A 115343-nucleotide genomic window follows, 5' to 3' on the forward strand; every position below is an offset into this window, starting at 1 on the left:
TTTTGTCGTGTTTTTGTATGTTTTTTTGGAGAGAAAGAAAGATGAGAAAACCGTCTGAAAAGTTACAAAAAACATATGGACGAATTGAGAATTTCGTGAGATAATAGGGACAGGATTGATGTGATAAAATTAACAAAGTACAAAATCCAATCATTTCGAAAGGAGTCTTATAATGATTTATTCACAAGAAGTAGAAAATATGTGTCCAGTAGCCCAGGGCGTAAATCACGGCGCTGCTCCGATCCCGGAGGAGGCAAAGTGGGTTAAGTCCAAAGAAGTAAAGGATATTTCCGGTTTAACACACGGTGTTGGCTGGTGTGCGCCGCAGCAGGGTGCTTGTAAGCTGACCCTGAATGTTAAGGAAGGTATCATTCAGGAGGCTCTGGTAGAGACGATCGGATGTTCTGGTATGACCCATTCTGCAGCGATGGCAGCAGAGATTCTTCCGGGAAGAACCGTACTGGAAGCATTAAATACAGACCTTGTCTGTGATGCAATCAACACCGCCATGCGTGAGCTGTTCCTCCAGATCGCATATGGCAGAACGCAGAGTGCGTTTTCTGAAGAGGGGCTTCCGATTGGTGCCGGCCTTGAAGACCTTGGAAAAGGACTCCGCTCTCAGGTAGGTACGATGTACGGAACTCTGAAAAAAGGTCCGCGTTACCTTGAGATGGCAGAAGGCTATGTAACAGGAATTGCACTGGATGAAGAAGATCAGATCATTGGTTACCAGTTTGTAAACTTAGGTAAGATGACCGACTTCATCAAGAAGGGCGACGATCCGACCACTGCATATGAGAAGGCAAAAGGTCAGTACGGCCGTGTAGACGATGCAGTTAAGATTATCGATCCGAGACAGGAATAATCACAGGGTACATAGTTAAGGAGGAACATCACAATGGCATTATTTGAATCATACGAGAGACGAATTGACAAGATCAATTCCGTATTAAATAGCTATGGCATTGCTTCGATCGAAGAAGCTGAGAAGATCACGAAGGATGCCGGACTGGATGTATACGATCAGGTAAAGAAGATCCAGCCAATCTGTTTTGAAAATGCGTGCTGGGCTTACACGGTAGGCGCGGCAATCGCAATCAAGAAAGGCTGCCGCAGAGCTGCCGATGCGGCGGCAGCGATCGGCGAGGGACTGCAGGCATTCTGTATTCCGGGTTCCGTAGCAGATCAGCGTAAAGTAGGTCTGGGACATGGAAACTTAGGTAAGATGCTTCTGGAAGAAGAGACCGACTGCTTCTGCTTCCTGGCAGGTCATGAGTCCTTTGCAGCCGCAGAGGGCGCGATCGGTATCGCAGAGAAAGCAAACAAAGTCCGTAAAAAACCGCTTCGCGTTATCTTAAACGGTCTTGGCAAAGATGCGGCTCAGATCATTTCCCGTATCAACGGCTTTACATATGTAGAGACAGAGATGGATTACTACACAGGCGAAGTAAAAGAACTGTGGAGAAAATCTTACTCCAAGGGACTTCGTGCGAAAGTAAACTGCTATGGTGCGAATGACGTTACCGAGGGCGTGGCGATTATGTGGAAAGAGGGCGTAGACGTTTCCATTACCGGTAACTCCACCAACCCGACCCGTTTCCAGCATCCGGTAGCAGGTACATATAAGAAGGAATGCATCGAGAAAGGCAAGAAATATTTCTCTGTAGCATCTGGCGGCGGTACAGGACGTACCCTTCACCCGGATAACATGGCAGCAGGTCCGGCTTCTTACGGTATGACTGATACCATGGGACGTATGCACTCCGATGCACAGTTCGCAGGATCTTCCTCCGTACCGGCTCACGTAGAGATGATGGGTCTGATCGGTATGGGTAATAACCCAATGGTCGGCGCTACTGTGGCGGTTGCGGTAGGCATCGAGGAAGCTGCGAAGGCTGGGAAATTCTAAATATACTTTGTAAATTGAAAATGTGTCAAGCCCAGAAAGTACCGTAATTACAGCGATTGCGGTACTTTTTTGGTGCCTGGAAATGAAATTAGGTGTGAGTGGTAAAAAATGGGGGTCCAGAGCGTTCCGTTGGGGGATGTGTTCCAGTTAGAACCGCCGCAGTTCACACAGCCGCCGGTGTCGTGTCGCCGATTCCAGCTGCTGCCGTATCTGTCTCCGGAGTCATCTCAGCGTCCCCCTCGGGCACTGCCGCTGCTGCGTCGTAGTTGTATGTTTCCAGAAAAAGATACCTCTCTTCATATTGGATATATTGCAGTATATGAAGAGAGGAAATTGAGAGGTGCCTGTATCAGGATTCTTTTTGTTCTTGTATCAGTAAAATAGAGATGATAAAATAGAGATTAGATAAAAGAAAAGTTGTAATTATAATTCGATATGGTTATAACATGGGAACGGAAAATAGAAAAATCAATGGAAACGGGGGGATGTCATAGTGAAAGAACGGCTGAAACTTCCGATTGGGGTAGAAAGTTTTGAAGAGATTCGAACAGATGGCTTCTATTACGTGGATAAGACAAAGTTAATTGAAGAACTTTTAAACCAGTGGGGAAAAGTAAATTTATTTACACGCCCGCGGCGTTTTGGAAAATCATTAAATATGAGTATGCTTCGCAGCTTCTTTGAAATCGGGGCGAAGCCGGAATGGTTTAAGGGCTTATATATTTCTGAAAATACAGCTTTATGTGAAGCTTACATGGGAAAATTTCCGGTTGTTTCCATCAGCTTAAAAGGAGTCAATGGGGCAACGTATGAGGAAGCAAAGGGATATTTAATTAAAGTAATTAACCGCGAAGCCAGACGGTTGCAATTTTTGATGGACAGTCCAAAACTGACCCGGTTTGATCGGGAACTGTTTGACGAGCTTCTGCGGAAAAATATGGACGACGAGACGCTGACCAGCAGCTTACAGGAGCTGTCTGAACTTTTAGAAAAACATTTTGGAGAAAAAGTAATCGTTCTGATCGATGAATACGATGTTCCGCTTGCCAAGGCAAATGAGAATGGATTTTACGATGAGATGGCACTTTTGATACGGAATTTATTTGAAAATGTCCTGAAAACGAATGACAGCCTTAAATTTGCGGTGCTGACAGGATGCCTGAGAGTGGCAAAAGAAAGTATTTTTACGGGGTTGAACAATTTTAAAGTATATCCGATTACCAGTGCCGCGTTTGATGAATACTTTGGTTTTACAGATGCAGAAGTAAGGGCATTGCTTCATGCTTATGATCTGGATGAAACATATGAGGCGGTAAAAGCGTGGTATGATGGATATCGGTTTGGAAAAGCGGATGTCTATTGCCCGTGGGATGTAATCAATTATTGCAGCGATCATATTAGTGATTCAGAGCTGCCGCCACAGAATTATTGGATCAATACCAGCGGAAATGAGACGATTTACCATTTTATTGATGAAATGGGAGAAAAGCAGAAACTGACGAAAGCAGAACTGGAAGCGCTGGTAAATGGGGAATCCGTTCAGAAGGAAATCAATGAGGAACTGACATACAAGGAGTTGTATGCATCCACAGAAAATATCTGGAGTGCGCTGCTGATGACAGGATATCTGACCAAGCGTGGGGAAGCAGATGGAAAACGATATCATCTCGTTGTCCCGAATCAGGAAATACGGAATATTATAACGGAGTATATCCTGATACGTTTCCGGGAAAATGTAGTCAAGGATGGAGTGATGGCAGAGAAATTCTGTCGGGCGCTGATAGATGGAAAGCTGGAAGAGGTGCAGGGTGATGATTAAAAGAAGTAAATAAGGAAAAGCACAGGGGCTGCTGTGATATGAAATTATGGTTTGAATGAATTGAAACAAACAGTAATTTCATATCACAGCAGCCTTTTTTATTGTGCCTGTATTACGATTCCTTTTGCATCTCTTTCGATTCATCGAAGTAACGCATTAAACGATATAAAATCTCCCGCTCAGCATCCGAATACTGTTTCAGTGACAGAAGTTCCGTGTCATCCATTCCCAGAAGATAGTCTGAGGTAGTATGAAGCACCTTGCAGAGTTCTGGAAGAATTTTGCTGGATGGGATGGAAAGGGACATCTCCCATGCGTTTACACTGGAACGGGTAATCGAGAGTCGTTTTGCCAGTTCACTTTGAGTCATGTCATTTTTTTCGCGTAGTTCGCGAATACGTTCAGCCGTTTGTACGATCATGGAAATCCTCCTTTTTATAATAATGATAGCGTTCCGAAAGATAAATTAAATTATCATGAAAAGATAATAGAAAGTGACAGAAGAAAAGAATGTAATTTACAAACATCTAAAAGTGATAATAAAAATTGACAACAAAAAGAAAAATGATATAATAATTTTATTCAAAAGATCAAGCTACGCGTAAATCAAGAAAAAGTACGGAAAAACAGAGGATATTGCTATGAAATTGCGGTGTGTAGTGTGCAGCACTCAAGTAGAAGTATTGAAAAGTATGGAAATGCTCTTGGAAAATACAAATTTAGTAAACAGTGTTACGTGCTATAGTACGCTTGAAGAAATAAAAGATGAATTGAGGGATGGAAAAGAAGCGGATATTTTGTTTATGGATATATGTGCTGAAGAGGAAAAATGCTTTGAGAATGATAAAGAAAAGAATGAAATTGATTTTGTCTGTGAATTGAGAAATGTTTGTCCGTCACTTCAGATTATTTATCTGGCAGATGCTCATAGTGAATGGTATGCCCAGACTATTTTTTTGACACCGGTTCAACCGGCTGGTTTTTTGATTAAGCCAGTCAGGGAGGATTATATAAACAAATTACTTTTATTAGCGATGGAGCGGCAGAAAAAAGAGACACAAGGGAGAATTATTGTTTCGGGAAAAACAAGGCGTACTTTTTATAGCTGGGAAATTCTATATTTAGAAAGTAAAGCGCATATAACATTGATTCATACAGTGAATGGAACAGTATATGAGTGCCGGGACAAAATATCAGAGATGGAAAAGCAGGTTGGAGAAAAATTTGTCAGATGTCACCAGAGTTTTCTTGTGAATTTACAATATGTAGAATGCCTGAATAAGGAGAAACAAGAACATAGTGGAAAAAAGAGTAAAACAGATGTTTTAGTGCTGAATACACAAGATAAGGTTGTAATCAGTAAAAAAAGGTATCTACATACAAAAAACAGTTTTGAAAGATATCTTGGGAATAAAAAAAGTGGATGAACAGACAGAGGCAAAATATTTGAGTGCCTTGATATAAAGGGGAAGCAGATGAAAAAGTCTAAATTTAATTTTTGCTATAAAAGAGATAATAATGAAAATATTATTTATAACACATTCAGCAAAGCGATTATCCTGTTAGATGATGAGGAATATTCGCAATATGAAGGCCAGGAGATCCAGAATGAAAATATAAAAAAAGAACTTTTAGAAAATGGTATCTATGTAGAAGATGATTTTAATGAAATGGATTTCTTGAAATATTTTCATTATAAAACAAAATTTTCAAATGAAACACTGTACTTGACGATTGCTCCAACACTGGATTGTAATTTTGCCTGTCCGTATTGTTATGAAAATAGACGGAAAGGGAAGATGACACAGGAGATACAGGATGCAATTGTTGACTTTGTAGAGGATGCGATTTCAAAAGGAACCAAAAAGCTGGATATTTCCTGGTACGGGGGAGAACCGCTTTTATATCCGGATATTGTGGAATCACTTTCCAGAAGAATCAATGATTTAGCACAGCGCTCAGGATGTACAGTTTCCATGCATATGGTTACAAATGGATATTTGCTGACAGAACCCATTGTGGAGATGTTAGATGAAGTAGGCGTAAGCAGAATTCAGATCACACTGGACGGATTGAAGAATTATCATGATGTACGGAGACCATTGAGAAATGGGGCTGGCACGTTTGATAAAATTATAGAAAACCTGAAATTATTTGCCGATTTTCCAATCGAAGTGTTAATACGAATGAATGTAGATAACCAGAATCAGAAAGACTTTATGGCATTAAAATCAATGATTGATTCCCTGGATAATCCAAATATGAAAGTATATACTTCACCGGTAGAAGATATTAATAAAGATACGATCAATGATGTGAGTGATTTTATGACGACCGAAGAGTTTGATGCATTTACTGTAAAGACCTGTGAAGACGGTGGACAGTCGAAAGAAGATTTTTCGGTGATGGATGATCGTTTTTGTTTTTGTACAGCGGAGACGGAAAATTGCTATGTCATAGATGATGTGGGCGATGTTTATAAATGCTGGGATGAGGTTGGAAGAATCGAACACCGGTGTTTTAATATACTGACTCCAGACACTACAAACTATACGGTCATTGCAAAATATTTGACGTATGATCCATTTGACAATGAAAAATGCAGGGATTGCGTATATCTTCCGTTGTGTTTTGGAGGATGCAAGTTCCAGAGGACGAATTTAAATAAATCGGTATGCGGATTTAACAAAGAGATGCTGAAAGCTTATTTAGAATCGGCTTATTTTTCAGACTGAGGAAAAAGATGATTCAATACGCTTGGGAACAAGGTATTGTTGAAATCTATAAAATTAATTTTAGGAGGATATGAATATGAAGGTAATTCAGAAAGCCAAAACAACTCCAAAGACTTTTAGCCAGAACAAACGTAACGCGGCACCAACCTGCAACGCAGTATGCAAAAAGTGTCCGCCGATGACCTGCTAAAAGTAAAAGCCACAGTGTGGGGAGATCTGCACTGTGGCTTTTTTATGGAGGAATCAGGATGCTGTACTGCTTTATAAGAGAAGAACTGGAACATTTAAGAGACAATGATCCGATGTTGATTCAGTTCCGATATGCAAAACGGCTGGGGAGTGCGTGCTTATATAATCAAAAGAAGGAAGAGATAACCGATGCTGCGGGAATGTTCATAGATGTATCCAAGCAGGAAATTTTGCTGCGGACGTCCTATCCATATATGTATGAAGGAATCCGGGGAATCCAACAGGCAGGGGGCTCTCCAGTTGAGAATGAATCAGATATTAGACAGATTGAAAACTGGGTTGATTTACAGATAAGCAAAAGAAGAATCGTTTCATTTTGTTATGACGAATTGTATCAGGAGGAGATACCGGAAAAAATAGAAAAAATTTTACGGGAATCCAACTGGGTGTTTGTAAAAACAAGGAAAAAGGGATTTACTGCTAAAATATCAACAAACCGGTTGCTGCAAAAAGATAAAGAAATAAAGCTTTTTTTTGAAATGCATTGCCCAAAAGAGGATGTCCTTTTTATGTCGGAATGGCTGGATATGAAACGGGATTCATTAGGGAAAAAAGAATCACGCCATGTTATTTGGAATGGAAAAGTGATGAATTCTTCCAGAGCGGTACATTCGATCCGGCACACCGTTCCCCAGTCGGAACGGTATGCTGCGGAGAAAATGGCAGAAGAGATATCTAAAATCAAAGGGTTTCCGAAAAATTATATATTAGATATAGGGGAATTTTTAAAAGATGAAAAGTTAGTGCCAGATGTAGTGGAGCTGAATCCAATTACTCCTGCAATGTGCTATGTGAATAACAGTATATTTACAGAACGGTTACCGGAGGTAATGCATATATATAGAGAACTGGGAATGGGGGCGGAGTATTGTCTGGATGCGATGGAACATAGAGAGCGCTATGCAAAGATAAAAAAAGTTGGGGAAACTTATACATATATAAGTGACAATACATTTTGCTTTCTGTAAGAAAATCAACTGCTTTGAAAAAAGGCGGTTGATTTTTTTGCATATAAATGGGTCATTTTTGCAGGTTGGATTAGTTGTATCAAACTATTTGTTATAATTAATTTAATCTGATTGTTTGAATTGAATGCATGATTTGCCTGAGATAGACAAAATTATCAGTGAAAATGGAGGGATGGCTATGAAGATAACAAATAAGGTTAAGACCTGCGGCTGCTGCGGAAAGTGCTTTGAAGGTTTGATAGTAAATTCCTGTTATAGGGGAGATTATGGGCTGGATAATAAACCAATGCAGAAAGATGGCTATCCATTGGTGGAACAGTGTCCAGATTGCGGATATTGCGGTTTTTCGATTGAAAAACAGGTTTCTGAGGAAATAAGAGAAACGGTTAAATCGGAGGAATATAAGAAGATTCTGGAAGCAGGAGGAGAAAATCAGGACATTTACCGTTTACAGGCGATGCTTCTGCTGACGGATGATTTAGAGCAGGAAAGTTATATCCATCTGCTTTTATGCTGGATTTATGAAGAGGAGCAGAAAAAGATAGAAGCGTTGAAAGAACGGAAAACGGCTGCCAGTCAGATGGAAAAAGAATTTGAAGAAAAGCCATCCGTTTTGGTCGAACAAATGATGATCTATATCGATTGCCTGAGGCAGCTTGGCGAATGGGAACAGGCAAAGATGGTCGTAGAAGATATAGGGGAGGATATTCAGGAACATTTCAATTTGAAACATCTGATCCGGCGTATTTTTGAATTTGAAAAGAAAGCGATAGAAATTCAGGATACAGCACCTCACAGCATACGGGAGGTGTAAAAGTGCATGGGAAAATACATTTTAGATTATAGCAATGTAAATCCTGAGCTTTCACAAGATACAAAATATGCTGATTTATCAGAGGAAGAGTTAATAGATTGCTTTCAGCCAGAAGCGTGGAAGGAGATATGCCGGGATGAGCGGGAGATGCTCCGCGTTTTACAGGAAGTAGGAAATCGTTATGCAGAAGGGCATGGCATAGAGGAGAGGCCTGTCATAGAAAGAGTGAGTGACCCGAAAGTATATGGTTCTTATTCATATGGAAGAAATGTAATTACGATCAACCTGGACGAAGCAAGAAAGAATCCGATGGAAGCACTAGATACCGTTGTCCATGAAGAAAATCATGCGCTGCAATATCAGTGTATGGACTATGGAAGCGATACTACAACGTCTTTTACAAAAGAAGAAATTGCACTGCTAAAAGCAGAAACGGAAGCCTATGTAAACGATGAACCCAGATATCATCGTCAAAGTCTTGAGGTGGACAGCAATAATGCGGGATTACGTTTTGTCTTATATTGCAAAGACAGATTTATCAATACCCCGGAGTTTGAAGAATATATCAATAAGCGGGATGAGTTTTATCAGTTGCTGGGGGATGAATATGAAGATGAGCCGGATAAAGTTAGAATGTCGGAATATTTGCAGGTTCTAAAGGCATATTCGTCTGGAAAATTGACGGTAGATGAAGCGGAAGATGCGAAAAGGTGCCTGCAGACGAAAAATTCGATCCGGATGGAAACAGAATATTTAAGGGGGCAGCTACAGGAAATAAAGCAGGACATGGAAGTTCAAAATGAAGTGCAAAAGCTGGAGGACGGACTTGATTTTTTGGAGGAGGAAACAGGTTCAGCGGAAGACATTCAGGAAACGGTTGAAGTTTTAGAAGTGCAGGAAAATGAGGCTGTGAATGAATATTCAATGGAATAAATGGAGTGGATAAAGTGAAGAGAAAAAAGACAAGCGGACCATATTCAGATCCATATACATATGGAAGAGAACAAAATTTTGACAGCTATACATCGAACCTGGATCATTTGAACGGTTTTCGGACAGCACAGGATTATGCCTCTGAGAACGCACCAGGACTCGGAAGAACAGCCAGAAAGCAGGTGGATGGAGACAAAGGAGTGGTTTTGTCTCCGGGAATCAAAAAGTGTATTGCGGTGGCGGTTGTTATCGTTCTTCTTGCAGGAATAGGCTTTAACGGAGGTTTTGATCGGCTGATGGAGGGAGTCAATGAGCTGGTAACCTGGGTAATAACTGCGTCTCTTATGACGCTCGTTTGCTGGGGATTCCTTTGCCTGCTTGGAAAAGGGCGGATTTATGGACAAATGAGACGATATCTATTTATTGGATTATTTCTTGTGAATATACTGTCCGTATTTATTCCGGGGTTTTCAAAACTTGGGATATCCGTTGTGGTAGTAATAGCGGCAATCCTTTTACTTCTTCGGATATTTTAAAACGTAAGAAGGGGAGGCAGCCTAAATGGAAATTTCAAGAAAAAAAATAACCGTCTGGGGAGGCGAGTTAAAGCGGGAAGCCAAGCTGGAGGTACCGGAATGGGAGGTACTTTATAGGAACCGGGACAGACAGGATTCTTTTTTTACGCTGAACGAAGAGCTCTTTTCCAGACATATTCTGATGCTTGGAGGCAGCGGAAGCGGAAAGACGAATGTATTTAATCTGACGATGAACCAGCTGCGGGCAAGGAATACGGAGAATGATATTTTTATCGTATTTGACACGAAGGGAGATTTTTACAGACGGTTCGGGAAAAAAGAGGATATAGTTCTTGGAAACAGCCGGGAATATCGTGCGAGCAGCGCCAGATGGAACCTGTTTGATGAAGTTTTGTCGGATGGAACGGCTCCAGAAGATTATGAGCTAAATGCAAAAGAGATGGCGGCATCCCTCTTTGCGGGACGTGGTTCGGAAACACAGCCGTTTTTTGCGAATGCGGCAAGGGATATTTTCGCAAATGTAATCATTTATTTTATTCGCTGTGCAGAAGAAAACAGCGAGCGGAAAAAATTATTAAATAATAAAAAGCTGATCCGGTTTTTCAGGGGAGCGGACAGTAAGAAGTATGTGGAGATTTTTCAGCGGTATGCAGATATGAAAAGCCTTTTATCATATATTGGCGATGGCACGGGCGGTCAGGCACTGGGCGTGTTGGGAGAGCTGAAAAGTATGGTAAACGACTGCTTTATCGGTGTGTTTCAGGAAGACGACCAGAATGGGCGTTTTTCAATCCGGAATGCAGTTGGGGAAAAAGGCGGAAAAGCTATTTTTATAGAATATGATTTGACGGTGGGAGAGGTATTGACGCCGATATACAGACTGCTCATTGATTTAGCCTTAAAAGAAGCACTTGGAAGAAGTGAGAAAGAAAAGGGAAACGTGTATCTGGTACTGGATGAATTAAAATTGCTTCCTAAACTGCAGCATCTGGATGATGCGCTGAATTTTGGAAGAAGCATGGGAGTGAAAGTCATTGCGGGGCTTCAGTCCGTCAATCAGTTGTATGACAGTTATGGACAGGAGAAGGGAACGGTGATAGCGGGCGGTTTTGGAACCGTGTTTGCTTTCCGGACATCGGATAATGCGTCGAGAGAGTACATATCGGGTTTGTTTGGAAGAAATGTGGTTAGTTTTCAATATACAGGAATTGACCGGCAGCCGGTAAAACGGGAACGGGAAGGGTATGTGGTAGAGAGCTGGGATCAGCTTGCCTTAAAAAAGGGACAGGCTGTGGTAGGAATTGCAGATGAACCAGATCCATTTGTGTTTCAGTTTGAATATATGCCATAGGAGATAATTGAAATATGGTTGAGCCTTATAACGAAAGAGGAATTATAGAGCGGAGAAGTGTATCTTTGGAAGAATGGCTGCCAGATAGTCATCTGGAAGAAAGCTATGCGGTGTTTGGCGGTGATATGGTTCAGAGGGATATTGCGGTGGAACAGGGAATTGCAAGGGCGTTTGCCCACCGGGCAATTTTGGTTCTTCATAATAATCCGAGTCTGGAAGCGGAGTTAAAAAACTTAATCTATTCTTATCCAGAACTGGCGAAATATCAGAATAAACCGATGGCATTTGTGAATTACAGGAATCAAAATTATATGCCATTCTGGGGATTAAATGAGAATAAGATTCTGGAAGCACTTTATCCGGAAAGAGAACGGAACCAATCCAGTCAGTACAGAAGCGGAGTCCGCAGTTATTTGAAAATTTTAAAATATGGACAGAAGCCATATACCTTGTCGAATTTATTGCGTTTGTGCAATAAAAATATAGAGCAGCTGGAACAGGAAGAATTATGTGATATGCCAGCGGAGATGGCAGATGAGCTGCTTGCAAACTTGATGGCAGAAGGAGTCATGCTCAAGGTCAGAAATGATATAGAATCCTTTGCCGGAGAATTTCGCAGCCGAATATGGGATGGAGAAGAAGAAAATGTGGTAAACCTGCTTTCTGCCGTAAAAAAACAGGCGTTGGTATCGATCCACTTACCTGTCAACAGCAGAACCATTCTGGATTATTTAGCAGTAGAACTGGAATTGATTTTAGAAAGCGGCATTCCCTGCCTGTTGGTAATCGATTCGGTAGATATAGAAGACGGGCGGATGAAACGGATATTACAGAATCCATCCGTTACGATGGCAAAGATTATAGCGGGAGGCACGATGCAGAGTGTGTGCAGCCGGGTGGAACATGGAGGAGAAGAAATTCTTCCGCATTTTCGTAAGATTTTATTATTCAAGTGCGCTAACCCTGTGGTTGCAAAGCAATATTCGGAAATGATAGGTTCATATCTTAGGACCGTAGTAAGTGAAACACACAATGACACAAAACGACCATTTTCGTGGCTGCCGGTCCGTACAAAGGGCAGCACAGTCAGTCAGCAGCTGACGGCGAGGATGGAGCCGGATGAGCTGGCAAATCTGGGAGATGGCGCGGTACTGATTAATCAGGAAAGTGGGCGGATAGAAAAAGCACTGCGGATCGAGGAACTGGAGTAAAACAGCAGTAGAAACTTGACAAGAGGAGGATGGGAATGAATAACAAACGCAGAGGAATCTTTTTTTTAGGAATTTTAGTCCTGCTTCTGCTGGCTGCGTGCGGCGGAAAACGTGTAAGCGGACTGAGGGAAAATACGGGACAGGATGTGATCGCGGATGACACAACCCGGACAACCGATGTAATGATGGTGATGGACGAGAGTGGTTCAATGCTTCATTCAGATCCAGATAGAATTGCGATTGAGGGAGCAAAGATGTTCGTAGATATGGAAAAAGCAGCCGGCATGAATCTGGGGCTGGTGGAATTTTCCAATCGGGTGAATACAACAGGACTTCTGGATATGGGAGACGGACAGAACCGTGCAAGTATGAAAGCAGTTTTAGAGGGGATTGTATACGATCCGCCAGCTCATACAGATACGGGATGGGGACTTTTGAAGGCGGAGGAAGTATTGTCTGGAATGCCGGAGAAAGATAGAAAAATCATCTTGTTATTTACGGATGGTCAGACGGATATAGATGCGGGGACACCGGGAAGAACAACAGAAGATTCAAAAAGAGATGTCGATACGGCGATTCAGCAGGCACAGGAACATGGATACGAGATTTATTGTATAGGGTTAAATGCGGATGGAAACGTAGACGAGGGGGAATTGTCCAAGATAGCGTTATCTACGTCGGCTAACTATCATATTGCAAACAGTGTGCAGGAGCTTCCAGATTTTTATAATTCGATCATTGCGGAAATAGGAGGATCGGAAGCGCTTACATTGAACGAGTACACGGCGGACGGGGAATATCATACGGAACATTTTACGGTAGAAAGCAGCCGCGTGATGGAGGCAAATATCATCCTGTTATCGGGTGTGCAGGTAGAAGACATTCAGGTGACAGCGCCGTCTGGAGAAGCTGTAAATCTGGGGGATGAATCAAAAGCACGCTATACAGCTTCCAGAACCTATTCACTTGTGAAATTATTTTATCCGGAAATCGGAGAATGGACAGTAAATGTAAAAGGCGTCCAGGGAGATCAGATCAAGATAGGGATGATCTATAGTTACAATATGGATTTAAAGGTTCATGTCGATTGTACCAGAATGGAGCTGGGGGGAAGTGTATATATTGAAGCCAGTCTGTACTCAGGCGAAGAAAAGGTAACAGATGAAGCTCTGTATCAGGGACTTAGTGGCTATGCATCAATCGTCAGCCGGGAGGATGGCTCGGAAAGCAGAATTGATTTAAACCTTTCAGGGAATATGTTAGGAAGCGTTTATCGACCGGAAAAAGAAGGAACGTATGATTGTACGGTCCATGTAGAAGGAAATGGATTTTTCCGCGACAGCCCGGCGATTGAACTGAATGTGACGGGAGAACCGGCGGAAATCACGAAGAAAATAGGAAAAGTATATGTCCGAAAAGGAAAACAGATTGAGAAAGATCTGGATTTGTATTTTTCCGATCCGCAGGGAAATGGATTGTCTTACGAAGTGGAAGGAACGGATTCCAAAGCTGCCGCAGAGATAAAAGACGGTCATATCCTGGTTATCACGGGAAAGGAAAAGGGACAGACGTGGCTTACGGTCGGCGCGAAAAATGCATCCGGAATAGCAATTGGGCAGCAGATCCGAATCAGGGTTGAAACGGCTGCAGGAATGATCCGGCGTGTGGCGATTCCGGTACTGGTTGCATTGTTGATTCTGTGGCTTATCTGGCGGAAGACAAAGGGGGGAGAGAGAGTAACGGGGGTGTTGGATGATATTTTTGTAGAGTATACAGGACCAGATCCGGAAACAGGAACATCCAAGAGTGAACGTTACCAGATTCCATGCAATATGGAGTTAAGGTCTCTGGGAAAAAGAGGCGCAACCGCAGATAAATTGTTGCAGATTTTGAAAGGCTATTATAGCGCCTACGGAACAGAAGTCCAGAAAGAAGCGTTTATCAGAGCGGTAGATACGTTTAAAGAAGAAGCCAGTCATGTACGGATTAGCGGCAGCAAACAGCCATACACAATAAAGCTGACAAAAACAGGAAATCATGTACGCCTGCTTCCGTTTGACGGGGAAAAACAGACGATATCCTTAAATGAAGGAAGCGGTTACAATCCGGTTATGAAGCATGAGCAGCGTATCGGATTCCAGTTTGATAAATATGGGAAGGAGGATACGACAGTACCGGAGGAGACGTTGGTAGTTTCTATGAATTATAAAAGAATATAAAACAGGAGGAAAAAGCAATGGCACTTACAGCAGAAGAGAAAAAGAGATTGGACAAATTAGGGTTTGCGAATGGAGGAGGCTATTCGGATTTCTTAACAGGTGTGCAGAAGCAGAATCCGTCAACGGATAAATTCCTTTTTATTGGACTTGGTGGAAAAGGCTGTAGTACAGTAGCTCATTTGAAAACCGAAGTTTATAAAAAAATTAAGTGTCCGACGAATAAGATAAAACCGGATAATTTTGAATATCTGGCAATTGATACGGATGATAATTCGTTGAGACAGCTATGCCAGGGGGGATTGGGAGAAGTAGGATTGAGCGATGCACCACAGGATCAGGAAGTATTTCACTTATATGATGCTAATGTAGCTGCTGTATTGGCGGATTCAGCTAGATGGCCGGACAATATTAAATCATGGATGAATACCTCACTCAGTGCTAATCTGGTAGGTGCAGGAGCTGGTGGTATTCGTCAGGCTGGAAGAGGTCTGCTGTTTGGGGGAATCACAATAGGTGAGTTATGGACGAGTATTTCTAATAAGTTTACCAGATTAAATGCAGTTGGTGGGAATGAGCTGATTGTTTACGTATTCGCCGGAGTAGGCGGAGGAACCGGTAGTGGAACTATCGTTGATATTCCATATATTGTCAGAGAGATTGCCCGTAGGGCTGGCTGGGCGATAAAGGTATATGGCTATATTTTTCTTCCGGATACTTATGTGGTAGGACGCAATGCGGCCCCTCATATTGAAAAAAACAGTTATGCAGCCTTGCAGGAAATTGACAGTTTGATGAATCTGGCTGAGATGGGAAATGCAGGACACTTTAAAGCTATTTATGCACCAGGTTATGAGGTAGACAGTACAGAAAACGTGTTTGAGTCTTGCGTTTTAGTTTCTGGAAAACGCGGAACGGGTTTAGTGCCGAGTCCAGATCGTTTTAGCCAGCGGGTAGCAATTGACAATGTTCTGACTCAGATTACCGATACAACTGATAATAATGGTCAGATGATTTCCAGATCGTTCCTTGATAATCAGAAGGTTGCAGTAAGAATGAGGGTGAATGCACAGGGACCTAACATTCCGCGGAATGCGTACTATCAGTATCTTGGAATTGGAATTGGTGCAGTTGAATTACCGCTAGATCAGATGCTGGCCTATGTAGCATATGGTGTTGTGAATAAAATGCAGGCGGGCTGGAATATTCATGCCACACAGCAGGATGCAGATACTGCATTGAGAAATTATGGATTGGATCCTGCTTCTGTGGGAAACCAGATTATTCAGGATTCTGCTGTAGCATTATTAAAATATACAAAGGACATGAAGAATGGAATTACCAGAGAAATGGTAAAAGATCAGCGATGGTATAATCAGATAAAATCTTTGTGGATGGGATATCACACCAGTATGTATACACAATGGGATGTTGCAAGGCAGAAGAATACATCAGTGATTGCTAGTAACATAGCAAAAGATTTTCAAGCAAAATTTACAGGATCCACTTTTGGAATCTATTTTTTAAGAGAATTGTTAGCCAACAGACGTGTAGCGGGGGATGCAATCAATGGAACACTGGAACAGATAAAAAAAGATTATTATGAAACGCAGTTGGAGAATCAGATCAACGGTGCAAGAGCAGGGCGTCAGCAGGCAATAGAACATATGAATCGTATCGAAAATGGACATTATGTGTTCTTCCCATTTGATGAATATGGAGAAGCTTGTGTAGAACGGCTGGTTTGGGAAGATAAGGAGTATTTATATGACCATTATGTCAGAAAGTGCCTGGAGGAAGCGATTGCTGATTTGGAAGGGAAAATAGCAGAGGTACAGAAGTATATTGATATTTTTGCTTACATAAAAAATCTTGTGGATGGCAACTATCAGTTGGCTATGAGTGGAAATATGCCATCTCATGCGGCGTATGCAAGTCAGCTTCTTGATTTTTCACAGAGTACGACTGCGGTGCAGGCGGTTATGACATATCTCGATGCAATGTTGCAGCAGAAAACAAAGACTGGACTGGTAACAGCTTTTGAAAGTGAAATTTGGAGAAATAAAAAGGAGTGGATTAACAGTAGCGAAGAATTTAATCCAATTCAGACATTTGTAGATTTCCTGGAAAGCCAGTTTGCGCCAATCGTTGCTCTTTCTCTGGATCAATTTTTAATGATGCAGTATAGTCAGCAGAGTGTAGCAGGTGCGATAACTGCAATGTGTAGCCAGTTACAACAGAATGCAGGTGTTTTATTTCCGTCTATTCCACAGATGCCAATGAGTAGTCTTCCATCAAATAACTGGATTATTGTTCCGGCTAATGCTGGAACACTGACGGCGAATGTAACTGCATATGTTGGCGGTGTTCAAAATGCCAGCGTGGCATATAGTTCAGATCGCAATCGGATATACTGGTATAATTTGACGGCTGGAATCCCAATGTTTGCTTTGCCAGATATTCATTCTTATGAAAATGAATATAAGACAAACTTACAAAATAATGATTTTGGAGTTCACCTACAAGAAACGGAAGAAGACAACTGGAATGATTTACCATTATTAGATAATCAAGCTTTTTGGCCACAGGGATATGTAGATCCGGATGAAGTTCAGTATACACAGTTGGTACAGAGAGAGACGGATGCATTTTGTGAAGCAGGGTTGATTCAGCAGACAAATCAGGGGCTTTACAAAGCCTATGTACTGAATGACGATGCTTTAACAAAAACAGGAAAAGATGAAATTTTAACTTGGTGCAAGGATACATACATGAAGAAAGATGGTCTTATGGATGCGGGAACAGGATTTGTGAGTGAATTGTATAACTTTTGCACAACTAATAGAGATAGTATACGGGAAATTCCGATTCAGAATGGCAGCATGATGATGAACATCACAAACTCTGGCAATCTTTACAAAGCAATGCGTATGCAGAGATTCCTCTACAAGCGTTTATGTAAAACATTTGAGATTTACAAAGAATGCCGAGATATGATCGATCAGCAGAACCAGACATTATCAAAAGCACAGAAACTAAATTCAGATACAGTTCGGTTCGCAAAATTGATCAAGGCTGGAATTATTCGGATTCAGGATGAGGAAGAATTGGCATATTATGAGGATTCAACGGGAAAACAGAGGATTTTTGTTAACTACTTTTCTCTTAATCCAGTTGAAAAAACGTATGCGGTTTACCATGTTTTTGAAAAATTCTGTGAGATTGACGAGCAGATCGTAGCTGAATTAGAGAAAGATCATGATGAGTACATTAAACAGGCAAATCAGGACAAGGAAATGATTAATGCCTATAAGTCCAGAGGAGCACAGTTAAAGGCAAAAGTAAATGAGGCAATCAATCAGTTGAACAAGTATACAACACAGAAGGATTTTGCGATGATTGGAAAACCGGGAATGCCGAATATGCTGGATGATTTCTATAAGCGGCTGGACTTATACTGCTAGTCAGTAAAACACATAAGTGAGAGAGGCAGGAATACGCTATGAAAACTGGAAATTTAAATCATGAACTGGAAATGATCAGAAATGAACAGACAGACACAGAACGCTATAAAAAAAGTATAGCGTATTACCTGCTTAGTATCACGTTGGGGGCAGATGACCATGACGTGACAGAAAGGATTCAGGAAAAGCTGCTGGAGAAGATGCACTGGGAGGAAGCGGTGCAGTTTCTTCAGTTGAAAAGTGGGGGGGAAAACAGAAAACGGATTGATGAAGCAATTGATCTGTTTGCTACCAGGGCGGCGATGGGAGTTCTGTCGCCGCTAATCCCGTATTATATTCCGGTTATCGTAATGATGAAAGCAGTGTCTGTAGATGCAATAAAAAATCTGACAGAAAATGTAAGGGAGAGTCTGGGGCAGAAGGGACGTTCTTCCTATGAAATTAGCTATTACCTGATTTATGATCAGGGAGTGGAAAAAAATGATCTGAAGCAGATAACAGCAGAGATTCGGAAAGAAGATACTTCATGCAATATTGGAATCTTTAGTAGAAATATGGAAGAAGCCTATGCCCATGTGATACGGGCGATTGCCATGGCTCTGTTTCTGAAATTATATGGAGAAAGAACACCATACAAAGCATATACTTTGGGATACTGGAAGTATGATGTAGTGAAACAGAGATTGGCTGCGTGTTTGGAAGAACTGCTGCAAAAACAGAAAGAGCAGCAGGAATGTGATCTGAAAGAAGAACTAAAAAAGCACATAGAGAATCTGATATTTTCTAATATCAGTGTTCAGATAAGGGAATGGATCCGGCAGTTTCTGACGATGCCGTTTCAGATCAATGAATTGGAAAAGGAAAAAGATATTACATACAGGAAACTGCAGACGGTCATGTATGGCACGGTGACGGCCTTTCGTGATTTTCTGGGTGATAATTTCGCAATAGAGAATAAAAAGAAGGCCGCTTTTAATATTTTAAATCAGCAGAAGTGCAGTTTACGTGATATGGAGCGCCGCATGAAAGAGGTTTGTGATGCATTAATTACGGAATATCAAGGAAATATGGAGGATTTTCGTTCCAGCTCACTGGAAACCAGAGTAATGCTGGAGCGGGATTTATTGGGATTTGGAAAAAATATCCGCTTTGAATTGCCGGTTCAGCGTTTAAGGCAGGATATCTGGGAGAGAGAGGCGAATTGTTTTGTGGCGGAACAGAGAAAAGCAGTTGTGGAAGAAATGAAAGCTTATCTTGGTTCAGATGAGTTTCAGCGCTATAAGGGAGAAATTGAGAGAAAACGTGCTAGCGAAGAAAGTCAGATTAAGCTGATTTACAGGGAAGTAAGCCTGGATGAAAATAACCTGGAACGGGGATATAGTGAAGAGAATATGAAGAGTTTTTCGGAAATATTGAACTGGAATGAAACTGTACTGGAATCTTCGTGTCTGGAAAAGATAGAGAAAATGATACTCCCGAAAATCAGAAGCAGGGTGGAAAATGAGATGGGGGAGAAACGAGAGCAGTTGATTGGTGAATTTCAGCAACAATCAGAGGGATTGCACCGTATAGCAGGTTCGCAGATTTATTATGCGGCGCATATTCCATATGAGTGTGGAGGGAGAAAACAAAGAATTATTTATGAAACCAGACAGGAACAGAAAATGAGCAAAGAAGAACCAGGGGTAAAGGAGGTCTGGTGGGAATCCCAAGGCTGCTTTGAACTGGTGGATTACAGGGAAATCAGAGGAGATGGCTGTTGATGATAGAGCACATTGAGATAACAGGTGAAGGCGGAATCATTCGCCTGAAATGGGAATGGGATGATCTGGAAATCGAAACCCTGGACATTTATTACCGGAAAAAAGAATATGAGAAAACAGCAGTGTTTCAGACAGGAATCCTGCATGAGCCTCAGAAAAAATTTGGTTATGTGGAAAAGAAAATGAGTAGTGAGCGGGGCTTGTATTCTTTTCTGGTCATTGCCCATTTTCAGTCTGGTGATGTGGCAGAAAAGTGGATTCATGATGTTCCGTTAGGCGGAAAAATCCGGGTTTTATGGAGTTTGAAACGTGAAAAGCATGGTTATAGAATTACATTTCCGCAGTGTGATGCACAGATTCCGGCTAATATCGTGATTGCAAAATGTAACCGGGTAAAAATGAAGCTTGGTTATCCCATAAGCAGAGAAACAGAGCTTATGGTTTTAGAAAATTTGAATGAGCAGAGTTTTGAACTTATGGTGGAGAATCCTTATTGTAAAATAATCGAGCTGAAACAGTGCTAAAGTGGAAAGGACAAGGGAAAAATGGAATTTCATAAGATACATTGTACAAACTGCGGTGAAACCATTTCAGCAGATCAGTTGGCAGTCAATTTGGATCAAATCATCTGCAATTATTTAAAAAATCAGGTAGAGCGGATGGGAGAAAATTCGCTTAGGGAACTGGCAGAATTATTTCAGGTAATCAAGGTTGGGCTGTATCTTTCGAAGTATGATATGGCAAATACGGAAGAAATTTTATCTGACAATGATAGATTGACCATACAAAGTGGATATGTGTTGAAGTTCATCGAGCGGAAGTATGAAGTGTGTTTATATGACTCAGAGAACAAAATCCAGATGGATGCATTAAAGAAATTGTATAACCGCATACATTTTTACCGTGGTTCTGACGTTAAGGGCGGATTTGAAAAAGTAAAGCGGCTGGTGGAACTTCTGAATCGTGACAGGAAGACGGTTTTGGCGGATTGTACCTGCCAGTTTTCGGTACAGAAAGATGATCAGAAAAATGAATTTATTTCTCAGCTGATTACCAGTTCACTGGATGGACCGAAGTGTGTTTATCAGCATATGGTTTGTCCGAAATGTGGAAATGAGTTTTATATTACGGCGGGAACTTATGAGGAGAAGATAATTGTTCTTCTTGGAAGCTCGCGAGTGGGAAAAACTGCATATCTGGCGGCGCTAGTAAGCCGGATCAATGGATATTTGGATCAAAAACTAGGGGATAAAGAAAGAGTTATTACAGTAAAAAATGTCCGGGACAGCCGTTATGAGATATTCAATGAAAAGGTATTGAAGGACTATCAGGCAGGGAGAAAACCAGAGAAAACGAATGTGGAGGAAAAGCAGGAAAATCCAATCCCTTTAATTTCGCTGAAAGTAAAAACTGGAGACAAAATAACGATTTATACGGTTGTGGATATGCCGGGCGAGGCATTTGTTCCGAAAGATACGTCCGAAAATAAGGAAGCGGACGGAAGCTTTATTATCAATCGGAGGCAAATCTGCTCCTGTGCGGACGCGTTCTGGTTCTGCATTGATCCGGTTCAGATCGATCGAAGACTACAGAAGATTAATGAACAATCACCGGCAGAAGATAAAGTTCAGTGTGATATCAACAGAGTATTAAGTAATGTTGAAAATATGATAGCCCTTATGGGAAATGATAAAAGCGAGATCCCCACGGCGATTATCCTCACAAAAAGTGATTTGCTGGAGGGAGTGGCAGAGGGAATGTATCAGGCGGACGATGCAAAGGTATGTCTGACGGAACGCGGATATCTGGACGGAGATGCAGTGAAGGCGGCCAGTCAAAAAGTATTGGATTATTTAAAAAAGAATCCGAATGCGGTGGAGAATATTTCTGAGCAGATAAAAGACATATTTGAACATAAAAATTATTTTTCAGTGGCAGCTTATGGAGTAAAGGTGGATCAGGAACAGCGCATGATAGCGCCTTATGGAATCGCCCTTCCGTTTTTATGGACGATAGCCAGTTTTGGGGAACTTCCGATTGAGCGGAAGCGGATTGAGATAAAAAAACAGGGATTGTTCGGAATGATATTTGGAAAAGCAGGAAGTCGGGGAGAGGTTGTTACAAGTTATGTGCCTTGTACGATGGAAGATCTGTACGAATAGAGGTTTATAAACCGGGAAGGAGAGTTTATGCAGCTCGTATACGGAAATGATGGTCAGAATTATATAACGATTACAAAATCTGCGGGAATTACGGACGTTCAGGAAGCACGTTTACTGGAAGATTACAGGGGATATGGCTATGTAAAAAACAGGGAAGCATATTCCGATCCATCTAAGGAACCGGTTTCGCTGACGTATGTTACAACGGATTTATTAGAGAGTAACAGGAAGAATGTTTTGCTGGTAAAGAATGCCAGAATGACGAATTATACTACATTATGCAGCTATACGCATATGCGTTTGTTTGAATCAGATAAGGAGCTATATGGGAAGTATTTCCTGAATCTGTTGAGAGCTGGTTTTCTGGCGGATGTGAAGCTGAATGCTTATAAAAATCAAAATATAGATACAATCGAGCTGCCTCAGGAGCAATATGTTCCAAATGAATATGCACTGTCAGAGGAGCATTTATATTCCTTAGTAACAGCACTTTTATATGCAGCGGATAGTTATATTGAACAAATAAAAGTGATTGTAGATGAAGAGGGGGATAATTACAATCACCGGGCATTGGATATTATTGCTTCAGTTTATCGATATATTCCGTACAATATCCGAATGACTGCCGGTTTTTCTACCTATGCGGATCCAGCATTCCGGATTCCAGATCGGGTAAAAATGCAACTTTATACAAGGGAAGCGGTTGGAAAATTAAAGGGGATCGTGATAGATCTTTCACAGAAACAAAAAAATGAAGATTTGGAATATGCACCGGAAGAGTTAAAGAAATTTTCCAGAATGCTGATTGATGTACCTGACGAGAGCAGAGAAAAATTATTCATGGAATTCCAGAGGGCATTTGAACTGGAAGACGCGACGGTCAGGGATCATATTGTATTGTATAGGAATAAAACGTATTGGCTTGAACCTGTATGCGAAGAATCATGGAGGCAATGGATTTCATTTGCAGATACAGAGCGGAGGAATGGGGGCGAAAGCCAGGTGCTTCGGGTCTTTCAGGCTGTCATCAGTAAAAGAGTTTTGACGGAGAATTTACAGGAAAGCTATCGTGTGTATTTGAAAGACATCTTGAAGCGTCAGGGCATGGAACGGTTTGATGAGGAGATGCACACAGCATTAGATTTTACGGAGGAGATAGCGGGTTTAGATTTCTGCCTGGAAGATTTTGTAAATTGGGAAAATGAAGCGGTGATTGCAGGAGTCTGCCAACGTCATCAGGATGAGAGAGAACAGAAAATATTTTTTACAAAGATAAAAGCAGAATGGTTGAAAACCATGCCTGATTCAAAGAAATTTGAGAAAGTAAAAAGTGAGTTATTAGATTCACTGGATGATGTTATCCAGGTATTGCAGGTACGCATTCGGCAAAAAACAGAAGAAGAAAAAGTAAAAATAAAAAGATTCATACAGAGTAAGGAGTGGAATCTTGATAATTGGAAAATATTGGAACGGCAATATCAGGCTATTATATATGAAGAAAATTATACTTTTTTTTCAACGGAATTGGCGGATTGTCTGGATGACACCCTGGCGAATCGGACTGCTTTTCAGGACATGGGACAGTATGAGGAATATCGCCGCTTTTTAGAATGCTGTGAAGCACTTTTAAAGCCGGATAGATATAAAAATTTGATGGAGCTTTTGGAACGGAAAGGTGCATTTATAGAAGAGTTAGAAAAAGCGAGAAGAGTCACCTGGAGCTGCTGGGAGGATGTTTCAAAAACATATTGGAATCTTTTAACCGTACAAAAGTATATCTTAAAGGGCTACCGCCAGATTACATATATACTGGACGTTTTTGAAGAAGAGTTTCAATTAGAACCGTATGAAATGGAGGGCTTGCTGAAATATATTGAGACAGCTTCGGAGGAAAGTGAACAGGTAATGGTGGCATTATTACAGAGAGAAAAGAGGCTGCTGGATGCTTTGTTAGAATTGAAGGCGTTTGAGGTGAAACATTTTGAGTCTCTGTTTTATATGGCAGATCAGATCGACCAAAAGTTAAAAAAGCCGCTTCTTTCTTATTATTTGTATAGTGATGTGCTTTTAACAAAAAAAGAGGCAAAAGCCGTTTTGCTCAAAGTAAATTCGGGTATATTGCGTATGCTTCAGAATGAATGGTCAGATACAATTTTAGATCAATTTGTGAATAAAGAAAAAGATAGAAGATGGATGAAATATTTAATGCTTTTTATGGCAGTTTTATTTGGTGCCATTCTTGGTGCTGCAGGTGCATATCTTTTTAGATTAAGGTAAGAAAGGGTGCAGAAGATGGCAGAGTTTGGAACATGGATAGAGCAGGAGTGCCGGGAAGCACAGGTGATTACCTGGGTTGTGGAACATATGGAGTATTATTCTTCTCTTGATGGCAATACAAAATTATTGGATGATTTGAAGCGGTATGGTCAAAACATATATACTTATACAACAGAGGCATACAGAACATATAAAGAAATTTATAAAAAATGCTGCTGTAATCCGATTATACAAAATTCGCCGTTCTTGTTGAAAAAATATTCATTTATATGTAAAGAGGATAAAGGGCGTCTGATTGGTGTGTCTATCAATCAAAGAAATTATGTAATCCCGGTTGGATTGTTAGAAACAGCGCCAAAAGAATGTTATGGAACGGTTATTAAAATAAAACATGCGGCAGAAGAGGAATGGAAACATGAGTATCGAAGAGCGTGTGAAAAAACAATGGAGACATTAGAAGAAACAGAAAATAAATGCAGGGCTAGACGGATTGAAGTGAATGGGGCGTATCAAGTAAGCGATTTGACGTTAGCAAATACCCGCAAGATCCTTCTGAGCAGGGGGATAGTTGGAATTTTTTGTTTAATCGTAATGTTTCGATGGAAATTTGAATGTATCAATGTTCAAATGAATTCTTCGGCGTTTGCCTATGTATGTTTAATGACGGTTCTGCTATGTGGATTCAGCATGAATTTGGAGAAGAAAATCCGAAATAATGAGTATAACAATAGGTTGTCGAAGAAATTGGAAGATATGGAGAAGCGTTTGAACCTGTACAGAAAGGAAGTGGCTGTCTCTTCTGATACGGATAAGGAATTAAATTATGTGATTTACAGGTGTAAAGAATTCATTGATTTTGCTGGTATTGAGAATGCACTGGTACAAGCAGATGTGGTAATGAAAGAGCAGGTAAAGTCAGCTTGTACAGAAGAAAAATTAATGAAAGCCAAAAGAAATCTTATCATAGTTTTAAGCTGCATAGTTTTTAGTATGCTGATAGCATTTTTGATGGAACTAAACGGGGTTATAGGAGATGCGCAGACGGAAGCTAATTATCAATCAGAAGATATAGAAACAGAATCAAATAATTCTATATTTGACAAAAATGGTTTCATTTTCCCTGATAGTGATGTAAGATATTTAATGGAAGAGGAAGTTTATGCGCTTCGTAATTCCGAAGAATATGATTTTCAGACATTGCTGGGGTATGCCAGAAATGAATTGTACGCCAGACATGGATTTGCTTTTAACGAAAATAAGCAATACTATCCATTTTATATGCAGTATGAGTGGTATCGAAATATGGAGCATAGTATAATCAGTGATTCTGTATTTAATGAATATGAGCTGGCTAACCGCGATTTAATTGTAGAAATCGAAAGAAGGGAAGGATACCGGCAATAGTTTGGAAAAATAAAAGATTACAGGCAGGGGAAGAGGATGAGTAGACGAAAAGCTAGTTTGCTTCGAAAAGCAGTTATGAATTTTATGATTGTGTTTGCCATTTTAAATATGGTTCCAGCAGTGATATCGTATGTATTCGCGATTGAGTTCTTATTTGATCCATATTTTCTGGTAGGGGTGCATGGAATGAAAAACTATCCGTTTTGGTCGTCCTTGAGAATCCCGGCGTATCTGGCTAGTATTTTGCTTGTGGGATTCCTGTTATTTAGGTTTAGCAGATACTTGAAAGGGAGACGGATGGGGGCAAAAATGAGAAAGGTGCTTCAATGGACCTTTTTAGTTGTGTTTTTATTTGCGTCAAGCTTTTTGTTGCGGGAATATCAAAGCTATGTAAATAAGCATTATGGAGAAGTGTATGCAGATGAGTATATAGATGATTCAAATGAAGGAGAAATGGTAATAAAAGGCATACCATATCCACATCGGACATGGTTTCAGAGGTTCCTTAAAACAGATGCAGCATTTGGCGAAATAATGAATGGAGAAGAGTATGGAATCTTAGGAGCGACTGTAAGGGTCTTGCGGACGGAGGAGGTACCGAGAGATTGGTGGAGATATCGATTCTGGGAGAAAATAGAGTTCTTGAATTTCTGGTTTAGATATTTTTATTTTTTGGAGGTGCTTATTTGTGTGGTTTGCTGGAAGATAAAAGATACAGAAATTGGAGCGGATATTTGAGGCATTAAAAAAATGAATTAAAATGGCAGCCTGTCAGTGGAAACACAGAGGAGGCTGCTGTTTACGTTATATCCAGCCATTTAAACAAACGGAATGCTGGGAGATTGGTAAAGCTTTTTTAGATCACAATGACAGAAGAACTGGAAGGGAGGCTGAATCAGATGTGTAATTTGGGTGAAGGATTGGCGGAAAGATGGATGGAAAAGGGCATACAGCAAACCAGAACCATTTTTCGTTTGTTCATGAGCGGTGAATCAGAATCAACGATTGCTGAAAAAACAGGCAAAAGTGAACAGGAAATTCATGACATTTTATACGGTTCCGAGGAAGCGTAGCTTGTACCTTTCCACGGATCATGGTATCATAAAACCAGTAATTGTGAAGGGACTGAACCGTTACGGCAGTTCCAAAGAAAAGGGGAAACGATATAATGTATAAGGATGATACCATTTTGGTTGTCGGCCAGGCGAAGCCGAGCAAGGAGGACGCGATTTACAGCCTGCATGGCGAGTTTTACGTGAGTTTTGTGGTGGAACGGGCGACGGGAAAGATCTTGGACCTGGAGTGCAATACGATTTTGTCGGTGACGCGCAATTTTGTTGTGTCGATGCTGCTTGGAAAGAGTTTGAAAACAGATTTGGACGAGATGCAGCAGAGTATCCGGGAAAGGTATTTTGCACTGACCCAGAAGCCGCTTATTGCCTGTCTGAAGGATGCACATAACCGTTATATGATGGTGACGGGACAGAAGTAGATAATAAAATGGCAGCTTATCAGCGAAAAACTGACAGGCTGCCATTTTGATAACTATTCTTTTCCGTTCCAGCAATATGTACACAGCTTGCACGGTTCCAGACCAATCGACTCGATTAAATCGTCGAGGCGGTGGAACTGCAGGGAGGTAAAGTTTAAGCGTTTACGGATTTCTTCGACCATTTCCTTATAATTCTGGCTGTCTGGGTTTGCGTAATCATCCAGAAGCTCTGGGGAAACATTGTCGCCCTCACGGTCGCGGATGATGCGGCGTGTGATGAGGTCCAGCTCGGAATTAGAGCGGGAGAAGTTCAGATATTTACATCCAAACAGCAGCGGCGGACAAGCCGGACGGATATGTACTGCTTTGGCACCGCTCTGATACAGGAATTCGGTTGTTTCGCCGAGCTGGGTGCCGCGGACGATGGAATCGTCGATTAAGAGCAGGCTCTTGTCTCGGATCAGGGCGTCTACCGGGATCAGCTTCATACGTGCGATCAGGTTTCTCTGACTCTGATTGGTCGGCATGAAGGAACGCGGCCAGGTCGGGGTATATTTGATGAATGGACGGGCAAATGGAATGCCGGATTCATTGGCGTAGCCGACTGCATGTGCGATACCGGAATCTGGGATTCCGGCTACCAGATCGGCGTCGGACTGATCGCGTTTGGCAAGCATACGACCGCAGTGGTACCGCATTTCCTCGACGTTGATTCCTTCGTAGCAGGAGGTCGGATAACCGTAGTAAACCCACAAGAAAGAACAGATTTTCATTTCCTTGCGAGCCGGGCTGAGTACCTCTACGCCGTCGGCGTTCATGCGGACGATCTCGCCCGGTCCCAGTTCTTTGTAGTCCGTGTATCCAAGGTTGATGTATGCAAAGCTTTCAAAGGAAACACAGAACGCACCATCTTTGCGTCCGATGATCGCCGGGGTACGTCCGAGGCGGTCACGGGAGATATAGATGCCCTCCGGGGTCAGCAGGAGAATGGTCATGGAACCCTTGATTTTTTCCTGTGCCAGTTTCAGACCTTCAACAAGGGAATCTGCCTGACTGATGATGGCGCCGACCAGCTCGGTTGCATTGATCTTGCCGCCGCTCATTTCCATGAAATGAATATGCCCTTTCTTAAATGCTTCCTGAATCAGCTCTTTTTCATTATTGATCTTGCCGACTGTGGTGATGGCATAGCTTCCTAAGTGCGACTGAATTAACAGAGGCTGCGGTTCCATATCTGAGATACAGCCGATGCCCATGTTACCCTGCATTTCATCGACATCGTGCTCAAATTTTGTACGGAACGGGGAATTCTCGATATTGTGGATAGAACGGCTGAAACCGTTTTCTCCATAAACCGCCATACCACCGCGTCGTGTTCCCAGATGGGAATGATAGTCCGTACCAAAAAAAAGATCCAGTGTACAGTTTGTTTTTGATGTGACACCAAAAAATCCGCCCATTTGTTACTTCCTTTCAACTCTTTTGTCAATAAACTCCATGTGTTACGTTGCACGCGTTGTGATGCGTAACGACATCATTTTTATCATAGCATATATTAGGTGTATTACACAATATGAAATATTTATTAAAAATACTTATGAATATTCTTTGGAGCTGTTTACAGGCAGGCACATTTGGGATCGAAAGCGTCATAAGAGAACGTGGCGGCAGCAGGAATTTGCCGTATTTAAATGCGAAGCCACGGCAAATTCCGTTACCGGGCACGTATGCGTAAACACTAACCTTGTCAGAAAAATGTAAGAAGTAAAATGGGACGAAGTGTTCTTAATAAAGGAAGAGTGTGATATAATAAAACCATTGTACGTGAGTATGTCACATGGTTGGCTGTTCCGGATTGCATCGGAATGGCAGAAGAAAAAGAAAACGATTTGGAGGGTTTGGAGCGGTATGAGAAAAACATGGAAAATGAGAGCAGCAGCACTGTTACTTACGGCGGTCTGTACGGTAGGGGCGTCGTTTGCGGCGTATGCGGATGATGTGCCGTCCGGACCGGCATCGGATATGGAGCTGATTCAGAGGCGGGAGCGGGCGTCCGGTTCCCAGAATGAGGCGGGGGATGCACAGACGGCTGCTGGCAGCGAGAATCATGCTGGCGCAGCGGAAGGACAGCAGACAACAGAGAACCAGGAGACAGGAAATAACGGACAGACTGCTTCTGAGACACAGGGAACGGAGCAGGGGGACAGCCAGGTTCCGGATGGAATGGTAGCCAGCGGCGGTCGTTATATCGATCCGAATGCACCGATGGTGGCACTGACCTTTGACGATGGTCCGTATGCTCCGGTTGGAAACCGCATCATGGACTGCGCGGAGCAGTACGGCGGTCGTGTGACCTTTTATGTGGTCGGAAACCGTGTGAATTCCTATAAGAGTGAGATTCAGCGGATGTATGCCAATGGGCATGAGATTGGAAATCACACGCAGGATCACAAGTATCTCCAGAAGTTAGGCCCACAGGAGATTCGTCAGCAGGTGGATGCCTGCAATCAGGCGGTTGCCGCGATCACAGGCGAGGCACCGAAAACAGTCCGTCTTCCGGGCGGTGGAAAAAACAGCACGGTGCTTGCCAATATCAGCCAGCCGATCGTACTCTGGAATGTGGATACGCTGGACTGGAAGACGCGCAATGCGGCCTCGTCGGTGCAGACCGTGTTAAACCAGGTAAAAGATGGCTCGGTGGTTCTGATGCATGAGCTTTACAATGCTTCCGGTGACGCGGCGGTCACGATCATTCCGGCGCTTGTGGAGCGTGGCTATCAGCTGGTGACGGTCAGTGAGCTGGCGCAGTTCCGCGGTGGACTGGCAGGCGGAACCGTCTATTACAGCTTCCACAAATAGCAGGCTGCATTCACATACGGCGAAAGCCCCATATTCTAACAGTAAGGGAAGGATATGGGGGCTTTTTCCTGTGAACCGGGCGAGAGAATGGATTCATTGCAATGAGGCGTACAGAAGAGGACTGACAGGAAAAGGCGTCGGGGTCGCGATCCTGGACACAGGGGTATTTCTGCATCCGGATTTGGAAAATTGTGTTTACGGATTTCGGGATTTCCTTAAGAAAAAGCAGCAGCCGTATGATGACAATGGGCATGGAACGCATGTGGCAGGGATGATTGCCGGCAGCGGCGCGGCGTCGGCGGGACGCTATCAGGGGGTGGCACCGGGAGCGCAGCTGGTCTGCCTGAAAGTGCTGGATCAGAGGGGAAATGGCTATGTATCGGATGTGCTGGCAGGGCTTCGCTGGGTGCGCCAGAATGGCAGCCAGTACGGGATCCGGATTATCAATATATCGGTTGGCTCCTTTACACCGAAGGGAATGAGCGAGGATTCGGCTCTGGTGCGCGGCGTCGATGCGGCGTGGGATGCCGGGTATGTGGTCGTGGTGGCAGCGGGTAACAATGGTCCAGCCGCGCACACGATCACGACGCCGGGGATCAGCCGGAAGGTCATCACGGTGGGATGTGCGGATGATGACCGGGAGGTGGAGGTGGCAGGCAGCCGTATGGTGGACTATTCGGGGCGGGGTCCGACGGACGCCTGCATCTGCAAGCCGGACATTGTGGCGCCTGGATCACGGATTGTTAGCTGTAACCTGCGGCGGAACGGGTACCGTTTTAAGAGCGGGACGTCCATGTCTACGCCGCTTGTCGCGGGGGCGGCAGCGCTTCTGCTGGAGCAGAACCCGGACATGACGAACCGGGATGTGAAGCTTCGCTTTAAAGAGCGGGCAGTGGATCTGGGGCTGCCGCGCAACCAGCAGGGCTGGGGAGCGCTGGATATCGGGCGGCTGTTAGAGTAGAAGCGGGTCGGTGCCAGATGACGTGTACAGGCAGGCATTTTTGCAACGGAAGGTTTTGTGTGAACAGTAATGGTGGCAGCGTAACTGCTCACAGGTAGGAATTTTCTGAACTGAAAATTCCGTACGATACAGTTCTGGCAGCAGATTTTGCCGATTTGGAATGCGAAGCATCGGCAAAATCCCGTTACTGGGCACACATGTGTGAACAGTTCGGGCAGCAGCTTTTCTCGGCAAAATAATAGACAGAACCAGCCGGAAAATGATATAATTGTAGATACTTTGAATCGCAGAATCAGGTTATAGATCCGGCAGCATCCTGCAGTGCGTCCGGGGGAAAACCAAAAGAAAACAGTTGACATTTACAGCCGGATCCGCTATGATAGAGCTAAGTTTAGAACATTTGTTCGTGATTGGCCGCGGAGCGGCGTTTTGGAGGGAAAGATGAATAAAGAAGACAAGCTGAAAGCATTGGATGCTGCGTTGACACAGATTGAGAAAGCATACGGAAAAGGCTCAGTGATGAAGCTGGGTGATTCTGGTGCGAATATGAATATAGAGACGATTCCGACCGGCTCTCTGAGCCTGGATATTGCACTGGGACTGGGCGGTGTTCCGAAGGGACGAATCATCGAGGTATACGGACCTGAGTCCAGTGGTAAGACGACGGTTGCCCTGCATATGGTGGCAGAAGTACAGAAGAGAGGCGGTATCGCTGGATTTATCGATGCAGAGCACGCACTCGATCCGGCATATGCGAAGAAGATCGGTGTTGATATCGATAATTTGTATATCTCCCAGCCGGACAACGGCGAGCAGGCGCTTGAGATTACCGAGACGATGGTGCGCTCCGGTGCGATCGATATCGTGATTGTGGACTCGGTTGCCGCACTGGTTCCGAAGGCAGAGATTGACGGCGAGATGGGTGATTCCCACGTAGGTCTGCAGGCACGTCTGATGTCGCAGGCACTCAGAAAGCTGACCGCAGCAATCAGCCGTTCAAATTGTATCGTTATCTTTATCAACCAGCTACGTGAGAAGGTTGGTATCATGTTCGGCAACCCGGAGGTTACGACCGGTGGACGGGCGCTCAAGTTCTATTCTTCTGTCCGCATGGATGTCCGCCGAATTGAGTCTCTGAAGCAGGGTGGCGAAGTGATTGGAAACCGTGTCCGCATCAAGGTTGTGAAGAACAAGATTGCTCCGCCATTCCGTGAGGCAGAGTTTGATATCATGTTCGGAAAAGGTATTTCCCGTGAGGGCGATATCCTGGATCTGGCGGCGAAGGAGAACATCGTGGAGAAGAGCGGCGCCTGGTATGCTTATGAGGGTAGCAAGATCGGTCAGGGACGCGAGAACGCGAAGAATTTCCTGGCAGCAAATCCGGAAATCTGCCTTGAGATTGAGAACAAGGTACGTGTCAAATACGGACTTTCCGAAGACACGATGATGCCGGAGGCGTCCAAGGAAGCACCGACGGAGCTTCCGCCGGTAGGAGTGGACGCAGAGGACGAAAAATAGAGCAAAATCCTGTTACAGGGTACATATGTGTGAACAGTGACAGGAAAAGTTACAGCTGGCAGCGTGTGAACTGTAGCTATGAAAAGGGGCTGTATATGCGGATTGAACGCGTAGAATCCCTGGATAAGAGAAAGTGCAAAGTTTTCACGGATGAGGACTTTGCCTTTCTTTTATATAATGGGGAATTAGAAAAATACGGTGTCTGTGAGGGCGCGGTTTTGGAAGAAAGAACGGAGAGGGAGCTTTTGGATCTTTTAAGCCGCCGGGCACATGAGCGGGCGCTGAATCTTTTGAAGGTGCAGGACCGGACGGAAGGAGAAATGTGCCGCCGCCTTTTCCAGGACGGGTATCCGGATTCGATCGTGCAGGAGACGATTGGATTTTTGCAGGAATATCATTTTGTGGACGATGCCAGATATGCGGCGAATTACCTGCAGGTTCATGGAAAGCGGAAAAGCCAGGCGGAATTGAAGCTTTACCTGCAGCGAAAAGGCATATCGCGCGAGATCATCCGGGAGCAGCTGGAAGAGACAGAACATGATTCGGGCGAGGCAATCCGCGTCTTGCTTGAGAAGAAGCATTACAGGGCGGGAGAGACAGCGCCGGAGGAGGAAAAAAAGATCATTGCCTATCTGATGAGGCGGGGATTTTCATGGGAAGATATCCGGAGAGAGATGAAGGAGCAGGAGGATGCACTTAGTTGACTTTCAGGCGCAGAGTCATTTACCAAAGATAATTTTGAATGGATTTTGTTTCATGACTGTGAACGTGCAAATGTATTATGAAACAGAACAGAATGCTGTCTGAAGGTGCCTCAGGAAGCTGGTTAGGAAGCGCTTATTCTGCTTGACATACTGTATAAAACCGTTTAAAATTATAGTATTGTATTTTCGTACAATGAAAACTAAATAAGGAGGTGCTCCTGTGTCACAAGTAATAATTGCGGTTATCGTTACAGGTGTTATTGTAGCAGCTATTACTTGGGTCGTTGCGAACCAGCATCGCCAGAAGACATATGAGGCGAAGATTGGAAGCGCAGAAGAACGATCCAGGGAAATAATAGATGAAGCATTGAAAATTGCTGAGACAAAGAAGCGAGAAGCTCTCCTTGAAGCGAAGGAAGAGTCGTTAAAGACAAAGAATGAGCTTGAGAAAGAAACAAAGGAAAGAAGAGCTGAGCTTCAGCGCTATGAAAGACGTGTACTGAGCAAAGAAGAAAACCTGGACAAAAAAGCAGAAGCGATGGAAAAGCGTGAAGCGGGTATGAATGTCAAGGAGGAGGCACTCAAGAGAAAGACTGCGGAGGCAGAGGCTCTCTATGAGAAAGGTATGCTGGAACTGGAGAAGATCTCTGGTTTAACCTCTGAACAGGCAAAGGAATATCTGCTGCGTTCCGTGGAAGAAGATGTAAAGCATGATACGGCGAAGCTGATCAAAGATCTCGAGGCGAAAGCTAAAGAGGAAGCAGAGAAGAAAGCCAAGGATTATGTGGTGACAGCGATTCAGCGCTGTGCTGCGGATCATGTGGCTGAGACAACCGTATCAGTCGTACAGCTTCCGAATGATGAGATGAAGGGACGAATTATCGGACGTGAGGGAAGAAATATTCGTACACTGGAGACTCTGACGGGCGTGGAACTGATCATCGACGATACGCCGGAGGCAGTTGTCCTGTCTGGCTTCGATCCGATCCGGAGAGAGGTGGCGCGTATTGCACTGGAACGTCTGATTGTGGATGGACGAATTCATCCAGCCAGAATCGAAGAGATGGTAGAGAAAGCACAGAAAGAAGTGGAAAACATGATGCGCGAGGAGGGCGAAGCGGCTCTTCTGGAAGTTGGCATTCATGGTATTCATCCGGAACTTGTCAAGTTGCTTGGTAAGATGAAATTCCGGACAAGCTACGGTCAGAATGCATTGAAGCATTCGATTGAGGTTGCACAGTTAGCCGGACTTCTGGCGGCTGAGGTGGGCGTCGATGTACGGACCGCCAAACGTGCAGGTTTATTACATGATATTGGAAAGGCAGTCGATCACGAGCAGGAGGGAACTCACGTAGAACTGGGTGTGGCACTCTGTAAGAAGTACAAAGAGTCCGCAACCGTTATCAATGCGGTGGAAGCCCATCACGGCGATGTAGAGCCACAGAGCTTGATTGCATGTCTGGTACAGGCAGCTGATACGATTTCAGCGGCACGCCCAGGTGCGAGACGAGAGACTCTGGAAACATATACCAACCGACTGAAACAGCTGGAGGATATCACGAATTCCTATAAGGGTGTTGATAAATCCTATGCAATTCAGGCAGGTCGCGAGGTGCGTATCATGGTTGTACCGGAACAGATCAGCGACGATGATATGGTTCTGATGGCGAGAGAGATTTCAAAGCGGATTCAGGAAGAGTTACAGTATCCGGGACAGATCAAGGTCAATGTAATCCGTGAATCGAGAGTTACCGAGTACGCCAAATAAAACCCGGCAGCAGGGCTGCATGGAGTAAACTTAAGCATGAAAATAAAAGTCTTATGGATGAAGATACATTACATTCATAAGACTTTTTTGTTTCATGGGAAATTGCGTCCTATGAAACAAAAAAACGCTCCGCGAGGATGCGCGCTCGCGCGAAGCAGAAACATGTCGCAAGCGACCGCGCGAGACGCCAGAATGTGCCAAGGCACATTCTTTACATCTTTTTTGAGAGAGAAAGAAATACAGAAAAATACAGGTTTTTTTCATGAAGCGGAAAACGGAAACTCTGTTTTTTGGACAGACTGAAAATTTGCATGGGCAGGGTAAAATAAAGGGCCGTGAGCGTGAAGGCAGGCGGAGAAATTTTGCTTGCAAACTGTCCAAAAGACGAGTATTATAGCATGATAGAGTTGAAAAATAGTGATTATTTAGTAGCTTCATGCATTTATTGTGGCGTAATGGTAAGAAGATTGAACCGTTACCAAGATGCTGAATAGAAAGCCAGATGTGGCTGTTGGAAAGAGCAGCTGCAGTCAGACAACAAATGGAGGATCATCCGGCAGGGAAGTGCCGGATGGCAGATGGAGGGAGACAAAGATTATGGCGAAAATTGGTTTTATCGGAATGGGAAATATCGGCTATGCGATCATGCGAAGCCTGCTGAACAAATATAAAACGGAAGACATCACTTTTACGGATCTGAACCGCCGGAGAGTGGCACAGATAGAGAAAGAGACAGGTGTCAAGGCGGTTGACACAAACCAGGATTGTGCGGAAAATGCAAAATATATTGTATTAGCTATAAAACCGCAGTTTTATGACAATGTACTGGCAGATATCAAGGACCATGTAACGAAAGAAAATATTATTATTTCGATTGCACCGGGTATCACGATTGACAGTGTCAATGAGAAGCTGGGCGGTGACCGCCGTATCGTGCGTGCGATGCCGAACACGCCGGCGCTGATCGGCGAGGGTATGACAGGTGTCTGCTACGACAAGAAGCTGTTTGAAGAGACAGAAAAGCAGATGATCAGCAATTTCTTTGAATCTTTTGGTATGATGGAGATCGTTCCGGAATATATGATGAATGCGGTTGTATGTATCAGTTCCAGTGCACCGGCATACATCTATATGTTCATCGAGGCGCTGGCAGATGCGGGCGTTAAGTACGGCATGCCGCGAGATGTGGCTTACCGGATGGCGGCGCAGGGCGTTGTCGGCAGTGCGAAGATGGTACTCGAGACCGGCAAGCATCCGGGCGCGCTCAAAGATGATGTCTGCTCGCCGGGTGGCACGACGATCTACGCGGTCAGCGTCCTGGAGGAGTATGGTTTGCGGAATGCGGTTATCAAGGCATGTGACGCATGCTATGAGAAGTGCATCGACCTGAAATAGTGAAAAAATGTTGAAAAAGAACCCAGAAGGAACCTGGACATAAGGGTGAGGAAATATGGAACAGAAAGTAGAAAAGCAGGCATCGCTGGAGCCCGTGCCGGTCAAACGTCTGAAACGAGAGTTAAAATATCAGGGAACCATCTTGAAAATGTACGAAGATACCGTCGAGGTAAACGGACATCAGGCAAAATGGGATTTTATCCATCATGACGGCGCGGCAGCGGTGCTTCCGGTTACGGAGGATGGAAAGATTCTCATGGTGCGTCAGTACCGCAATGCGCTGGACCGCTATACACTGGAGATTCCGGCTGGTAAGCTGGATTCGCCGGATGAGGCGAAGATTGACTGCGCGTACCGCGAGCTGGAGGAGGAGACGGGCTACCGTTGTGACCATCTGGAATATCTGATGAGCGTCAACACAACGATCGCGTTCTGTGATGAGGCGCTGGATATTTTTCTGGCACGCGATCTCAAGAAAACCCATCAGCATCTTGACCCGGACGAGGAGATTGAGGTAGAGGCGTGGGAACTTTCCGACCTTTTGAAACGGATCTACGCAGGAGAGCTGACGGATGGAAAGACTGTGTCCGCGATTCTGGCGTATGCCTGCAAAGCAGGACAGAAGTAAAAATAAGGATCAGCGAAGCACTGTGAGCATCTGTGATGAAATAAATATATGGATTAAACGCTGAAAGACGCATGAAGCTAACAGCATATGGAGGCAGATATAAAGGCATATTATAAAAAACACTGAATACAGATAAGGTAACAAAGGAATAGGCAGGGATTGCATGTGAAAAGGAGATTCTGGCTTCCGGCTTTAAGTACCTGGGATGTATCAGTGTTTTTTTGGATCCTTGGGATTGTATTGGGGACGATAGCAGCCGTTTGTTTTCAAATTTCGTCCGGGAGCGGACATGCCGGGCTGGAAAGTGTGCTGGCAGCGAGGCTTGGACAAGGAATTGGAGATCCATCGGGTGCCGGTTGGCATCTAAACGCCGGAATGAAGGCAGCCAGCCGGGGAACTTTGTTTTTTCAGGTCTGGCTGCAGCGGTCAGGGATGGCGCTGATGCTGTGGCTGGCAGGTATGACGCCGGTCGCATGTCTGGCTGCGTGGGGTGCTTGTCTCGTCTTAGGTCTGGAGCAGGCATGGCTACTGGCAGGATTTACTGGCTGGGGCGGTTTTTGGGGACTGCCTGTATTTGTGGCAACGTTATTTCCACAGGTGGTGTTTTATATTCCTGTGTTCTGGCTGCTTCTTTCCTGGGCGCTTGCAAAGGAGAGTCGGATACGGACGGCTGGATTTTTAATCCTTTTATTGGTGCTGGGGATGGGAACTGCGCTGGAAGTGTGGCTGAATCCTGGTTTTGTATCATTACTGGTCTCACACTGCCCATTTTAATGGGGCTGTCCGAATAAAAATATAATTCAAAATTTACAACATATGGGGGTGAAAAAAGTGGACGCACCATATGTTGTATTTTTATGTAAATCAGTCGAAAAATGTAGGAAAAGTGGGGAAAATTATGTTTGATTTTATGGGAAAATGTAGATATAATGATACCTGCGGACGATAAAAGCCCTGTTTGTGGAGAAGAAGGTAAGTTGCAGATAGGGTGAGAAAACCTCAGGAGAATGGATGGTTCAGATGGAGGAATCGATAGGATTGCCGCGGAACGATATTTGCCCTGCAGGCTGGGGCTTTGGCAGAAAATGCCGTGAATAAAAGAATGGCGGAAATGGTTACGAGAATAGATTGGGGAAGTATGAGAGGGGAAGTAGACAGATTTGAACAGTACCTGCGGGAGGTAAAACAGGCATCAGAAAATACCGTACAGTCATATCGGAGAGATCTGATGCAGATGATTACTTATCTGGAGGAGAAAGAGATCCGGGAGGCGGCGAAGGTGACAAAGACCAGCCTGCATGGATATATTCTTCATATGGAAGAGCAGGGAAAGGCGGCTACCACCATTTCACGGATGATGGCGGCGATGAAAGCGTTTTTTAATTATGAATGTATGCAGGCATGCATCCGGCGGAACCCGGCGGAAAGTCTGCATGCGCCGAAAGTGGAGAAAAAGGCGCCGGTGGTCCTGAGTGTCGATCAGGTATCAGCGCTTCTGGCACAGCCATCCGGGCAGACACCGAAGGAGATTCGGGACAAGGCGATGCTGGCTCTTTTATATGCGACCGGAATCCGGGTGTCAGAGCTTATAGGGATCCAGATGGAAGATATCAATATGAACATTGGATTTCTGGTCTGTCGCGACGGGGAGAGGGAGCGGACGATCCCATTTGGACGTTCGGCGAAAGCAGCGCTGGAGGAGTATTTGGAACATGCGAGAAACGAGCTGCTGCGTGGAAAGGGATCGGACTATTTCTTTGTCAACTGTACGGGCGGCGCGATGAGCCGGCAGGGATTCTGGAAGATTATCAAATATTACGGCGAGAAAGCCGGGATTGAGGAAGATATCACGCCGCACACGCTACGCCATTCCTTTGCGGCGCACCTGATTGCGAGAGGTGCAGACATGCGGGCAGTTCAGACGATTCTTGGACATTCGGATATGGCGACGACGCAGATGTATGCGGCGTACCGGGAAGATTGAAAAATATCATATAAACTATAAAAATAAAGCACCTGTTTTGTGAAAGACTTGACAAAACAGGTGCTTTATTATATACTTTAGTGGTTTAAAGCGCAAACGTTTAACGCAGATGAGGAAATGTGAAGGAGAAAGACAATGGAGCAAGTACATTTAAAGTACGGAACGTCGGCGGTCGATTTTGAGATTGACGGTGCGAAGAGTGTAAAATACCTGTATGAAAATAAGATGCGGGTCATTGAAGATATAAAAGCAGAATTTTTGCATTGTGTGACGGATGGTGTGATTGGCACGAAGCCGTTAAAGGAGTTGATTGCACCGACCGATCCGGTTACGATCGTGATCAGTGATATGACGCGTTTCTGGATGCGTCAGGACGTGATTTGCGAGCTTCTGGTAAAATATCTGCACGATGAGATGGGCGTGGGATATGACCAGATTGCGGTTGTGGTTGCACTGGGAACACACCGCAAGAATACGGCGGAGGATCGCAGAAAACTTGCAAGCGAGTTTGTCTACGACCATGTAGCGAGCGTGACTGACCATGACTGCGATGCGCCGGATCTGGTATACATCGGTACGACGTCCTTTGGAACGCGTGTATCGGTCAATCCGCTGGCAGTCGGCAGAAAGGTCATCTGCATCGGCGGTACGGTGCACCATCTGATGGCAGGCTACGGCGGCGGAAGAAAGAGCATCGTTCCAGGTATTGCTTCCCGTGAGACGATCCGCATGAACCATGAGCGTGCGCTGGATCCGGAGAAACCGATGACGGATGTGCGTGTCGGTAGCGGTCTGGTGGAGAACAACCCGATCAACCTGGATATGCGAGAGGCAGGTGCCATGGTACATGTTACGTTCGGTATCAATATCGTGGTAGATACGTCTTCCCGCCACAGCGGTTTATTCTGTGGTGAGTTTGACAAGGCATGGCAGGCAAGCTGCAGTTATGTACAGAAGGGATACGGACTGCCGATCGACTATCAGGCAGATGTCGTAATTGCAAGCTGCGGCGGTTTCCCGAAGGATCTGAATTTTTATCAGTCCACCAAGACGCTGTTTAACGCATCGAGAGCGGTCAAAGAGGGCGGTACACTCATTATGCTGGCGGAATGCCCGGAGGGAAGCGGTTCCAGGGATTTCTTCGATTGGATTAAGCCTCTCTCTAAGGGATGCCTGGATGAGGCACTGCGTGCGTCTTTCACCATCGGCGGCTATATTTTCTACGCAGCCTGCGAGTCCATCCGTCGTTCGAAGACGCTGCTTCTGTCTTCCATGGAGCCGGAGCTGGTTCGGGATATGGGCGTAAGATCGTTTAAAGATATGAAGGATCTGCTGGCAGAGGTAGACTTTAACGGAAAAGATGTATATGTAATTCCGTACGGCGGAAGCGTGCTCCCGCAGACAAAGGAAGCCTACGAGCGTATTTGCCGCGAGGCAGAGGAAAATGGAGGCGCGAAGTAATGAATATTCCGCTGCTAATTGTTATTTTATATGTGCTTCTGCTGTTTGGCATCAGTATCTATGTGTCTTACAGCCAGAAAAAGGATTCAGAGAACTTCCTTTTATATAAAGGAAAAAATAATGCGTTTGTCGTGGCAGCTAGTATCGCGGGTCTGGCGATCGGCGGCGCTTCGACGATCGGTATCGCGGAGAACGCCTTTACCGTGGGGCTGTCGGCAGGCTGGTATGATACAGCATGGGCGATTGGCGCGGTTGTTTCTTCTATGCTGGCAGTCCGTTACCTGCGTAGAAGCCAGTACACGACCATCAGCGGTCTTGTAAGGGACCTCTATGGCACAAAGACGAAAATAGAAGAGCCCAAAATAGAAGAGTTTAAAGTAAAAAAGAACGTCAAATTCAAGCGAAAAACTTAGAATTTGACGTTCTTTTTGCATATTTATATTCGATTCGATGCTACTCAACCGTCCCGGTGTCTTTGATATAGGAAATGAAGCTCTTTTTGAGCGAGGTCACGATTTCGTTGCATTTTGCATATTCTTCGCTGTCGCTGGCATACTGCTCGTCGTAGTGCAGATCCAGAATGAAGAGCTTGTTGCCGCAGAAGCCTAAGATGGTGCAGCCGTTTAAATCGCGGTAATGCGTGTCCTCAAATGCGAGAATGCGGAAGAGAAGTCCGCCTCCGTTGGCTTCATAGGCTTTTTTTTCATATACCTCATAGGAATCCCCGTTCGGAACCATGATGAGTCTCGAAAATGACTGGGATGGAAGTTTGAATGAAAAATCGTCGGTAATTACTTTGGAGCCGGTCAGCTCGATGGAGAGGTTGTCCGGGTCCTCCTGAGAAAAACTCACAACCTGTGCGGAATAATCAGCTGCATAAGACGGCGTCACGTAGAGAGCCGCAGCCAGAGCCGCGCAGAGGAATAATTTTGATTTCATCCTGAGATCTCCTTTTAGTCTGTCTTTTTGTTCCCCTATATAGAAGATAGGCTATGGAATCCACAGCCTATCTTAAACTCCATATAAATTTATTATAGCACAGACGTCTTTAAAAGTCAGCTGGAAATTTTATCCAAAATCAATCCAAAATCATCCAATTCTTGACTCCTTTTTCCTTTCTGGCAGGTTCTTCTGTGCGGTGGAAAGCATCAGTTTGATACGGTTCAGCTGATTGACTTCGCTGGCACCCGGATCGTAGTCTACGGCGATGATATTCGCCTCCGGATGGCTGGCGCGCAGTCCTTTGATGACGCCTTTTCCGACGATGTGGTTTGGCAGGCAGCCGAACGGCTGGGTGCAGATGATGTTCGTCGTGCCGCTGTGAATCAATTCCAGCATCTCACCAGTCAGGAACCATCCCTCGCCGGTCTGATTGCCGAGGGAAACGTAATGCTTCGCCATCGACGCCAGATCCTGAATCCGTGCAGGCGGAAGGAAATGTGTGCTGCGTTCCAGTTCGCGGCGGCAGGTGCGGCGGAAATACTCCAGCAGGGAGATTCCCATGTTGCACAGGTGTGCGGTGGAACGTTTGCCGCCCAGATTGTCGGCTTTGAAGTTGCTGTTGTAGAAGCAGTAAAGCAGGAAATCAAGCAGATCCGGCATTACAGCCTCGGCACCCTCGGCTTCCAGAAGCTCTACCACGTGGTTGTTTGCTAACGGGGAGAATTTTACCAGGATCTCGCCGACAATGCCAACCCTCGGTTTCTGGACATCGCGTCTCGGAAGTTCGTCGAAGTCATGGATAATACCGCGGATGTTGCGGTTAAACTCTGCCATGGATAAAGAGTGTTTCTGCAGCGATTTGATGCAGATTGCTTTCCATTTCTCATGCAGGGCATTGGCGGAACCGGCTTTTGCTTCATATGGGCGGGTCGCATAGAGAACCCGCATGAAGAGGTCACCGTAGACAACCGCCTGCATTGCCTTGGTGAGAAGCGGCAGGGTAATCTTGAAGCCCGGATTTGTCTCCATGCCGTTGGCATTTAACGAGATAACCGGAATCTGCGGCATACCGGCGCGCTCTAAGGCACGGCGGATAAAGCCAATGTAGTTGGAGGCACGGCAGCCGCCGCCGGTCTGGCTCATAATAACGGCTGTATGCTCTAAGTCGTATTTGCCGGAGAGCAGCGCATCCATGATCTGGCCAACTACGATCAGGGACGGGTAACAGGCGTCGTTGTTGACGTACTTAAGTCCTGTGTCGATAGCAGTACGGTCGGAGTTCTGCAGCACCTCCAGGTTGTAACCACAGCTTCGGACCGCCGGTTCGATGAGGTCGAAATGGATCGGCGACATCTGCGGGCAGAGGATCGTGTAGTTTTTCTTCATTTCCTTCGTGAAATAAACACGGCTGTATGCGCTGGAAACGATCGGTTTATGGTAGTGGCGCATCTCGCGCACGCGGATCGCGGCGATTAAGGAGCGCACACGGATACGTGCGGCGCCGAGGTTGTTGACCTCGTCGATCTTGAGCAGCGTATAAATTTTGCCGGAGCGGGTCAGAATATCATTGACCTGATCAGTAGTAACTGCATCCAGACCGCATCCGAAGGAGTTGAGCTGGATCAGATCCAGGTTTGGCTGTGTCTTCACATAGGAAGCTGCCTCGTAGAGGCGGGAGTGGTACATCCACTGGTCGGTGACGATCAGCGGACGGTCAACGCGTCCTAAATGGGAGACGGAGTCCTCGGTCAGCACGGCAAAACCGTAGGAAGTGATGAGTTCCGGAATACCATGGTTGATCTCCGGATCTACATGGTACGGTCTGCCTGCCAGCACGATGCCGTGGTGTCCGGTTTCTTTTAACCAGGCGATGACTTCCTCGCCCTTCTTTTCCATATCCTGACGGGAGGCGATGAGTTCCTGCCATGCCTTGTGAGCGGCGGCGCGGATCTCCTTCTCCGGGATCGACTGATCCCTGGTAAATTCTTCGACCAGACGTTTTGTCAGGATTTCCTCATTTGTAAATGCCATAAACGGATTCCGGAAATGTACCTTGTGATCCGTCAGGGATTCTACGTTGTTTTTGATGTTTTCCGCGTAGGATGTGACCATCGGGCAGTTGTAGTGATTTCCTGCTTCCGGGGTTTCGTTGCGCTCGTAAGGAACGCACGGATAGAAAATGTAGGTCAGTCCCTGGCGGATCAGCCATTCGATATGACCGTGCGCGAGTTTTGCCGGGTAGCATTCGGATTCGCTCGGGATCGATTCAATACCAAGTTCGTAGATCTGTCTCGTCGATTTTGGGGACAGAACGGTGCGGTAACCCAGTTCCCTGAAGAAGACCGCCCAGAACGGGTAGTTTTCATACATATTCAGGACACGCGGGATGCCGACGGTACCGCGCGGCGCCAGATCGGCGGTCAGCGGTTCATAATCGAACATACGGTGGTATTTATAGTCAAATAAGTTCGGAATGTCTTTTTTCTGTTTGTTGCCGCCCAGACCGCGCTCACAGCGGTTGCCGGTAACGAACTGACGTCCGCCGTCGAAACGGTTGATCGTCAGGACACAGTGGTTTGTACAACCCTGGCAGCGCGCCATCGTCGTCTTGTAGGTCAGGCTTAAGATCTTGTCGATCGGCAGCATCGTGGTTGTCTTGGAAGCATCGTAGCGCTCACGGGCAATCAGAGCCGCACCGTAGGCACCCATGATACCGGCGATGTCCGGGCGGACTGCCTCACAGCCGGAGATCTTCTCAAAACTGCGGAGAACCGCATCGTTGTAGAAGGTACCGCCCTGCACGACCACGTGTTTTCCGAGGTCGGAGGCATTGGTAATCTTGATAACCTTAAACAGGGCATTTTTGATGACGGAGTAAGCCAGTCCGGCAGAAATATCTGCGACGGAAGCTCCCTCTTTCTGCGCCTGTTTGACGTTAGAGTTCATGAAAACAGTACAGCGGGTACCGAGGTCGGTCGGATTTTTGGCAAAGAGCGCCTCTCTGGCAAAATCCTGTACGCTGTAATTTAAGGATTTAGCAAATGTCTCGATAAAGGAGCCGCAGCCGGACGAACAAGCTTCGTTGAGCTGTACGCTGTCTACGGTGCCGTCCTTGATCTTGATGCATTTCATATCCTGACCGCCGATATCAAGGATGCAGTCTACATCCGGCTCAAATGCCGCCGCTGCGTAGTAGTGGGAGATCGTCTCGACCTCGCCCTCATCCAGCATCAGGCAGATTTTAAGAGCGCTTCACCGTAACCGGTGGAGCAGGAATAAGCGATCTGTGCTTTCTCAGGAAGCTGGTCGTGGATCTCCTGCATCGCGCGGATCGCCGTCGCCAGCGGGCTGCCGTTGTTGTTGCTGTAGAAGCGGTATAGAAGAGAGCCGTCCTCGCCGACAAGCGCCACCTTGGTTGTGGTGGAACCGGCGTCAATGCCGAGGTAGCAGTTGCCTTCGTAGGTCGCTAAATCACCTTTTTTGACGTCATGACTTGCATGGCGGGTTCTGAATTTTTCATAGTCAGCTTCATCAGTAAAGAGGGGTTCCATCCGCTTTACCTCGAAATCCATCTTGATGCCGTGGGAAAGCCGTTCGATCAGATCGTGCAGGCTGGCAGTTGTCTTCGGATCAGAGTTCATCGCCGCGCCGATCGCCGCAAACAGATGCGAGTGATCCGGGGCAATGATCTGGTCCGCCCCCAGATTCAGGGTGCGGATAAATGCCGCGCGCAGCTCCGAGAGGAAATGAAGCGGTCCACCGAGAAACGCAACATTGCCGCGGATCGGCTTGCCGCATGCCAGACCGCTGATGGTCTGGTTGACAACCGCCTGGAAAATGGAGGCGGACAGATCCTCTTTGGTTGCGCCTTCGTTGATGAGAGGCTGGATATCCGTCTTGGCGAAAACGCCGCAGCGCGCCGCGATCGGATAGATTGCCTTGTAATTTTTCGCGTACTCATTAAGACCGGATGCGTCCGTCTGAAGCAGCGAAGCCATCTGATCAATAAAGGAGCCGGTGCCTCCGGCGCAGATTCCGTTCATACGCTGGTCAATGCCGCCGGTAAAATAAATAATTTTCGCATCCTCGCCGCCAAGCTCGATGGCAACGTCGGTCTGCGGGGCATAATCCTTCAGGGATGTGGCAACCGCTACAACCTCCTGGACAAATGGAATGCCCAGATGCTTAGAAAGTGTTAAACCGCCGGAACCAGTGATGACCGGCTCGACGGTCAGTGCGCCAAGTTTCTCTTCACCCTCACGGAGCAGGTCCGCGAGCGTCTCCTGTATGTTTGCAAAATGACGTTTATAATCGGCGAAAAGAAGCTTACCGCCGTCTTCAATAATAGATACTTTAACCGTTGTGGAACCGATGTCGATTCCTAATTTTTTACAGGAATTCATGTACAATCGGGGCAGTGCCCTTCCCTCCTTTGTACTACACATGTATTCGGCTATACTTTAACATAGAATAAGGAAGAAAACAATTAGTAGGGTGCGTTAAAAAGATGCTAAAAATGTGCAAAATTTGTTAATATCGCGCATAATGGGAGAAGGGCGTTCCTGTACAAGGAAAGGCATTTTCTGCGTGGAAAATACCGCTTTTTCTGAGTTGGAATGCAGCCATTACAGAACGCAGGCGTGCACTTTTGGAACCGAATGTGCCGTAAGATAACGTGGTGGAAGCGACAATATAATTTGACAAAGAATCCGCCGCTCTCTATAATGGAAGGAAAACGGAAAAGGATGTGAATTATGAATTTTTTTAGAAAATTAGAGCGCAAATTCGGTCGGTTTGCGATCCCGAATCTGATGTACTACATCATCATGATGTATGCGGCTGGATTTGTGATGAGCCTGTTTAATCCATATTTTTACGTGCAGTATCTGGCACTTGATGCGGCGGCGATCCTGCGGGGGCAGGTGTGGAGAATCGTGACCTTTCTCGTATGCCCGCCTCAGTCGGGCGTCCTGTTTGCGCTGCTTGCGATGTATCTCTATTATTCGATTGGCTCGACGCTGGAGCGCGTGTGGGGAACCTTCCGATTTAATATGTTTTTCTTTATGGGCGTGCTGGGACACATCATCGCGGCATTTCTGGTGTACGGTGTGACCGGCTTTTCGGTGCCGATGTCCCCGTATTACTTAAATGAATCGCTGTTTCTGGCGTTTGCCTGCACTTTCCCGGAGATGCAGTTCCTTCTGATTTTTATTCCGATCCGGGCGAAATACCTCGGAATGATGTATGGAGCGCTTCTGGTCTACAGTTTCTTAACGGGTGGCATTATCGCGAAAATTGAGATTGTTGTTTCGATGCTCAATTTTATCATTTTCTTCCTGATGACGCGCAACTATCGGAAAGCCAGTCCGAAAGAGATGGTCCGTAAGCAGAAGTTTAAAAACGAGATGCAGAAGGCACAGATTCAGAAAATTTCGCTGACGCATCATAAATGTGCAGTCTGCGGACGCACCGAGAAGGATGATCCGAACCTGGAATTCCGCTATTGTTCGAAGTGTGCGGGAAATCTGGAATATTGCATGGATCATCTGTATACGCACAAACACGTGACGGAAGAAGAATTGAAAGATTCTAAATAGAATCAGGCGGTGGATTGTTTTTTTAGCAGGGGATTTAAATAGGCTGGATAAAGCATACAAAAGAGGATATAAATGATTCGCTGATGGGAAAATTCTTAAAAAATGACAGAATATGAGGAGGAATAACGGCATGAAAAAGACAAAGATTGTCTGCACAATGGGACCAAACACCGATAACCGGGAGATTATGAAGGAGTTGGCGTTAAATGGCATGGATGTCGCACGTTTTAACTTTTCGCATGGCGATCATGCGGAGCATAAACATCGTTTGGAGATTCTGGAAAGTGTGCGCGAGGAGCTGGGGATTCCGATCGCATCGCTTCTGGATACCAAGGGACCGGAAATCCGTACCGGCAAATTAAAAGATGGAAAGAAAGTGACGCTGAAAGAGGGCGATCTGTATACGCTGACGACCGAGGAGATTGTGGGGGATGAGACACGCGGCTACATCAACTATGCGGGGCTGGCGGAGGATGTAAAGCCGGGTGACCGCATTCTGATTGACGATGGTCTGATCGAGCTGCACGTGCGGAAGGTCAATGGAACAGATATCGTCTGCCGGATTGAAAATGGAGGCGAGCTGGGCGAGAAGAAGGGTGTCAATGTACCAGGGGTACGTGTCAAGCTTCCGGCACTGACCGATAAAGATAAGGAAGACATTCGTTTCGGCGTGGATGCAGGCTTTGATTTTGTGGCGGCTTCGTTTGTCCGCAATGCCGATGCGATCCGCGAGATCCGGGAGATTCTGGATGAAAAAGGTTCTGCCATGCAGATTATCGCGAAAATCGAGAATGAAGAAGGAATTGAAAATATTGATTCCATCATTGAGGCGAGCGACGGCATCATGGTAGCCCGCGGCGATATGGGCGTGGAGATTCCGGCAGAGAAAGTTCCGCACATCCAGAAGATGATCATCCGCAAATGTAACCTGGCGTGCAAGGTCGTTATCACGGCGACCCAGATGCTCGATTCAATGATCCGCAACCCGCGTCCGACGCGTGCCGAGGTATCGGATGTGGCGAATGCAGTGTACGAGGGAACCGATGCGGTCATGCTGTCCGGAGAAACGGCGATGGGAAGTTACCCGATCGAGGCAGTCCGCATGATGAGCCAGATCGCCGAGGAGTCGGAGAAATATCTGGATTATATGTTCTACCAGAGAAGAAAGGTATCGGCAGAAAATCTTCGAAATATATCTAATACGGTATGCTATTCATCCGTAGCGACCGCCTCCGATCTGGAAGCGCCGGTCATTGTGGCTCCGAGTGTCAGCGGATTTACGACGAGAATGCTTTCGAAATGGCGTCCGAAAGCATTGATCGCGGGACTTTCCCCGAGCATGACGGCTGTCCGCCAGATGCAGCTCTACTGGGGTGTTAAGCCGTTCCATGCAAAACGCGCTGAATCGACGGATGCACTCTTATTTGCATCGGTGGAACTGCTGAAAGAGAAAGGTATCGTCAAAGAGGGTGAAATTGTGGTTGCAACTGCGGGTGTGGTGACACGTGCCAACCGTCATGAACCGGTAGCCGATACGAATATCATGCGTGTAATGGTGGTAGAGTAGAGACCGGATTCTGCGCCTGAATCTGTGACCGGTTCATAGATGTATCTGGAAAATGATTCAATTTGTCCGGAGGTTGTGTTCTGGCGGAGAAAAGGAGAAAAATACCAGTTACTGTTCACAGGTAGGCACTTTTGGAACCGAAAGTGCCGTAAGAAAACGTGGTGGCAGCAGGAATTTGCCGTATTTAAATGCGAAGCCACGGCAAATTCCGTTACTGGGCACGTATGCGTGAACAGTAACAAATACCGCCCATTTGTGGGCGTTTTTCGGGAAATCAGTTGATAAAACACGGTTTTTGGTGTATAAATAGTAGCAGGACAAAGGAGTCTGGGCGTGCCGGGAGTAGTGTATGTTCCCGGTAGTCCAGACTTTTAAGTTTTATATGTAGATTTTAGTTCGGAGGATGTAAAAGTGGAGAAGAAACCATTTGTAACACGGGAGCAGCTGGAGGAGATCAAGAAAACATACCCGACACCGTTCCACCTGTATGATGAAAAGGGAATCCGCGAGAATGGCGAGCGCCTGATGCGTGCATTTTCCTGGAACAAGGGATTCAGAGAGTATTTTGCTGTAAAGGCAACACCGAACCCATTTGTAATTGATATTTTAAAGAAACTTGGATGCGGCGTGGACTGCTCTTCGCTGACAGAGCTTATGATGGCAAAGGCGATGAAGTACGATGGCGAGAAGATCATGTTCTCCTCCAACGATACACCGCCGGAGGAATTCAAGATGGCTGCCGAACTGGGCGCGATCATCAACCTTGATGATTTTACGCACATTGATTTCCTGGAGAAGACGATCGGTTATATTCCGGAGACGATCAGCTGCCGTTACAATCCGGGCGGACTGTTCAAGATCAGCAATGATATCATGGACAACCCAGGCGATGCGAAATACGGTATGACAACCGAGCAACTATTTGAGGCATTCAAGGTGTTGAAAGCAAAAGGTGCGAAACATTTCGGTATCCATGCCTTCCTTGCAAGCAATACGGTTACAAATGAGTATTATCCGATGCTTGCGAAGGTATTATTTGAGGTAGCGGTCAAGCTGAAAGAAGAGACCGGCGCAGATATTAAATTTATCAACCTGTCTGGTGGCGTTGGCATTCCTTACCGCCCGGATCAGGAGCCGAACGATATCTTTGCAATCGGCGAGGGCGTCCGCAAGGTTTATGAGGAAGTTCTGGTTCCGGCTGGCATGGGCGATGTAGCGCTTTATACAGAGATGGGACGTTTCATGCTGGCGCCGTATGGCTGCCTTGTGACAACGGCAATCCATGAGAAACACACCTACAAAGAGTATATCGGTGTGGACGCGTGTGCAGTCAACCTGATGCGCCCGGCGATGTACGGCGCATACCATCACATCACGGTCATGGGAAAAGAGAACGAGCCGTGCGACCACAAATACGATGTAACTGGTTCCCTGTGCGAGAACAATGATAAATTTGCGATTGACCGGATGCTTCCGAAGATCGATATGGGCGATATCCTTGTCATCCATGATACCGGCGCACATGGTTTTTCGATGGGTTACAACTACAACGGAAAGCTGCGCTCGGCTGAACTGCTCCTGAAAGAGGATGGTTCCGTGGAGATGATCCGCCGGGCAGAGACACCGAAGGATTATTTTGCGACCTTTGATTTTTGTGACTTGTTTAAGAATATTTAGTTCATAAAAAATTGAAAAAGAACGGATTCTGTACAAGATGTGACAGAGTCCGTTCTTTTTATGCCATATTTTATCGAAAGCATTGACTTTTTTTGTTCTTTCCTCTATACTTATCATATAACGTAATGACATTATATAACATAATGCTGCAAAAAGGAGGAAGTAGTATATGATTAAGAACACGGTGATTAACGCAGAGCTTGGATATGCATTAGCCACGGCCCGCCATAAGGATGCAATTGTGATTTGCGATGCTAATATGCCGATTCCGGATGGCTGCAATGTAATTGATGTGTCACTGATAAGAGGAGTTCCAACCCTTGAACAGACGATGTGCGCAATCATGAACGACCTGGTGGCAGAGCGTTACGAAGTGTTTGAGTTAATGCCCCAGTATAATGATGCTATGTATCAAAAGATTCAGTCGCAGCTGCCGCAGCTGCCTGGCGGAACCATCAGCCAGGATCGCTTAACGGAAACGATGCAGAAGGCCAAAGTCGTAGTGCGTACCGGTGATTTTGGCAGCTGCTGTACGATGGTATTATATTCAGCCTCCGGAATGGATAAATATGTAAAACAATATGACTGTTCTTTTTCACTGGAGAAGTAAGATAGGAGGACCATATGGCAGAAAAAAAATATACCCGGATTGTGGTAGAAGAAAATAATGAGCATGGTTTTGATTCCTATCGCGTACCGGGAATCGTGACAGCCTCCAATGGGGATTTGCTCCTGACCTATGAAGGAAGAAAAGGTGGAGGAAACAGCCGAACTCTGTTTTTAAGAAGATATCGCATGATAGGTGAAACGATAGAGCCAATCGGCGAGCGGGTTACGATGGTTTCTCCCAAAGACGATGAGCTGATTCATAATCCCTTGTTAATAGCAGCAGCGGAGGGAAAGCTCTATTTTTTCTGGTGTCAGGATTATAAGAGATTATTTTTGAAAGAAAGCGATGATAATGGTGTTTCATTTGGAACGGAAAGGGAGTTGACATCCCTGATTGACGGATTCCGGAAAGAATGGCCGGTTACATTGTGGGCGATTGCACCTGGTCATGGAATAAGCAAAAAAGATGGGACACTGATACTTCCATTGTGGCTGAGCCGTGGGGAAAATGCCCATCTCCCAGCTTGTTTTGCATGTCTATCCAGTCAGGATCAAGGAAAAACATGGAGATGCAGCAGTGTAGTTCCGGCGGGAAACGGGGTTGGCGATCCCACAGAAAGCTCCGTGGCAGAACGGAGTGATGGAACACTGCTTGCAACCATGCGCCATGAAATTCCGGGAGTCAGAAGAAGAGCTTTTTGTGAAAGCAAAAAAGAGATAGATGGGGAAGATACTATACGCTGGGGAGAACCCTGGTTAAATCAAGAACTTCCGGATCCAATCTGTGGAGGCGCTCTTTTGTCACTGTCAGATGGGAAGATGGCTTTTGTTAATTGTGCCTATGGAGATGAACCGGCGCTGGAACGGCAGAAACAGGGAGAGTCTGTTCGCTGGAGTCTTGACGCTCGTCAGAAGCTCACGATTCGGCTTAGTAAAGATGATGGTGTTACATGGAACGATGGACTTATGATAGCAGAAGAAGGGGGAGCATCGGATCTTGCAGGAAAGGATGCGATTGCTTGCTTTTACGAGGAAGGCTGGCAGGATGGAAACTGTATTTTTAATCAGAGATTATCGCTGGCGGTTATTCCTTTGGTTTTGTTATGACTGGGGCGGGAAAAGATACATTAGTGAAAGGGAAAAGGAGCTGTACTGTTCTGTTTTTTTCGGCTTATTTTATTTATTATGCGGTCTATTGTGTCTTTTCGAGTTTCATCGTTTTGTTTTTAACAGAGCAGGGCTATAGCGCCACAGTCTGCGGAATTATTACCAGTTTGACATTTTTGGCCAATCTTTTGATGGAACCGGTGGGAGGCTATATAACAGATACATTTCTGCCCACCAGAAGATACCTTTTAGTTTGTATCGGTATCGTATCAATGGTGTGTGCTTTTTGCACAAAATTCATGAACCAGTCATGGCTGCTTCTGCCGGGGCTGGTTCTGGCAGCCGGATTGGCCTATCCCTTTAGTCAGCTGATGGATGCCTGGGTTAATTTAAGTAAGGAAAGTTATCCGGGATTGATATACAGCCGGATTCGTGCCGGTGGTTCCATTGGATTTGCAGTGATGTCAGTGATTGGAGGATTTTATTTCAAACACTGGGGATGGAATCGTTATTTTCAGATGCAGATTCTTTTATTTCTTATGATGATTCCATTTCTCATCCTGCTTCCGGATACCAGGCTTGGCAATCATCGAAAGAAAGGGGAGGCAGAGAAAAGTCTTTCGTTTGTTCAGGCGTTTCAGCAATTGGTAAAAAGCGTCGTTTTTTGTTTTGTTTAACAATAAGCACTCTTTATTGGTTCAGTCATCGGCCAGTTGGCAGCTTCCTGTCATTGATTATTGCGGAGCGTGGAGGAGATGCGGAATTATTTGGAAATGTTTGTGGAATAGGAGCTGCAGTAGAGTTTTTGAGTCTGCTTTTGTTAGCCTATATTGGAAAAAAGAAAACCTATCCGGCCCTCTGGGGGATGGCAGCAGCTTTGGGCACAAACCTGCTTCGTCCGATTTGCTTTCAGCTTTTTTCGGGTGAGTGGTCTCTTTATCTGGGGCAGATTCTTCAGTCCGTCAGTTTTGCCCTTTATATGAGTGCCAGCGTAGAGTGTTTTGCGGAAACATCGGATGAACGTCTGAAAAGCTTTAGTATTTCCATTGGTCTAACCATCAGCAGTGTGATCGGAACCGTATGTGCAAACATGGCAGGGGGGAAGCTGTGCGATCTGTTTTACCCGGAATTCTTGATTCTCTTTAGCTTTTTGTTGGGAAGCATGAACCTCCTATTTTTTATTCTTGTTTTTTTAAAAGAGAGGCTTGACAATAAAAAGATGCAGTGTTAGAATGAGAGACATCAAAAGATTATATAATGTTATAAGATGAAAGTGGAACTGCTCTCCAACGAAGGAGAGAGTTCCACTTTTTGCGTATAATAACGCAAATGAATCAAAAGTTGGCAAAATTTACAAAAAAGAAAGGAGAAAACCTATGATAATATAAAAAGCGACGATGAAAAATAAATTTATACTTGCAAAATGAATCAAAGTATGGTAAAAATAACATAACGATATATGATGTCTTTGAAGGTGTTATAATATAAGGGGATCTGGACGAGTATTTGAATGGATAGGTCGGCCAGAGCAGAGAAAACCAGGAACCCCTTATAGCACATGACATTATATGATAGAAATTAATTTTAAAGGAAGGAGAGTACGTATTCGCAGCAGCGAAGCGCGGCAATTAGAGTATGAAGAAAAGTATCTATTCAATTGGTAAGGCTATGGATAAAGCGAATAGTGTGGTGGAAGTATTTACCGGATACATGATATTCGCTTTTATGGCACTATTGTTCCTTCAGGTATTGATGCGTTTTATATTTAAGCACCCTATATACGGAATTGATGAATGTGTAACAGCGTTGATGATATGGTCCATGTGTCTTGGATGGTGTACCGTTTATTGGGACAATGGTCATGCAGTTCTGGAGTTTATCATGAACCGTATGCCAAAGGCATTTCGCAGAGGAATGTTTACATTTACGAACTTTTTGATTGTTGTGATAAGCTGGGTTTATATTCCGGCATCCTGGCAGCTGTTTCAGATGCAGAAGAAGATGCCTCCCGTTGGAGGACTTCCTATCAGCAAGGGTTATTACTATGCATTGCCGGTTCTGGTGATGGGAGTGATTATGCTGGTAATGTCTGCATATAAGGCAATCGCATTTGTAATTACCGGAGATGAATCCATCTGTGTACCGGTAGAAAAGGAAGGAGGCGGTCTTCTTGACTAATCTGGATCCCTATTTAGCCGTCTATTTTATCACCTTTGTGGTATTAATTCTTCTGGAAGTACCGATTGCATACGCAATGCTGGCTTCAGCGTTTGAATTCATTGTATTTAACCATCAATCATTTGTTATGTTTGCACAGAAAACAGCAAACTCCCTGGCTGATTTCAACATGCTGGCATTACCGGCATTCCTCTTTGTAGGATGCTTTATGAATGAAGTGGGACTAACGGACCGACTATTTGGAATGTTTGAAAAATGGATCGGTCATCTCCCGGGAGGACTTGCACATGCCAATGTATTATCTTCCATGGTATTTGCCGGAATGTCCGGTTCCGCTCTGGCAGATGCCGGAGGACTTGGAACCATTGAGGTAAGTGCGATGTCAAAAGCCGGATACGATCCAGACTTCTCAGTAGCAGTAACGGCAGCATCCGCAGGTATCGGACCGATTATTCCGCCGTCCATCAACTTCGTTGTCTGGGCATTCTTAAGCCAGACCTCCACACTGGCTATGTTCCAGGCTGGTATGGGACCGGGTGTCCTGATGGGCGTGGCCATGATGATCTGGATTCCGATTGCAGTGAAAACCCAGCACATTGCCTGCCCGCGGGCACCGAAGGCATCCTGGGGCGAGCGATTCCACTCTCTGTATACATCACTTCCGGCACTGGGTGGCCCGGCTATCCTGGTACTTGGCATTATGACCGGTATCTTTACTCCTACAGAGTGTTCCGTTGTAGCAGCTATGTATTGCGTCATCCTGGCTATCTGCTTAAAACGTTTCAGCTTTAAGATGCTGACAAAGGCATTAAAGGATACATTAGCCAGCGCGGGTATGTCCATGTGTCTGTGTGCAACCGGTCTTGTATTTAACTGGGTAATTGTAACCAGTGGTCTGATTGGTTTTATGACAACTCTTCTGATGTCCTTAGGAAATAAAATCATCATTCTTTTAGTATTAAATGCAATGTTATTATTCCTGGGCTGCTTTATTGGTTCCATGCAGATTTTGATTATGGTGGCACCGCTTCTTATGAATCTGGCAACGGCTCTTGGTATGAGCTATGTTCAGATGGGTGTTATGGCCGTACTGAATGTAACACTTGGATTAATCACTCCGCCGATGGCACCAGCGTTGTTTGTAACAGCGAAGGCGACCGGTAATAAATTTGAAACTGCACTGAAATATACGGTACAGTTTCTGATCCCGATGTTTATTACACTGATGATTACAACATTCTGGGAGCCGCTGACCATGTTCCTTCCGAGACTGTTAGGATCCATGTAAGAGTAAGAGATTAAGATAGTATAAAGTACACAATTTAAGGAGGAAAGTTTATGAAGAAAAAAATTGCACTTGTCCTGACGGCAGCCATGGCAGTAGGCACATTAGCAGGCTGTGGATCGTCCACTGCACAGACAACCACATCGGAGCAGGCCTCCGCACAGACCACCGATAAGACTGAAGGAGGAGCTGATACAGTAGAAACAAAACCGGCTCCGGCTGGAGCTAAGGTTGTCAAATTCGGTAACTCCGGAGCCATCGGAGAGCCGGCACCGCAGTCCTGTGAAGAGTTCTGTGATCTGGTAAATGATAAGATCGGTGACAGATATTACTTTGAGTTTTATCCCGCAGAGCAGCTTGGCAATGAGACCACGATGCTGGAGAACCTTCAGGTAGGACTGCAGGAGGGCATGATGTGTGCCTTAGATACCCTGGCAACTTATGAATCTGATTTAAACATTCTTTCCATGGCATTTGCATTTAACAATTACGATTCCATGATTAATTACTTAAAGAGTGATGTGGCAGATCCAATCTGGGAGAGCCTGGATAATCAGGGAATTCACGTAGTAAACTTCGAATTCCAGAAGAATCCGCGTATCTTCTTTGCAAACAAAGAGATCAAGAGCCCGAAAGATATGGTTGGCATGAAATATCGTATTCCGAACCTTCCGATCTTTGAGAAAAATGCGAGAGCGATGGGAGCAACACCGGTTGTAGTTGCCTGGTCCGAATATCCATTTGCTTTAATGCAGGGCGTAGTTGACGGTGGTGAGTGTTCGAAAGACTCCTATCGTTCTGCAGGCCTCTATGAGTCTGCAAAATATGTAGCAGATGTGGATTACGCATATCCGGTTGAGCAGATCTGCTTCTCCACTCAGTTCTGGAACAGCTTATCGGAAGAAGATCAGAAAGTAATTTCTGATGCAGCAGCACAGGTAGCTTCTCATCATTCTGAAAGAACTCTCGACAAGTGGGAGGAAGATAAAGAGTGGTTAATTAACGAAGGCGGCGTAACATTCTGTGACATTGATCGCCAGGCATTTATTGATGCAGCAGAACCGTTAGGAAAAGAGCTTCAGGATGAAGGCTTCTTTACAACCAAGGATCTTTATGATCAGACTCGTCAGTTTAATAAATAAGTAAAATTTAAATTAAGAATAATGCTGCCGCTTGGGACAGAACTGCCAGGGAATGGCGGCCTCTTCCAGGCGGCCGCTTTTCGTTTCAAAACAAATTCAATCGATAAAAATACAGGAGGAAACAGAAAATGCTGAAAGTATTAGGTCTTGGAGATAATGTGTGTGATGTATATCTGCATACCGGAACCATGTATCCGGGTGGTCAGGCAGTAAATTTTGCGGTATATGCAAGAATGCTGGGAGCAGAATCGGATTTTATGGGAGTATTTGGAAAGGATGCAGTAGCGGATCACGTGCAGGCATCTTTAGATGCACACGGAGTCGGACACAGTCATTGCCGCATCTATGAAGGAGAAAATGGCTTTGCCAGAGTAACCCTTGTAGATGGAGATCGTGTATTTAAAGGAAGCAATAAAGGTGGTGTTCTGCAGCAGCATCCAATTTATCTGGAAAAAGAGGATTTGGAATATGCGGATGGTTTTAATTTGATTCATACAACCAACAATGGGTTTACCGATGGGCTGCTTCCAGCCCTGCATGGACTTTCTCCCTTGGTAAGCTATGATTTTTCGTATCGCTGGAATGAGGAAGACAGGGTGGAACGTGTATGCCCATATATTGATTTTGCATTTCTATCCTGTAGTGATCTGAATGATGAGGAGACAGAAAAACTGTGCCGGAAGCTGTATGAAAAGGGATGCAGTGTGGTGACAGCTACCCGTGGAAGTAAGGGAGCAACGGTTTTTGATGGGGAGCGGTTTTATTGCCAGCTGCCGGATTATGTCACTCCGGTGGATACCATGGGAGCCGGAGACAGCTTTGCCACTGCTATGCTGATTACCATCTTGAAAAAGCTGGAAACACAACCGGAGGGAAGCTGGAAAAACAGTGAGATAAGGGCAGAGATACTTCCGGAGGCATTGAAAGCGGCAGCTGTATTTTCAGCAGGAACCTGCTTGAAGAATGGTGCCTTTGGAGACGGTGTGCCGGTACCGAAGTCTGAGCATGACCGGATTTACAGAGAATTATAAAAACAAAAATAAAAAAGGAAGTGAGGGTCATGGTGCAGATATCAAAGGAACGATTTGCACTGGGGAGCTATCAGTATCTGCGGTATCCGTTCGAGTACTTTCTGGATACGGCTGTTTTACTGGGAATGCAAAATGTGGAACTCTGGGCAGCAGGTCCGTCCTTCTGTCTGGATACGATGGACGAAGCGCAGCTGAAAGAAAAAGCTGCTCAGATTCGGAGCCGTGAGCTTTCAGTATGCTGTATCACGCCGGAGCAATGCCAGTATCCGGTCAATCTGGCAGCAGAAGATGAAAAAATACGTGAATATAGCATACGCAATTTTGAACGTGCATTTTATGCAGCAGAAATATTGAACTGCCCAAAGGTGTTGGTTTCAGCTGGATGCGGTTATTTCAACAAACCAGTGGAGGATGCGTGGAAGCGGAGCGAAGAGAGCCTGCATCGTTTGTCAGAAAAGGCTCAGAAAATGGGTATTTTACTTGTGCTGGAGACATTGACACCTCTGTCTTCGAACGTGCTGAACACGCCGGAGCAGCAGAAAGAGATGATTTCCCTTATGCCTTCAGGAAGCATGAAGCCTATGCTGGATATAGGACAAATGGTTTATATGGACCAGAAGATAGAACGTTACTTAGCCCATGGAGCAGAATTATCACATATTCATCTCCATGATTCCCACCCGGCGGTTCACATGGCCCTTGGGGATGGGGATCTTCCCATCTGTGAATATCTGGATATTCTTGAATCAGCTGGATATAAGGGAATGTATGCGCTGGAGCAGAATGATCCGAGGTATCGCTCTAATCCAAGGCAGGCAGATATACAGAGCATAAGGTGGCTCAAAAAGCATGGAATTTTTGATTGAAAAAGTATTGACAAATGACGGAAAGAAGAGTATGTTATCAGTAAAGGAGATATGACGTTATATAACAATATAAACTGTATGATGTCAATATCCTGAAAAGTCCGGATGGGTAAACGACCATACCCGGAAGGTGCAGCTTGAAAAATACACTACATAGGAGGAAATACTATGTCATATATGATTGGCGTAGACGTTGGAGGAACGTTTACAGATTTTTCTGTTTTTAATCAGGAAACAGGTGAGTTGTTCAATTACAAGGATAGTTCCACACCGGCGGATCCGTCCAGAGCAATTGTAAAGGGCGTTCAGGATGTATTAGAGATTAAGAAAGCAGCTCCGGAAGAAGTTAGTTATCTGGCACACGGTACAACCGTAGGAACGAACGCATTAATCGAGAAGAAAGGTTGCCGCCTTGGCCTTATTACTACCAAAGGATTTAAGGATCTGATGGAAATCGGAACCCAGAGACGTCCTTCTCTTTACAATCTTCAGGCACAGAAACCGTATCCACTGGTTCCGTCCGGTTTAAACTGTACGGTAACAGAGAGAATCCGTTACGACGGAAGTGTTGAGACTCCGCTGGATGAGAACGAAACAAGAGAGGTCGTTCGATACTTAAAAGCACAGGGTGTGACAGCAATTGCAGTTTGTACTTTGTTCTCATTCATTAATCCGGTTCATGAAGAAAGAATTGAAGAGATCATTCATGAAGAGTTCCCGGAAGCATACGTTACGATTTCCAGTAAACTGGCACCGGAGTTCCGTGAGTTCAGCCGTATGAGTACAACGGTTATGAATAGTTATCTGGGACCGGTTATGGAAAAATATGTAAATAATTTCCGTGATTCCATTGCGAAGCTTGGTATTCAGGTAGAGCCCTATGTAACCCAGTCCAATGGTTCCATCATTTCAATAAAAGAAACCATCGACTGCCCGATTAAGACAGCATTGTCCGGACCGAGTGCCGGTGTTATCGCAGCTGCATATATTGGCAAACAGTGCGAAGCAGACAAGATTATTACCTTTGATATGGGTGGTACCAGCGCAGATATTTCCTTAATTGAAAATTATACACCGCAGGTATCGAATGAGCGTTATGTAGAAGGATATCCGGCCAGAATCCCGATGATTAATATTATTACCATCGGTGCCGGCGGCGGTTCCATTGCAAAGATTGATGAAGGCGGTGCCTTAAAGGTAGGACCTAAGAGTGCGGGTGCAACACCTGGACCGGCCTGCTATATGCGCGGCGGTGAGAATCCTTGCGTAACAGATGCCAATATTGTTCTTGGCAAGCTGAATCAGAAGAAGATTCTTGGCGGCAGAATGTATGTAGATATTGAACTGGCTAAAAACGCTGTCAAGACAAAAATTTGTGATAAATCCAATCTGGATATGAAACGTGCAGCGAACGGTATTATCACAGTCGTAAATTCCAACATGGTTCGTGCAATCCGAAGCGTATCCGTAGAAAAGGGATATGATGTCCGCGAATTTAGCCTGATGGCATTCGGAGGCGCCGGCCCGCTTCATGCATGCGAGGTGGCAAAAGAACTGGGAATGAAGGAAGTATTGATTCCGCCGCATCCAGGTACTCTTTGTAGTCTCGGACTTCTTCTGGCAGATACAAAATTCGACTTATCCAGAACTAAGATCATGAATGGTGAAGCCGGAAACTTAGATGACATCAATGAGCAGTTTGATAACATGGTAGAGCAGGGAACCGGTCTTCTGGATAAAGAAGGTGTTCCGGCAGACAGACGTTACTTTGAATTTGCCGTTGATATGCGTTATCAGCGTCAGAACTTTGAGATCAGCATTCCGGTTCCGGCAGGAAAGATGACGGAAGAGACTTTGAAGAAAGCACTGGCTGATTTCCATGCAGAGCATAAGAGAAGCTACGGCTATTGCAAAGAAGATGCGATTGTACAGTTTGTAAGTTATCGTGTATCCGCTATCGGCGTTATCGATAAACCGGACCTGAAAGCAGCAGAGCTTCATCCGGAGGCACCGATTCCAGAACCGATCGAAGTTCGTCAGGTTCTGTTCCAGAACAGTGATGAGTATGTTGAAACACCGGTCTATTTAAGAGATAAATTTGTTCCGGGTCAGTCGATTCCTGGTCCGTGCATCTGCGAACAGATGGATACTACGTTAGTGGTTCCGAAAGGATGGGTCATCCACGTAGATGGATATCACAACTTAAAGATTCATGATGAGGAGGCGAAGTAAGATGGCAAAACAGATTGATACCGTAACAGTTGAGGTTGTCCGCAATCTTCTGATGTCCATTGCTGAGGAGACTTATGGAATCATTGTCCGCAGTGCATATTCTACTAATATGAAGGAACGTCGCGACGTGTGTACTGCAGTAATCGATCCGGATGGAAATAGTGTTGCCCAGGTGGAAAGTTTAGCTGCACTTTTAGGCTCAATGCTGAGTGTAGTTCCTAATATTTATGAAAAATTTGGAAAGGAAAATGTTCAGCCAGGCGATATGTATATTGCCAATGACCCGTATCATGGCGGCGGCAATCATCTGCCGGATATCGTAATCGCAGCACCGGCCTTTGTGGGAGATAAACTGGTTGGCTGGATTGCCAATATTGCGCATCATTCAGATATCGGTGGTAAGGTACCTGGTTCTACCTCCGGAGATGCAGATAGCTTATTCCAGGAAGGTATTCGAATTCCGGTAATCCGTATCCGCCAGAATGGAAAACTGATTCCGAGTGTTATGGACCTTCTTCTTGATAATACCAGAGTTCCACAGGAAAGAGAGGGCGACCTGACCGCACAGATGTCAGCAAACCTGATCGGTGTACAGAGAATTCAGGAAGCTTATGCCCGTTATCAGGACGATTTGATTGAGTGCATGAAAGAGCTGGTAGGCTATTCGGAGCGCCGTGTCCGTGCAGTCGTTGCAGAACTTCCGGATGGAGAATACAGCTATACCGATTATGTGGATGGCTGCGGCGACAAATATCCGGATCCGCTTCCGATTAAAGTGAAAATTACCATTAAGGGTGATGACCTGACAATTGATTTTACAGGAACCGCTGAGCAGATTAAAGCACCGATCAATGTGCCGTACCCTTGTACGAAAGCAGCCGTATTCTTCTCCATTAAGGCATTAATGGGAGATGATATCCCAGCCAATGAGGGAATTAACCGTGCGATTAAGATCATTGCACCGAAGGGCTGTATCGTTAATCCAACAGAACCAAGTCCGATTGGTGCACAGATTGACTGCCAGCAGCGAATCCCGGATGCCATTTTCGGAGCATTGGCACCAATCTTCCCGGATACCGTCGTAACGGCTGGTAATGGTGCTTGTACCACCACCATCTTAGCAGGTGAAGGTGCAATCGGAACAGACAGTGTGTTTATTTTCCACGAGGTTATTGCCGGAGGCGGCGGTGCTTCGAAGGGATTAGATGGTTTATCTGGTGTTCAGGTAAACATGACCAATACCTCTAATATGCCGATTGAGGCAACCGAGATGGAGTTCACAAAGATTCTTGCCAGAAAATATGAACTGAAGGAAGATACAGGCGGTGCCGGCCAGTTTAGAGGCGGCCTTGGTATCGAGCGTGAGTTAGAGATGATGCAGGATGATGTGGCATATACCGGATTAGGTGATCGTCATAAATTCCATCCATGGGGATTAGATGGCGGTAAAGAAGGCGCTGCCGGTGCATTCTACCGTGTAACTCCGGATGGAACTATCACAAAAATGGGACACAAGACAACCAGTTTTCCGTTAAAGAAGGGCGATATCATCCGGGTTGAAACTCCTGGTGCAGGCGGATATGGTGATCCGATGAAGCGTGAGCCGGAAAAGGTATTAAAGGATGTCATTGAGAAAAAGGTGTCTGTAGAGGCAGCGAAAAAAGATTATGGTGTGGTTGTTGTATCAGATGGAGTTCATTATCAGGTAGACGAACAGGCAACCAAAGCCTCAGAGGATAAGATACGGCAAAACGTAAGAAAGAGAGGATTAATTCTATGATTAAAGGTATGCAGGAAGTCATCGATGTGATGACAAAAGCCAAAGCAGATCTGGATAAAAATGGCGGATTAAAACAGGTTATTTTCGTGGCTTGCGGAGGATCCTTTGCATCCTCTTATCCGGCACGGTTTCTGTTAAATCAGGAGAGCTCTCTGCGTGTTCAGGGATATAACAGCAGTGAGTTCGTGAATGCAACTCCGAAGAATGTAGATAAGAATACACTTGTGATTGGAACCTCCACTAAGGCAACGGCAGAAACCGTGGAAGCATTAAAGGTGGCAAAAGAAAAAGGCGCCGTTACGGTTGGTTTATCCGGATATGCAGATTCTCTGACAGCGCAGACGGCTGATTATTATATTACCTACTATCATGCAGATGAGTGGTATAAGGATCCAACCTTAGTTCATTACAACAGCCAGGGCACGGCGTTAAAGATTGCGTTCTGGCTCTTAAAAGAATATGACAATTATGAGGCATATGATCAGGCTCTGGAAGGATTCGAGAAGCTGGAAACAATTTACGGAAAAGCATATACAGATGTGCGTGCGGAGGCAGCTAAATTTGCCATGACCTACAAAGATGATACTGTATGGAATGTAATGTCAAGTGGTGCAGCCTGGGAGGTATCCTATTCAGATGCATTCTGCTTCTTTCAGGAGATGCAGACCGTACACTGTGTTCCGATTCATTCTGGTGAATATTTCCACGGTGCTTTTGAGACCTGTGACAAGGATCTTGCCATCCTTCTGTTCAAGAGCATTGGACGAACAAGACCGGTAGATGAGAGAGCAGAACGCTTCTTAAATCAGTTTGGCGGTCATCATTGGGTTATCGATGCAGAGAAGCTTGGCTTAGGCGAACTGGATGAGAGTGTTGCAGAATACTTCAATTCACTTCTGTTCCATCCGATTTCCAAGCAGTTTATTTCAGCAATGGCAGATGTGAGAATGCATCCGATGACATATCGCCGGTATATGTGGAAATTTGATTATTAAGGATTGAAGTAACCACATGAGCAAAACAGAAGCTGCAAAGCAGCGGTTTTTCGAATGGAGTTCTGAATAGTTACAAAAATATAATATAAAAGCAGGCCTGCAACCTTGTAGTTGTTGTGGGCCTGCTTTTTTCTTTTTTATACCGAGTAAAAAAAATACAATTTCTTTGTTAAAATAACGAAAAAAGCTTGTAATGGAACAATACAAATAGTATGATAGTGTATATAACATTATATATCATTTTGACTATATAGATGTAGGGCTCAATTATTATAAAGAATGAAAAGGAGAAGGGTATGGAGATAAATACAAATCCAAACAGCATAGTTCCATTATATGCACAGATTGTGGAGAGTTTGAAACGAGATATTGAGAATGGGGTTTATAATGCAACGGAACGAATTCCGGCAGAGGCAGAGTTAGCAAAACAGTACAATGTGAGCCGGATCACAGTTCGGCGTGCAGTGGATGATCTGGTGAGCCAGGGCCTTGTGGAAAAGAAGCAGGGAAAAGGAACCTTCATCTGCCGACAGAAATTCGCGAAGGATATAAAAAATCTCCAGAGCTTTTCAGAAATGTGCCGTCATATGAATATGAAGCCTGGAGGACAGATGCTTGAAAACAAGCTGGTTCTGGCAGATGACAAGATTCAAAAACAGTTAAATCTGGAACCTGGATCCTATGTGGTTTATATTTCGCGTCTGCGTACAGCGGATGGGGAACCGGTAGCCATTGAGAAGAATTACTTTCCGGTAAAATATTCCTTCCTTCTGGAAAAGCAGTTTAATGATAATTCTCTGTTTGAGTGCCTGCAGGAAGAGGCCAAGGTAAGAGTTGCTTCCTCAGAGAAGCGGATTGAATTATGCCGAGCCACGGCCGAAGAAGCAAAACTGATGAAAGTTAAGAAGGGAACACCGCTTCTTTATATTAAGAGTGTGACATATACATATGATAGAGAGCCTCTGTATGCAGGAGTACAGCTTTTTAATGGCGAAACCTGTTCTTTTTATGTATGTGAATCAATTGAACAATAAACCTAATATTCATTAATGCAGAAAATCAGATTTTTATTGCATCGAAATGGTGAATCTTAAGAATTTCTTCATAATTTATTTAAAGAGAATACAAACATTTTGGAGATAGGCATGATATACTATAACCATAATAAATGCATGATACAAAAGATTTAATCCTTTAACCTTTTTGAAATCCGAATTCCTAACGAAAAAAAGTCCGGCGGAGCTTTTCCACCGGACTTTTTTTCTGCATATTTCTATATTTTACAATCCTTCAGCCATTTCATACAGCAGACGCTCGGAATCATCCCATCCCAGACACGGGTCGGTGATGGATTTTCCGTAGATGTGTTCGCCAACTTTCTGGTTGCCTGGTTCGATGTAGCTTTCGATCATGACGCCTTTGACGAAATTACGGATATCGTCGGAGTGACGACGGCTGTGGAGTACTTCCTTGACGATACGGATCTGCTCCATGTATTTTTTGTTGGAGTTGGAGTGGTTTGCATCGATGATGCAGGCCGGATTCTTCAGATCACGCTCGTTGTAGAGGTCTAAGAGCAGCTTCAGGTCTTCGTAGTGGTAGTTCGGCAGGCACTGGTCATGCTTGTTGACAGCACCACGCAGGATGGTGTGGGTCAGCGGGTTGCCCTGTGTCTTTACTTCCCAGCTGCGGTAGATGAACTCATGACCGTGCTGTGCTGCGTGTACGGCGTTCAGCATGACGGAGAGTGCGCCGCTGGTCGGATTCTTCATGCCGACCGGTACGTCGATGCCGCTGGCAACGAGGCGGTGCTGCTGGTTCTCAACGGAACGTGCGCCGACTGCAACATAGGACATAACGTCGGAAAGGTAGGTCAGGTTCTCCGGGTATAGCATCTCGTCTGCGGTCGAGAAGCCGGTTTCTTCGATCACACGCATGTGAAGTTTGCGAATCGCGATCAGACCCTGGTATAAGTTTGGCTTACCTTCCGGATTTGGCTGGTGTAAAAGTCCCTTATAGCCGTCACCGGTTGTTCTAGGTTTGTTGGTGTAGATTCTAGGAACCAGAATCAGTTTGTCCTTCACTTTCTCCTGTACCTTGGCAAGACGGTTTACATAATCAATAACCGCATCTTCCCGGTCAGCAGAGCACGGACCAATGATGACAAGAAACTTGTCGCTGTCGCCTGTAAAGACGTCACGGATAGCAGCGTCCTTTCGAGCTTTTTCTGCGGCCAGCTCCGGTGCCAGTGGAAACTGTGCACGAATCTCGTCCGGGGTCGGCAGCTTGCTGACATATTCAAATCCCATGAGTTTTATCCTCCTGTATTGTCCAAAAGATTTTCACACTTTAAAGCGTATGATGTTTATTATAGTATAGAAAAATTAAATCATCAATAGGTTGAGGGAAAGAATTTTATTTCTTTTATGCTATTTTTACGCAGCTTTTATAAAATAGACCGTAGTCTATAAAAACGGTTGACGTATGTATAAAAAAAGTGTAAAATATATTCCATATCAGCAATATTTAATTTTAGTTTGATATAGTTCCATATGAAAACGGAACCGTTCATGCCTCGATTGACTGAGAGCAAGGGCGCGGCGGTCACTGTTTTTGTACGAATCCCGCACAAGCGGGAGCAGCGTTTGTTTGTTTGGTGCTGCATATGTTTGCGTGTTTTCCGAGAAAAACAGAACATTTAGCAGAAATCTGGCACTTCATTCGTCCCTATTATCTGGGGGCGTTTTTTTATGCCTTAGGAAATTGTGTCCTATGACACAAAAACGTTCAGATGAATGCGTACAGCCGACAGAAATGTGGAAAAATGAGATACTTATTTTAGGAGGAGAGCGCAGTATGAATGGATATAAAAAGCTGATGGATATTGTGGCGATGGTTGAGAAAACCGTGCTGGTAGTCACGATGCTCCTGATCCTTGTGCTGACGGTGGGAAATGTATTTTCCCGTAAGGTGATTCACCAGTCCTGGTCCTTTACAGAGGAGCTGGTTGTTGCTATTTTCGTATTAATTACGCTGCTTGGCGCGGCGCTGTCTGCGCGTGAGGGCGGATTGGTAGGCTTAAATCTGGTAACAGAGCGTCTGCCGAAATCAGCAAAGAAGCCGGTTGTAATTCTGATTACGATCTTTTCGGTTCTCTTTATGGGAATCTTATTTTACTATGGCATGGACAAGGTACTGGCGCAGCTTGCGAACCAGAAACGTACCTTTGTGCTGAATTGGCCGGAGTGGATCTTCTGGTCCTTTGTACCGATCGGTTCGGCGTGCATGATTCTTCATTTTATCGAGTTCTGTCTCGATGAGTGTACGAAAAAGGAGGACAAATAAATGGTTAGCGCAGTTCTTTTTATTACCTTTTTCGTATTATTAGTGCTGAATGTGCCGATCTCCGTCTGTCTGGGACTTTCTTCCGCGGCGGCGATCCTGTATTCCGGTACTTCTTTAACGATTGTCGCGACGAATATTTACTCCGGCATCAGTAAATTTCTGCTGCTGGCGATTCCGTTTTTCGTATTATCCGGAAATATCATGGCGAAGGCGGGGATTTCCACGCGCCTGATCCGTTTCGTTGACACATGTGTCGGTCACAGAAAAGGCGGCATTGCGAATGTGTGTATCATCGTAGCCTGCTTCTTCGGCGCGATCTCCGGTTCCGGTCCGGCGACGGTAGCGGCCCTGGGTGCGGTCCTGATTCCGGCGATGGTAGAGCGGGGCGGTTTCTCCGCAGCCTTCTCGACGGCATTAATGGCAACTTCCAGTTCCATCGCGATCGTCATCCCGCCGAGTATCGCGTTTGTCGTATACGCGTCGATCACAGGTGTTTCCATCGGAGATATGTTTATGGCAGGCATCATCCCGGGTATCCTGATGGGTCTGGCTCTGGTAGTTGTCGTTATGCTGGAGGTACGCCGCAATCATGTCGTGCCGTCCAACGTAGAGAAGGCATCCGCAAAAGAGCGCTGGAACGCATTTAAGGATGCATTCTGGGGATTTTTGATGCCGGTCATCATTCTGGGCGGTATCTACGGAGGCATCTTTACACCGACCGAGGCGGCAGCCGTATCCGTTGTGTACGGTCTGTTTGTCGGCATGGTTATTTATAAGGAAGTAAAATTTAAAGACCTGTGGGAAATTCTGATTGATTCGGCAAAGACCACCGGCGGCATCATGCTGATCGTAGCGTGTGCGTCGCTGTTCTCCTTTGTCTGCACCCGTTTCGGTATTTCGACGGCTGCTTCCGAACTGTTAGCAAGAGTGGCAGGCAACCAGTTTACTTTCCTGCTGATTTGTAACATTATTTTCCTGATCGCGGGCTGCTTTATTGATGCAAATTCTGCGATGTACATTTTCATCCCGATCATGCTGCCGGTCTGCAAGGCACTGGGCTACAACGTGATCGCATTTGGTATCATGGCAACGGTCAACCTGGCAATTGGTCAGGTAACACCTCCGGTCGGTGTCAACCTGTTTGTCGCGATCGGCATCAAATTAAGAGACGGTATCCGCGTAACGCTGCAGGAGATTTCCAGGGCAGTCGTTCCGATGGCAGCCGCTTCCATTGTTGTTTTACTGATAATTACTTATATTCCGCAGATTTCGACCTGTCTGCCGGCGGCACTGGGAAGTGCGGCAGCCATTGAAAATGGCGAGACAGCCGGAGGCGACAGCGGAACCACCCAGACAGACAATGACGATTTCAACACGATCGGCGATTACAGCGATCTGGATTGGGCGGATATGACCTGGAACTTTACGTGTTCCACAACCGAGACAAGCACCTGGGCACAGGCGGGACGCAAGTTTGGCGATCTCATGGAGCAGGCGACCAGCGGCAAGGTAAAAGTAGATGTTTACGCAGCCGATCAGCTGACCGGTGGAAACCAGTCTGAGGGCATCCAGGCACTGATGAACGGCGATCCGGTGCAGATTTCGATGCACAGCAACCTGATTTATTCGGCATTTGACCCGCGGTTCAATGTGGTATCACTGCCGTATCTGTTTGATTCTGTTGAGACAGCGGATGCAGTCTTAGATGGTCCGGCGGGCGACAAGCTGGTTGAGATCCTGGAAAGCTATGACCTGCATTGTATGGGTATGGCGGAGAATGGTTTCCGTCAGCTGACCAACAGCGAACATCCGGTTCGTTCCGTGGAAGATATGAAGAACCTGAAACTGCGTGTGGCTGGTTCGAACCTTCTGATGAAGTGCTATGAGTTGTGGGGCGCAGATGCGACCAATATGAACTGGTCCGAGACGTATACGGCGCTGCAGCAGGGCACGGTAGACGGGCAGGAGAACCCGCTTCCGGCGATTGACGCGGCGAGTGTACAGGAAGTACAGAAATATGTTTCCCTGTGGAACGCAAACTATGACTGCCTGTTCTTCTGCATCAATCAGAAGCTGTATGACAGCCTGACGCCGGAGCAGCAGGCTGTTGTTGATGAGGCAGGCCGTAAGGCAGTTGCTTACGAGCGTGAGATCAACCGTGCAGGCGATGAGGAGATTCTGGATCGCTGGCAGACTAAGAACGGTGTGGAAGTGCTGAAATATGAGGATCTCGACATCGAATCCTTTAAGAAAGCAGCTGAGCCGGTAACGGAATGGTTTATCGGAGAACTGAAAACCCAGGGCTTTGATGATGCAGAGGATCTGGTAAACACCTTTACTGAAAATGCGGCTAGTGCAGTTAAGACGGCGGGCATTGAAAATTCTTCGACCTATCAGGTGGAAGATCACAGTGACCTAAACTGGCCGGAAATGACCTGGAACTTTACGTGTTCCACGACAGAAACCAGTACCTGGGCACAGGCAGGACGCAAGTTTGGTGAGCTGATGGATCAGGCAACGGGCGGCAAGGTAAAAGTAGATGTTTACGCAGCGGATCAGCTGACTGGTGGAAACCAGTCCGAGGGCATCCAGGCGCTGATGAACGGAGATCCGGTGCAGATTTCGATGCACAGCAACTTGATTTATTCAGCATTTGACCCGCGTTTCAACGTGGTATCGCTGCCGTATCTGTTTGATTCGGTGGAGGACGCCGACGCGAAGCTGGACGGCGAGGCAGGTCAGAAGATGGATGAGATTCTTTCTTCCTATGACCTGCATTGTATGGGTATGGCGGAAAATGGTTTCCGTCAGCTCACTAACGGCGTGCGCCCGGTTCGTTCCGTGGAAGATATGAAGAACCTGAAAGTGCGTGTGGCTGGTTCAAATCTTCTGATGAAGTGCTACGAGCTGTGGGGCGCAGATGCGACCAACATGAACTGGTCCGAGACTTACACGGCGTTGCAGCAGGGGACGGTAGACGGACAGGAGAACCCGCTTCCGGCGATTGATGCGGCAAGCGTACAGGAAGTACAGAAATACGTTTCCATGTGGAATGCAAACTATGACTGCCTGTTCTTCTGCATCAACCAGGATATTTACGACAGCCTGACACCGGAGCAGCAGGAGGTAGTCGATGAGTGCGGCAAACTTGCCGTTCAGTACGAGCGCGAGATCAACCGTGCAGGCGACGATGAGATCCTCTCCAGATGGCAGTCCAAGAATGGCGTCGAGGTCATCTCGTATGAGGATCTGGATATCGATTCTTTCAAGGCGATTGTAGAACCGGTAACCGAGTGGTATATCGGGGAACTGAAAAAACAGGGTTATAAGGATGCGGAAGAGCTGGTTGCGGCATTCAAATAGAAAAATTAGAAGTTTGAAGTTTGGTAAAAATTGAATTGTTGATTTTGGTTTTCTGGCGGTTCTGGTCCTTGGGATCAGACCGCCAGATTGCGTATATGGGGAAATTTACGTTACTGGGCACGTATGCGTGAACAGTAAGATGCCAAATATTTCAATGTAAATTTTCAATCGGGCAAATATTGTGGTTGGCAGTTTGATATGATAAGATAGTTGGTATGGGTGCGCTGAAAAGCGAGATAAATAAGGAAGAAAAGGAAAAATATATGGGATGTGTACATCTGTACTGCGGCGATGGAAAAGGAAAGACGACGGCGGCGATCGGTCTGGCGGTCCGGGCGGCAGGAACGGGAAAACAGGTAGTTGCTGCCCGCTTTTTAAAAACGGACCAGTCTGGGGAGGTGGAGATTTTAAAGCGGCTCCCGGAGGTGACGTTGATTCCCTGTGAAAAAACATTTGGATTCACGTGGAAAATGACCGATGAAGTGAAGCAGGAGGCAGCGGATTATTATAAAAGTATGTTTGAGACGGCGTGCCGTGAGGCAGTGAAGCGGTGTGGGGAAGCAGAAGAGAACGGTTCGAAAGCACCGGAGGAGAATAACTTCTGTGAAACCTGCGATGTTCTGCTGGTGTTGGACGAGGTCTGCGCTTCTCTTTCTTCGGGACTTTTGGAGCTGGCGGATATAGTGGATTTTCTGGATCACAGACCAGCGGGGCTGGAGGTTGTGATGACGGGGCGGAAACCGCCGGAGGAGCTGCTTTTGCGGGCTGATTACGTGACAGAGATGGAAAAAATCAAGCATCCGTTTGACCGGAAAATCCTGGCGCGGCGGGGAATTGAATATTAGAGAGGGGACTCTGAATGCAATTTATAAAGAGAAAGCATCGTCCGGAGTACGCTGCAGTGCAGCGGGAATGGGCAGTGTGGGTAAAACAGATGGAAAAAATACTTCCGGGTTACGGGGAGCAGAATGAGGCATTGCACTGGATGGTACGGATTCTGACGGGGGTGCGGGTTCTGTACTGCCTGTTTTATCTGATTATGACATTTGTCTATGGAATGGAGAAAACAAATGCGGTCATGACGCTTTTGGGACCGTTTATTTTTTATGGTTGGTATATGCTGATGCTGCGGGAGAGCCCGGTGCTTACGGTGTTGATGCTGATCGGGCGTGGGGCGAGTATCGTGTGGGGCGGTGTGTCGCTGCTTCAGATGAGCTGGTGGCTGCCATTTCCGCTGGTTTTCATGCTGGTAACGGCGGCGGCAATCGAATTTATAGAGGCGGTATTCTGCATCTATATGCTGTTTAACCCGCTGGCACGTCACACAATCCGCTTAAACCGGGCATTTGCACGTGGAATGCGTGTACAGATGCCGGATGAGGTGCTGGAATAGATGGCGGCGTATCGGAATGAAGCGGCGATACTGTACACGGGTAGGCACTTTTGGAACCGAAAGTGCCGTAAGAAAACGTGGCGGTAGCAGGAATTTGCCGTATTTAAATGCGAAGCCACGGCAAATTCCGTTACTGGGCACGTATGCGTGAACAGTAACGAGGCGGCAGATGAAGAGGACAATGAGGAAGTCAAGTCTTGATTTTTACAGAATACTCTGATACAGTGGAGTCAAGACAGGATTCAGTCAATGGATCTTGTGGGACGTAGAAAAAGCATAGAAAAGAAAGAGGTAAAATATGGCAGATAATAAGAATATGACGCAGGAAGAGATCGACAACGGCGAGGAGATGACCGTGACACTGACACTGGATGACGGCAGAGAGATTGAGTGTGTTGTTCTGACGATTTTCCCGGCAGGCGGCAAGGATTATATTGCTCTTCTTCCGATGGATGACATCGAGGCAGAGGACGGCGAGGTATATCTGTACCGTTACAGCGAGGACGAGAACGGACAGCCGAACCTGGAAAACATCGAGGACGACGATGAGTATGAGATCGTGGCAGATGCGTTTGATGAGCTTCTGGACGAGCAGGAGTATGATGAGCTGGTCGGCGAGGACGAGCTGGATCAGTAATTAAGCAGGCAAAAGACAGGACGCCCAGGTACTTCGCAGGCAGAAACGGCGAGGCATCTGGGCGTTTTACATCTTTTCAGGGGTGGTACGATGGAACTGAAACAGGAGTTAAAGCTCAAACAGACATTGTCCCAGAAAATGATACAATCCGCAAATATTCTTCAGATGGGGCAGATAGAGCTTAAAGAGTACATAGAAGAGATGGCGCTGGAAAATCCGGTGGTGGATCTGGAAGAGCGGGAGCTGGAGAACGGACGGCTGGAAGAAAATGGAGAGCTGAACGAGAAAATCAGCAGACTTGAAGAACTTGCCAGCCTTGACCGCCAGAACCAGACCTATTATCAGGATGAGGAAGAAGAGGCGGGACGATTAGAGCCGGGCTGGAGCCAGGATGGGCTTTTGGAATCGCTTCTGGAACAGGCGTGTATGCTGCATCTGACGAAAAGAGAAGAAAAAATATTCCGCTATATGATCAAAAATCTGGATGCAAGCGGATATCTCAGCGTGAATTTTGGAGAACTCTGCGCTGGGCTGGGAATTGAGGAGACAGAAGGGGAGCGTATCTGGAAAAATTTTGGCAGGCTGGAACCGCGCGGGATCGGGGCGCGATCACTGAAGGAGTGCCTGTTGATGCAGTTGTCTTGCTTGGCAGAGGACGGCAGCGTGGTGATTAATATTGTTCAGAATGAAACGATGCAAACCGAAATGCTGGCAGCACATATCATTTCCAACCATCTGGATCTGCTTGGGAAAAACCAGATGAAGCAGCTTGCCCGTGCATGTTCCTGCAAGCTGGAGGAAGTGCTTTTGGCAGCAGCGCGGATCCGGGAGCTGAATCCCAAACCAGGAAGCGGATATGGGGATGAGAACTATGATAAATATATCGTACCAGATATAATTATTACCCAGACGGAACACGGATTTGAAATGCAGCTTTCCGATGAGACACTGCCGCAGATTGCCGTCAATCCGTATTATCTGTCATTGATGAAGCAGAAAGATACCGAGACGGAGGCAAAGGACTACATTGAGGGAAAAATCCAACAAGCTGAATGGGTCTGCCAGTGCATTGGGCAGCGCAATCAGACATTGTTGCGGCTGGCAGAAGAGATTTTGTGCGTACAGGGGGAGTTTTTCGCAAAAGGAAGTGGAAAACTGGCTCCGTGGACGCAGAAACAGGCGGCTAAATCGCTGGGGGTCAGCGAGCCGACGCTGAGCCGGACAGTGCGTGAAAAATATCTGCAATGCCGCTGGGGGATTTTTCCGCTGTCATATTTCTTTTCAAGACACATGGCTGCGGGGGGATTCGGGACAACGGATAAGGGAAGAATGGCAGAACGGGAAGAGGCGGCGAATCAGGAAGAAACGGCGGTTCAGGCAGAAGTGGTAAATCGGATAGAAACAGGCGGAGATCCGCGAGAGGCAATCCGCTATCTGATTAAGACGGAAAATCCGAGAAAGCCGTTCAGCGACCGCGTGCTGTCAGAAAAACTGGCGGAAGCAGGGATCACGCTGTCGCGGCGGACCGTGGCGAAATATCGGGAAGAGATGGGGATACGGGACGCATCAGGGCGGAAGTGCTTTGGTAGCTGACAGAAAACATAGACAGAAAGACAGAGGGAAAACTATGTCGTTGCAATTTATAATCGGTGGTTCTGGTTCGGGAAAGACACGGACACTGTATGAAAATCTGATCCGTCAGTCGATGGAAGAGCCGGACGGACGTTTTTTTGCGCTGGTGCCGGAACAGTTTACGATGCAGACGCAGAAAGAGATCGTGATGCTGCATCCGAACCATGGCGTGATGAATATCGATATTGTCAGCTTTGAGCGCCTGGCATACCGGGTGTTTGAGGAGCTGGCGATTGAAAACCTGGCGGTGCTGGATGATATGGGAAAATCGATGGTTCTGCGGCGCGTTTCATCGGGCGTCCGGGGAAATCTGTACCTGTTCGGAGGACATCTGGACAAGGCGGGCTTTATCAGTGAGATCAAATCGATGTTGTCTGAGTTTTTCCAGTACGGCATCACGGAGGAAAAGCTGGAGACGCTGATCGGGGAGACGAAAAGCCCGCTGCTGCGCCAGAAGCTTCTGGATATGCAGGTTTTATACCGGGCATTCCAGGCGTATACCGAGGAAAAAGTGATCGTAAAAGAAGAAATTTTAAGCCTTCTCTGCCGGGTGCTGCCGCAGTCACAGCTCATCCGCGACAGCGTTGTGACGCTGGATGGCTATACAGGCTTTACGCCGATCCAGTATGAGCTTCTGGAACTCTTATTCCAGTGCTGCCGGAAGGTGATCGTGACGGTCACGATGGATCCGGAGGACAACCCGTACCGCGAGAGCGTGCAGCAGAAGCTCTTTTACATGAGCCGTCATACCGTCTGCCGTCTGATTGACCGTGCTGCAGCTGCCGGATGCAGCCGGGATGAGGATATTTTGTTGAAAGAAAAACCAATGTGGAGATTTAAGGACAGCCCGGAACTGGGATTTATTGAAAATGAATTGTTCCGATATAGAGGAAAGGTGTATCATTCTGGGAGCGGGAACGAAAGCGGGGCTGCGGCTGAACACGGTCGGGAAAACCTGCGTCTAATTGAAGCAGCAACCCCGCAGGCGGAAATCTCTTTCTTATGCGGAGAAATCCGGCGTTTGGTGGCATCGGAGGGCATCCGTTACCGGGAGATCGCGGTGATTACCGGCGACTTGGAGACATATTCCCGGGAGATTCTGAGGCAGTTTGAGAAGAATCAGATCCCGTGTTTTATTGATTATAAGAAAAATATTTTAAGTAACCCGATGGTGGAACTAATCCGGGCGGCGCTGGAGGTGCTGCAATCGGGCTTTTCCTATGAATCGGTGTTTCGATTCCTGAAAACAGGGCTGGTGATGCCGCTTGCGGGGCTTTCACCGGAAGTGATCTATCAGGCGGAAAATTATGTGATTGCGCTTGGAATCCGCGGGTTTAAGCGGTGGAACAGCACATGGGAGCGCGTGTACCGGGGGGCTGAGCTTATCAATCTGGATGAGTTAAATCAGTTCCGTGAGGCGGTTGTCACACCATTTCTGCCGTTTCGGGAGGTGTTTTCCAACCGCAAAGCAACGGTGCGCGAGCGGACGGAGGCGCTGGTCCATTTTCTCGAAGCACTTGAGATGGAGCAGAAGCTGGCGGCGATGGCGCAGCAGTTTGAAGAAGTGGGCGATATGAGTCTTGCCAAGGAGTACGGGCAGGTGTATGGGCTGGTGATGGATCTGTTTGACCGGATTGTGGCGCTTCTCGGCGAGGAGATCATGGGACAGCGGGAGTATGCAGAGATTCTGGACGCCGGTTTTGCGGAGATCAAGGTAGGACTGATCCCCGCGGTCGTGGACCGGATCGTGGTCGGCGATATCACGCGAACCCGTCTTTCCAATATAAAAGTGTTGTTTTTTGCCGGAGTCAATGACGGGATAGTGCCGTCTGTTTCGGGACGCGGCGGGATCCTTTCGGAGGCGGATCGCCGGGCGCTGCGGGAAATGCAGGTAGAATTGGCGCCGACCGCGCGGGAGGAAAGCTTTTTGCAGCGATTTTATCTCTATCTGGCGCTGACAAAGCCGTCGGACTATCTCTATCTGTCGTGTGCGGCGTCCTCTGCCGAGGGAAAAGCGATGCGTCCTTCGAGTCTGATGCTGCAGCTGCTTAAATTATTTCCGGAGAAACGTCTGGAACAGCCGAAGGAAGAGAAGGAAGCGCTCTGGTCGCCGGAGCTTGGCATGAGCTGGGTGCTTCGGGGACTGCAGGATGAAAAAAGCGGGGAAAATGACCAGTTTATATCGCTGTACCGATACTTTATTCAGTCAGAATCGTACCGGGATGAAATGCAGGCGCTCTCGGATGCTGCATTTTATACCTATCAGGATACGGGCATCGGGAAGGCGGCGGCGCGGGCGCTCTATAGCCCGATTCTGCGGGGCAGTGTGACGCGTATGGAGCTGTATGCGTCGTGTGCGTATGCACATTTTCTTTCGTATGGGCTGGAATTGTCGGAACGGCAGATGTACGAGATTGCCCCGTCGGATATCGGAAATCTGTTCCATGCGGCGATCGACATGTATTTCACGCGGATGAAAGAGGAAAATCGCCGGTTTTCCGGCATTTCGGAGGAAGACCGCCAGAAAATGGTGGCGGAGTGCGTGGCGTCGGTCACGGAGGAATACGGCAATGCGATTCTGGGAAGCTCGTACCGGAATCAGTATCTGGAACGGAAGGTATACCGGATCACGGATCGGACGATCTGGGCACTGACGGAACAGCTAAAAAAAGGTGATTTTGAGCCAGCCGGGTTTGAGGTCAGTTTTTCACCGATGGATCACCTGAGAGCGATGCGGATTCCGCTTTCAAGCGAGGAGGCGATCCATCTGCGCGGGCGGATTGACCGAATCGATCTCTGCGAGGATGGCGACCGGCTGTATCTTAAGATCATTGATTACAAGACGGGAAAAACGAAATTTGACCTGACGGATATTTATTATGGATTGCAGCTGCAGCTGGTCGTCTACATGGATGCGGCGATGGAGAAGATCGGGCGGGAATACCCGGATAAAACGGTGGTTCCAGCGGGGCTTTTCTATTATCATATCGAGGATCCGATGGTGGAGCGCAAGCCGGTGGAGTCGGAGGAGGAGACGAATGCCGATATTTTGAAGGCACTGCGGATGAACGGGCTGGTAAACGGCGATCGGGAGGCACTGGCACATCTGGATAACCGGCTGGGCGAGGAGGCGACGGCGGATTCGGATGTTGTGCCGGTTTCGATTAAAAATGAGGCGATCGTTGAGCGGCGTTCGCAGGCGGCAGGGGAAGAAAAATTCCGTGTGCTGGGCGCGTATGTGAACCGAAAAATGAAGCATATGGGGCGGGAGATTCTGGATGGAAACATTGCGGCGTCGCCGTACAAAAACGGTCAGAAAACGGCGTGCGATTATTGCCCGTACACAGTGTGTGCGGATTTGATTTGAAAACGGACGGCTACCAGTTCCGGCGTTTTGATAAGCTGAGCCCGGAGGAGATCTGGGGGAAGATGGAAGAAAAGGATAAGGAAACGGAACGGTAGGTTTGTGTTTGGCTGTGACTGTGGGAATGAAAGAAGAACCAGTCATGAAAAAGGAAAGGGCGAGAAATGGCAGTAAATTGGACCAGGGAACAGAAGCAGGTAATTGAGGGGCGGGAGAAAAGCCTCCTGGTGTCGGCAGCGGCCGGAAGCGGCAAGACCGCGGTGCTGGTTGAGCGGATCATCCAGATGATCACGGAGGGGGAGAACCCGAAGGACATAGACCGCCTGCTTGTCATGACTTTTACCCGGGCGGCAGCGGCGGAGATGCGGGAGCGGATCCAGGCGGCGATTGAGAAAAAACTGGAATCGGAGCCGGAAAATGAACATCTCCAGCAGCAGGCAGTTCTGGTTCAGTTTGCCCAGATCACGACGATCGACAGCTTCTGCCTGCATGTCATGCGGGAACATTTTGACCGGCTGGACATCGATCCAGCATTCCGGGTCGGCGATGAGGGCGAAATGCTTCTGATGCGCGCTGATGTGATGGATGGGCTGCTGGAAGATTATTACCGCGACGGCGGGAAACGGTATGAGGAGTTTGTGGACGCGTATGCGACGGGCAAGGCGGACGGTGGAATTGCCGAGTATGTGATGCAGGTCTACAATTTCGCCCAGAGTAACCCGTGGCCGGATGCGTGGTATGAAAAATGCCGTGAGGAGCTGCTCCTGACCGAACAGGGAGAGCTGGAGCAGACGGAGTGGATGCAGTTCCTTTTGCGTGATATTGCATTGCAGGCGCAAGAGTGGGAAATACAGCTTCGGGAGGCGTGGGAGATCTGCCAGGAGACGGGAGGACCGATGCCGTACCTGCCGATGATCGAGGAAGATCTGCGCCATGCGGAGGCAGTCTGCGGGGCAGCCGGTTCGTTTGAAACGATCTCGGAGGCATTGGAACAATTTACGTTTTCGCGTCTGGCGGCGATCCGCGGCAAAAACGGGGAGGTCGATCCGGAGAAAAAGGCGCTTGTTTCCGACTGCCGCAGCCGGGTCAAAAAAGCAGTTGAAAAGTTAAAAGGAGAGTACCTGTTTGCCTCCCCGGAGCAGATGCTTACGGATATGGAAGCCGGAAAAGAGCGGATTTTGGAACTTTTGGAGCTGGCTCAGGAATTTGGACGGCGGTTTAGGGCGAAGAAGAAAGAGAAAAATGTGGTGGATTTTCATGATCTGGAACATTTTGCGCTGGAGATTCTGACAGAACCGGAATCAGAATGTTCCGAGGCGGAGGAAACTTCAAGTGCAGAAGAAACCGATCAGATGCAAGGGAAAAATGCCTGGACAGTGCGCGTACCAGGCACAGTCGCGGATGAGCTCGCCGTGCAGTACGACGAAATTCTGGTGGACGAGTACCAGGACAGCAACCTGGTTCAGGAGACGCTGATCCAGTGCATCAGCGGTGAACGTTTTGACCGCCCGAATGTGTTTATGGTGGGCGATGTCAAGCAGAGTATCTATAAATTCCGCCTGGCGAGACCGGAATTATTTCTGGAAAAATACAGCACATACACGTCGGAGGAGAGCGCGCACCAGAAGATCGAGCTTCACCAGAACTTTCGAAGCCGGGATCACATACTGGAATCGATCAATGCGATTTTTTACCGTATCATGACGGAAAAGCTGGGAAATATATCCTATACGGAAGATGCGGCACTGCATCCGGGCGCAGCCTTTGAAGAGCGGGATGGCCTGGATGAGTTAAAGACGGAGCTTTTGCTGGTGGATTTGTCGGTGCAGCCGCAGAAAGAGACGGAATCCCCCGAGTTAGATGATGAGGCAGCCGATTACACCGCCAGAGAGCTGGAAGCGCGCATGATCGCCGGAAAGATCCGTGAGATGACGGATAAAGAACGGGGGATCACGATCTGGGATAAGGAGCTTGGCGCTTACCGTCGGGCGCAGTACGGGGATATTGTGATTCTGCTTCGAAGCGTCAGCGGATGGGCGGAAGAATTTATCGAGGTGCTGGCGACGCAGGGGATTCCGGCGGTCGCAGAGTCTCGGACGGGATATTTTAATACGCTGGAAGTCGAGACGGTGCTGAATCTTTTGGCAGTCATTGACAATCCGATGCAGGACATTCCCCTGGCGTCGGTGCTCAAATCGCCGTTTGGCGGCGTTTCTGATGAGGAGATGGCGTGGATTGTGGCGGAACATAAGGCGGGCGTTGACCGGTCGCGGGATGCAGGGCTTTACCGGGCGGTTGTGGAGTATATGAACGAGGATGGACCGGTGAAGTCGAATGACGAAAGTGACGATTCGTCGATCGCGGATGCGTTTCGTTTTCAAAAAAATAAATTAATTCAAAAGAATAACCTGCGCCGAAAACTCCAAAAACTCTTTACTCTCCTGGATACATTCCGCCAGGAATCTGTTTACCTGCCGATGCACGAACTCCTCTACCGGATTTACGACAAAACGGGCTATTACCGCTATGTGTCGGCGCTTCCGGGCGGGGCGGGACGGCGCGGCAATCTGGATATGCTGGTGGAGAAAGCGGCAGCCTATGAGGCGACGAGCTACCGGGGTGTGTTCCATTTCATCCGGTATATTGAGAAGCTGAAAAAATACAATACAGATTTTGGTGAAGCGCCGGTGGCAGATTCCGAGGGAACGGTGGTGCGGATCATGAGTATCCATAAGAGCAAGGGACTGGAATTTCCGATCGTGTTTGTGGCTGGAATGGGAAAAAATTTTAACAAGCAGGATACGCGGGGGAAACTTCTGATTGACGCGGATCTGGGAATCGGAACCGACTATCTGGACAGTGAGAAGCGCATCAAGGGACCGACGCTCAAGAAAAATGTGATGAAACGCCGGATGGAACTGGAGGCGCTGGGCGAGGAACTGCGTGTTCTTTACGTGGCGCTGACGCGTGCGAAGGAAAAATTGATTCTGACGGCGTCCTCCCGGAAATTGGAGGATCGGATTGCGAAGTGGAGCGCAGTGGCAGCCGAACACGGGGCGATTCCGTATACGATTCTGACGCTGGCTTCCTCGTATCTGGATTGGATTTTGATGAGTATTCCGGAAAAAAATCCGTGGATTTCATATCAGATGGAAACGCTTTCCGACCAGATCGACCGTGAGATTGGCACGCAGATACGCCAGACGTTATCGAGAGAGTGGCTGCGGTGGCTGGCGGGGGAGGACAGCCATTTGTCGAATGACGAGAATCATCCAAACACGCAAAATCGGCTCGAAAATATCAGGCAAATAGAATCGATCATCAGCAGCAACTACCATTTCCAGTACCCATACCTGGACGATCTGAGTCTCAACACCAAGATGTCCGTTTCTGAACTCAAGAAAAAGGGCATGGAGGAAGAGGAGGAGGAGATGGTATTTCTGCCGACGCTGCCAGTGTTTATGGAGAAGGAGCAGGAAGAAAAAGGCGGCGCGACGCGCGGTACGGCGTACCATCGTGTGTTGCAGTTTTTGCCGTTTGAGCGGGCAATGTCGAGACAGGAGTTAAATGCATTTCCGGCGAAGCTGGCGGCTGAGGGGCGGATGGACGCCGAGGCGGCGGCGTTGGTGCGCGGCTCAGATCTGGCAAAACTGACAGCCAGTTCATTGGGAAAACGCATGCAGAGAGCGGCAGCAGCCGGGAAACTGTACCGGGAAAAACAGTTCGTCATCGGCATTCCGGCGCGCGAGATGGGCGAGTGGGATTCGGATGAGCGGATTCTGATACAGGGTATCATCGACGCCTTTTTTGAGGAGGATGGCAAGCTGGTTCTGGTGGATTATAAGACAGATTATGTGGAAAATTCAGACATTCTGATCCGCCGCTATGAGGCACAGGTGCGCTACTATACCCGCGCACTGGAACAGATGACAGGAAAAAGGGTGGCGGAGCGCTACCTGTATTCGTTCCGGTTTGGGGCGATTGAAGTGTAAGGCAGTGATTCTGGATACAGATAGGCACGTTCGGAGCCGATCGTATTTCCAGTCAATACGCCGGGATATGCGGCGCAGGAGGATCTGACGGAGTACCGGAGTTTTACGGATTATACGGATCAGGGCTTTGTTTATGTCCATGCGGGCTGCCGCGGCCGATAACTTTATAGAGTGGGTCAATGCGTGCTGCGCCCAGAGGAATTAAAATAATAAAATTAGAGAAATTAGTTTTGGTTAAAGGGTATCATCCGCCACCAGAACCGCTACCTGCGTCAGAAAATTCTCAGGATTTTTGTGCTGGGGCGGTCCCTCCAGATAGAGGTGGCGGGCGGTGCCCTTTAATGGAATCTGATATTTGTTAGCATACGCACAAAGATGCTTCACAATTACCGGAAGACCTTCATAGGCACCGTGATAAAAGATACAGAGCGCTTTCTGGCAGGGCAGGGTGACGAGATGTTCACCCAGGCTTTCCGGCGGGACGGCGATGCAGCAGGTAAAATCGCCCGGATTCGAAAGGTTGTATTCGGTGAAAAACATATGCTGGGTGGTGTCAGAACCATATTGGCGGATCGCTTGATGAAGACGCTACGTAATTGCTCTTTCTTGTCTTCAAGTTCTGTCGAATGCAGATCCTGGCAGTAAACGGTCTGGGCGGGAAGTTCTATCTGTCGGATTTCAAAGTCATTGTGCCCTTTTGAATGTTCTTTTAATTTCTCAATATTCCGGCTGTTCTCGTCACGCAGATCTTCCAGACGCGCGATCAGCGGCTCCAGATCCGTCGTGCCGTGATAATAGGCATAGATATCATCCAGCGACAGACCGAGATTCTGCAGAATGCGGATGCTCCGGATGCGCGAGACGGTGTCTGCTGTATAGTAACGGTTTCCATTGATACCGTCTCTCTGATCCGGCAGAATAAGCCCCTTGTCTTCATAATTTAAAATCATGCGCCGGGTCACTTCCAACGCTTTGGCTGCCTCGCCGATCGAGAGCAGCCGTTTTTTATCGTGCGTCATAAAACCTCCTGTTAGATATCCATAAGATGTGCAATCATGTATATTTGCCATGTAGGATTCTGGTGCAATTTTTTACACTCATAGTTGTGTATGATTACATGAAAAATAAGTAAAAATTATATAAATTAGCTAAAAAGGGATTGTATCGCACATCAATGTACGATGTATAATCATTTTATTGAAAGCGGGATGCCGTGTCAAGTATCCCGCCGATGCAAAACGCCACACAATTTGTCATATTATGCACGTTGAAAAGGAGTATCCGGGCAGGCAGGAGCGTCAGACATTGGGGAGAATGAGTATTTTATATACAGAAAGATTTGATGGCTCATCTGCAAACATCTGCCCGGAGAAACATTTCAACCAAAACACCTTTATTGTATACCTATGATGCTGCGTTTTATCTGGAAAAATCAAGAAAGAATTGACATTTGAACGCCTTCCATATATGCTTGAACCAATATGATTTTCGATTTGACAGATGGGAAAATCAATGGAAAATCTAAGCAGATATGGGAGGCTTTTATGGATCAGGAAAATCAGACACCACACAAACGGCGTGTCAGATATAAAGGAAAATATCCAAAAAAATTTGAAGAAAAATATAAAGAGCTGCAGCCGGAGAAGTATCAGGACACGATCCAGCACGTGATTCAGAAGGGAAATACACCAGCGGGCATGCATATTTCCATTATGGTGCAGGAGATTCTGGATTTTTTGCAGATCCAGCCGGGGCAGGTCGGATTTGATGCGACGCTAGGATACGGCGGACATACGAAGGCGATGCTGGCCTGCCTGAAAGGTCAGGGACATATGTATGCGACCGATGTTGATCCGGAGGAATCCGCCAAGACGCGGAAACGCCTGGAAGAAGCGGGCTATGGCGAGGACATGCTTTCAATCCGTCTCCAGAACTTCTGTACAATCGATGAGATTGCCAAAGAAGCGGGTGGTTTTGATTTTATTTTAGCCGATCTGGGCGTGTCTTCAATGCAGATTGACAATCCGAAGCGAGGCTTTTCGTTCAAGGTAGATGGACCGCTGGACCTGCGCCTGAATCAGGAAAAAGGCATCAGCGCCGCCGAGCGCCTTGACACGATCGAGCGTGAGGAGCTGGCGGGCATGCTGTACGAAAATTCAGACGAACCGTACTGCGAGGAGCTGGCAAAAGCGATCACGGATGAGATCCGCCGTGGAAACCGGATCGATACGACCACGAAACTCCGTGAAATCATTGAAAAAACATTGGATTTCCTTCCGGAAAAGGAGAAAAAGGAGACAGTCAAGAAGACCTGTCAGCGTGTTTTCCAGGCGCTCCGGATCGATGTAAACCAGGAATTTGAAGTGCTCTATGAGTTTATGGAGAAGCTTCCAAATGCGCTTCGACCGGGTGGACGGGCAGCGATCCTGACCTTCCATTCCGGAGAGGATAAACTGGTGAAAGCGGCGCTCAAAGAGGGATATCGCGCCGGTATCTATAAAGAATATTCCAAAGATGTGGTGCGCCCGTCCGCGCAGGAGTGCGTACAGAACCCGCGTGCCCGCTCAACGAAGATGCGCTGGGCGATCCGGGCGGACGAGTAAAATGAATATAAAAGAAAATATATGAAAAAACAGGGCAGCTGTTCCGAGCAATATGGGAGCGGCTGTCCTGTTTTTATTGTGAAGATCAAAGAGAGTCCATGTGAAAAAATTTCGGGCGCAGTGATGTCTGGTTCTGCAAAAATCCGATTAAAAGAGCAAAAATGTTTTTTTAGCGAGATTTCTGTTTCCGGTGCGTATACTATAAGATTACTTTTCAGAAAATAGAAAAGTGGTCACAGTTGTGAAAGAAGAAACAGCTGCGAAAAAAACAAATCCGCGAGAAAGTTTCGTGAGAAAGAGAGGAAATACATTGAAACAGGAAACACAAAATGAATTGGAACGATTTAGGGATTATTTGAGAGAACAGGAAAAAAGCAGCCACACGATCGAAAAATACTGCCGGGATGTGAGAAAGTTTTTGATGTTTGCTGATGAAGACTGGGATAAAAATACAATTATATCTTTTAAGGAATATCTGCAAGCTCATTATAAAACGTCCAGCGCCAATTCGATGCTTGCGTCTCTGAACAGCTACTTTCATTTTATCGGAAGACAGGAATACTGTGTCCGCACGTTCCGGGTGCAGAAGCGGATTTTCTGTGATGAGAGACAGGAAATGACGCGCAGCGATTATCAAAAGTTAGTTAAGGCGGCGCGGGAGCGCGGCGATGAACGCCTCTGTGCGATATTGCAGACGATCGCGAGCACGGGCATACGAATCAGCGAGCTTTCATATATTACAGCGGAATCGCTGGCACAGGGGGAAGTAGTGATCGACTGTAAGGGAAAACAGCGGGTGATCCTGCTGCCGCAGTCGCTGATGCTGTATCTGACGCAGTACTGCCAGAAGCAGCGGATTGTGAGAGGCAGTATCTTTGTCACAAGAAGCGGGCAGGCAGTCCGCAGACAGAATGTGTGGGCGGACATGAAATCCGTCTGCGCCGAAGCAGGTGTTCTTCCGAGCAAGGTATATCCGCACAATCTGCGCCATCTGTTTGCCAAGATATTTTACGAGCGCAATCACGATCTGGTCCGTCTGGCAGACTATCTGGGTCACAGCAGCGTGGAAACGACAAGACGTTATACGATCATCAGCAGCCGTGAAGCGTGCCGCAGACAGCTGGAATTAGGTTTGTTGATTGATAGGGAAAATTGACGAAAAACATAATGGGAATTATGTCATGAAATGAAAAAAATCTGCATACATATCTAAATATATGATTTTATTATCAAGTTTATCACTTCTGAGAAAAAATTTCAACCTACAAAGACGTTAAAAAACAGTACTTGAAAGTACAGATATTTTATCCAAAATCCGACAAAAACCTTGCAAATTAAAGAAAAAACAAAACAGGTGGATATGACATAATTCCCATTATGTCAGCCGGGGAGGTGGAGTATGTGAGAGAAGATCTGACGGGGCGCCGGTATGGACGTCTGACTGTCTGCCGGGAAATAAAACAGGCAGCAAAAAGCCGCCGCCATTACTGGCTGTGCCGGTGCGACTGCGGGAAAGAAAAGACCGTGGAGGAGTCCCATCTGAAAACAGGGCATACGAAAAGCTGCGGGTGCTATCGGAAGGAGCTTCCGTCCAGTCGGCGGATCGATCTGACAGGCCGTCAGTTCGGACGTTTGAAAGTGCTTGAAGAGGCGGATAATTCCAACCGGACAGGCGGATATTGGAAATGTGTCTGTAGCTGCGGACGCCTGATTGAGGCATCCAAAGAAAGCCTGTGCGCGGGAAAAACCAAGAGCTGTGGGTGCCTGCAGGCGGAGACACGAAAGAAAAACATGAAAAAAGCGATTCATTTTGTAGGCGGAACCTGCCTGGAACGAATCGCCAACCAGAAAAATACGGCAAACAATACAAGCGGCTACCGAGGCGTCTACCAGCGGGAAAATTCCCGGTGGCGGGCAGCGATCGGCTTTCAGGGAAAAGTGTACAACCTTGGAACCTTCGTAAACCTTGAGGATGCGGTGGCAGCGCGGAAAAAAGCAGAAGAGGAATTGTACGAGCCATTTTTGCGGGAACATGGCGTGAAAGCGGTGCAGAAGGGAGGTATTTAAATCTGCATAAGGGGACCTGCGTTGATGATAGATAAGACAGGAGGCAAAAAGAATGAAAAAAGCGAAGAAAAAGGGGAAAAGTTACAGTCAAGGATGGTTTGAACGTCAGTCAAGGCGTTTCATGTCAGTGCTTTTGTGCAGCAGTATGTTGAGCACAAGCGTGGCAAATACAGCCGCATTTGCAGCTGCCACATCCGAAGGAGGGGATGAAAGACAGGAATTTTCATTGGAAAAAGAAGTCCTCAGGCAGGCAATCCGGGATGCTGCTAAAAAAGGAAAGACAGTAAAAGAGGATGTATTTACGTTTTCCGGCGATGAGGCAGAAACCTACGAGGGACTGTTTGAAGAAGGAAATCTATATGAACTGCATCCAGATTTCGAGAAGAAAAACGACCGGCTTACTTTGAAAATGTATGCCCGCTTAGAGGATGAAGAGGACATGGATCAGTATACGATCAGCGGAAATGAAGAAATTATTTTCCTGATGACCAACTCTTCTTCAAAAGAGCGCACCGGACGGATTCTGGTGGATGGAAGAGCCAGCGCATGGATGACGGTTGCGCCATTTGGTGAAGTAAAAAAGCAGGTTGAGCTGGAGACAGAGGAAGCGGTTCCGACCGAGATAGAAAATGAGGTAAAAGAACCGGAAAGTGCAGTTCCGGCAGGAAGTGAAGATATCACAGAAGAGGATACGGCTCTGGAGGACGATGTAAAGGAGCAGGAAAATGCTTCAGATACAGGTAACAATCAAATAAAAGAAGAAACCTCGGATCCAGAAAAACAGGACAAAGCAGAGCAGAAAGCTCAGGAACCGAATACAGGAGATTCAGAAGATACCTCGGATATAAAAGAAGAACCGGAAGCAGCGGATGACAAGAAAGATTTATCGGAGCTGGATTCTGAGAACGAGAATGAAAAAGCAGACATGGATGCGTCCGATGCAGATACATCGGATTCAGAAAATGACAGCGCCCAGGACGAAGATTCAGTTCAGGTATCACGTTCGGCTCATTTTTCGATGTTTTTAACTTCAGCTGCAATGGCATCTCCGTCTGATGCAAAAGAAGAAGAGAACGAGAACGATGAAAACGAAAAAAATAAGGCGATTGTAGGCGACGAAGCAGAAGAAGACAATTTCGAACGCATTCTGGGGGATTCATATGAAACGGTAGGCATTAAGAATGCATCCGCAGCCGCATTTGTAACTTCCGCGATGGAGCTTGGTCTGACAGACGTAGCTGTTTTGTCGGCAGTGGAAGTGGAAGAAATTCCAGACTGGCAGATTTCGAAGTCTAAAAAAGCTACCAATCTGGACGAAAACTTTGAATCCCAGGTAACACTTTCCCTTCCGTCAGCGGAGGAAAAACTGGAAAATGACATTGTGTTTGTGCTGGATAAATCTACCAGCGTGCAGCTGGAAAATGAAGCGTTAGAGATGCTTAAGGAGCTGCAGGCGCAGGCAAAGGAAAATGGCGCAAAAGTAAAGGTTGGAGTCGTTATTTTCAATAAAGAAGCGCACAAGTCTGACTTTATGGATTTGGGAACCCAGTATGATGCGATTGCGGCAGCGATCCGTGAGAATATTAGCAGCGGAACGAATCTTTCGGCTGGAATCCTTGCAGGCAAGAAAATGCTGGATGAGGATACGCAGGTGGCAGCAGGAAGAAAGAGCCTGGTGCTTTTAAGCGATGGCATTACCTATATTTTTGGGGAAAAACCGACGGCGGTTGCCTGGGGATTTGAGAATGATGGTTCAGAACATTCCTGGGCGGGACCGGATAACTGGATTCTTAAATATGGGAATAATAAAGCATTATCGGAGGATGAGTGGAACGAGCGCCTGGGTACAATCAAAGCGCAGATGGATGCACAGGCGATGAATTTGACCATTCATATGAGCCAGGAGATTTAACGCCATGTACCCCACCTGATGAAGGAAAAAAATATGCCAATAGCGTTGATAAAGCGCTCTATCTTTCCTATGAGGCATATCTGGAAGCGGCGAAGGAACAGTATCACTGCTATGCGATGCCGATTGGTTCATCTGCTGGTGAAAGCTATCCATGGGGACCGAGCTTTGTGAAATATCTGGCAGACGGAAAAACGGTAAGTTTTGAAGATATCAAAAATGATATCCTTTATGCCGTCGATCGGGACTCGACTGTGGAAGATTATATGGGTTGGGTCAAGGATGACTACAATTTTGACTTAAAGAGCATCGACCGTCTGACTGTTGGCGGCAGGGAGCTTTCTAAATGGAAAGATGGAAATACCGTTTATTTTGGAAATGAAGACGTGAATGCAGCTCAATATCGTTTTAAGGTGGAATACGATCCGTCGGATAAGGAAGGAGGAGAACATTTCATCTGGACGATGAATGAGGCGGTAAAAAATAATGAACCGGTGCAGCTGACCTATACGGTAAAACTGGTAAATCCGAAGAACAATCCAGGAGAATCGTATGGACGGTACGATGAAGACGGAAGCGAAGAGTATGATGGACTTTATACGAACCAGAAAGCAGTGCTGCATCCGGTTGGAAGCGATCAGGAAAAAGGAAAAACGGAAGTATTTTCGAAACCGACTGTATCATATACGATTCCGGGAGGAGAACTTCCGACGATTCCAGAGGGAGGAACTTCTAAATCGAAGACAGCGGAACAGCTGGATGAAAATTTTAAGTCTCAAGTGGCTTTGTCCTTGCCGTCAGCGGAGGAGCAGCTGGTAAGTGATGTGGTGCTTGTCTTAGATAAATCAACCAGCACGGGACTGAAAGAGCAGGCATTGGAAATGCTTCAGAACCTCAAGAAAGAAGTGCAGGAAAAGGGAGCAAAGGTCAAAGTGGGAGTAGTGCTCTTTAACAAGGAAGCGCATACGGATGGATTTATGGATTTGGAGACCCAATATGAGGCGATTGAAGCAGCCATTTGTCAGGAGATTAAGAGTGGAACCAATCTTCACGCAGGTATTTTAGCGGGTAAATCGATGTTAGACCAGGATACAGGAGTGGCAGATGAACGCAAGACACTGGTAGTTGTCAGTGATGGTATTACCTATATGTTTAATGAGAATCCGACGGCGGTTGCCTGGGGATTTATGGCAGATTCTCCGAAACATTTTGCAGGACCGGATAACTGGAAATCCAAGTATGGAAATAATCAGGCACCGACGGACTGGAATGCATGGCTGACCGGCATAGGAGCCAGACTTTCAGAGCAGAAGGATACACACGACTATCCATATGGAACGGAACCGGATGCATCGCTTATTACACCGGTGGAGGAAGCAGGAAATTATGTGAATTCGATCGATAAGGCATTATATCTTTCGTACGAGGCGTACGCACAGGCAGCTTCGGAAGGATATCACTGCTATGCGATGCCGATTACGCCGCCCGGAACGGCAAGTAACTATGAGTGGGGAATGAGTTTCATGCGGTACCTCGCGAATGGAAAGCAGGTTTCATTTGACAGTATAGAAAATGATATTTTGTATGCCGTTGATAAAGGTTCTGTTGTGAAAGATTATATGGGCTATGTGAAAGAGGATTATAACTTTGATTTCGACCACTTAGACCAGCTGACAGTAGGGGGAAAAGCGCTTTCTATGTATCAGGAGGGCAACACCTGGTATTTTGGAGACGGAGAACCGGGACCGCAGAATTACCGTTTTAAAGTGGTATATGACGCAGGAAATAAGGCAGAGACAGAGATGTTTACCTGGTATATAGAAGAACCAGTTTCAAACTTTGCACCGGTGCAGCTTACCTATACCGTAAAACTGATAAATCCAAAGACGGCAGATGGAACCTATGGAAAATATGACCGGGACGGCAGCCAGCACTATGAAGGGCTTTATACCAATCAGGAGGCGGTTCTGTATCCGGTAGACAGCCATGGAAATGAGTATCGGCCAGAGGAATTCGCGAAGCCGACCGTATCATATGTGGTAGAACATGGAACCCCGGAACCGGGACCTGCTCCTACTCCTACCCCGAATCCAGACAATAACGGAGGCGGAAGCCACGGCGGTCACGGAGGCGGAAGTAGTTCTGGCAGTAAAAAGTCTTCGACCACAACCGCGTCGGGACCGGCAGCACAGCCGACGGAACCGGTTACACCGGTTGTACCAGAACCTCAGCCGGTTGTACCGGCAGAAGGACTTCCGAAGACCGGGGATACGGATCGGATGGATGTGCCGATGGCTCTGCTGGCAATTGGAATGATGGCAGCAGCTTATGTATTAATGACGGGCAGAAAAAAGACGGAAGAGTAAGACAAGACATAGAAAAATAAAAATTGCCCGGTTATAAGAGCAGGTTTGTAGGGCGGCGCCAGAAATAATGGCGCTGTCCTAAAACTATGCTATTATCTGTTTCGTTTTGTATGCAAATTAATACATCATTTATAAAAATATATAATTTGCTTAATAAATAAAGGCGCAGAACGTTTCACGGGCAAAGATGGAGGGCTCGATGCAAAAGTGGACACGGAAAGCAGCGGCTGTGATAGCTGTCATCTGTCTGGCGTTCGGTACAGCGGGGGTGGCAATGCATAAATGGGATGAAATGCGTCAGGAGAAGGCGCATGAAGAGCTGACCGCTCAGGTTGTGGGAATGTCGGAAGCAGGGACGACAGGAGAAATAATGCCGGAGAAAAAAGTGCCAGAAGTGGACAATGAGATAGATGAGACAAATGCAATAAAGGAGACAGAATATGTGTCAGCAATTGATTTCGTAGTGCTGGATTCCCAGAATCCGGACGTCGTTGCCTGGATTCAGATTCCGGGAACACAGATCAATTATCCGGTGGTTCAGGGGAAGGACAATGATTATTATCTGCATCGTGATCTGAACGGGCAGAAGAGCACGGCGGGCACGATTTTTCTGGACTATGCCGATCGGGCAGATTTTTCGTCCCTGCATAACGTGCTGTACGGCCATCACATGAAGAATGGAAGTATGTTTAAGGACATTTCCAGATACAAGGATCAGGGCTATTTCGATCAGCATTCAGAAATCATTCTTTATACGCCGGAGCGGGAGATTCATTTAAAAGCCCTGGCGGCTGTCTGCACATCGCCGGATGCGATCCGCCGGAAAACGGAGTTTGCATCGGGAGAAGAATTTGCGTCATATATTCAGCAGATGACAGCGGGCGCGAGCGCGTCCGCGCCGATCGAGGGGACGATCGTGCGTTTGTATTCATTTGTGACATGCAGCTATGAATTTAACAATGCCCGGACAATTCTATATGCGTATGAATCGGCAGAATAGTAACTGTTCACGGGTAGGCACTTTTGGAACCGAAAGTGCCGTAAGAAAACGTGGTGGCAGCAGGAATTTGCCGTATTTAAATGCGAAGCCACGGCAAATTCCGTTACTGGGCACGTATGCGTGAACAGTAACGCAGAATAAGATGGGGAATGTCCCAGATGTGGAAAAACAAAATGCGTTACCATGATGCAGTAACTGGATAGACAGAAAGACATAACATGGAAACAGACCGGAAAGAAATGTTTATACGCTACTGCATCTGGAAATAGATCTATCAAGGGAGGTAAAGGGATGGAAGAGAGAAAAATCAGATGCGCCGTCCGATAGCAGTATTGCTGGCGCTGATGCTGTCGTTTAGTTCCTTCGGTACGGCGACTGCCTATGCGGATGATGCGGCAGTTGTCAAAGAAAGTGTGGACACAGCGGGAACGCAGGAGAAAGTCGATCTGGATAAGTGGATGGAGAAAGAAGTATTTGGTACTGGAAAACAGGCAGAGAATATTGCTGGGAAAGATACTGTTGGAGTGCAGGATGGTTCTACGGTAGCGGATGTTTCTGGAGATGAGGGCTCAGATGGAGCTGGTGAAGGAAATGAAGCCGGAACTGTGGGTTCTGTGAATGAAAATGGAAACAGCCAGACAGGGGAAGAAAACGGTCAGAATCCGTCGGGTGAACAGACGGATAATCCATACGATTCGATCGAACGCCCATCTCAGTCTGACACGGTAGAAATTATTCCGGGTGCGCCGTCCGACTCGAAAAAGAACGAATCGGATGCCAATTCCGGTACAGGCTCTGCAGGTTCGGCGTCGGGAGCAGCCGGAGATTCTAATTCTCAGAATGGACAGGAAAATGTGGATAATTCCGGAAACCAGACGGGCGGCAGCCAGGAGACAGAGGTAAAACCTGTTTTACCGGAAGAGAAGGATTATGAATATTTTTATGATAAAGAAACTGGAAAATTTAAGGTAACCTTTAATATCAAAGAAGATGCCAAGGGTGACCAGACGATTGAGCTGAGCAAGGTGATGGAAGAGATCAATGCGGCTGGAAAGAAGCAGTTTGAACAGTGGTTCCAGACTAAAGAAGGTGCGAACGAGCTGGAAAATGCACAGTATTACGGACAAAATACGATCCGTCAGGTTTTCAATGGAGTTGAATATAGCTATAATATAAAAAATGGAACAGTCTGTCCGTATGAGGAACCGGGATGTACAATGGTATTTGATGTTTATATTACCAACGGTTCCAAACATACATATGTGTATAAAAATAACAGCTTTATCGTATCGACACCGGACATGAGCAATCAGGATCAGACAGGAGTCGTTGGATTTGACGGACAGGAACTGCCGGATGATTATACGAAGGGATTTCTTTCTCCCAAGTATGATATAAAGAATTCCAGCACAACAGGAGTTATTGAAAATCTGATTGATGAGGCATTGAAAGACACGCAGTCTCAGCGCCAGTACGGAATTGATAAGGACGGAAATTTAACGACGTCCTATATCAAATTAACGAAAAACGATATTAATGTTGGAGATCCGGTTTATAAGATTGGAAAAAAATATTATCTGTATTCAGAAAAATATGATTGCTATTATTGCGATTTTAATAGTGCACAGGTGGAAGAACAACCAAAAGGTTCTGGAAAGTATGTTGTAAAATCAATTCCGTCCGGCGGAAAAAGCAATTCTGCGATCAAGGCAGATGGAAGTAAATATTATGCTCCGTGGGTGCGTGGCGGTGAGATTGATGCAATCCGGGCATCAAAATATAAAATTCAGGATGCCTTGAATCAATATCTTTCTAAAAATAACACGACACTAGAAAAAGAAGTTCTTAAATACTACAACGAAAGAGGGGGAACTTCCTACACGACGATCGAGGAACTGCTTTCCAAGAATGAAGCAGCGGCAAATGAACTAACACGAGCGGGGGAGACCGGAAATTCTTCCTTGGTTTCTCTGGATCCTATGCTGATTCACTCCAGCAGTCAGTATGATAATTTTTATCAGAATATTTTCAGCTTCAATGTCGGCAGCCAGGAGGATATGAAAAAATTCCTGGAAAATGAAAATCTGGGTCACGGTCATGGTCATGGAAATTGGGCGACGGATGGGTGTGAGATGACGATCGGCGATTACATGGCGGATAAGTTAAATGAAACGGATGGTGCATGGGATAAGGCAAATGCCTATTTTAACGCATTGCTAAAGTCCGGTTTGATGGCGGAAGAAGCTACCTGGGTTGCATTTACCATGGCAACCAATATCGATGGCGAACGTTCAGATAACAATTATCAGAATACCGCCTGGAACTGGTACAGTTCCATGGTTCTCAAACAGCAGGATGGCACCTTCAACCTGACCAAGGTAGATACGGATGGCAGCCAGCTCGGAGATGACGAGGGCGAGGGGCAGACTTCGTTCTATCTCTGGTATATAGACAGCAAGACGGAGACAGATGAACAGGGAAATCAGAAGACAACGGATGTGACAAAATACTGTGTTTATGTGGATCCGGTCTACGAAACGGTAGAAAATGAAGATGGGACGAAAAGCCAGAAACTGGTAAAAGATGGATATTATGGCTGGGTTGAGTACGATCCGGACAACAAAGAGTTAAATTATACCGTCTCGACGACCAACGGAACCCTGAATATTGATTATGCACTTTTAGAGGGAGTGGTCTATTACCTTCAGGAAAAGGCGGCGCCAGATGGATATAAGGTGGATTCCAATATTTATGTGATCTGCGATGAAGAATCGTATCAGCAGATGACAGCCGAAAAAGGGATAAGCAGTGTGATTAACCCGGCCACCGGCGTGGAGAGTGCTGTGGTTTATATGGGCGCAATCAAAGGCGGCGAAACTCTGAAAGTAAACTTTGTCAACGGAAAGACAGCTCCGAAGCCAGATCCAACCCCGGATCATGGGGGTGGCGGAAGCCACGGCGGTCATGGAGGCGGCGGTTCCACTTCTGGAGGAAAGAAGACAGCTTCTGCGGGACCGGGGACAGTCACCGAAGAACCGGTGCTTCCGGAACAGCCGGCGGAAGTGTCGATTGAAAACATTCCTGCACAGGGACTTCCGAAGACAGGAGAGGACGGAGTAAACACATCGGCTCTGATGCTGACACTCGGACTGATCGCATCTGCTTATGTATGGATGAGCGGCAGACGGGAGGAAGAAGAGAACCGTAAAAACTAAAAGAAAACGGTGATGATAAAGACGCAGAAACGTTGTAAACAGGTATAAATCGAACAGATATAAATCAAACGGCAGCTGCTAAACAGGTGGATACAGTAAGTATCTCTTCCTGTTTGGCAGTTGCCGTTTGTCAAAATATGTTTTTTAAATAAAATACTCCGCCTCACTCCTGCGTGTATAGTTCTGCTCCAGCATCGCGACGTGGGACAGAAAAGCCTCGTTGTCGAAGTATTTCGCGCCAGCCGGGCAGATCTTGATGCACGCCTGACATTTAATGCAGATACCGGTGCAGGTGTCCGGTGCATCTGCCGGGATAGAGCCCATCGGACAGACCGTTGCACAGATGCCGCAGCCGGTACATTTTTCCGGATCGGTGACTGGTTTGGCTTTCAGGAAGACAGCCGGTTTTCCGTCGGTGCCGAGCGGGGTGTAATATGGTCCGACCGGATCATCGCCGCGCACGGCAATCGGAGCCGGGATTTCGGTCAGGGAAGCGATCTTTTCGGCTGCTTTGATGCCGAATGCATGGATCTGTGTGAGATCATCTGCATCTGGACGTCCGGTTGCCAGCTTGTCGCTGAATACGTGCTCGGTCGGGATACCGGCACCTGCGATGGTGTGGAAGCCGTGCGCCTCTAATTCATTGCGAAGCTCGATGAGCCCATTGTCGAAGTTGCGGTTTCCGAAGACAGCCACCGGAATGGCGAGCGCGCCATTTCCCTCAAAATGGGTCTGTACAAATGGGAGCATCTTGTTCGGGATGCGTCCCGCGTAGACCGGGGTGCCGATGACGAGCAGATCGTCTGCCCCGTATATATGAACTTTTTCGCGGCTTTCCGGCAGCGTGAAATCATAGGAATCCATCGGGACGCCGAGTGTGTCCGCGATCGCCTGTGCCAGCGTGGTAACAACCTTTTTCGCGTTGCCGGTCGGGCTGAAATAGACTGCGTGTACGTGATTGATTTTCATGAAAATACCTTCTCTTCGTATGCTTAAATTTAATTCGGTAAAATACCTTATTATAGTAGGTATTTTAATGGATTTATGGTGGGCTGTCAATGAAACATGAGTTTTTGCAGAATTACCAAAATATCATTACATATGTCTTGTCACATGAAATAATATGTGCTATACTGGTGCGGATGCACAAATGAAGTTTTGGATTGAAAGAGAACTCTGTTTGCGATAGGAGCATAGAGTGGCAGATAGTATTCTGCGATTTGAAGGCTGAACTATCTGCAGGATAAAAAGATAAGTGCAAACGTATGGTATAGAAAGGAAGGCAACAAAATGGTCCGGGAGGAAAATTATGATGTGGTCATCGTCGGGTGTGGCGTAGGCGGTCTGTACACCGCTTTAAACCTGCCGTCGGAAGACCGGATCTTAATGATTTGCAAGGAAGATATAGAGAGCTGTGATTCCATGCTGGCGCAGGGAGGTATCTGCGTGCTGCGGGATGAGACAGATTATGATGCGTATTTTGAGGACACGATGCGCGCGGGACACTACGAGAACCGCAAGGAGAGTGTGGATATCATGATCCGCTCCAGCCGGGATGTGATAAATAATCTGCTGAAATTAGGCGTAGGGTTTGACAAAAATCCAGATGGCAGTTTAAAATATACAAAGGAGGGCGCGCATTCGCAGCCGCGTATCTGTTTCCATGAGGACATCACGGGAAAAGAGATCACGACGACCCTGCAGACGCGTGTAAAAGAACTTCCGAATGTAGAAATCCGGGAATATACTGTTATGACGGATATTTTGGTAGAAAAGGGCATCTGCACCGGTATTCTGGCAAAGAATGCAGACGGCGATATTTTAAAGATTCATGCGAAAGACACGGTTCTGGCGACCGGCGGTATCGGTGGGCTTTACAAGCATTCGACGAACTTCCCGAGCCTGACAGGTGATGGGCTGGATGTGGCAAAGAAACACGGCGTGCGTCTGGAACATCTCGATTATGTCCAGATTCATCCGACCAGCCTGTACAGCAAGAAGCCGGGACGCAGCTTCCTGATTTCAGAATCGACCCGCGGCGAGGGAGCAGTTCTGTTAAATGGAAAGGGCGAGCGCTTTGTCGATGAGCTTCTGCCGCGTGATGTGGTGACGCAGGCGATCGAGAAGGAGATGGAAAAAGAGGGCAGCGATCATGTATGGCTGTCGTTTAAGGCAGTTCCGGAGGAGACGATCCGGAACCATTTTCCGCACATTTATGAGGAGTGCTTAAAAGAGGGCTACGATATCACGAAGGAACCGGCTCCGGTCGTACCGGCGCAGCATTATTTTATGGGCGGTATCTATGTCGATCATTTCTCCGAGACGACGATGGACACCTGTATGCGGTTGGTGAGACGAGCTGCAACGGCGTACACGGAAAGAACCGGCTTGCCAGCAACAGTCTGCTGGAAAGCCTTGTATTTGCAGAGAGAGCGGCAGGCAAGATCGCCGGACGGGAGGACGAAGAGTATGAATCCAATTACGATGCAGCTTGTTGCGGATGAGTATATCCGCATGGCGTTAAAGGAAGATATTAACAGTGAGGACGTTTCGACGAACGCGGTCATGCCGGAATACCGTAAGGGCGAGGTACAACTCTTAGCCAAGGCAGACGGTATTATCGCCGGTTTACAGGTGTTTGAACGCGTGTTTAAACTTCTGGACGAGGCGACCGAGACAAAATTTGAGGTAAAAGACGGGGATACCGTCACAAAAGGGCAGTTTTTAGGTGTGATCACCGGCGACATCCGGGTGCTTCTTTCTGGCGAGCGGACGGCGCTCAACTATTTACAGCGGATGAGCGGCATTGCGACCTATACGAACCAGGTGGCGAAGCTCTTAGAAGGAACGAAGACGACGCTTTTAGATACGCGCAAGACGACCCCGTGTATGCGTATATTTGAAAAATATGCGGTCAAGGTTGGCGGCGGCAGCAACCACCGTTACAACTTATCGGACGGCGTGATGCTCAAGGATAACCATATCGACGCAGCCGGCGGAGTTAAGGCGGCGGTTGAGGCGGCGAAGAAATATGCCCCATTTGTCCGCAAGATCGAGGTGGAGACGGAAAATCTCGATATGGTGCGCGAGGCAGTGGAAGCGGGCGCTGATATTATCATGCTGGACAATATGACCCCGGACGAGATGGCGGAGGCGATCCGCATCATCGACGGACGCGCCGAGACGGAGTGTTCCGGAAATATGACGAAGGAAAATATCGCAACGATCACGAAATTAGGCGTAGATTATGTGTCCAGCGGCGCGCTGACGCACTCGGCACCAATTCTGGATCTGAGCCTCAAACATCTGCGGGCATTATAAAAATTTAAAAACTAAGAAAGGACAGGGAAAACAGGATGGAAACAACGATGACAGGAGTACAGCGGAGAAAGAAAATACTGGAAATGCTGGGACAGTCATCCACACCGCTTTCCGGCGGGGCGCTGGGGCGGGCAGTCGGCGTGAGCCGTCAGGTGGTGGTGCAGGATATCGCGCTTCTGCGTACCGAGGGACACCCTGTCCTTGCGACTGCCCGCGGTTATTTGCTGGAGGTGCCGCACCAGACGGAACGCCTTTTTAAAATGTGCCATACGACCGAGCAGACGCGCGAAGAGCTGAATACGATTGTTGATCTGGGCGGCGAGGTGCTGGATGTCATGGTCAACCACCGCATCTATGGAAAGGTATCGGCGCCGTTAAATATCCGCAGCCGCCGCGATGTTGAGGCATTTGTGGAAAATATCCGGACTGGGCGTTCCACGCCGCTTTTAAACGTGACATCGGGCTATCATTTCCATCACGTGGCTGCCGATCAGGAGGAGATTCTCGACGAGATCGAGGCAGCGCTGCGGGAAAAGGGATTTCTGGCGGACTTCCTGTCATACGAGCAGGAAGAGGTGGAAAAATAGGGGGAAAGTCAAAAGAAATGAATTTTTGAAATTATTTTAAAAAATATGAAATTTCCTGTTGACATTCTTTTTCAAATGTTATATACTATCTTTGCTGTCGATGAGACAGATAAGCAGTTGGCTGAGAGGTCAGGTGCGGGAATGGTTACAGTGCCGGATAAAACGGTCAGAATCGCAAAATGAATATGAGTCTGTAGCTCAGCTGGATAGAGCAACGGCCTTCTAAGCCGTGGGTCGGGGGTTCGAATCCCTTCAGGCTCGTCGAATCTGTTTCGACAGATTCCTATGGTGGATATAGCGCAGTTGGTTAGCGCGCCAGATTGTGGCTCTGGAGGCCTAGGGTTCGAATCCCTATATCCACCTTCCTTTTAAAAGGATCTTTTGCTGATGGCTATCGCCAAGCGGTAAGGCACAGGACTTTGACTCCTGCATTCGTTGGTCCGAATCCAACTAGCCCAGTTAAATATGGGGTATTAGCTCAGTCGGTAGAGCACTTGACTTTTAATCAAGTTGTCCGGGGTTCGAATCCCCGATGCCTCATTACGAAGACACATTGCAGACGCGATGTGTCTTTTTGTGTAATGGGAAATCCCTTGGAAGTCTCTATTACACAAAAAGGCGCTAACGTGCCAATGATGCGCGCTCGCGCGAAATTGTAATATGAGGAGGTTTTAAGTTATGGCAAAAAAGTCCATGCGCGTAATCGGGGAGTACACAATGATCACAGCGGCGACCTTTGTCGTGGCGGCAGCCGTCTATTTCTTTCTGATTCCGAGCGGTGTATCGGTGGGAAGTATTTCCGGTCTGGCGATGCTTTTGGGAAATGTGATACCGCTGCCGATTTCAGTGCTGACCTTTATTTTAAATGCGGCGCTTCTGGTGGTGGGCTTTCTCTTTATCGGACGCGAGTTCGGCGTCAAGACGGTGTATACGTCACTGATTCTGCCGGTTTTTCTGTGGGTGTTTGAGCAGGTTTTTCCGGATTTTGTGTCGATCAACCAGGATGCGATGATGGATACGGTCTGCTATATCTTTGTTGTCAGCGTTGGTCTGGCTCTTTTGTTCCGGATGAATGCCTCGTCGGGCGGTCTGGACATCGTGGCAAAGCTCTTAAACAAATATTTCCATATGGAGCTGGGAAAAGCGATGGCGCTTCCAGGCATGTGTGTGGCGCTCTCATCCGTGTTTTTCAGCGATAAAAAACTGGTGGTGCTGGGCATTCTGGGCACATACTTAAACGGAATTGTGTTGGATCGTTTTATTTTCGGTCTGAATCTGAAAAAGAGAGTTTGCATTATCTCGGAAAAAGAAGAAGAGATACGCCAGTTTATCCTGCATACGCTTCATAGCGGCGCGACGATCTATCAGGGATTCGGCGCGTTTGACAATGAGCCGAAGACGGAAATTATCACGATCGTAGATAAAAACGAATATGCACAGCTCATGCCGTATATATTAAAAACAGATCCGAGGCATTTGTGACGGTGTATGCGGTGAATGAGATTATTTATCGTCCCAAAAGATAGAAAATGATGTTACTGATAAAAAAACTCAGTAAGCAAAAATGAACAAAATTTGCTTGACGTGGTAAGTGATTCATGATATAGTCTCATTGAAGTTAGATAAGACTAACCTACGAAAAGGAAAATAGAAGGCGGAAAAAGCCTTTTATTTTTTAAAAGATAGTTAGCTATATCTAACTAAAGATAGATATAGCTAACTAAGAGAAGCAGTCAGGAGGCAGAAAGATGGAACGGTTGTTTGAAGAAGTATTCGTAGAGGTGTGTGCGCCGACTCTTCGTGGCATCAAACCGTCGAACTTGTTCCGTTATCAGCCGCAGAACCGTGATAAACTCCTGGAAGCGCTTGATTTCTGGAACCGGGAACTGGAACCGTCGGGGCTTCAGGTGCGGGCGCTTAAAGAGTGCAGCCGGACGGGCGCGTTTCTGATTCTGGTGTACCGCGAGGAATGGCTTCGCTTTATTCTGGGTAAAATATCTGTACAGCACTTTTTAAAAAAGTCTGGTTACCAGATGCAGAAGACTGTCGATGGCTTTTTGAAGCAGCTTTCCAACCGGCTTTGTCTGGAACATGATTTTCCACATGAGATTGGCATTTTCCTGGGGTATCCGCTTGAGGATGTTGTTGGATTCATTGAAAATCAGGGAAAAAATTATACCTGCAGCGGTTACTGGAAGACGTATGGCGACCCGCAGGAAGCAAAACGGCGGTTTGATTCATACCGGGAATGCACGGAAGTGTGCCGGGAGAAATACCGTCAGGGGACACCGATTATTCAGCTTGTAAAAGCCGCATAATAAATCTAAGTAAGTAAATTATTCACAAGGAGGAAATAAAAATGAGCAAGGTAGCAATTGTATACTGGAGCGGAACGGGAAACACAGAGGCTATGGCAAATTACGTAGCAGAGGGCGTTAAGAAAGCGGGTGGCGAGGCTGATTTATTTACTTCCGCAGAGTTTGGCGCTGACAAAGCTGGCGAGTATGACAGAATCGCATTTGGCTGCCCGTCTATGGGGGCTGAACAGTTAGAGGAGTCTGAGTTCCAGCCGATGTTCGACGAGGTTAGCCCGGTTCTCTCTGGCAAAAAGATTGCATTATTCGGTTCTTACGGATGGGGCGACGGCGAGTGGATGCGTACCTGGGAGAGCGACTGCATGACCCTGGGCGTAACCATGGCTTGCGAGCCGGTAATCTGCAACGCAACGCCGGACGAGGCAGCAGGTGCTGAGTGCGAGGCACTGGGCGAGGCTCTTGCAAACGCATAAGTAAAATCGCATAAAAACACATATATAATAAGAAGAAGTACAATTACCTGCGAACGCAGGACATCTTAAATTGCCATAATAAAGATGCTTAAAAATTGAAAATCAGAAAAGGAAGTGTCCTCCCGCGGCGCTTCCTTTTTTGTGGGCAAATATCCCCTTTTCGAAAACTCCAAAATGTGATATGATAAAAAATAAAACTGTTTGATTTGACTCAAACAACAGTATCAATTTACGAAAAGAAACAACGGAGGGAATGTATATGGAAGAAAATAAAAAACCATTGGCAGAGGGAGAGGAGAAGGAAGAGGCTGTCTCCAAGAACTTTATCGAGCGCGAGATTGACAAAGATCTGGCAGAGGGCGTTTACGATCATGTCCAGACGAGATTTCCTCCGGAACCGAACGGATATCTTCATATTGGACACGCTAAATCGATTATTCTGAACTCTGGACTGGCAAAAGAATACAACGGAAAATTCAATCTCCGTTTTGATGACACCAACCCGACGAAGGAGAAGACGGAGTTTGTTGAGTCGATCATCGAGGATGTAAAATGGCTGGGCGCTGATTTTGAGGACCGCCTGTTTTTTGCATCCAACTATTTCCAGCAGATGTATGAGTGTGCAGTTCTTCTTATTAAAAAGGGAAAAGCATTCGTCTGCGATCTGACAGCTGATCAGATCCGCGAGTACCGCGGTGATTTTAACAATCCTGGTAAGGAAAGCCCATACCGCAACCGCAGCATCGAGGAGAACTTACAGCTCTTTGAGGAGATGAAAGAAGGCAAATATGCGGATGGCGAAAAGGTACTGCGTGCGAAAATTGATATGGCATCCCCGAACATCAATATGCGTGATCCGGTTATTTATCGTGTAGCCCATATGCATCATCACAACACCGGGGACAAATGGTGCATTTACCCGATGTACGATTTCGCTCATCCGATTGAGGATGCGATTGAGCACATCACGCATTCGATTTGTACGCTGGAATTTGAGGATCACAGACCGCTCTATGACTGGGTCGTAAGAGAGTGCGAGTTTGAGAACCCGCCGCGCCAGATTGAGTTTGCGAAGATGTATCTGACCAACGTCATTACCGGAAAACGTTATATCAAGAAACTGGTAGAAGATAAGATTGTAGATGGCTGGGATGATCCGCGTCTGGTAACCATCGCAGCGCTGCGCCGCAGAGGTTACACGCCGGAATCCATCCGCCGCTTTGTAGAGCTGGCAGGTGTCTCCAAAGCAGATAATTCCATCGACAGTGCAATGTTAGAGTACTGCCTGCGCGAGGATCTGAAATTAAAGAAGTCCCGTGTGATGGCAATTCTTGACCCGGTCAAGCTTGTTATCGACAACTATCCGGAAGGACAGATCGAGGAGCTGGATGCACCAAACAATATGGAGAACGAGGAACTTGGTTCCAGAAAGATTCCATTCGGCAGAGAACTTTACATCGAACGCGAGGACTTTATGGAAGAACCACCGAAGAAATACTTCCGTCTCTTCCCGGGCAATGAGGTCCGCCTGATGAACGCGTACTTTGTTACCTGCACCGGATGCGAGAAAGATGCAGACGGCAATGTAACGGTTGTTCACTGTACCTACGATCCGGAGACGAAGAGTGGTTCCGGCTTCAATGCAAGAAAGGTAAAAGGTACGATTCACTGGGTAGCAGCACAGACTGCACTGAAAGCAGAAGTACGTCTCTATGAGAATCTGGTAGACGAGGAAAAGGGCAAACTCAATGCAGATGGAACGCTGAACTTAAATCCGAACTCCCTGCGCGTTCTGAAAGAGTGTTACTTAGAGCCGGGTCTGAAAGAGGCAAAAGCATTTGAGAGCTTTCAGTTCGTCCGCAATGGATACTTCTGCGTGGACTGCCGCGACAGCGAGCCGGGCAAACCGGTTTTCAACCGGATTGTTTCGCTGAAGAGCTCTTTCAAGCTTCCGAAATAAATCGAGAACAACTCTTGAAAATGTATAAAAAAATACAGAAAAAAGCGGCTTTGTTCTGATGAAAAAAGGAGAGAACGGGACTTTCAGAATACATTTTAGAATATGAGCAAAATGCTTGAGAGGTCTTGGCGATTCTTCCGGGGGTTATTAAGAAAAATGTAGAAAAATGTAGTAATAACCTATAAAAAGCAGGTTGTTTTTGCTAATAAAACACCCTGCTTTTTGTGCATAATTTATGAAAGGCTTGGTTGACAATCAGGGGGGTTACTGTTATAATTTAAGTAAAGTGAGCTGATCATGTCAATCTGTGGCTTCACTTGTTACAGTTAAGGGGAAAAGCCCCTTATAAATTGCTTTCAAAAATGGAATGCATTCCACAATACGGAATCTTACTGGTGGAATTTTATAAGTATAATTTTTCACAAAGAAAGCAGAACCTAAAATAAATAAGGAGGTGCAATGCACAATGTGGACTGAACCAACTATGCCTTTCGGGCAGTCAGTTATCGTTTCTCTGCTGGGTCTTTCGGTAGTTTTCCTGGCTCTGATCTGTCTGGCTCTGGCAATTATGGTAATTTCCAAGATTCTCCGCTCCGTTGTTTCTGATGGTGCTAAGGCCCCGGCCGCAGCACAGAAAGCAGCACCGGCTGTGTCGGATGAAGCTGATAAGGAATTACTTGCCGTGCTGATGGCAACGATCGGGGATGACCTCGGATTGCCGACAGACAAGTTTAAGATCTTGAGCGTGACAGAAGTTAAGTAATGAGAAACAGGAATGAAAGGAAATCGAAAGGAAGGTTAGAGCAGTTATGAAGTATACGGCTACCCTCAATGGAAAACAGTACGAAGTAGAACTTGAAAGAATCGATGCATACGAGCCAATGCCGCGTTACGGCGAGGCTCCGGCAGCAGCACCGGCTCCAGTAGCAGCACCGGCAGCACCGGCAGCTCCAGCACCGGCGCCTGCACCAGCAGCACCGGCTCCTGCACCAGCAGCAGCTCCGGCGGCAGCACCGGCAGCAGGTGCAACTACCGTAGAGGCTCCGATGCCAGGTAAAATCCTGAACATCAAAGTATCTGCAGGACAGGCAGTTAAGTTTGGTGAGACCGTCATCGTGATGGAAGCTATGAAGATGGAAACTGAAATCGTTGCTCCGGCAGACGGTACAGTAGCACAGATTCTTGTCAAAGCAGGCGACGCCGTTGACACAGGTGCAGCACTGGTTACCCTGAACTAATAGACGATACTATGATAAATAGCAACTGTTTACAAAAAGGAATTTTCGGAACTGAAAATTCTGTATGATACAGTTCAGGCAACAGATTTTGCCGATTTGGAATACAAAGCATCGGCAAAATCCCATTACTGGGCACACATGTGTGAACAGTAATGATAAACATTCGAAAGGACGTAAAGAATTATGAAATATGTTGCTACGATCAATGGAAAGAAATACGAAGTTGAAGTAGAAAAATTAGAAGCTTACAAATCTCTGGATCGTAATGGTGTAGCAGCTCCGGCAGCTCCGGTTCTTCCGGCATCCGCACCGGTACAGAGACCGGCAGCACCGGCTCCGGCTCCAGTTGCAGCAGCACCGGCTCCAGCTCCGGCACCGGCAGCAGCTCCGGCTCCGAAGGCAGCAGCTCCGGCGGGCGCAACTACCGTAGAAGCTCCAATGCCAGGTAAAATCCTGAACATCAAGGTATCTGAAGGACAGGCAGTTAAATTTGGCGAAGTAGTAGTTATTATGGAAGCATGAAAATGGAGACTGAGATCGTTGCTCCGGCAGACGGTACAGTCAGCAAGATCCTTGTTAAGGCTGGCGATTCTGTTGATACAGGAGCTGCTCTGGTTGCTCTGAACTAGGAGGTTAGGTAATGAACTTTTTTGAAATATTAAAAGAGCTTCTTGCACAGTCGGGTTTCGCAGCATTGACCTGGAGAAGCTGTGTAATGATTCTCATTGCTTTTGTATTATTATACCTGGCAATTAAAAAGCAGTTCGAGCCGCTTCTTCTGCTTCCGATTGCATTTGGTATGTTCCTGGCAAACCTGCCGTTGGCTGACCTGATGAAGGAAAGCGAGCCGTGGTATACCGCAGGTGTTCTGCGTATCATCTACGGCGGTGTTAAGTCCAGTTTGTTCCCGTGTCTGATCTTCATGGCAGTAGGTGCCATGACAGACTTTGGTCCACTGATTGCAAACCCGGTGAGCCTTCTGCTTGGTGCAGCTGCTCAGTTCGGTATCTACATTGCATTCATGCTGGCTAACGCAACTGGTCTGTTTACAGTAGGTGAGGCAGCTGCTATCGGTATCATCGGTGGTGCAGACGGTCCGACCGCTATCTATGTAGCTAACAACCTGGCACCGGATCTGGTTGCTCCGATCGCCGTTGCCGCTTACTCCTACATGGCGCTGATTCCGCTGATTCAGCCGCCGATCATGAAGCTTCTTACCACTAAGAAAGAGCGTTCCATCGTTATGAAGCAGCTCCGTAAGGTAAGCAAGGTTGAGAAGATCGTATTCCCGGTATTCGTAGTACTGTTCTGCTCCCTGCTTCTTCCGTCCGTAGCTCCGCTGCTTGGTATGCTGATGCTTGGTAACCTGCTTCGTGAATCTGGTGTTACAGAGCGTCTTTCTGATACAGCTCAGAACGCACTGTGCAACATCGTAACTATCATGCTTGGTACTACCGTAGGTGCGACCGCAAACGGCGAGATCTTCCTGCGTGTTCAGACCATCGCTATCGTTTGCATGGGTCTTCTTGCATTCGCATTCGCTACCATCGGAGGTGTTCTCCTTGGTAAGGTGCTGTGCGCTGTAACCGGCGGCAAGATCAACCCGTTAATCGGTTCCGCTGGTGTATCTGCTGTACCGATGGCTGCCCGCGTTTCTCAGACAGTTGGTGCAAAAGAGAATCCGACCAACTTCCTTCTGATGCACGCTATGGGACCAAACGTAGCAGGTGTTATCGGTTCTGCCGTAGCAGCAGGTTTCTTCATGCTGATTTTCGGTTAATCGAATATTGATTTTTGGCTGTTGCAGCCGGGATCTGGCTGCATCTGGCCTGCGAAAGACCGCAGCGCCGGAAGTACCGGATCCCGTTTTTACTTATTTATATAGGTAGTTATAGAAAATTTTTTTAAAGGAGGCTTTATTGTGGCTAATAAAGTAATGTCTTTACACGATGCCGTAGAAAAGTATGTATGTGACAACGATGTACTTTGTCTCGGCGGATTTACAACAAACCGTAAACCGTATGCAGCAGTTTACGAGATCCTTCGTCAGGGTAAAACTGGTTTTGTAGGCTGGTCTGGCCCGGCAGGTGGTGACTGGGATGCGTTAATCGGTGAGGGCCGTGTGAGAGCCTACATCAACTGCTATACTGCAAACTCTGGTTACACCAACGTAGCTCGTCGTTTCCGTGCAGCTATCGAGAAGGGTGAGCTTACATATGAGGATTATTCTCAGGACGTTCTGATGCTTCAGCTTCATGCTGCATCTCTGGGTCTTCCGTACCTGCCGGTACGTATGATGCAGGGCTCCGGACTTGTTAAGTTCTGGGGTATCAGCGAAGAGAAGAGAAGAACCATGGAAGGTGTTGACAACCTGAAATGCGTAGAGATCGAGAACCCGCTTGAGCCAGGCGAGAAGCTGCTGGCTGTTCCGGTTCCGAAGCTTGACTGCGCTATCATCCATGTTCAGCAGGCATCTCCGGATGGAACCTGTATCATCGATGGTGATGAGTTCCATGACGTAGATATCGCTGTAGCTGCAAAACGTTGTATCGTTACCTGCGAGGAGATCGTAAGTGATGAGTATATCCGTCGTGACCCAACCAAGACAAGAATCTTTGGTGAGTGTGTAGACGCCGTTGTTCGTGCACCGTACGGTGCTTGGCCGGCACAGTGCTACGGCTATTATGATGATGATGATAAGGGCTTGAAAGAGTACGACAAGGCTTCCAAGTACCTTGACGCTGAGGATGCTAAGGCACAGCTTCAGAAGGCTGCAGACAAAGCTGCTAAGGCTGCTGCTGCTAAGCCGGAAGATGAGAAGCTTGCAAAAGCTGCAGAAGTTGCTGCACAGGCTGCAAAAGATGCTGCTGACGGCACCAAGATTCCGGAGACCTTCAAGGATTACCTTCAGAAGTATGTATATGGATGCAAGGATCAGGATGATCTGCTCAACGTACTGGGCGGCGCTCGCCTCATGAACCTTAAGAATGAGCCGCATCTTGGCTATTCTACCAGACATTAATTGAGGGAGGGAAAATCTAAAATGGCTGATTATACAAAGTATACAAAGCAGGAAATGCAGGCTTACGCCATCGCAAAAAATATTAAAGAAAATCAGATCGTTATCGTTGGTACCGGTCTTCCGTTAATCGGTGCATCCCTGGCAAAACGTGTTGTTTGCCCGAGCTGCCATCCGATCGTAGAGAGTGGTCTTATGGATTGTTCTCCGATCGAGGTTCCGCGTTCTGTAGGTGACAACCGTTTCATGGCTCACTGTGCAGTACAGTGGCCAAACGTTCGTTTCGTAGGTTTCGAGGCTAATGAGTGGTTACATGATGCTGATCGTATGATCGCATTCATCGGTGGCGCTCAGATCGACCCGTACGGAAACGTTAACTCTACCTGTATCTTTGGTAAGGGTGATTATGTTAAACCTACCACACGTTTCACCGGTTCTGGCGGTGCAAACGGAATCGCTACCTTCTGCAACACCATCATCATGATGCAGCATCAGAAGAGAAGATTCATGGAGCATGTTGACTACATCACAAGCTGTGGCTGGATGGACGGCCCTGGCGGACGTGAGAGAGCAGGTCTTCCGGGCAACCGTGGACCGCAGATGGTAGTTACCGATCTTGGTATCATGAAATTCGACGAAGAGACCAAGAGAATGTACCTGGCTTACTACTATCCATTCTCCTCTCCGGAAATGGTTCAGGAGAACACTGGTTTCGAGATCGATACCTCCAGAGCTCAGCTGATGGAAGGTCCGGATCCGGAGATCATCCGCGTTATTCGTGAAGAGATCGACCCAGGTCAGGCATTCATCAAAGTTCCGAAGGAGACTAAGTAATTAGCCTTCCATAGGGAATCAAGACAGATATCATTTCTGTCGATTAATTAGTTACTGATTGCAGGCGGGACAGGAGACGAACTGTCCCGCAAGCAATTCATTTATAACCATTTTTATTTTTTATTTTATAAGGAGAAAAGAAGACATGAATATGTATTCAATGCCAGGATATTTCCAGAATATGCCTACCGTTGGTAAAGCTCTGGTTAATCCGAATCCGGAAAACGAGCAGGAACTGAAGGCTGTTGAGAACGACATCCATGAGTCCATTAAGCAGGCTCTTGATGCTGGTATCACAACCGAAGAGAAGTTAAACGCACGTGGACAGCTTTCTGCTACACAGCGTATCAACGCCCTGATCGATCCAGGTACATGGTGCCCGTTAAACAGCCTTTACAATCCGGAAGACAACCGTTTCCAGACAACTAACGTTCTGAATGGTCTTGGCCGTGTAAATGGCAAATGGGTTTACATCATCGCTTCTGATAACAAGAAGATGGCTGGTGCTTGGGTTCCGGGACAGGCAGATAACCTGCTCCGCGCTGCAGATACCGCTAAGATGCTGCATCTGCCGTTAGTATACCTGTTAAACTGCTCAGGCGTTGAGTTCCCGAATCAGGACAAAGTATACCCGAACCGTCGTGGTGGTGGTACACCGTTCTTCCGCAACGCTGAGTTAAACCAGCTTGGTGTTCCGGTTATCGTAGGTATCTACGGAACCAACCCGGCAGGTGGTGGTTACCACAGCATTTCCCCGACTATCCTGATCGCTCATAAAGATGCGAACATGGCAGTTGGTGGCGCTGGTATCCTTTCCGGTATGAACCCGAAGGTTACATCGATGAGGAAGCAGCAGAGCAGATCGTTAACGCTCAGATCGAGAACAGCAAACATCACGTTCCGGCTCCGGGTTCCGTGCCGATCCACTATGATGAGACAGGATTCTTCCGTGAAGTTTACGAGGATGATTTAGGCGTTATCGAGGGAATCAAGAAGTACATCAACTACCTTCCGTGCTTCAACCTGGAGTTCTTCCGTGTTGACAGCCCGAAGGCTCCGCAGCTTCCGGCTGAGGATCTGTACAGCATCATCCCGATGAACCAGAAACGTCCGTACGACATCTACGATGTAATCGGCCGTCTGTTCGATAACAGTGAGTTCTTCGAGTACAAGAAAGGCTACGGTCCGGAGATCGTTGCTGGTCTTGCAAAAGTTAACGGCCTTCTGGTTGGTGTTATCGCTAACGTACAGGGCTTACTCATGAACTATCCGGAGTACAAACAGGGTTCTGTAGGTATCGGTGGTAAGCTGTACCGTCAGGGTCTGATTAAGATGAACGAGTTCGTTACTCTGTGTGCTCGTGATAAGACACCGGTTATCTGGCTGCAGGATACCACAGGTATCGATGTAGGCGATGACGCTGAGAAGGCAGAGCTGCTTGGTTTAGGTCAGTCCCTGATCTACTCTATCGAGAATGCTAAGCTTCCGTCTCTTGAGGTTACTCTTCGTAAGGCAAGTGCTGCTGCTCACTACGTTCTGGGTGGTCCGCAGGGCAACAACACCAACGTATTCTCTATCGGTACAGGTGCTTGCGAGTACTACGTAATGCCGGGTGAGACCGCTGCAAACGCTATGTACTCCAGAAAGCTTGTTAAAGCTAAAAAAGCTGGCGAGCCGCTTCAGCCGATCATCGACAAGATGAACGCTATGATCCAGATGTACACAGACAAATCTCGTCCGAAATACTGTACAAAACAGGGTATGGTTGATGAGATCGTAGATCTGACCGATCTTCGTCCGTACATCCAGGCATTTACCGAGGCTTATTATCAGAATGCTCAGGCTATCTGCCCGATGCATCAGATGCTGGCTCCGAGATCTACTCGTGAGTTCATCAACTACGGTAAATAATTATCAAATTAAAACGGCATTGTGATAGGTGCCGCTAAGATAACATTTTAAAAAGAGAAGGCGCGTAAGTACGCGGCTGACAGTGATAGTGTAAATAGTGATAAGTAACAAATTGATAGTGTGAATAGTGTGAGGCTCTGGCGAAGCGGCTTGTCTGTATGACTGTAAATGAACCGTTTTGCCGGATGCTTGCAGATAAATCGGGCAAAGGAACTGGAACCTTTGCTCGATTTATTGGTATACTCAGGCAGATAAGTAATAAGTAATAGTTTTGTTAAGAATTATTTTATAACATTTTCAAGATTTTACAGCGACTTTTAGTTGATTTTGTGGTATTATGATGGGTGGAGACGATGTGATAGCACGGATCTGCCAAAACATCGTTGAAACAAAAATCAGGCATAGAAAGTCAGTATTGAAAGGAAAAAGATACATCATGAGCGAAATTTTCACTTTAGGTATCGACGTAGGCTCTACAGCTTCCAAATGTATCATCCTGAAGGATGGCAAGGAGATCGTAGGTAAGTCTCTGATTGACGTTGGAGCAGGTACCAGCGGTCCAAGCCGTGCCATCGAGGCAGTTCTGGAAGATGCAGGCCTCAAGAAAGAAGATATGGCATTCACACTGGCTACCGGTTATGGACGTACATCTCTGATGGACGGAATTGCCGATAAGCAGATGAGTGAGCTGTCATGTCATGCAAAGGGCGCTTATTTCCTTTTCCCGAAGGTTCATACCGTAATTGACATCGGCGGTCAGGACGTGAAGGTTCTTCGCGTTGAGGACGGTGTCATGACAAACTTCCAGATGAACGATAAGTGTGCAGCCGGAACCGGAAGATTCCTGGATGTTATGGCTCGCGTTCTCGAAGTTGAGGTAAGTGATCTAGGCCGTCTTGGCGCTATGTCCAAGAAGCAGGTAGGAATCAGTTCCACCTGTACGGTTTTTGCAGAGAGTGAGGTTATAAGCCAGTTGTCGATGGGAACGGATAAATGTGATATCATTGCCGGTATTCATCGTTCAGTGGCTCATCGTGTCACGGGTCTTGCCCACCGAATCGGTGTAGTGCCGGATGTCGTTATGACAGGCGGTGTGGCTCAGAACCAGGGCGTAGTAGATGCGCTTGAGGCTGAGCTTGGCGTAAAGATTTGTACATCCCCGCTGACACAGTATAACGGCGCGCTTGGCGCAGCCCTGATGGCATATCAGGTAGCCAGCCGTCAGAAGTAACTAAGTTAATTTTTAAGAATGGAGGATAATTATTATGGCAAAACAAGTTAGTCCTGGTGTTCTTGCGCTTCGTAAAGTCGTAGATGACGTACACAAAGAGGCGCGTGAGGCCAAAGCAAGAGGCGAGTTAGTTGGATGGTCTTCTTCCAAATTCCCGTGTGAGCTTGCAGCAGCATTTGATTTACACGTTATGTATCCGGAGAACCAGGCAGCTGGTATCGCAGCTAACCGTTACGGTGAGCTGATGTGCCAGGCAGCTGAGGATCTTGGATATGACAACGATATCTGCGGTTACGCTCGTATCAGCCTTGCATATGCAGCTGGTGTACGTGTATCCCGTAAGTATGATCCGGAGACTGGTGAATACATCATCGATCCGAGCACAGGTAAACCATTAAAAGATGCTGACGGCAACGTAGTGATGGGTGAAGACGGAAAACCGAAGAAGGATCCGAAGACTCAGACTCCGTATCTGCAGCTGGACAACCTGCTTGAGATTGAAAAACTCCCGGATGGTCCGGAAAAAGAGAAACGTCTTGAGGCTATTTCTCCGATTCGTCAGATGCGTATTCCGCAGCCGGATTTCGTTCTTTGCTGCAACAACATCTGTAACTGTATGACAAAATGGTATGAGAACATCGCTCGTATGTGTAACATTCCGCTGATCATGATCGATATCCCGTACAACAATACAGTAGAAGTTCATGATGAGAATGTTAAATACGTTCGCGCTCAGTTCGACAAAGCGATCAAACAGCTGGAAGAGCTGACAGGCAAGAAGTTCGACGAGAAGAAGTTCGAGCAGGCTTGTGCAAACGCTAACCGTACCGCTAAGGCTTGGCTGAAAGTCTGTGATTTCCTGCAGTACAAACCGGCTCCATACAGTGGATTTGACCTGTTCAACCACATGGCAGACGTTGTAACTGCACGTGCTACTGTAGCTGCTGGTGATGCTTTTGAATTACTTGCAAAAGACCTGGAAGAGACAGTTAAGAAGGGTGAGACCACAACTCCGTTCCCGGAGAAATACCGTGTTATGTTCGAGGGTATTCCGTGCTGGCCGAAACTGCCGGCTCTGTTCAAACCGCTGAAGACCCACGGTGTAAACGTTACTGCCGTTGTATATGCTCCGGCATTCGGTTTCGTTTACAACAACATCGATGAGATGGCTCGTGCTTACTACAAAGCTCCGAACTCTGTCTGCATCGAGCAGGGTGTTGACTGGCGTGAAGGCATCTGCCGTGACAACAAGGTAGATGGCGTTCTGGTTCACTACAACAGAAGCTGTAAACCGTGGAGTGGTTACATGGCTGAGATGCAGCGTCGCTTTACTGCTGACCTGGGTATCCCGTGTGCTGGTTTCGACGGCGATCAGGCTGACCCGCGTAACTTCAATGCTGCTCAGTACGAGACTCGTGTAGAGGGTCTGGTTGAGGCAATGGAAGCAAATAAGCAGGCAAAGGAGGCTAAATAACCATGAGTGTTAACGCATTATTAGAAGAATTTAAGGTAAAAGCTGCAACTCCGAAGCAGCAGCTTGCTGAATATAAAGCTCAGGGCAAAAAAGTAGTTGGTGTTCTTCCTTACTACGCTCCGGAAGAGCTTGTATATGCCGCTGGTATCGTTCCGATGGGTATGTGGGGTTCCAACACTAAGACCATCAGCCGTGCAAAAGAGTACTGCGCTACTTTCTACTGCACCATCGCTCAGTTAGCTCTGGAGATGCTGCTGGATGGAACTATGGATCAGTTAGACGGTATTATCACACCTACTATCTGTGATACTCTTCGTCCGATGAGCCAGAACTTCCGTGTAGCTATGGGCGACAAGATGAAAGTTATCTTCTTAGCTCATCCGCAGAACCGTTTCGAAGAGTTTGGTCTTCAGTTCTGTATCGATCAGTACAACCATGTTAAAGCAGATCTGGAAGAAATCGCAGGCAGAAAAATTACGGATGCTGATATCCAGGATGCTATCGTTGTATACAACAAGAGCCGTGCAGCTCGCCGTGAGTTCGTAAAACTGGCTAACGAGCACTGTGATGTTATCACACCAACCAAACGTTCCGCAGTTCTGAAGGCATTCTACTTCATGGAGAAGCCGGAGTACACTGCAAAGCTTGTCGAGCTGAACGCAGAGCTGGCTAAACTTCCTGTCTGTGACTGGAAGGGAACCAAGGTTGTTACCTCCGGTATTATCTGTGATAATCCGAAGCTGCTTTCTATCTTCGAAGAGAACAACATCGCTATCGCTGCAGATGATGTGGCACACGAGACACGTTCCTTCCGTGTAGATGCTCCGGAAGACGAGCTGGATCCGGTTAGAGCACTGGCTAAACAGTTCGCTAACATCGATTACGAAGTACTTCTGTACGATCCGGAATCTGACAAGAACCGTCGTGGTGAGTTCGTAGCTAACATGGTTAAAGAGAGCGGCGCTCAGGGTCTGGTACTGTTTATGCAGCAGTTCTGTGATCCGGAGGAGATGGAGTATCCATACCTGAAGAAAGCTCTGAACGATGCAGGCGTTCCGCACATCAAACTGGGTATCGACCAGCAGATGAGAGACTTCGGTCAGGCAAGCACTGCTATTCAGGCATTCGCTGACGTTCTTGCACTTCAGAAATAATAGAAGATTCGTTTGGGAAACTGAATGATGAGATAGAAACGCCCCCGCAGGAGATTTTCTTGCGGGGGCGTTTGTTTGGTGCGCCTAGCGGCATACATTTATTTATTCCTTAGTGGAGTCAGAAGAACTATTATTTGCAATTTGCTCATCCGTCACAGACCCCTGGCGGTAGCCGCTGCCTGGTTCCTGTTTGGAGTTCTTCTTTGGAGCATCCGGCTTTTTGTCTCCGGAAGTAGAAGAGGTTTCTTTGGACGGACCGGAGCTTCCGGAATTGCTGTGGCTGCCGGAGCTTCCGTTGGAGCTGCTGCTATCATCGCTGGAAGAATCTGGCGTCCTGCTGGAGCTGGTGGCTGTTTTTTTCGTCTTTTTGGAGGAGCTGTTCTGGAAATCGTCCCAGCTTTCGTTATCGAATTCATCGGAAGCCGCGGTCTGGCGGCTCTGAACGATGCCGTTTACCGTCCAGGCGCCGTCTGCGTTTACATTGTAGCCGTCCGGTGTCGTGGTGGAGGTTAGAAGCCAGCCTTCGGCGTCGAAATAGTAGCATTCGCTGACGCCGTCCTGGTTGCCGTCGATCCAGCGCCAGCCATTTGCCGCCCAGGTGTTGTCACCGTTGTCGTACCACCAGCGGGCAGCATTGTCACCAGCTCCATTTTTCCAGCTTCCTGCCATCGCCGGGAAAGCGGCGGAGAGGGAGAGAAGACCCGTTGTTAAGCCTGCTAAAAATAAGCGTTTATTAATCATAAAGTGAAATCTCCTTTTTGCAAAACTATTAAAAAAGAGGATATCTCAAAGCTCCGGATATGATGTATATCCGAATCTTTGATAATATCCCCCCTGTTTTTATTTCGTTACTGTTCACGCAGACGTGCCTAGTAACGGAATTTGCCGTGGCTTCGCATTTAAATACGGCAAATTCCTGCTGCCACCACGTTTTCGTACGGCACTTTCGGTTCCAAAAGTGCCTACCCGTGAACCGTAATTTTATTTCTCCTGCTTAAATGTATGTCCCATATAATAGGACAATTCTGCCGCACTGTGGCGGACCTGATCCTGCAGGTGCAGAAGATGTGTGTCATCTTCAATACGGGAATACGGTGCGATGATTCCGACCGAAGCGGAAATGCGTCCGTCAATACCGTAAATGGGAGCACCGATCCCGACTGCATCCGGGACGTATTCGCCGTGGGAAACGGCAATGCCCTTTTCACGGATGGTGCGGAGTTCTTCTGCCAATTCTGCGGGATCCGCCTTTGGGAATGCCTCAGGACGGTTTAAGCGTGTGTCCAGATAGCGGCGGATGTATTCGTCGCTCTGGAAAGCCAGAAGCGCCTTGCGGATCGCACCGCAGTGC

Annotated in this window: 86 protein-coding genes, 4 tRNA genes and 4 pseudogenes (2 of these 94 cut by a window edge); 84 read left to right on the top strand and 10 right to left on the bottom strand. The window is 46.7% G+C overall.

The window, feature by feature from the left end; translation table 11 throughout:
• The 4 genes from DW085_RS06035 to DW085_RS06050 form a co-directional block, all read left to right on the top strand.
• On the top strand, positions 1-58 hold the 3' end of the coding sequence (locus DW085_RS06035; RefSeq protein ID WP_333489810.1) for an MATE family efflux transporter. Its footprint begins 1289 nt before the window's first position; the window shows 58 of its 1347 coding nt (coding positions 1290-1347); the start codon falls outside the window, past its left edge; its stop codon occupies positions 56-58.
• A 114-nt stretch (positions 59-172) separates the two neighbouring features.
• Positions 173-865, top strand: coding sequence for a hypothetical protein (locus DW085_RS06040; protein WP_022359683.1), 693 nt, complete (start codon positions 173-175; stop codon positions 863-865).
• A gap of 33 nt (positions 866-898) precedes the next feature.
• Positions 899-1909, top strand: a complete 1011-nt coding sequence (locus DW085_RS06045) for a GGGtGRT protein (RefSeq protein WP_117796353.1) — start codon at positions 899-901, stop codon at positions 1907-1909.
• Between the two features lie 493 nt (positions 1910-2402).
• Positions 2403-3728, top strand: coding sequence for an AAA family ATPase (locus DW085_RS06050; RefSeq protein ID WP_118491816.1), 1326 nt, complete (start codon positions 2403-2405; stop codon positions 3726-3728).
• 112 nt (positions 3729-3840) lie between these two features.
• On the opposite strand, the gene DW085_RS06055 is transcribed toward DW085_RS06050, so the two are convergent.
• A complete protein-coding gene (locus DW085_RS06055; protein WP_118491818.1) occupies positions 3841-4149 on the bottom strand; it encodes a helix-turn-helix transcriptional regulator in 309 nt (102 codons plus the stop codon).
• Between the two features lie 220 nt (positions 4150-4369).
• On the opposite strand from DW085_RS06055, the gene DW085_RS06060 reads away from it, so the two are divergent.
• The 18 genes from DW085_RS06060 (at position 4370) to DW085_RS06145 (ending at position 27303) form a co-directional block, all read left to right on the top strand.
• Positions 4370-5155, top strand: coding sequence for a LytTR family DNA-binding domain-containing protein (locus DW085_RS06060; protein WP_118491820.1), 786 nt, complete (start codon positions 4370-4372; stop codon positions 5153-5155).
• Between the two features lie 48 nt (positions 5156-5203).
• On the top strand, positions 5204-6463 hold the full coding sequence (locus tag DW085_RS06065; RefSeq protein WP_118491821.1) for a radical SAM protein: 1260 nt from the start codon (positions 5204-5206) through the stop codon (positions 6461-6463).
• A gap of 302 nt (positions 6464-6765) precedes the next feature.
• Positions 6766-7680, top strand: coding sequence for a hypothetical protein (locus DW085_RS06070; protein ID WP_147353927.1), 915 nt, complete (start codon positions 6766-6768; stop codon positions 7678-7680).
• Between the two features lie 178 nt (positions 7681-7858).
• Positions 7859-8494 (top strand): hypothetical protein, encoded by a 636-nt coding sequence (locus DW085_RS06075; protein WP_118491825.1) that lies wholly within the window; start codon positions 7859-7861, stop codon positions 8492-8494.
• Between the two features lie 6 nt (positions 8495-8500).
• Positions 8501-9427: a hypothetical protein gene (locus DW085_RS06080; protein ID WP_118491827.1), complete on the top strand. Its 927-nt coding sequence runs from the start codon at positions 8501-8503 to the stop codon at positions 9425-9427.
• A 14-nt stretch (positions 9428-9441) separates the two neighbouring features.
• Positions 9442-9963 (top strand): hypothetical protein, encoded by a 522-nt coding sequence (locus DW085_RS06085; protein ID WP_118491829.1) that lies wholly within the window; start codon positions 9442-9444, stop codon positions 9961-9963.
• Positions 9964-9988: 25 nt separating this feature from the next.
• A complete protein-coding gene (locus tag DW085_RS06090; protein WP_118491831.1) occupies positions 9989-11314 on the top strand; it encodes a type IV secretion system DNA-binding domain-containing protein in 1326 nt (441 codons plus the stop codon).
• 14 nt (positions 11315-11328) lie between these two features.
• A complete protein-coding gene (locus tag DW085_RS06095; RefSeq protein WP_118491833.1) occupies positions 11329-12525 on the top strand; it encodes a hypothetical protein in 1197 nt (398 codons plus the stop codon).
• A gap of 35 nt (positions 12526-12560) precedes the next feature.
• Positions 12561-14744 (top strand): vWA domain-containing protein, encoded by a 2184-nt coding sequence (locus tag DW085_RS06100; protein WP_182430810.1) that lies wholly within the window; start codon positions 12561-12563, stop codon positions 14742-14744.
• Between the two features lie 17 nt (positions 14745-14761).
• Positions 14762-18205: a tubulin-like doman-containing protein gene (locus DW085_RS06105; protein WP_118491837.1), complete on the top strand. Its 3444-nt coding sequence runs from the start codon at positions 14762-14764 to the stop codon at positions 18203-18205.
• A 38-nt stretch (positions 18206-18243) separates the two neighbouring features.
• The gene (locus tag DW085_RS06110; protein ID WP_118491839.1) at positions 18244-19968 is read left to right on the top strand and encodes a hypothetical protein; all 1725 of its coding nucleotides are present in this window, start codon (positions 18244-18246) and stop codon (positions 19966-19968) included.
• Positions 19968-20492: a hypothetical protein gene (locus DW085_RS06115; protein ID WP_118491841.1), complete on the top strand. Its 525-nt coding sequence runs from the start codon at positions 19968-19970 to the stop codon at positions 20490-20492. The genes DW085_RS06110 and DW085_RS06115 overlap by 1 nt, the downstream gene beginning before the upstream one ends.
• 21 nt (positions 20493-20513) lie before the next feature.
• Positions 20514-22130 (top strand): hypothetical protein, encoded by a 1617-nt coding sequence (locus DW085_RS06120; protein ID WP_118491843.1) that lies wholly within the window; start codon positions 20514-20516, stop codon positions 22128-22130.
• 237 nt (positions 22131-22367) lie between these two features.
• Positions 22368-24407 carry a hypothetical protein gene (locus DW085_RS06125; protein ID WP_147353928.1) on the top strand — a complete coding sequence of 680 codons (2040 nt, stop codon included), beginning with the start codon at positions 22368-22370 and terminating at the stop codon, positions 24405-24407.
• Positions 24408-24422: 15 nt separating this feature from the next.
• Entirely contained in the window at positions 24423-25811 is a 1389-nt protein-coding gene (locus DW085_RS06130) for a YARHG domain-containing protein (protein ID WP_118491846.1), read from the top strand.
• 36 nt (positions 25812-25847) lie between these two features.
• Positions 25848-26549, top strand: coding sequence for a hypothetical protein (locus DW085_RS06135; RefSeq protein ID WP_118491848.1), 702 nt, complete (start codon positions 25848-25850; stop codon positions 26547-26549).
• A 161-nt stretch (positions 26550-26710) separates the two neighbouring features.
• On the top strand, positions 26711-26884 hold the full coding sequence (locus DW085_RS19080; protein ID WP_182430812.1) for a hypothetical protein: 174 nt from the start codon (positions 26711-26713) through the stop codon (positions 26882-26884).
• A gap of 95 nt (positions 26885-26979) precedes the next feature.
• Positions 26980-27303 (top strand): DUF3870 domain-containing protein, encoded by a 324-nt coding sequence (locus DW085_RS06145; RefSeq protein ID WP_022359681.1) that lies wholly within the window; start codon positions 26980-26982, stop codon positions 27301-27303.
• Between the two features lie 53 nt (positions 27304-27356).
• Here DW085_RS06145 and DW085_RS06150 read toward each other — a convergent pair whose 3' ends face one another.
• On the bottom strand, positions 27357-28763 hold the full coding sequence (locus tag DW085_RS06150; RefSeq protein ID WP_118491852.1) for an amidophosphoribosyltransferase: 1407 nt from the start codon (positions 28761-28763) through the stop codon (positions 27357-27359).
• A gap of 448 nt (positions 28764-29211) precedes the next feature.
• On the opposite strand from DW085_RS06150, the gene DW085_RS06155 reads away from it, so the two are divergent.
• From DW085_RS06155 to DW085_RS06210, 11 genes are all read left to right on the top strand, one after another.
• Positions 29212-30162: a polysaccharide deacetylase family protein gene (locus DW085_RS06155; protein ID WP_118492005.1), complete on the top strand. Its 951-nt coding sequence runs from the start codon at positions 29212-29214 to the stop codon at positions 30160-30162.
• A 70-nt stretch (positions 30163-30232) separates the two neighbouring features.
• Positions 30233-31123 (top strand): S8 family peptidase, encoded by an 891-nt coding sequence (locus tag DW085_RS06160; RefSeq protein WP_118491854.1) that lies wholly within the window; start codon positions 30233-30235, stop codon positions 31121-31123.
• A 441-nt stretch (positions 31124-31564) separates the two neighbouring features.
• On the top strand, positions 31565-32641 hold the full coding sequence (recA, locus tag DW085_RS06165) for a recombinase RecA (protein ID WP_022359677.1): 1077 nt from the start codon (positions 31565-31567) through the stop codon (positions 32639-32641).
• Between the two features lie 65 nt (positions 32642-32706).
• Positions 32707-33345 (top strand): regulatory protein RecX, encoded by a 639-nt coding sequence (locus tag DW085_RS06170; protein WP_147353929.1) that lies wholly within the window; start codon positions 32707-32709, stop codon positions 33343-33345.
• Between the two features lie 220 nt (positions 33346-33565).
• A complete protein-coding gene (rny, locus tag DW085_RS06175) occupies positions 33566-35113 on the top strand; it encodes a ribonuclease Y (RefSeq protein WP_118491856.1) in 1548 nt (515 codons plus the stop codon).
• A 597-nt stretch (positions 35114-35710) separates the two neighbouring features.
• Positions 35711-36508, top strand: a complete 798-nt coding sequence (proC, locus tag DW085_RS06185) for a pyrroline-5-carboxylate reductase (RefSeq protein ID WP_022359673.1) — start codon at positions 35711-35713, stop codon at positions 36506-36508.
• Between the two features lie 55 nt (positions 36509-36563).
• Complete coding sequence (locus DW085_RS06190; protein WP_118467889.1) at positions 36564-37136, top strand: NUDIX hydrolase; 573 nt, start codon at positions 36564-36566, stop codon at positions 37134-37136.
• Between the two features lie 213 nt (positions 37137-37349).
• Positions 37350-37910, top strand: a complete 561-nt coding sequence (locus DW085_RS06195; RefSeq protein ID WP_147353930.1) for a hypothetical protein — start codon at positions 37350-37352, stop codon at positions 37908-37910.
• Between the two features lie 316 nt (positions 37911-38226).
• A complete protein-coding gene (gene xerA, locus DW085_RS06200; protein ID WP_333549083.1) occupies positions 38227-39120 on the top strand; it encodes a site-specific tyrosine recombinase/integron integrase in 894 nt (297 codons plus the stop codon).
• 135 nt (positions 39121-39255) lie between these two features.
• Positions 39256-40581, top strand: coding sequence for a nickel-dependent lactate racemase (larA, locus tag DW085_RS06205; protein WP_118491860.1), 1326 nt, complete (start codon positions 39256-39258; stop codon positions 40579-40581).
• Positions 40581-40994, top strand: a complete 414-nt coding sequence (locus DW085_RS06210; protein WP_243033949.1) for a hypothetical protein — start codon at positions 40581-40583, stop codon at positions 40992-40994. The genes larA and DW085_RS06210 overlap by 1 nt, the downstream gene beginning before the upstream one ends.
• 40 nt (positions 40995-41034) lie before the next feature.
• On the opposite strand, the gene DW085_RS06215 is transcribed toward DW085_RS06210, so the two are convergent.
• Both DW085_RS06215 and DW085_RS06220 read right to left on the bottom strand, forming a co-directional pair.
• Positions 41035-41520, bottom strand: coding sequence for a hypothetical protein (locus DW085_RS06215; RefSeq protein ID WP_118491862.1), 486 nt, complete (start codon positions 41518-41520; stop codon positions 41035-41037).
• Positions 41521-41670: 150 nt separating this feature from the next.
• A pseudogene (locus tag DW085_RS06220) lies at positions 41671-45926 on the bottom strand (acyl-CoA dehydratase activase-related protein).
• Between the two features lie 351 nt (positions 45927-46277).
• On the opposite strand from DW085_RS06220, the gene DW085_RS06225 reads away from it, so the two are divergent.
• The 15 genes from DW085_RS06225 to DW085_RS06300 all read left to right on the top strand — a co-directional run bounded on the left by DW085_RS06225 (position 46278) and on the right by DW085_RS06300 (position 64623).
• Entirely contained in the window at positions 46278-47120 is an 843-nt protein-coding gene (locus DW085_RS06225; RefSeq protein ID WP_117796362.1) for a hypothetical protein, read from the top strand.
• A gap of 112 nt (positions 47121-47232) precedes the next feature.
• The gene (gene pyk / locus DW085_RS06230; RefSeq protein ID WP_284525731.1) at positions 47233-48687 is read left to right on the top strand and encodes a pyruvate kinase; all 1455 of its coding nucleotides are present in this window, start codon (positions 47233-47235) and stop codon (positions 48685-48687) included.
• Between the two features lie 411 nt (positions 48688-49098).
• Positions 49099-50364, top strand: a complete 1266-nt coding sequence (locus DW085_RS06235) for a diaminopimelate decarboxylase (RefSeq protein ID WP_118467901.1) — start codon at positions 49099-49101, stop codon at positions 50362-50364.
• Between the two features lie 169 nt (positions 50365-50533).
• On the top strand, positions 50534-50974 hold the full coding sequence (locus DW085_RS06240; protein ID WP_118467903.1) for an RbsD/FucU domain-containing protein: 441 nt from the start codon (positions 50534-50536) through the stop codon (positions 50972-50974).
• Positions 50975-50988: 14 nt separating this feature from the next.
• Positions 50989-52080 (top strand): sialidase family protein, encoded by a 1092-nt coding sequence (locus DW085_RS06245; protein WP_118472096.1) that lies wholly within the window; start codon positions 50989-50991, stop codon positions 52078-52080.
• Between the two features lie 499 nt (positions 52081-52579).
• Positions 52580-53311: an MFS transporter gene (locus tag DW085_RS06255; RefSeq protein WP_118481821.1), complete on the top strand. Its 732-nt coding sequence runs from the start codon at positions 52580-52582 to the stop codon at positions 53309-53311.
• Between the two features lie 494 nt (positions 53312-53805).
• A complete protein-coding gene (locus DW085_RS06260; protein WP_270224273.1) occupies positions 53806-54258 on the top strand; it encodes a TRAP transporter small permease subunit in 453 nt (150 codons plus the stop codon).
• Positions 54251-55546, top strand: coding sequence for a TRAP transporter large permease (locus DW085_RS06265; RefSeq protein ID WP_118467911.1), 1296 nt, complete (start codon positions 54251-54253; stop codon positions 55544-55546). The genes DW085_RS06260 and DW085_RS06265 overlap by 8 nt, the downstream gene beginning before the upstream one ends.
• A gap of 50 nt (positions 55547-55596) precedes the next feature.
• Complete coding sequence (gene dctP, locus DW085_RS06270; RefSeq protein WP_118467912.1) at positions 55597-56685, top strand: TRAP transporter substrate-binding protein DctP; 1089 nt, start codon at positions 55597-55599, stop codon at positions 56683-56685.
• Between the two features lie 128 nt (positions 56686-56813).
• Complete coding sequence (locus DW085_RS06275) at positions 56814-57716, top strand: fructoselysine 6-kinase (protein ID WP_118467914.1); 903 nt, start codon at positions 56814-56816, stop codon at positions 57714-57716.
• A gap of 29 nt (positions 57717-57745) precedes the next feature.
• On the top strand, positions 57746-58582 hold the full coding sequence (locus tag DW085_RS06280) for a sugar phosphate isomerase/epimerase family protein (protein WP_118467916.1): 837 nt from the start codon (positions 57746-57748) through the stop codon (positions 58580-58582).
• 168 nt (positions 58583-58750) lie between these two features.
• The gene (locus DW085_RS06285; protein WP_118467918.1) at positions 58751-60814 is read left to right on the top strand and encodes a hydantoinase/oxoprolinase family protein; all 2064 of its coding nucleotides are present in this window, start codon (positions 58751-58753) and stop codon (positions 60812-60814) included.
• 1 nt (position 60815) lies between these two features.
• Entirely contained in the window at positions 60816-62594 is a 1779-nt protein-coding gene (locus DW085_RS06290; RefSeq protein WP_118481819.1) for a hydantoinase B/oxoprolinase family protein, read from the top strand.
• A complete protein-coding gene (locus tag DW085_RS06295; protein WP_118467921.1) occupies positions 62591-63589 on the top strand; it encodes an SIS domain-containing protein in 999 nt (332 codons plus the stop codon). The genes DW085_RS06290 and DW085_RS06295 overlap by 4 nt, the downstream gene beginning before the upstream one ends.
• A gap of 296 nt (positions 63590-63885) precedes the next feature.
• On the top strand, positions 63886-64623 hold the full coding sequence (locus tag DW085_RS06300) for a GntR family transcriptional regulator (protein WP_118467923.1): 738 nt from the start codon (positions 63886-63888) through the stop codon (positions 64621-64623).
• Positions 64624-64869: 246 nt separating this feature from the next.
• Here DW085_RS06300 and DW085_RS06305 read toward each other — a convergent pair whose 3' ends face one another.
• Positions 64870-65898, bottom strand: coding sequence for a 3-deoxy-7-phosphoheptulonate synthase (locus DW085_RS06305; RefSeq protein ID WP_118472094.1), 1029 nt, complete (start codon positions 65896-65898; stop codon positions 64870-64872).
• A gap of 547 nt (positions 65899-66445) precedes the next feature.
• Between DW085_RS06305 and DW085_RS06310 the strand changes: the two genes are divergently transcribed.
• The 8 genes from DW085_RS06310 (at position 66446) to addA (ending at position 81315) form a co-directional block, all read left to right on the top strand.
• On the top strand, positions 66446-66934 hold the full coding sequence (locus tag DW085_RS06310; RefSeq protein WP_117796365.1) for a TRAP transporter small permease: 489 nt from the start codon (positions 66446-66448) through the stop codon (positions 66932-66934).
• The gene (locus DW085_RS06315) at positions 66935-70297 is read left to right on the top strand and encodes a TRAP transporter large permease subunit (protein WP_118491866.1); all 3363 of its coding nucleotides are present in this window, start codon (positions 66935-66937) and stop codon (positions 70295-70297) included. It begins immediately after the preceding gene.
• Between the two features lie 263 nt (positions 70298-70560).
• Positions 70561-71142 (top strand): cob(I)yrinic acid a,c-diamide adenosyltransferase, encoded by a 582-nt coding sequence (locus tag DW085_RS06320; protein ID WP_118492007.1) that lies wholly within the window; start codon positions 70561-70563, stop codon positions 71140-71142.
• Between the two features lie 14 nt (positions 71143-71156).
• A complete protein-coding gene (locus DW085_RS06325) occupies positions 71157-71690 on the top strand; it encodes a hypothetical protein (protein WP_118491867.1) in 534 nt (177 codons plus the stop codon).
• Between the two features lie 298 nt (positions 71691-71988).
• Complete coding sequence (locus tag DW085_RS06330; RefSeq protein ID WP_022358993.1) at positions 71989-72327, top strand: DUF1292 domain-containing protein; 339 nt, start codon at positions 71989-71991, stop codon at positions 72325-72327.
• A 90-nt stretch (positions 72328-72417) separates the two neighbouring features.
• The gene (gene rpoN / locus DW085_RS06335) at positions 72418-73920 is read left to right on the top strand and encodes an RNA polymerase factor sigma-54 (RefSeq protein ID WP_118491869.1); all 1503 of its coding nucleotides are present in this window, start codon (positions 72418-72420) and stop codon (positions 73918-73920) included.
• A gap of 34 nt (positions 73921-73954) precedes the next feature.
• Positions 73955-77326, top strand: coding sequence for a PD-(D/E)XK nuclease family protein (locus DW085_RS06340; RefSeq protein ID WP_347474996.1), 3372 nt, complete (start codon positions 73955-73957; stop codon positions 77324-77326).
• A gap of 161 nt (positions 77327-77487) precedes the next feature.
• Positions 77488-81315 carry a helicase-exonuclease AddAB subunit AddA gene (gene addA, locus DW085_RS06345; protein ID WP_118491871.1) on the top strand — a complete coding sequence of 1276 codons (3828 nt, stop codon included), beginning with the start codon at positions 77488-77490 and terminating at the stop codon, positions 81313-81315.
• A gap of 234 nt (positions 81316-81549) precedes the next feature.
• Here the strand turns inward: addA and DW085_RS19085 are convergent, their stop codons facing one another.
• Together DW085_RS19085 and DW085_RS06350 are read right to left on the bottom strand one after the other, a co-directional pair.
• Positions 81550-81699, bottom strand: a complete 150-nt coding sequence (locus DW085_RS19085; RefSeq protein ID WP_182430813.1) for a hypothetical protein — start codon at positions 81697-81699, stop codon at positions 81550-81552.
• A gap of 2 nt (positions 81700-81701) precedes the next feature.
• Positions 81702-82334, bottom strand: coding sequence for a MerR family transcriptional regulator (locus DW085_RS06350; protein WP_182430815.1), 633 nt, complete (start codon positions 82332-82334; stop codon positions 81702-81704).
• 525 nt (positions 82335-82859) lie between these two features.
• Here DW085_RS06350 and rsmH point away from each other — a divergent pair.
• The 7 genes from rsmH (at position 82860) to DW085_RS06390 (ending at position 94475) form a co-directional block, all read left to right on the top strand.
• Positions 82860-83918: a 16S rRNA (cytosine(1402)-N(4))-methyltransferase RsmH gene (gene rsmH / locus DW085_RS06355; protein ID WP_107000320.1), complete on the top strand. Its 1059-nt coding sequence runs from the start codon at positions 82860-82862 to the stop codon at positions 83916-83918.
• Between the two features lie 310 nt (positions 83919-84228).
• The gene (locus DW085_RS06365) at positions 84229-85074 is read left to right on the top strand and encodes a tyrosine-type recombinase/integrase (RefSeq protein WP_118492009.1); all 846 of its coding nucleotides are present in this window, start codon (positions 84229-84231) and stop codon (positions 85072-85074) included.
• 245 nt (positions 85075-85319) lie between these two features.
• Complete coding sequence (locus tag DW085_RS06370; protein ID WP_117796377.1) at positions 85320-85985, top strand: hypothetical protein; 666 nt, start codon at positions 85320-85322, stop codon at positions 85983-85985.
• A gap of 52 nt (positions 85986-86037) precedes the next feature.
• Positions 86038-87897 (top strand): vWA domain-containing protein, encoded by a 1860-nt coding sequence (locus DW085_RS06375; RefSeq protein WP_118491877.1) that lies wholly within the window; start codon positions 86038-86040, stop codon positions 87895-87897.
• On the top strand, positions 87813-90260 hold the full coding sequence (locus DW085_RS06380; RefSeq protein WP_147353931.1) for a VWA domain-containing protein: 2448 nt from the start codon (positions 87813-87815) through the stop codon (positions 90258-90260). Before DW085_RS06375 ends, DW085_RS06380 begins: the two co-directional genes overlap by 85 nt.
• A 199-nt stretch (positions 90261-90459) precedes the next feature.
• Positions 90460-91260: a class B sortase gene (gene srtB, locus DW085_RS06385; RefSeq protein ID WP_182430817.1), complete on the top strand. Its 801-nt coding sequence runs from the start codon at positions 90460-90462 to the stop codon at positions 91258-91260.
• A gap of 311 nt (positions 91261-91571) precedes the next feature.
• On the top strand, positions 91572-94475 hold the full coding sequence (locus DW085_RS06390; protein ID WP_118491883.1) for a hypothetical protein: 2904 nt from the start codon (positions 91572-91574) through the stop codon (positions 94473-94475).
• A gap of 144 nt (positions 94476-94619) precedes the next feature.
• Here DW085_RS06390 and DW085_RS06395 read toward each other — a convergent pair whose 3' ends face one another.
• Entirely contained in the window at positions 94620-95444 is an 825-nt protein-coding gene (locus tag DW085_RS06395) for an EFR1 family ferrodoxin (protein ID WP_118491885.1), read from the bottom strand.
• 321 nt (positions 95445-95765) lie between these two features.
• Between DW085_RS06395 and DW085_RS06400 the strand changes: the two are divergent.
• From DW085_RS06400 to hgdB, 21 genes and pseudogenes are all read left to right on the top strand, one after another.
• Positions 95766-96740 (top strand): annotated as a pseudogene (locus DW085_RS06400) (FAD-binding protein); the annotation flags it as partial.
• A gap of 204 nt (positions 96741-96944) precedes the next feature.
• The gene (gene nadC, locus DW085_RS06405) at positions 96945-97796 is read left to right on the top strand and encodes a carboxylating nicotinate-nucleotide diphosphorylase (protein ID WP_118524040.1); all 852 of its coding nucleotides are present in this window, start codon (positions 96945-96947) and stop codon (positions 97794-97796) included.
• Between the two features lie 47 nt (positions 97797-97843).
• Positions 97844-98383 carry a transcription repressor NadR gene (locus DW085_RS06410; protein WP_347474997.1) on the top strand — a complete coding sequence of 180 codons (540 nt, stop codon included), beginning with the start codon at positions 97844-97846 and terminating at the stop codon, positions 98381-98383.
• Between the two features lie 187 nt (positions 98384-98570).
• Positions 98571-98644, top strand: a tRNA-Arg gene (locus DW085_RS06415).
• 27 nt (positions 98645-98671) lie between these two features.
• Positions 98672-98745 (top strand) — tRNA-His (locus DW085_RS06420).
• Positions 98746-98770: 25 nt separating this feature from the next.
• Positions 98771-98839: transfer RNA gene (locus tag DW085_RS06425), tRNA-Gln, on the top strand.
• An 11-nt stretch (positions 98840-98850) separates the two neighbouring features.
• Positions 98851-98923, top strand: a tRNA-Lys gene (locus DW085_RS06430).
• A gap of 138 nt (positions 98924-99061) precedes the next feature.
• A complete protein-coding gene (locus DW085_RS06435) occupies positions 99062-99865 on the top strand; it encodes a YitT family protein (protein ID WP_347474998.1) in 804 nt (267 codons plus the stop codon).
• 266 nt (positions 99866-100131) lie between these two features.
• Positions 100132-100701: a DUF3793 family protein gene (locus DW085_RS06440; protein ID WP_107000310.1), complete on the top strand. Its 570-nt coding sequence runs from the start codon at positions 100132-100134 to the stop codon at positions 100699-100701.
• A 41-nt stretch (positions 100702-100742) separates the two neighbouring features.
• Entirely contained in the window at positions 100743-101171 is a 429-nt protein-coding gene (locus tag DW085_RS06445) for a flavodoxin (RefSeq protein ID WP_022359957.1), read from the top strand.
• Positions 101172-101430: 259 nt separating this feature from the next.
• Entirely contained in the window at positions 101431-103131 is a 1701-nt protein-coding gene (locus DW085_RS06450) for a glutamine--tRNA ligase/YqeY domain fusion protein (protein ID WP_107000309.1), read from the top strand.
• 466 nt (positions 103132-103597) lie between these two features.
• Positions 103598-103894, top strand: a complete 297-nt coding sequence (locus tag DW085_RS06455; protein ID WP_022359955.1) for an OadG family protein — start codon at positions 103598-103600, stop codon at positions 103892-103894.
• A gap of 46 nt (positions 103895-103940) precedes the next feature.
• Entirely contained in the window at positions 103941-104369 is a 429-nt protein-coding gene (locus DW085_RS06460) for an acetyl-CoA carboxylase biotin carboxyl carrier protein subunit (protein WP_107000308.1), read from the top strand.
• A gap of 183 nt (positions 104370-104552) precedes the next feature.
• A pseudogene (locus DW085_RS06465) lies at positions 104553-104998 on the top strand (biotin/lipoyl-containing protein).
• Positions 104999-105009: 11 nt separating this feature from the next.
• On the top strand, positions 105010-106149 hold the full coding sequence (locus DW085_RS06470; protein ID WP_117796388.1) for a sodium ion-translocating decarboxylase subunit beta: 1140 nt from the start codon (positions 105010-105012) through the stop codon (positions 106147-106149).
• A 141-nt stretch (positions 106150-106290) separates the two neighbouring features.
• Positions 106291-107391 carry a CoA-transferase gene (locus DW085_RS06475; protein WP_022359951.1) on the top strand — a complete coding sequence of 367 codons (1101 nt, stop codon included), beginning with the start codon at positions 106291-106293 and terminating at the stop codon, positions 107389-107391.
• A 21-nt stretch (positions 107392-107412) separates the two neighbouring features.
• Positions 107413-108222 carry a glutaconate CoA-transferase subunit B gene (gene gctB / locus DW085_RS06480; RefSeq protein ID WP_107000305.1) on the top strand — a complete coding sequence of 270 codons (810 nt, stop codon included), beginning with the start codon at positions 107413-107415 and terminating at the stop codon, positions 108220-108222.
• 145 nt (positions 108223-108367) lie between these two features.
• Positions 108368-110133 (top strand): annotated as a pseudogene (locus DW085_RS06485) (carboxyl transferase domain-containing protein).
• Between the two features lie 436 nt (positions 110134-110569).
• Positions 110570-111364, top strand: a complete 795-nt coding sequence (hgdC, locus tag DW085_RS06490) for a (R)-2-hydroxyglutaryl-CoA dehydratase activase HgdC (RefSeq protein WP_107000303.1) — start codon at positions 110570-110572, stop codon at positions 111362-111364.
• A 34-nt stretch (positions 111365-111398) separates the two neighbouring features.
• A complete protein-coding gene (hgdA, locus tag DW085_RS06495; protein ID WP_107000302.1) occupies positions 111399-112838 on the top strand; it encodes a (R)-2-hydroxyglutaryl-CoA dehydratase subunit alpha in 1440 nt (479 codons plus the stop codon).
• Between the two features lie 2 nt (positions 112839-112840).
• Positions 112841-113992, top strand: a complete 1152-nt coding sequence (gene hgdB, locus DW085_RS06500; protein WP_117796389.1) for a (R)-2-hydroxyglutaryl-CoA dehydratase subunit beta — start codon at positions 112841-112843, stop codon at positions 113990-113992.
• A gap of 102 nt (positions 113993-114094) precedes the next feature.
• Here hgdB and DW085_RS06505 read toward each other — a convergent pair whose 3' ends face one another.
• Together DW085_RS06505 and DW085_RS06510 are read right to left on the bottom strand one after the other, a co-directional pair.
• Positions 114095-114733, bottom strand: coding sequence for a hypothetical protein (locus tag DW085_RS06505; protein ID WP_118491889.1), 639 nt, complete (start codon positions 114731-114733; stop codon positions 114095-114097).
• Positions 114734-114973: 240 nt separating this feature from the next.
• Positions 114974-115343: the 3' portion of an IclR family transcriptional regulator gene (locus DW085_RS06510; protein ID WP_117796391.1), read on the bottom strand. The gene runs 395 nt beyond the window's last position; only the last 370 of its 765 coding nucleotides appear in the window; its start codon lies beyond the right edge, outside the window; its stop codon occupies positions 114974-114976.

It is taken from the genome of Clostridium sp. AF50-3, from assembly GCF_003477445.1.
GTDB classification, from domain to species: domain Bacteria; phylum Bacillota; class Clostridia; order Lachnospirales; family Lachnospiraceae; genus Otoolea; species Otoolea fessa.

What these genes read in the sequence shown, in the direction of transcription:
- DW085_RS06040 (WP_022359683.1), top strand. Translation starts at nt 173, where the DNA reads ATGATTTATTCACAAGAAGTAGAAAATATGTGTCCAGTAGCCCAGGGC.
- DW085_RS06045 (WP_117796353.1), top strand. Translation starts at nt 899, where the DNA reads ATGGCATTATTTGAATCATACGAGAGACGAATTGACAAGATCAATTCC.
- DW085_RS06055 (WP_118491818.1), bottom strand. Translation starts at nt 4,149, where the DNA reads ATGATCGTACAAACGGCTGAACGTATTCGCGAACTACGCGAAAAAAAT.
- DW085_RS06060 (WP_118491820.1), top strand. Translation starts at nt 4,370, where the DNA reads ATGAAATTGCGGTGTGTAGTGTGCAGCACTCAAGTAGAAGTATTGAAA.
- DW085_RS06065 (WP_118491821.1), top strand. Translation starts at nt 5,204, where the DNA reads ATGAAAAAGTCTAAATTTAATTTTTGCTATAAAAGAGATAATAATGAA.
- DW085_RS06070 (WP_147353927.1), top strand. Translation starts at nt 6,766, where the DNA reads ATGTTGATTCAGTTCCGATATGCAAAACGGCTGGGGAGTGCGTGCTTA.
- DW085_RS06075 (WP_118491825.1), top strand. Translation starts at nt 7,859, where the DNA reads ATGAAGATAACAAATAAGGTTAAGACCTGCGGCTGCTGCGGAAAGTGC.
- DW085_RS06080 (WP_118491827.1), top strand. Translation starts at nt 8,501, where the DNA reads ATGGGAAAATACATTTTAGATTATAGCAATGTAAATCCTGAGCTTTCA.
- DW085_RS06090 (WP_118491831.1), top strand. Translation starts at nt 9,989, where the DNA reads ATGGAAATTTCAAGAAAAAAAATAACCGTCTGGGGAGGCGAGTTAAAG.
- DW085_RS06095 (WP_118491833.1), top strand. Translation starts at nt 11,329, where the DNA reads ATGGTTGAGCCTTATAACGAAAGAGGAATTATAGAGCGGAGAAGTGTA.
- DW085_RS06100 (WP_182430810.1), top strand. Translation starts at nt 12,561, where the DNA reads ATGAATAACAAACGCAGAGGAATCTTTTTTTTAGGAATTTTAGTCCTG.
- DW085_RS06105 (WP_118491837.1), top strand. Translation starts at nt 14,762, where the DNA reads ATGGCACTTACAGCAGAAGAGAAAAAGAGATTGGACAAATTAGGGTTT.
- DW085_RS06110 (WP_118491839.1), top strand. Translation starts at nt 18,244, where the DNA reads ATGAAAACTGGAAATTTAAATCATGAACTGGAAATGATCAGAAATGAA.
- DW085_RS06115 (WP_118491841.1), top strand. Translation starts at nt 19,968, where the DNA reads ATGATAGAGCACATTGAGATAACAGGTGAAGGCGGAATCATTCGCCTG.
- DW085_RS06120 (WP_118491843.1), top strand. Translation starts at nt 20,514, where the DNA reads ATGGAATTTCATAAGATACATTGTACAAACTGCGGTGAAACCATTTCA.
- DW085_RS06130 (WP_118491846.1), top strand. Translation starts at nt 24,423, where the DNA reads ATGGCAGAGTTTGGAACATGGATAGAGCAGGAGTGCCGGGAAGCACAG.
- DW085_RS06135 (WP_118491848.1), top strand. Translation starts at nt 25,848, where the DNA reads ATGAGTAGACGAAAAGCTAGTTTGCTTCGAAAAGCAGTTATGAATTTT.
- DW085_RS19080 (WP_182430812.1), top strand. Translation starts at nt 26,711, where the DNA reads ATGTGTAATTTGGGTGAAGGATTGGCGGAAAGATGGATGGAAAAGGGC.
- DW085_RS06145 (WP_022359681.1), top strand. Translation starts at nt 26,980, where the DNA reads ATGTATAAGGATGATACCATTTTGGTTGTCGGCCAGGCGAAGCCGAGC.
- DW085_RS06150 (WP_118491852.1), bottom strand. Translation starts at nt 28,763, where the DNA reads ATGGGCGGATTTTTTGGTGTCACATCAAAAACAAACTGTACACTGGAT.
- DW085_RS06155 (WP_118492005.1), top strand. Translation starts at nt 29,212, where the DNA reads ATGAGAAAAACATGGAAAATGAGAGCAGCAGCACTGTTACTTACGGCG.
- recA (WP_022359677.1), top strand. Translation starts at nt 31,565, where the DNA reads ATGAATAAAGAAGACAAGCTGAAAGCATTGGATGCTGCGTTGACACAG.
- proC (WP_022359673.1), top strand. Translation starts at nt 35,711, where the DNA reads ATGGCGAAAATTGGTTTTATCGGAATGGGAAATATCGGCTATGCGATC.
- DW085_RS06190 (WP_118467889.1), top strand. Translation starts at nt 36,564, where the DNA reads ATGGAACAGAAAGTAGAAAAGCAGGCATCGCTGGAGCCCGTGCCGGTC.
- larA (WP_118491860.1), top strand. Translation starts at nt 39,256, where the DNA reads ATGGAGCAAGTACATTTAAAGTACGGAACGTCGGCGGTCGATTTTGAG.
- DW085_RS06210 (WP_243033949.1), top strand. Translation starts at nt 40,581, where the DNA reads ATGAATATTCCGCTGCTAATTGTTATTTTATATGTGCTTCTGCTGTTT.
- DW085_RS06215 (WP_118491862.1), bottom strand. Translation starts at nt 41,520, where the DNA reads ATGAAATCAAAATTATTCCTCTGCGCGGCTCTGGCTGCGGCTCTCTAC.
- DW085_RS06225 (WP_117796362.1), top strand. Translation starts at nt 46,278, where the DNA reads ATGAATTTTTTTAGAAAATTAGAGCGCAAATTCGGTCGGTTTGCGATC.
- pyk (WP_284525731.1), top strand. Translation starts at nt 47,233, where the DNA reads ATGAGGAGGAATAACGGCATGAAAAAGACAAAGATTGTCTGCACAATG.
- DW085_RS06240 (WP_118467903.1), top strand. Translation starts at nt 50,534, where the DNA reads ATGATTAAGAACACGGTGATTAACGCAGAGCTTGGATATGCATTAGCC.
- DW085_RS06245 (WP_118472096.1), top strand. Translation starts at nt 50,989, where the DNA reads ATGGCAGAAAAAAAATATACCCGGATTGTGGTAGAAGAAAATAATGAG.
- DW085_RS06255 (WP_118481821.1), top strand. Translation starts at nt 52,580, where the DNA reads ATGGAATCGTTATTTTCAGATGCAGATTCTTTTATTTCTTATGATGAT.
- DW085_RS06260 (WP_270224273.1), top strand. Translation starts at nt 53,806, where the DNA reads ATGGCACTATTGTTCCTTCAGGTATTGATGCGTTTTATATTTAAGCAC.
- dctP (WP_118467912.1), top strand. Translation starts at nt 55,597, where the DNA reads ATGAAGAAAAAAATTGCACTTGTCCTGACGGCAGCCATGGCAGTAGGC.
- DW085_RS06275 (WP_118467914.1), top strand. Translation starts at nt 56,814, where the DNA reads ATGCTGAAAGTATTAGGTCTTGGAGATAATGTGTGTGATGTATATCTG.
- DW085_RS06280 (WP_118467916.1), top strand. Translation starts at nt 57,746, where the DNA reads ATGGTGCAGATATCAAAGGAACGATTTGCACTGGGGAGCTATCAGTAT.
- DW085_RS06285 (WP_118467918.1), top strand. Translation starts at nt 58,751, where the DNA reads ATGTCATATATGATTGGCGTAGACGTTGGAGGAACGTTTACAGATTTT.
- DW085_RS06290 (WP_118481819.1), top strand. Translation starts at nt 60,816, where the DNA reads ATGGCAAAACAGATTGATACCGTAACAGTTGAGGTTGTCCGCAATCTT.
- DW085_RS06295 (WP_118467921.1), top strand. Translation starts at nt 62,591, where the DNA reads ATGATTAAAGGTATGCAGGAAGTCATCGATGTGATGACAAAAGCCAAA.
- DW085_RS06300 (WP_118467923.1), top strand. Translation starts at nt 63,886, where the DNA reads ATGGAGATAAATACAAATCCAAACAGCATAGTTCCATTATATGCACAG.
- DW085_RS06305 (WP_118472094.1), bottom strand. Translation starts at nt 65,898, where the DNA reads ATGGGATTTGAATATGTCAGCAAGCTGCCGACCCCGGACGAGATTCGT.
- DW085_RS06310 (WP_117796365.1), top strand. Translation starts at nt 66,446, where the DNA reads ATGAATGGATATAAAAAGCTGATGGATATTGTGGCGATGGTTGAGAAA.
- DW085_RS06315 (WP_118491866.1), top strand. Translation starts at nt 66,935, where the DNA reads ATGGTTAGCGCAGTTCTTTTTATTACCTTTTTCGTATTATTAGTGCTG.
- DW085_RS06320 (WP_118492007.1), top strand. Translation starts at nt 70,561, where the DNA reads ATGGGATGTGTACATCTGTACTGCGGCGATGGAAAAGGAAAGACGACG.
- DW085_RS06325 (WP_118491867.1), top strand. Translation starts at nt 71,157, where the DNA reads ATGCAATTTATAAAGAGAAAGCATCGTCCGGAGTACGCTGCAGTGCAG.
- DW085_RS06330 (WP_022358993.1), top strand. Translation starts at nt 71,989, where the DNA reads ATGGCAGATAATAAGAATATGACGCAGGAAGAGATCGACAACGGCGAG.
- rpoN (WP_118491869.1), top strand. Translation starts at nt 72,418, where the DNA reads ATGGAACTGAAACAGGAGTTAAAGCTCAAACAGACATTGTCCCAGAAA.
- DW085_RS06340 (WP_347474996.1), top strand. Translation starts at nt 73,955, where the DNA reads ATGTCGTTGCAATTTATAATCGGTGGTTCTGGTTCGGGAAAGACACGG.
- addA (WP_118491871.1), top strand. Translation starts at nt 77,488, where the DNA reads ATGGCAGTAAATTGGACCAGGGAACAGAAGCAGGTAATTGAGGGGCGG.
- DW085_RS06350 (WP_182430815.1), bottom strand. Translation starts at nt 82,334, where the DNA reads ATGACGCACGATAAAAAACGGCTGCTCTCGATCGGCGAGGCAGCCAAA.
- rsmH (WP_107000320.1), top strand. Translation starts at nt 82,860, where the DNA reads ATGGATCAGGAAAATCAGACACCACACAAACGGCGTGTCAGATATAAA.
- DW085_RS06375 (WP_118491877.1), top strand. Translation starts at nt 86,038, where the DNA reads ATGAAAAAAGCGAAGAAAAAGGGGAAAAGTTACAGTCAAGGATGGTTT.
- srtB (WP_182430817.1), top strand. Translation starts at nt 90,460, where the DNA reads ATGCAAAAGTGGACACGGAAAGCAGCGGCTGTGATAGCTGTCATCTGT.
- DW085_RS06390 (WP_118491883.1), top strand. Translation starts at nt 91,572, where the DNA reads ATGCGCCGTCCGATAGCAGTATTGCTGGCGCTGATGCTGTCGTTTAGT.
- DW085_RS06395 (WP_118491885.1), bottom strand. Translation starts at nt 95,444, where the DNA reads ATGAAAATCAATCACGTACACGCAGTCTATTTCAGCCCGACCGGCAAC.
- nadC (WP_118524040.1), top strand. Translation starts at nt 96,945, where the DNA reads ATGAATCCAATTACGATGCAGCTTGTTGCGGATGAGTATATCCGCATG.
- DW085_RS06410 (WP_347474997.1), top strand. Translation starts at nt 97,844, where the DNA reads ATGACAGGAGTACAGCGGAGAAAGAAAATACTGGAAATGCTGGGACAG.
- DW085_RS06435 (WP_347474998.1), top strand. Translation starts at nt 99,062, where the DNA reads ATGGCAAAAAAGTCCATGCGCGTAATCGGGGAGTACACAATGATCACA.
- DW085_RS06440 (WP_107000310.1), top strand. Translation starts at nt 100,132, where the DNA reads ATGGAACGGTTGTTTGAAGAAGTATTCGTAGAGGTGTGTGCGCCGACT.
- DW085_RS06445 (WP_022359957.1), top strand. Translation starts at nt 100,743, where the DNA reads ATGAGCAAGGTAGCAATTGTATACTGGAGCGGAACGGGAAACACAGAG.
- DW085_RS06450 (WP_107000309.1), top strand. Translation starts at nt 101,431, where the DNA reads ATGGAAGAAAATAAAAAACCATTGGCAGAGGGAGAGGAGAAGGAAGAG.
- DW085_RS06455 (WP_022359955.1), top strand. Translation starts at nt 103,598, where the DNA reads ATGTGGACTGAACCAACTATGCCTTTCGGGCAGTCAGTTATCGTTTCT.
- DW085_RS06460 (WP_107000308.1), top strand. Translation starts at nt 103,941, where the DNA reads ATGAAGTATACGGCTACCCTCAATGGAAAACAGTACGAAGTAGAACTT.
- DW085_RS06470 (WP_117796388.1), top strand. Translation starts at nt 105,010, where the DNA reads ATGAACTTTTTTGAAATATTAAAAGAGCTTCTTGCACAGTCGGGTTTC.
- gctB (WP_107000305.1), top strand. Translation starts at nt 107,413, where the DNA reads ATGGCTGATTATACAAAGTATACAAAGCAGGAAATGCAGGCTTACGCC.
- hgdC (WP_107000303.1), top strand. Translation starts at nt 110,570, where the DNA reads ATGAGCGAAATTTTCACTTTAGGTATCGACGTAGGCTCTACAGCTTCC.
- hgdA (WP_107000302.1), top strand. Translation starts at nt 111,399, where the DNA reads ATGGCAAAACAAGTTAGTCCTGGTGTTCTTGCGCTTCGTAAAGTCGTA.
- hgdB (WP_117796389.1), top strand. Translation starts at nt 112,841, where the DNA reads ATGAGTGTTAACGCATTATTAGAAGAATTTAAGGTAAAAGCTGCAACT.
- DW085_RS06505 (WP_118491889.1), bottom strand. Translation starts at nt 114,733, where the DNA reads ATGATTAATAAACGCTTATTTTTAGCAGGCTTAACAACGGGTCTTCTC.